The 114,144-nt window shown below is 62.4% G+C and carries 103 protein-coding genes, 1 other RNA gene and 1 pseudogene (1 of these 105 only partly in view); 32 read left to right on the top strand and 73 right to left on the bottom strand.

Annotation, left to right across the window (positions count from 1 at the left end; genetic code table 11):
- The 9 genes from E4P32_RS08705 to E4P32_RS08665 all read left to right on the top strand — a co-directional run.
- Positions 1–879, top strand: partial view of a PLP-dependent aminotransferase family protein gene (locus tag E4P32_RS08705; RefSeq protein WP_116434553.1) — the 3' portion only. It extends 546 nt beyond the left edge of the window; only the last 879 of its 1,425 coding nucleotides appear in the window; its start codon lies beyond the left edge, outside the window; the stop codon is at positions 877–879.
- A 124-nt stretch (positions 880–1,003) separates the two neighbouring features.
- On the top strand, positions 1,004–1,477 hold the full coding sequence (locus E4P32_RS08700; protein ID WP_116434554.1) for a carboxymuconolactone decarboxylase family protein: 474 nt from the start codon (positions 1,004–1,006) through the stop codon (positions 1,475–1,477).
- Positions 1,478–1,536: 59 nt separating this feature from the next.
- Positions 1,537–1,857, top strand: a complete 321-nt coding sequence (locus E4P32_RS08695; protein WP_116434555.1) for an SMR family transporter — start codon at positions 1,537–1,539, stop codon at positions 1,855–1,857.
- A gap of 180 nt (positions 1,858–2,037) precedes the next feature.
- Positions 2,038–3,966, top strand: a complete 1,929-nt coding sequence (locus tag E4P32_RS08690) for a PAS domain-containing sensor histidine kinase (RefSeq protein ID WP_116434556.1) — start codon at positions 2,038–2,040, stop codon at positions 3,964–3,966.
- A gap of 378 nt (positions 3,967–4,344) precedes the next feature.
- A complete protein-coding gene (locus E4P32_RS08685) occupies positions 4,345–5,136 on the top strand; it encodes an ABC transporter ATP-binding protein (protein ID WP_116434557.1) in 792 nt (263 codons plus the stop codon).
- 14 nt (positions 5,137–5,150) lie between these two features.
- Positions 5,151–5,912: an ABC transporter permease gene (locus E4P32_RS08680; protein WP_116434558.1), complete on the top strand. Its 762-nt coding sequence runs from the start codon at positions 5,151–5,153 to the stop codon at positions 5,910–5,912.
- Positions 5,894–6,880, top strand: coding sequence for an ABC transporter substrate-binding protein (locus tag E4P32_RS08675; protein WP_116434559.1), 987 nt, complete (start codon positions 5,894–5,896; stop codon positions 6,878–6,880). The genes E4P32_RS08680 and E4P32_RS08675 overlap by 19 nt, the downstream gene beginning before the upstream one ends.
- 150 nt (positions 6,881–7,030) lie before the next feature.
- Positions 7,031–8,290, top strand: coding sequence for an amidase (locus E4P32_RS08670; RefSeq protein WP_116434560.1), 1,260 nt, complete (start codon positions 7,031–7,033; stop codon positions 8,288–8,290).
- A gap of 90 nt (positions 8,291–8,380) precedes the next feature.
- The gene (locus E4P32_RS08665; RefSeq protein WP_116434561.1) at positions 8,381–9,055 is read left to right on the top strand and encodes a GntR family transcriptional regulator; all 675 of its coding nucleotides are present in this window, start codon (positions 8,381–8,383) and stop codon (positions 9,053–9,055) included.
- 57 nt (positions 9,056–9,112) lie between these two features.
- Here E4P32_RS08665 and E4P32_RS08660 read toward each other — a convergent pair whose 3' ends face one another.
- A complete protein-coding gene (locus E4P32_RS08660) occupies positions 9,113–9,697 on the bottom strand; it encodes a hypothetical protein (RefSeq protein ID WP_116434562.1) in 585 nt (194 codons plus the stop codon).
- 340 nt (positions 9,698–10,037) lie between these two features.
- On the opposite strand from E4P32_RS08660, the gene E4P32_RS08655 reads away from it, so the two are divergent.
- Both E4P32_RS08655 and E4P32_RS08650 read left to right on the top strand, forming a co-directional pair.
- Complete coding sequence (locus E4P32_RS08655; RefSeq protein WP_116434563.1) at positions 10,038–10,454, top strand: hypothetical protein; 417 nt, start codon at positions 10,038–10,040, stop codon at positions 10,452–10,454.
- A 434-nt stretch (positions 10,455–10,888) separates the two neighbouring features.
- Complete coding sequence (locus E4P32_RS08650) at positions 10,889–12,280, top strand: iron-containing redox enzyme family protein (protein ID WP_116434564.1); 1,392 nt, start codon at positions 10,889–10,891, stop codon at positions 12,278–12,280.
- A gap of 6 nt (positions 12,281–12,286) precedes the next feature.
- Here the strand turns inward: E4P32_RS08650 and pdeM are convergent, their stop codons facing one another.
- Genes pdeM through E4P32_RS08630 form a run of 4 tightly spaced genes read right to left on the bottom strand, consistent with a single transcriptional unit; the run spans position 12,287 to position 18,206 of the window.
- Positions 12,287–12,964 carry a ligase-associated DNA damage response endonuclease PdeM gene (gene pdeM / locus E4P32_RS08645; RefSeq protein WP_116434565.1) on the bottom strand — a complete coding sequence of 226 codons (678 nt, stop codon included), beginning with the start codon at positions 12,962–12,964 and terminating at the stop codon, positions 12,287–12,289.
- Complete coding sequence (locus E4P32_RS08640) at positions 12,961–15,525, bottom strand: ligase-associated DNA damage response DEXH box helicase (RefSeq protein WP_233526649.1); 2,565 nt, start codon at positions 15,523–15,525, stop codon at positions 12,961–12,963. Before E4P32_RS08640 ends, pdeM begins: the two co-directional genes overlap by 4 nt.
- Positions 15,506–17,176, bottom strand: coding sequence for an ATP-dependent DNA ligase (locus E4P32_RS08635; RefSeq protein ID WP_116434566.1), 1,671 nt, complete (start codon positions 17,174–17,176; stop codon positions 15,506–15,508). Before E4P32_RS08635 ends, E4P32_RS08640 begins: the two co-directional genes overlap by 20 nt.
- Positions 17,169–18,206, bottom strand: coding sequence for a ligase-associated DNA damage response exonuclease (locus E4P32_RS08630; RefSeq protein WP_116434567.1), 1,038 nt, complete (start codon positions 18,204–18,206; stop codon positions 17,169–17,171). Before E4P32_RS08630 ends, E4P32_RS08635 begins: the two co-directional genes overlap by 8 nt.
- A 202-nt stretch (positions 18,207–18,408) precedes the next feature.
- Between E4P32_RS08630 and E4P32_RS08625 the strand changes: the two genes are divergently transcribed.
- The gene (locus tag E4P32_RS08625) at positions 18,409–19,461 is read left to right on the top strand and encodes a hypothetical protein (protein ID WP_116434568.1); all 1,053 of its coding nucleotides are present in this window, start codon (positions 18,409–18,411) and stop codon (positions 19,459–19,461) included.
- A gap of 166 nt (positions 19,462–19,627) precedes the next feature.
- On the opposite strand, the gene E4P32_RS08620 is transcribed toward E4P32_RS08625, so the two are convergent.
- The 7 genes from E4P32_RS08620 to E4P32_RS08590 form a co-directional block, all read right to left on the bottom strand.
- Positions 19,628–20,707: an adenosine deaminase gene (locus E4P32_RS08620; RefSeq protein ID WP_116434673.1), complete on the bottom strand. Its 1,080-nt coding sequence runs from the start codon at positions 20,705–20,707 to the stop codon at positions 19,628–19,630.
- 139 nt (positions 20,708–20,846) lie between these two features.
- Positions 20,847–21,812, bottom strand: a complete 966-nt coding sequence (locus E4P32_RS08615; RefSeq protein WP_116434569.1) for a nucleoside hydrolase — start codon at positions 21,810–21,812, stop codon at positions 20,847–20,849.
- Between the two features lie 44 nt (positions 21,813–21,856).
- On the bottom strand, positions 21,857–22,873 hold the full coding sequence (locus E4P32_RS08610; protein WP_116434570.1) for an ABC transporter ATP-binding protein: 1,017 nt from the start codon (positions 22,871–22,873) through the stop codon (positions 21,857–21,859).
- 6 nt (positions 22,874–22,879) lie between these two features.
- On the bottom strand, positions 22,880–23,659 hold the full coding sequence (locus E4P32_RS08605; protein ID WP_116434571.1) for an ABC transporter permease: 780 nt from the start codon (positions 23,657–23,659) through the stop codon (positions 22,880–22,882).
- A complete protein-coding gene (locus E4P32_RS08600) occupies positions 23,656–24,465 on the bottom strand; it encodes an ABC transporter permease (protein ID WP_199525633.1) in 810 nt (269 codons plus the stop codon). Before E4P32_RS08600 ends, E4P32_RS08605 begins: the two co-directional genes overlap by 4 nt.
- 217 nt (positions 24,466–24,682) lie before the next feature.
- Positions 24,683–25,714 (bottom strand): ABC transporter substrate-binding protein, encoded by a 1,032-nt coding sequence (locus tag E4P32_RS08595; protein WP_199525639.1) that lies wholly within the window; start codon positions 25,712–25,714, stop codon positions 24,683–24,685.
- A gap of 97 nt (positions 25,715–25,811) precedes the next feature.
- Positions 25,812–26,915 (bottom strand): porin, encoded by a 1,104-nt coding sequence (locus tag E4P32_RS08590; RefSeq protein ID WP_116434674.1) that lies wholly within the window; start codon positions 26,913–26,915, stop codon positions 25,812–25,814.
- 252 nt (positions 26,916–27,167) lie between these two features.
- Between E4P32_RS08590 and E4P32_RS08585 the strand changes: the two genes are divergently transcribed.
- The gene (locus tag E4P32_RS08585) at positions 27,168–28,085 is read left to right on the top strand and encodes a LysR family transcriptional regulator (protein WP_116434574.1); all 918 of its coding nucleotides are present in this window, start codon (positions 27,168–27,170) and stop codon (positions 28,083–28,085) included.
- Between the two features lie 38 nt (positions 28,086–28,123).
- A complete protein-coding gene (locus E4P32_RS08580; RefSeq protein ID WP_116434575.1) occupies positions 28,124–29,014 on the top strand; it encodes a serine hydrolase domain-containing protein in 891 nt (296 codons plus the stop codon).
- A gap of 60 nt (positions 29,015–29,074) precedes the next feature.
- On the opposite strand, the gene E4P32_RS08575 is transcribed toward E4P32_RS08580, so the two are convergent.
- The 3 genes from E4P32_RS08575 to E4P32_RS08565 all read right to left on the bottom strand — a co-directional run bounded on the left by E4P32_RS08575 (position 29,075) and on the right by E4P32_RS08565 (position 32,048).
- Positions 29,075–29,890: an SDR family NAD(P)-dependent oxidoreductase gene (locus E4P32_RS08575; protein WP_116434576.1), complete on the bottom strand. Its 816-nt coding sequence runs from the start codon at positions 29,888–29,890 to the stop codon at positions 29,075–29,077.
- 86 nt (positions 29,891–29,976) lie between these two features.
- Entirely contained in the window at positions 29,977–31,602 is a 1,626-nt protein-coding gene (locus E4P32_RS08570) for an L-lactate permease (protein WP_116434577.1), read from the bottom strand.
- A gap of 107 nt (positions 31,603–31,709) precedes the next feature.
- The gene (locus E4P32_RS08565; protein WP_116434578.1) at positions 31,710–32,048 is read right to left on the bottom strand and encodes an NIPSNAP family protein; all 339 of its coding nucleotides are present in this window, start codon (positions 32,046–32,048) and stop codon (positions 31,710–31,712) included.
- 94 nt (positions 32,049–32,142) lie between these two features.
- On the opposite strand from E4P32_RS08565, the gene E4P32_RS08560 reads away from it, so the two are divergent.
- The 4 genes from E4P32_RS08560 (at position 32,143) to E4P32_RS08545 (ending at position 36,024) form a co-directional block, all read left to right on the top strand.
- The gene (locus tag E4P32_RS08560) at positions 32,143–32,406 is read left to right on the top strand and encodes a hypothetical protein (protein WP_135008725.1); all 264 of its coding nucleotides are present in this window, start codon (positions 32,143–32,145) and stop codon (positions 32,404–32,406) included.
- Between the two features lie 115 nt (positions 32,407–32,521).
- Complete coding sequence (locus E4P32_RS08555; protein WP_116434580.1) at positions 32,522–33,415, top strand: helix-turn-helix domain-containing protein; 894 nt, start codon at positions 32,522–32,524, stop codon at positions 33,413–33,415.
- A 178-nt stretch (positions 33,416–33,593) separates the two neighbouring features.
- On the top strand, positions 33,594–35,303 hold the full coding sequence (locus E4P32_RS08550; protein ID WP_116434581.1) for a thiamine pyrophosphate-binding protein: 1,710 nt from the start codon (positions 33,594–33,596) through the stop codon (positions 35,301–35,303).
- A gap of 223 nt (positions 35,304–35,526) precedes the next feature.
- Positions 35,527–36,024, top strand: a complete 498-nt coding sequence (locus E4P32_RS08545; protein WP_116434582.1) for a spore coat U domain-containing protein — start codon at positions 35,527–35,529, stop codon at positions 36,022–36,024.
- 178 nt (positions 36,025–36,202) lie between these two features.
- Here E4P32_RS08545 and E4P32_RS08540 read toward each other — a convergent pair whose 3' ends face one another.
- Complete coding sequence (locus tag E4P32_RS08540; RefSeq protein ID WP_116434583.1) at positions 36,203–37,648, bottom strand: PLP-dependent aminotransferase family protein; 1,446 nt, start codon at positions 37,646–37,648, stop codon at positions 36,203–36,205.
- 343 nt (positions 37,649–37,991) lie between these two features.
- Here E4P32_RS08540 and E4P32_RS08535 point away from each other — a divergent pair, with 343 nt between their 5' ends.
- Positions 37,992–39,056 carry a helix-turn-helix domain-containing protein gene (locus tag E4P32_RS08535; RefSeq protein WP_116434584.1) on the top strand — a complete coding sequence of 355 codons (1,065 nt, stop codon included), beginning with the start codon at positions 37,992–37,994 and terminating at the stop codon, positions 39,054–39,056.
- Between the two features lie 10 nt (positions 39,057–39,066).
- On the opposite strand, the gene E4P32_RS08530 is transcribed toward E4P32_RS08535, so the two are convergent.
- Positions 39,067–39,804, bottom strand: coding sequence for a CDP-diacylglycerol diphosphatase (locus E4P32_RS08530; RefSeq protein WP_116434585.1), 738 nt, complete (start codon positions 39,802–39,804; stop codon positions 39,067–39,069).
- Between the two features lie 175 nt (positions 39,805–39,979).
- Between E4P32_RS08530 and E4P32_RS08525 the strand changes: the two genes are divergently transcribed.
- The 4 genes from E4P32_RS08525 (at position 39,980) to E4P32_RS08510 (ending at position 42,229) form a co-directional block, all read left to right on the top strand.
- Positions 39,980–40,234, top strand: coding sequence for a type II toxin-antitoxin system RelE/ParE family toxin (locus E4P32_RS08525; protein ID WP_116434586.1), 255 nt, complete (start codon positions 39,980–39,982; stop codon positions 40,232–40,234).
- A complete protein-coding gene (locus tag E4P32_RS08520; protein ID WP_116434587.1) occupies positions 40,218–40,544 on the top strand; it encodes a helix-turn-helix transcriptional regulator in 327 nt (108 codons plus the stop codon). The genes E4P32_RS08525 and E4P32_RS08520 overlap by 17 nt, the downstream gene beginning before the upstream one ends.
- 21 nt (positions 40,545–40,565) lie before the next feature.
- Complete coding sequence (locus E4P32_RS08515; protein WP_116434588.1) at positions 40,566–41,408, top strand: aldo/keto reductase; 843 nt, start codon at positions 40,566–40,568, stop codon at positions 41,406–41,408.
- Positions 41,409–41,497: 89 nt separating this feature from the next.
- Positions 41,498–42,229 (top strand): 2OG-Fe(II) oxygenase, encoded by a 732-nt coding sequence (locus tag E4P32_RS08510; RefSeq protein WP_116434589.1) that lies wholly within the window; start codon positions 41,498–41,500, stop codon positions 42,227–42,229.
- Positions 42,230–42,309: 80 nt separating this feature from the next.
- Here the strand turns inward: E4P32_RS08510 and E4P32_RS08505 are convergent, their stop codons facing one another.
- The 7 genes from E4P32_RS08505 to E4P32_RS08475 form a co-directional block, all read right to left on the bottom strand.
- Positions 42,310–44,430 (bottom strand): xanthine dehydrogenase family protein molybdopterin-binding subunit, encoded by a 2,121-nt coding sequence (locus E4P32_RS08505; protein WP_116434590.1) that lies wholly within the window; start codon positions 44,428–44,430, stop codon positions 42,310–42,312.
- A 10-nt stretch (positions 44,431–44,440) separates the two neighbouring features.
- Positions 44,441–44,905: a (2Fe-2S)-binding protein gene (locus tag E4P32_RS08500; RefSeq protein WP_053200521.1), complete on the bottom strand. Its 465-nt coding sequence runs from the start codon at positions 44,903–44,905 to the stop codon at positions 44,441–44,443.
- A gap of 273 nt (positions 44,906–45,178) precedes the next feature.
- Positions 45,179–46,192, bottom strand: coding sequence for a PDZ domain-containing protein (locus tag E4P32_RS08495; RefSeq protein ID WP_116434591.1), 1,014 nt, complete (start codon positions 46,190–46,192; stop codon positions 45,179–45,181).
- Positions 46,193–46,235: 43 nt separating this feature from the next.
- Positions 46,236–47,720, bottom strand: a complete 1,485-nt coding sequence (locus E4P32_RS24345; protein WP_116434592.1) for a PDZ domain-containing protein — start codon at positions 47,718–47,720, stop codon at positions 46,236–46,238.
- Between the two features lie 357 nt (positions 47,721–48,077).
- Positions 48,078–49,379, bottom strand: a complete 1,302-nt coding sequence (locus tag E4P32_RS08485) for an LLM class flavin-dependent oxidoreductase (protein ID WP_116434593.1) — start codon at positions 49,377–49,379, stop codon at positions 48,078–48,080.
- A 33-nt stretch (positions 49,380–49,412) separates the two neighbouring features.
- Positions 49,413–50,204 (bottom strand): MetQ/NlpA family ABC transporter substrate-binding protein, encoded by a 792-nt coding sequence (locus E4P32_RS08480; RefSeq protein WP_116434594.1) that lies wholly within the window; start codon positions 50,202–50,204, stop codon positions 49,413–49,415.
- Between the two features lie 251 nt (positions 50,205–50,455).
- On the bottom strand, positions 50,456–51,277 hold the full coding sequence (locus tag E4P32_RS08475) for an IclR family transcriptional regulator C-terminal domain-containing protein (protein ID WP_116434595.1): 822 nt from the start codon (positions 51,275–51,277) through the stop codon (positions 50,456–50,458).
- A gap of 202 nt (positions 51,278–51,479) precedes the next feature.
- Here E4P32_RS08475 and pcaH point away from each other — a divergent pair, with 202 nt between their 5' ends.
- Genes pcaH through E4P32_RS08455 form a run of 4 tightly spaced genes read left to right on the top strand, consistent with a single transcriptional unit; the run spans position 51,480 to position 55,393 of the window.
- A complete protein-coding gene (gene pcaH, locus E4P32_RS08470; RefSeq protein WP_116434596.1) occupies positions 51,480–52,172 on the top strand; it encodes a protocatechuate 3,4-dioxygenase subunit beta in 693 nt (230 codons plus the stop codon).
- Positions 52,173–52,188: 16 nt separating this feature from the next.
- Positions 52,189–52,707 carry a protocatechuate 3,4-dioxygenase gene (locus E4P32_RS08465; RefSeq protein WP_116434675.1) on the top strand — a complete coding sequence of 173 codons (519 nt, stop codon included), beginning with the start codon at positions 52,189–52,191 and terminating at the stop codon, positions 52,705–52,707.
- Between the two features lie 18 nt (positions 52,708–52,725).
- Entirely contained in the window at positions 52,726–54,117 is a 1,392-nt protein-coding gene (locus tag E4P32_RS08460) for a lyase family protein (protein WP_116434597.1), read from the top strand.
- Between the two features lie 7 nt (positions 54,118–54,124).
- Complete coding sequence (locus E4P32_RS08455) at positions 54,125–55,393, top strand: alpha/beta fold hydrolase (protein WP_116434598.1); 1,269 nt, start codon at positions 54,125–54,127, stop codon at positions 55,391–55,393.
- 128 nt (positions 55,394–55,521) lie between these two features.
- On the opposite strand, the gene E4P32_RS08450 is transcribed toward E4P32_RS08455, so the two are convergent.
- Both E4P32_RS08450 and E4P32_RS08445 read right to left on the bottom strand, forming a co-directional pair.
- Complete coding sequence (locus tag E4P32_RS08450; protein WP_116434599.1) at positions 55,522–55,962, bottom strand: type II 3-dehydroquinate dehydratase; 441 nt, start codon at positions 55,960–55,962, stop codon at positions 55,522–55,524.
- Between the two features lie 26 nt (positions 55,963–55,988).
- Positions 55,989–57,326 (bottom strand): MFS transporter, encoded by a 1,338-nt coding sequence (locus E4P32_RS08445; RefSeq protein WP_199525640.1) that lies wholly within the window; start codon positions 57,324–57,326, stop codon positions 55,989–55,991.
- Positions 57,327–57,648: 322 nt separating this feature from the next.
- Between E4P32_RS08445 and E4P32_RS08440 the strand changes: the two genes are divergently transcribed.
- The gene (locus tag E4P32_RS08440) at positions 57,649–58,434 is read left to right on the top strand and encodes an IclR family transcriptional regulator (RefSeq protein ID WP_116434601.1); all 786 of its coding nucleotides are present in this window, start codon (positions 57,649–57,651) and stop codon (positions 58,432–58,434) included.
- 10 nt (positions 58,435–58,444) lie between these two features.
- On the opposite strand, the gene pcaF is transcribed toward E4P32_RS08440, so the two are convergent.
- The 3 genes from pcaF to E4P32_RS08425 are packed head-to-tail and all read right to left on the bottom strand — an operon-like array spanning position 58,445 to position 61,003.
- The gene (pcaF, locus tag E4P32_RS08435) at positions 58,445–59,647 is read right to left on the bottom strand and encodes a 3-oxoadipyl-CoA thiolase (protein WP_116434602.1); all 1,203 of its coding nucleotides are present in this window, start codon (positions 59,645–59,647) and stop codon (positions 58,445–58,447) included.
- A 25-nt stretch (positions 59,648–59,672) separates the two neighbouring features.
- Positions 59,673–60,314 carry a CoA transferase subunit B gene (locus tag E4P32_RS08430; RefSeq protein ID WP_116434603.1) on the bottom strand — a complete coding sequence of 214 codons (642 nt, stop codon included), beginning with the start codon at positions 60,312–60,314 and terminating at the stop codon, positions 59,673–59,675.
- The gene (locus E4P32_RS08425; protein ID WP_116434604.1) at positions 60,311–61,003 is read right to left on the bottom strand and encodes a 3-oxoacid CoA-transferase subunit A; all 693 of its coding nucleotides are present in this window, start codon (positions 61,001–61,003) and stop codon (positions 60,311–60,313) included. The genes E4P32_RS08430 and E4P32_RS08425 overlap by 4 nt, the downstream gene beginning before the upstream one ends.
- A 182-nt stretch (positions 61,004–61,185) precedes the next feature.
- On the opposite strand from E4P32_RS08425, the gene E4P32_RS08420 reads away from it, so the two are divergent.
- A complete protein-coding gene (locus E4P32_RS08420) occupies positions 61,186–62,040 on the top strand; it encodes an IclR family transcriptional regulator C-terminal domain-containing protein (RefSeq protein WP_116434605.1) in 855 nt (284 codons plus the stop codon).
- Positions 62,041–62,098: 58 nt separating this feature from the next.
- Here the strand turns inward: E4P32_RS08420 and E4P32_RS08415 are convergent, their stop codons facing one another.
- The 29 genes from E4P32_RS08415 to E4P32_RS08275 all read right to left on the bottom strand — a co-directional run bounded on the left by E4P32_RS08415 (position 62,099) and on the right by E4P32_RS08275 (position 95,177).
- Positions 62,099–62,773 carry a DUF4286 family protein gene (locus E4P32_RS08415; RefSeq protein ID WP_116434606.1) on the bottom strand — a complete coding sequence of 225 codons (675 nt, stop codon included), beginning with the start codon at positions 62,771–62,773 and terminating at the stop codon, positions 62,099–62,101.
- A 31-nt stretch (positions 62,774–62,804) separates the two neighbouring features.
- Entirely contained in the window at positions 62,805–64,169 is a 1,365-nt protein-coding gene (locus tag E4P32_RS08410; RefSeq protein WP_116434607.1) for an MFS transporter, read from the bottom strand.
- Between the two features lie 245 nt (positions 64,170–64,414).
- Positions 64,415–65,224, bottom strand: coding sequence for an IclR family transcriptional regulator (locus tag E4P32_RS08405; RefSeq protein WP_116434608.1), 810 nt, complete (start codon positions 65,222–65,224; stop codon positions 64,415–64,417).
- A gap of 299 nt (positions 65,225–65,523) precedes the next feature.
- On the bottom strand, positions 65,524–66,288 hold the full coding sequence (locus tag E4P32_RS08400) for an enoyl-CoA hydratase (RefSeq protein ID WP_116434609.1): 765 nt from the start codon (positions 66,286–66,288) through the stop codon (positions 65,524–65,526).
- A 78-nt stretch (positions 66,289–66,366) separates the two neighbouring features.
- Positions 66,367–66,441, bottom strand: a non-coding RNA gene (locus E4P32_RS08395) — sX9 sRNA.
- Positions 66,442–66,503: 62 nt separating this feature from the next.
- Positions 66,504–67,700 (bottom strand): acetyl-CoA C-acyltransferase, encoded by a 1,197-nt coding sequence (locus E4P32_RS08390; protein ID WP_116434610.1) that lies wholly within the window; start codon positions 67,698–67,700, stop codon positions 66,504–66,506.
- Positions 67,701–67,728: 28 nt separating this feature from the next.
- Positions 67,729–68,094, bottom strand: a complete 366-nt coding sequence (locus E4P32_RS08385) for an endonuclease domain-containing protein (RefSeq protein WP_116436902.1) — start codon at positions 68,092–68,094, stop codon at positions 67,729–67,731.
- Positions 68,095–68,145: 51 nt separating this feature from the next.
- Entirely contained in the window at positions 68,146–70,533 is a 2,388-nt protein-coding gene (locus E4P32_RS08380) for a 3-hydroxyacyl-CoA dehydrogenase NAD-binding domain-containing protein (RefSeq protein ID WP_116436903.1), read from the bottom strand.
- Between the two features lie 190 nt (positions 70,534–70,723).
- Positions 70,724–72,514, bottom strand: coding sequence for an acyl-CoA dehydrogenase C-terminal domain-containing protein (locus tag E4P32_RS08375; RefSeq protein ID WP_116436904.1), 1,791 nt, complete (start codon positions 72,512–72,514; stop codon positions 70,724–70,726).
- A gap of 41 nt (positions 72,515–72,555) precedes the next feature.
- Positions 72,556–73,260 carry a TetR/AcrR family transcriptional regulator gene (locus E4P32_RS08370; protein WP_116436905.1) on the bottom strand — a complete coding sequence of 235 codons (705 nt, stop codon included), beginning with the start codon at positions 73,258–73,260 and terminating at the stop codon, positions 72,556–72,558.
- Between the two features lie 251 nt (positions 73,261–73,511).
- Entirely contained in the window at positions 73,512–73,886 is a 375-nt protein-coding gene (locus E4P32_RS08365) for an RNA-binding S4 domain-containing protein (RefSeq protein WP_116436906.1), read from the bottom strand.
- A gap of 151 nt (positions 73,887–74,037) precedes the next feature.
- Positions 74,038–75,213: an acetyl-CoA C-acetyltransferase gene (locus tag E4P32_RS08360; protein WP_116436907.1), complete on the bottom strand. Its 1,176-nt coding sequence runs from the start codon at positions 75,211–75,213 to the stop codon at positions 74,038–74,040.
- A 244-nt stretch (positions 75,214–75,457) separates the two neighbouring features.
- Complete coding sequence (locus E4P32_RS08355) at positions 75,458–76,906, bottom strand: catalase (RefSeq protein ID WP_116436908.1); 1,449 nt, start codon at positions 76,904–76,906, stop codon at positions 75,458–75,460.
- 234 nt (positions 76,907–77,140) lie between these two features.
- Complete coding sequence (gene clsB, locus E4P32_RS08350) at positions 77,141–78,304, bottom strand: cardiolipin synthase ClsB (protein WP_116436909.1); 1,164 nt, start codon at positions 78,302–78,304, stop codon at positions 77,141–77,143.
- 72 nt (positions 78,305–78,376) lie between these two features.
- Positions 78,377–79,171 carry an endonuclease/exonuclease/phosphatase family protein gene (locus E4P32_RS08345; RefSeq protein WP_116436910.1) on the bottom strand — a complete coding sequence of 265 codons (795 nt, stop codon included), beginning with the start codon at positions 79,169–79,171 and terminating at the stop codon, positions 78,377–78,379.
- A gap of 102 nt (positions 79,172–79,273) precedes the next feature.
- Positions 79,274–79,762, bottom strand: coding sequence for a dihydroneopterin triphosphate diphosphatase (nudB, locus tag E4P32_RS08340; RefSeq protein WP_116436911.1), 489 nt, complete (start codon positions 79,760–79,762; stop codon positions 79,274–79,276).
- 60 nt (positions 79,763–79,822) lie between these two features.
- Positions 79,823–80,731: a LysR substrate-binding domain-containing protein gene (locus E4P32_RS08335; RefSeq protein WP_116436912.1), complete on the bottom strand. Its 909-nt coding sequence runs from the start codon at positions 80,729–80,731 to the stop codon at positions 79,823–79,825.
- A gap of 64 nt (positions 80,732–80,795) precedes the next feature.
- Positions 80,796–82,055 carry an amidohydrolase family protein gene (locus tag E4P32_RS08330; protein ID WP_116436913.1) on the bottom strand — a complete coding sequence of 420 codons (1,260 nt, stop codon included), beginning with the start codon at positions 82,053–82,055 and terminating at the stop codon, positions 80,796–80,798.
- A 34-nt stretch (positions 82,056–82,089) separates the two neighbouring features.
- Positions 82,090–83,391 carry an MFS transporter gene (locus E4P32_RS08325; RefSeq protein WP_116436914.1) on the bottom strand — a complete coding sequence of 434 codons (1,302 nt, stop codon included), beginning with the start codon at positions 83,389–83,391 and terminating at the stop codon, positions 82,090–82,092.
- 257 nt (positions 83,392–83,648) lie between these two features.
- Positions 83,649–85,454 (bottom strand): aspartate--tRNA ligase, encoded by a 1,806-nt coding sequence (gene aspS / locus E4P32_RS08320; RefSeq protein WP_116436915.1) that lies wholly within the window; start codon positions 85,452–85,454, stop codon positions 83,649–83,651.
- Positions 85,455–85,592: 138 nt separating this feature from the next.
- Positions 85,593–86,240 (bottom strand): DUF502 domain-containing protein, encoded by a 648-nt coding sequence (locus E4P32_RS08315; RefSeq protein WP_116436916.1) that lies wholly within the window; start codon positions 86,238–86,240, stop codon positions 85,593–85,595.
- 23 nt (positions 86,241–86,263) lie between these two features.
- Positions 86,264–86,650, bottom strand: a complete 387-nt coding sequence (locus tag E4P32_RS08310; RefSeq protein WP_116436917.1) for an FmdB family zinc ribbon protein — start codon at positions 86,648–86,650, stop codon at positions 86,264–86,266.
- 172 nt (positions 86,651–86,822) lie between these two features.
- Positions 86,823–88,199: an alpha,alpha-trehalose-phosphate synthase (UDP-forming) gene (gene otsA / locus E4P32_RS08305; protein WP_116436918.1), complete on the bottom strand. Its 1,377-nt coding sequence runs from the start codon at positions 88,197–88,199 to the stop codon at positions 86,823–86,825.
- 73 nt (positions 88,200–88,272) lie between these two features.
- Positions 88,273–90,126: a glycoside hydrolase family 15 protein gene (locus tag E4P32_RS08300; protein WP_116436919.1), complete on the bottom strand. Its 1,854-nt coding sequence runs from the start codon at positions 90,124–90,126 to the stop codon at positions 88,273–88,275.
- 84 nt (positions 90,127–90,210) lie between these two features.
- On the bottom strand, positions 90,211–90,954 hold the full coding sequence (gene otsB / locus E4P32_RS08295; protein ID WP_116436920.1) for a trehalose-phosphatase: 744 nt from the start codon (positions 90,952–90,954) through the stop codon (positions 90,211–90,213).
- A 243-nt stretch (positions 90,955–91,197) separates the two neighbouring features.
- Positions 91,198–92,649 (bottom strand): sodium:solute symporter family protein, encoded by a 1,452-nt coding sequence (locus tag E4P32_RS08290; protein ID WP_116436921.1) that lies wholly within the window; start codon positions 92,647–92,649, stop codon positions 91,198–91,200.
- Positions 92,650–92,847: 198 nt separating this feature from the next.
- A complete protein-coding gene (locus E4P32_RS08285; protein WP_233526798.1) occupies positions 92,848–93,591 on the bottom strand; it encodes a DNA-3-methyladenine glycosylase in 744 nt (247 codons plus the stop codon).
- 32 nt (positions 93,592–93,623) lie between these two features.
- Positions 93,624–94,919 (bottom strand): diaminopimelate decarboxylase, encoded by a 1,296-nt coding sequence (lysA, locus tag E4P32_RS08280; RefSeq protein ID WP_116436923.1) that lies wholly within the window; start codon positions 94,917–94,919, stop codon positions 93,624–93,626.
- A 21-nt stretch (positions 94,920–94,940) separates the two neighbouring features.
- On the bottom strand, positions 94,941–95,177 hold the full coding sequence (locus tag E4P32_RS08275; protein ID WP_116436924.1) for a lipoprotein: 237 nt from the start codon (positions 95,175–95,177) through the stop codon (positions 94,941–94,943).
- Positions 95,178–95,217: 40 nt separating this feature from the next.
- On the opposite strand from E4P32_RS08275, the gene cyaY reads away from it, so the two are divergent.
- Positions 95,218–95,553, top strand: coding sequence for an iron donor protein CyaY (gene cyaY, locus E4P32_RS08270; RefSeq protein WP_116436925.1), 336 nt, complete (start codon positions 95,218–95,220; stop codon positions 95,551–95,553).
- 15 nt (positions 95,554–95,568) lie between these two features.
- Here cyaY and glpK read toward each other — a convergent pair whose 3' ends face one another.
- From glpK to glpD, 8 genes are all read right to left on the bottom strand, one after another.
- Complete coding sequence (gene glpK, locus E4P32_RS08265) at positions 95,569–97,050, bottom strand: glycerol kinase GlpK (protein WP_116436926.1); 1,482 nt, start codon at positions 97,048–97,050, stop codon at positions 95,569–95,571.
- Between the two features lie 125 nt (positions 97,051–97,175).
- Positions 97,176–98,903 carry an ABC transporter substrate-binding protein gene (locus tag E4P32_RS08260; protein WP_016833173.1) on the bottom strand — a complete coding sequence of 576 codons (1,728 nt, stop codon included), beginning with the start codon at positions 98,901–98,903 and terminating at the stop codon, positions 97,176–97,178.
- A 129-nt stretch (positions 98,904–99,032) separates the two neighbouring features.
- Complete coding sequence (locus E4P32_RS08255) at positions 99,033–99,314, bottom strand: DUF2160 domain-containing protein (protein WP_116436927.1); 282 nt, start codon at positions 99,312–99,314, stop codon at positions 99,033–99,035.
- Between the two features lie 2 nt (positions 99,315–99,316).
- Complete coding sequence (locus tag E4P32_RS08250; protein ID WP_116436928.1) at positions 99,317–100,135, bottom strand: carbohydrate ABC transporter permease; 819 nt, start codon at positions 100,133–100,135, stop codon at positions 99,317–99,319.
- Positions 100,128–101,018 carry a sugar ABC transporter permease gene (locus tag E4P32_RS08245; RefSeq protein ID WP_116436929.1) on the bottom strand — a complete coding sequence of 297 codons (891 nt, stop codon included), beginning with the start codon at positions 101,016–101,018 and terminating at the stop codon, positions 100,128–100,130. The genes E4P32_RS08250 and E4P32_RS08245 overlap by 8 nt, the downstream gene beginning before the upstream one ends.
- A gap of 3 nt (positions 101,019–101,021) precedes the next feature.
- Positions 101,022–102,110, bottom strand: a complete 1,089-nt coding sequence (locus E4P32_RS08240) for an ABC transporter ATP-binding protein (RefSeq protein ID WP_116436930.1) — start codon at positions 102,108–102,110, stop codon at positions 101,022–101,024.
- Position 102,111: 1 nt separating this feature from the next.
- The gene (locus E4P32_RS08235) at positions 102,112–103,197 is read right to left on the bottom strand and encodes an ABC transporter ATP-binding protein (protein ID WP_116436931.1); all 1,086 of its coding nucleotides are present in this window, start codon (positions 103,195–103,197) and stop codon (positions 102,112–102,114) included.
- A gap of 53 nt (positions 103,198–103,250) precedes the next feature.
- Positions 103,251–104,765, bottom strand: coding sequence for a glycerol-3-phosphate dehydrogenase (glpD, locus tag E4P32_RS08230; RefSeq protein ID WP_116436932.1), 1,515 nt, complete (start codon positions 104,763–104,765; stop codon positions 103,251–103,253).
- Positions 104,766–104,907: 142 nt separating this feature from the next.
- Here glpD and E4P32_RS08225 point away from each other — a divergent pair, with 142 nt between their 5' ends.
- Positions 104,908–105,666, top strand: a complete 759-nt coding sequence (locus E4P32_RS08225) for a DeoR/GlpR family DNA-binding transcription regulator (RefSeq protein ID WP_116436939.1) — start codon at positions 104,908–104,910, stop codon at positions 105,664–105,666.
- A 137-nt stretch (positions 105,667–105,803) separates the two neighbouring features.
- On the top strand, positions 105,804–106,286 hold the full coding sequence (gene gspG / locus E4P32_RS08220; RefSeq protein ID WP_116436933.1) for a type II secretion system major pseudopilin GspG: 483 nt from the start codon (positions 105,804–105,806) through the stop codon (positions 106,284–106,286).
- Positions 106,287–106,366: 80 nt separating this feature from the next.
- Here the strand turns inward: gspG and E4P32_RS08215 are convergent, their stop codons facing one another.
- The 7 genes and pseudogenes from E4P32_RS08215 to E4P32_RS08185 all read right to left on the bottom strand — a co-directional run.
- Positions 106,367–106,564, bottom strand: a complete 198-nt coding sequence (locus E4P32_RS08215) for a hypothetical protein (protein WP_116436934.1) — start codon at positions 106,562–106,564, stop codon at positions 106,367–106,369.
- Positions 106,565–106,608: 44 nt separating this feature from the next.
- Positions 106,609–107,967, bottom strand: coding sequence for an ATP-dependent protease ATPase subunit HslU (gene hslU, locus E4P32_RS08210; RefSeq protein ID WP_116436935.1), 1,359 nt, complete (start codon positions 107,965–107,967; stop codon positions 106,609–106,611).
- A gap of 18 nt (positions 107,968–107,985) precedes the next feature.
- The gene (gene hslV, locus E4P32_RS08205; RefSeq protein ID WP_016833182.1) at positions 107,986–108,522 is read right to left on the bottom strand and encodes an ATP-dependent protease subunit HslV; all 537 of its coding nucleotides are present in this window, start codon (positions 108,520–108,522) and stop codon (positions 107,986–107,988) included.
- A 252-nt stretch (positions 108,523–108,774) separates the two neighbouring features.
- Positions 108,775–112,458: a trifunctional transcriptional regulator/proline dehydrogenase/L-glutamate gamma-semialdehyde dehydrogenase gene (putA, locus tag E4P32_RS08200; RefSeq protein ID WP_116436936.1), complete on the bottom strand. Its 3,684-nt coding sequence runs from the start codon at positions 112,456–112,458 to the stop codon at positions 108,775–108,777.
- 214 nt (positions 112,459–112,672) lie between these two features.
- Positions 112,673–113,068 (bottom strand): RcnB family protein, encoded by a 396-nt coding sequence (locus E4P32_RS08195; protein WP_116436937.1) that lies wholly within the window; start codon positions 113,066–113,068, stop codon positions 112,673–112,675.
- Between the two features lie 176 nt (positions 113,069–113,244).
- Entirely contained in the window at positions 113,245–113,970 is a 726-nt protein-coding gene (locus E4P32_RS08190) for an ABC transporter ATP-binding protein (protein ID WP_116436938.1), read from the bottom strand.
- Between the two features lie 19 nt (positions 113,971–113,989).
- A pseudogene (locus E4P32_RS08185) lies at positions 113,990–114,144 on the bottom strand (ABC transporter ATP-binding protein); the annotation flags it as partial.

Here is a 114,144-nt window from a genome sequence, read left to right as displayed (position 1 = left end):
GTCACCGCCGGCTATCGCCACACCATGGAACTGATCGGCCATGCCTTGTTGAAAACCGGCGACCGCATCTGGGTCGAGGATCCCGGCTACCCGCCCACGCGCGAGCTGCTGACACACATGGGCATGAGCGCCGTGCCGGTGCCGGTCGATGAAGACGGCATGCAGGTCGCGCACGGCATCGCTGCAGCGCCGCGTGCGCGTGCAGCGGTGGTCACGCCGGCGCACCAGAGTCCGCTATGCGTTTCACTGTCGCTGCCGCGGCGGCTGGCCTTGCTGGAATGGGCAGCGCGTAACGACAGCTGGATCGTCGAGGACGATTACGACGGCGAATACCGCTACGTCAGCCGCCCGCTGCCGGCGCTCAAGAGCCTCGACCGCGACGGCCGGGTGCTGTATGCCGGCACCTTCAGCAAGGTGCTGTTCCCGAGCATGCGACTGGCCTATCTGGTGGTGCCGGAGTCGCAGGTCGAACGCTTCGCCGCGGTCAGCCAGGTATTCGCGGCGGGGAGTCCGGCGCTGACGCAGGAAATCGTCACCGCATTCATCGCCGAGGGGCATTTCGCCCGCCACATCCAGCGCATGCGCAAGCTCTACGCCGAACGCCGCGACGCCGTCCGCACCGGCCTCGAGCGCGTACTCGGCAAACACATCCGCATCGAATCGCCGCCCGGCGGCATGCACCTGATCATGCGCCTGCGCGGCCGCCTGTCGGACCGCAAGCTGGTGGCGCGCATGCGCGAGGACGGCCTCTACGCCGAAGCGCTGACCGACTGGACCACCGACGGCGCGCGCGTGCCGGCGCTGCTGGTCAACTTCACCAACGTCGCTTCCGAAGCCGCCGCCGAGGCGCTGGGGCGGCGCATCCTGGCACTGATGTAAGCGAGGGGAGGCATGTCGGCACACGAAATCATGGCCCATAAGCCAAGTCCATTTATGGATCTTCCTGACTAGACCAAGCGAGCGCACCATGGAGTCTCTTCAATGACAAACACAAGGACTCATCATGAACAAGCGCATCGACTACGCCAACGCCTCCCCTGACACCTACAAGGCCTTCGGCGGCGTTTACTCCTCCCTGCTCAAGGGCAGCCTACCCAAGACGCTGATCGACCTGGTCTACCTGCGCGTGTCGCAGATCAACGGTTGCGCCTTCTGCATCGACATGCATACCCGCGACTTGCTCAAGTCCGGTCTGGCCGTCGACAAGCTGGTGCTGGTGCCGGTCTGGCACGAAGGCGGCGCCCTGTTCAACGCCCGTGAACGCGCCGCGCTGGCCTGGGCCGAAAGCGTGACCCGCGTGGCTGAAACCGGCGTGCCCGACGCCGACTACGCCGCCGCGAGCGCCGAATTCAACGACAAGGAACTGGCCGACCTCACCTACGCGATCGGCCTGATGAATGCCTTCAATCGTTTCGGCGTTGCGTTCCGTCCGGCCCCTGCTGCTGCTACTGCGGCGGCGGCGGCAGTTTCCGCTTAAGTCATTTTTCTCCATCGCGCCCGGCCGCACGGCCCGGCGCATCACCACGGATATATCCCATGGCATGGCTATTCTTGAGCATTGCAGGCGTACTTGAAATCGGTTTCGCCTTCGGCATGAAGGCCTCGCTCGGCTTCACCCGCCTGATTCCTTCGCTGCTGACGGTGGCGACCGGCCTGTCCAGCGTCATCCTGCTGTCGCTGTCCCTGCGCACGCTGCCGGTCGGCACCGGTTATGCGGTGTGGACCGGCATCGGCGCGGCCGGCACGGCGATCCTCGGCATGGCGCTGCTGGGTGACTCGACGGCGCCGCTGCGCCTGTTGTGCATCGCGCTGATTCTGGCGGGCGTGATCGGGCTCAAGCTGGTGAGCGCCGGCTGACCTGGCGCCCGGGTACGGTCCTTGTTGCCGGGAGTCCTACACGGCGTGGAGGTTGAAAGACTGCGCCGCTCCCGGCATACTGCACCATACCCTCTGTCAGCCGACGTCGGCGAGCATGCCTGCAGCGCCGTTGCGCCCGGTCATGCGGCGGAGGTTCAGGATGCCAGACAAGGAACATCGATGCTCAGCAGTCAACCCGCTCACCTGGCGCTTACCGATGCGCAGCGCTTCCAGTTGATCATTTCCGCGATCCACGACTACGCCATCTACATGATCGACCCGCGAGGGGAGGTTGCGAGCTGGAACAAGGGTGCGCAGCAGTTAACCGGCTATTCCAGCGAAGACATCCTCGGTTCGCATTTCTCCGTGTTTTATACCGTGGAAGAACGCGCCGCCGGCCTGCCGCAAAACGCGCTCGACATCGCGCTGCGCGACGGCAAGTTCGAAGACGAGGGCTGGCGCCTGCGCAAAGATGGCACCACGTATTGGGCCAGTTCCATCATCGATCCGATCATCGCCGACAACGGCGAACTGCTCGGCTACGCCAAGATCACGCGCGACATCACCGAACACAAACTGGCGGCGCAGACGCTGCAGGCCAGCGAGCAGCAATTCCGCCTGCTGGTGCAAGGCGTCACCGACTACGCCATCTACATGCTGTCGCCGGAAGGCAAGGTCACCAACTGGAACGCCGGCGCCCAGCGCATCAAGGGCTACGCGGCGGAAGAGGTGATCGGCACACATTTCTCCAACTTCTACACCGAAACCGACTGTAATGACGGCCTGCCCGAGCGCGCCCTGGCGACGGCGGCCGAGCACGGCCGCTATGAACAGGAAGGCCTGCGCGTGCGCAAGGACGGCTCGACCTTCTGGGCCCACGTGATCGTGGACGCCATCCGCAGCGAGCTGGGCGACCTGATCGGTTTCGCCAAGGTCACGCGCGACGTCACCGAACGGCGCGACACCGCACTGGCCCTGTCGCGCGCCAACGCGGCGCTGTTCCAGTCGCAAAAGATGGAAGCGCTGGGCCAGCTCACCGGCGGCGTGGCGCATGACTTCAACAATCTATTGGCGGTGGCGTCGAGCGGCCTGCAATTGCTGACGGTGCAGTTTCCCGAACTGGAGAGCTCGCGCTCGATGGAAAGCATCCGCCGGGCGCTGTCGCGCGGCGCGATCCTGACCCAGCAGTTGCTGTCGTTCGCGCGGCAACAACCGTTGCAGCCGGAGACACATGAAGTCAATACGCTCATCGCCGATTTCGAATCGGTGCTGCGGCGTGCGGGCAATTCATCGATCCAGTTCGACATCCGCAAGAGCCCGGCGCCGGTCATGGTGAAGCTGGACGCCACCCGCTTCGAGACCTCCTTGCTGAACCTGGTGGTCAACGCCACGCAGGCCATGCCGGGCGGCGGCAAGGTCACCATCGCCACCGAAAAACTCACGCTGCGGGACAAGACCGTGGGCGCGCTGCCGGCAGGCGCCTACGCCAAGATAAGCGTGGCCGACAACGGCAGCGGCATGACGCCGGAGGTGCAGGCGCGCGTGTTCGAGCCGTTCTTCACCACCAAGGAATCCGGCCAGGGCACCGGCCTGGGATTGAGCCAGGTGTACGGCTTCATCACGCAATCGGGCGGCGAGGTCACGCTCTCGAGCGAAGTCGGCTTCGGCACCTGCTTCACGATTTACCTCCCTGTCGACACCGATGCCGACGCCGAAAAAAATGCGCAGAGCGCCGACAGCAAGCAGCGTTCAGAAACCGTGCTGATCGTCGACGACCAGCTCGACCTGCTCGACATCACCGCCGAATTGTTTCGCACCATGGGTTATGAAGCCTATACCGCCACCAACGGCGCCGAGGCATTGGAAGTATTGGAGCGCACGCCGCAGATCGACATCCTGTTTACCGATGTGATCATGCCCAACAGCATCAGCGGCATTGAACTGGCGCAAATCACACGGCGGCGCCATCCTGCGACCAAGATCATCCTGGCGTCAGGCCATCCGTTTCCGGCGCTGACGTCCAACCAGCAACTAAGCAAGGAATTCGCCTTCCTTAACAAGCCTTATCAATTGTCCGATCTGGCCAAAATCCTGCGCAGCAAGGATTGATGCAGCGACCATGAGCGGTGCGCAGTCCACCTGCGCGCCAACTTTGGGAGCGGTGCAACATGCGCACGCATTCCGTGCATTCCGAGCGTTGATCGACGCTCATTGACGCTTATTGACGCATCGCCAACCGCGCCGCACCTCCTGATCTCTCGTCTTTCCCTGACTTTTTCCCGCCTTTTCTCATACTCCGCAACCAGCCACTGGCTGCCGTTTTGCGCGTCTCCCCCGGGGTTCACAGCCGCTTCCGCCACGTCCGCGCCCAACGCCATTGGCACGCCTTCTGCTTAGGGACATGGATTATGCATTATGCATAATTATCATTGAGCAACATTCTCGATTCATCCGTGGACCGCGACGTCCTCACCTTTCATGGAGCACATGTTGGAGAACCTGCTTGAAGTCAACAACCTCAGCCATGCCTTCATCAAGGCCAACGGCGAAGAAATCAGGATCTTCCAGAACCTGAATTTCCATGTCGGCCAAGCCGAGATCGTCGCCATCGTCGGTCGCAGCGGCGCCGGCAAAAGCACCTTGTTCAATCTGATTTCCGGCTTGCTCACGCCCAGCGCCGGCAAGATTTCGCTGGGTGCGCGCGCCGACGGACGACCCGGCAGCATCGCCTACATGCTGCAGAAAGACCTGCTGCTGCCGTGGCGCACCATCCTCGAAAACGCCGTGCTCGGAATTGAATTGCAGCGCACCGTCACCGATGACGACCGCACGCGCGCGCTGGCGATGCTGGCGCGCTACGGCCTCGAGTCGGTCGCCAATGCCTATCCGCATTCGCTGTCGGGCGGCATGAAACAACGCGTGGCGCTGACCCGCACGCTGCTGTCAGACCCCACCGTGGTGCTGCTGGACGAACCGTTCTCGGCGCTCGACTACGAGACCCGCCTGATGCTGGAGAACGACGTCATCAGCCTGACGCGCACCGATCGCACCAGCGTCATCCTGGTCACCCACGACATCGACGAAGCCATCGCCATGAGCAACCGCATCGTGGTGCTGGGCGGACGACCCGCCAAGATCACGCGCGAAGAACACATCGTGCTCTCGGTGGAGGGCGACCGCGACGCCGTCACGGCGCGCGGGGCGCCGGAATTCCCGGTGTACCACAAGGAAATCTGGGGCGCCCTGCGCGCCAGCGACGTCGCGCATGCCGGCGTTTGATCGAAAGGAATCCCATGAAAAAAAATAACGGCGCCACCATGATCGTCGCCACCATTCTGGTGACCCTGATCATCCTGTGGCAAATGGCCGCGCAAGCCAACTTCATCAACGGCCAACTGCTCGGCTCGCCGCTCGGCATCTACCGTTCCGCCGTGATCGGATTCACCAAGGGGCAGCTGCTGTACGACACCTGGGTGACGCTGGTCGAAACGCTGCTCGGCCTGGTGCTCGGCAGCGGCCTCGGCATCGTGCTGGGTCTGGTGCTGTGGTTCTACCCGCGCACCTCCGACATCGTCGAGCAGTTCTCCATCCTGCTCAACAGCATTCCCAAGATCGCGCTCGGCCCGCTGATCATCATCTGGCTGGGTTCGGGCATGACTTCGAAGATCTGGCTGGCCGGCATCTCGACCTTTGCGGTGGCGATGATCTCGGCTTGCGCCGCAGCCCAGGAAGTCGACAAGGACTTGCTCAATCTCTTCAAATCGTTCAAGGCCCCGCGGGCCATGATTTTCAAAAAACTGATCGTGCCGGCGTCGGTGCCGTGGATCTTCTCCATCTTCCGCATCAACATCGGCTTCGCGCTGATCGGCGCGGTGGTGGGCGAGTTCATCGCGTCGGAAAACGGCCTGGGCCACGCGGTGTTCGTGGCCGGCTCGCTGTTCGATCTCAACAGTGTCTGGCTCGGAGTCATCATCCTGACTCTGATGGCGGCAGTTCTCACCTGGGTTGTCCAATTAATCGAAGAAAGGGTCGTTTCATGGAAAGTCGCACAATGAAGTACTTCCGCACGCTGCTCGGTTCCACGCTGATCGCCGCCTCCTGCGCCGCGGCGCCCTCCGCGTTCGCGGCGGAAAAGGCCGTGATCTACCAGGCCTTCCAGTCGATTCAGTATCTGCCGCTGTACGTGGCGATGAATGAAGGCCTGTTCACCAAACACGGACTGGAAGTGCAAAAGGTCACGGCCGGCGGCGGCGCCCAGGGCGTTGCTGCGGTGATTGGCGGCCATGCGGATTTCTCGCTGCAGGATCCGATGACGGCGGTGCTGGCCAACCTCAAGGGCGCCTCGCTGGTCAACGTGGCGATGGTGGTGTCGGGCGTGCCGGTGTGGATGGTGGCGCCGCCGAATTCGCCGATCAAGTCGGTAGCCGACCTCAAGGACCAGACCATCTCGGCCGCGCTGCCGCCGTCGACCAGCACTTACCTGCTGCAAAACCTGCTGAAGGAAAAGGGCTTGTCCAACGTCAAGCTCAACACCGTCTCGATCGGCACCGAAATCTCGCCGGTCACCGCCGGCCGCGCGGCTGCAGCGACGCTGTACCAGCCGCAAGTGGAGCAGGCATTGGCCAACGGCTACAAGATCGTGCACGACTTCGCCAAGCAGTATGACGGCGTCTATGCGTTCTCGACGATCGACACGCTGAAGTCGACGATCCAGAAACGTCCGCAAATGGTGCAGAGTTTCGTCAGCGCCATTGCCGACGCCGAGAAGCTGATGCAGACCTCGCCGCAGGTAGCCTACCGCGTCGCCGTGGCGGAATTCCCGACGCTGGAAAAGAGCGTGGTGGAAGCCGCGGTGAAACGCATGCTGGATCAGAAGATCTATCCGGCGACGCCGTCGATCTCCAAGCCCGCCTTCCAGGCCGGCCTCGACTTGCAGATCTCGATCGGCAACATCAAGGCCGGTGAGGTGACCTACGACAGCGCGGTCGACAACAGCTTTGCCGAGAAGGCGAGCGCGAAGTAACGCGCGACGGCGATATGTTCGCCCACCCCGGGCCGGCCGCCACGTGCGTCCGGCCCGACGGGATGTAAATTATGCAGGCAACCGCACCCGGCCATCCTGCCGCCATCTCGCAGTACAGTGGCGATGGCCTTTTAATTTGAAGAGCAGATCATGACTACAGACCACAGCAACAGCCGGTTGCAACGCGCGATCGACGCGGCCGGCGAGATCGACGGCGCCCTCAGGGCGTTCAACCATCGTCCGTCCGGCTACCCTGCCGCCGGCGATAGCAGTGGTGCGCTGGCCGGCGTACCCGTCGCCGTCAAGGACCTGATCGACACGGCCGACATGCCGACCACGTACGGATCGAAAATCTTCCTTGGCAACCAGCCGAAAAAAGACGCATGGATCGTCACTCGTTTGCGTGAAGCCGGCGCCGTGATTTTCGGTAAGACCGTCACCACCGAATTCGCCTGGCGCGACCCCGGCGCCACCGTCAATCCCTGGAACGCGGCACACAGTCCGGGCGGCTCGTCGAGCGGCTCGGCTGCTGCAGTGGGCGCCGGCATCGTCGACATTGCACTCGGCACGCAAACCGTCGGTTCCGTGATCCGGCCCGCGTCCTATTGCGGCGCAGTGGGCTACAAGCCGACGTATGGACTGATTCCAACCGAGGGCGTGCATGCGCTGGCGCCGACACTGGACCATCTCGGCTTCATTACCTCGGATTTCCGCTGGGCGGCGATCTGCCACGAAGTCGTGATCAAGGGCCGCGCGTTCGATGCCGGCTTGTCGGCCTCGTTCGTGCAAGGCGTCAAGCCGCGCAAGATCGGCGTCTACCGGTCCTCGCAATGGGCGCAGGTCGAGCCCGAAGTGCAGCAGAACTTCGACGCCGTGGTGCGTCGCCTCGAAGCGCATGGCGTGGAATGCGTGGAGGCCGGCCTCGGCCCCGATATCCGCGAGCTGCTGGCGTTGACCAACGGCGTGCTGGCTTATGAAGCACACAAGGCCATTCATGACGACATCAAGGACGCCGGCGACCTGGCCGGCCCTTACACGCGCGAACTGGTCTCGCGCGGCGCCTCGGTCAGCGACGCCGACTACGCCACGCTGATCGCGCGCGTGGAGCAGTTGCGCGCCGGCCGCGACGGTCTGCTGGATGGACTGGACGCCATCATGACGATCACCTCGCCGACCACCGCACTCAAGGGACTGGAAAAAACCGGCGACGCTTCGTTTTGCGCGCCGGCAACCCTGCTCGGCCTGCCGGCGGTGACAACGCCGTCGGGCGTGTCGATGGACTTCCTGCCGTTCGGCGTGCAATTGATCGGACGCGCCGACGGCGATCTGGCACTGCTGCAGACCGGCCAATGGCTGAGCACCATCCTGCCCCGGCTGAAAGGACCCGCAGTGGCGGTGCCGGTGGCCTGAGTTCGCGCACGGGCAAGGCGGACGGAGCACGGCTGCAAAGCCGTCCACCGCCTGCCGCCCGCCGGTGAAACTCTTCTATATAATTCGCGGATGCCGAAAGCCTTTAAAACAATCGAACAATACGTGCTCAGCCTGCTGAGGACCGACATATTGTCCGGAAAATATCAGCCCGGAGACAAACTGCGGCAAGACGAGGTGGCGCGGCGTTTCGAGGTCAGCACGACGCCGGTGCGGGAAGCCTTCCGCGGCTTGCGTTCGGAAGGCCTGGTGTCGATCGACGCCAACAAGGGCGTGGTGGTGAAGGGCCTCACCGTCAAGGACGTCGCCGAAATCTACGAGTTGCGCATCGCGCTCGAACCGCTGTTGGCAAAGAAGGCTGTCGACTCCATCGCGGCCGAAGCGCTGCATGCCGCGCAAGAGATCCACGCCGAGATGTGCACCTCGACCGATCCGCACCGCTGGTCGGCGCTGAATCGCGAGTTCCATCTGAAACTGATGGTGAGCGAAGAGGACACGCGACTCTACGAGATCGTCAAGAACCTGCTGGTGGTGGCGGAGCCGTATGTGTCGCTGTCGATTTTCATCCACCCGCAGATCCAGCAGGCCGACAACGATGAACACTCCATGATCCTCGAGGGCTACGCCAAGAAAAACGGCAAGCGCGTCGAGAAGATTGTCCGGCAGCATCTGGAACAGACGCTCGCGGCAATCCAGGATTCGGTCAACGAGCAGGAACTGCGCCGCCTCAACACCTCCGCCGCATGAGGACAAGCGCCTGCCGGCGACGCATGCGCAAGTCGGTCAGCAAGTAATTCAATACATTCAATAAGTCAGCGTCACCACCCTGGTTTGCAGAACGGTTTGTCCAGCCGTTGCCGTTGCAGCAGCTTCAGCCGTTCCGGGTCCTGCGTCATCCGGCGGGTTGTTGCGTATCAGCTGCTCCGAGCGCACCGGCGCGACGCCTTCACTGCAACTGCTGTCGGCATCGTTGCCGCGCACGGGAAAACGGATGATGCAACGCGTCAGCACCATCGCCGACACCGCGATGCTGCCGGTTGCCGTCGCCGCCGACAAGGCGCCTGCAATCAGCAAGGCGCATGCCGCCAACGCGGCGATGGTGAGAATCTTGATGGCTCTGCGCAGGGTGTTGCGACGACGATGCAGGCGTGCGGCGCCGGTGCCGATATCGCCCTGTTCGGCGCGCCACCATGCTTCGTCGGGCGTGACGGCTTCGTCGCAAGCGCGCTTGCACAGGAACAGGAATTCCTCACAGCCGCGCCACTGATTGTCGCCCCGGCTTTCCACCAGATACAGGCGCAGCACGAAGATGGCTGCCGCCGCGATCAGCACGAATACGGCGAGGCAGGCTCCCAACCAGGGGAAATAAACGGTGACTTCGTGAATCAAGGGAAATTCTCCAGAACGCAGACGACGGGGCGCAATAGAGCTGACATGTGAGCTAACGTGCTGACTGACGTGAGCATGTCGGAGGCGCCGAAGATCACATCCTAGTCAGTCGGGCGCATTGCCTCTATAGGTGAATTCCTTGTTGTTGACAAGCAAACAATAGCAACCAGGCGTTCCGTGTGGGCAATCCGCTGACAGCGGCGGGCATGTCGGCCCACAAGCGGATGCGCCTTGCGCCGATAGGAACGGCAACGACTTGCAGGCAAGATGGTTTCTCGCCAACGGATCTACGGTCAAGTCCGCCGGCGTCTTCCAACGACCGGATCACGAGGAGAATTACATGTCCAATCAACAAAACGACGGTAAGCAACAACAAGCCAACCAGGCTCAGCAAAATCAGTCGCAAAAAAATCAGCAGCAGGATCAACAAAACCAGCAGCGCGGCCAACAAGCCGGCCAAGGTCAGAACGCAGGCCAACAACAGGCCGGCAGCAACAAGGGCTCGTCTGCGCAGCAAGACCAGAACAACGCCAACTCCGGTCGCCAACAAGGCGGCGCCGATGCCAACAACTCCAGCATCACCCAAGGCGGCGGACGTTCGCATGAACAGGCCAACCAGCCGCAGAACGCACAGAACAAGCAGCAGGACCAGCAGGGTTCGCGTCAGGGCCAGCAAGCCGGCGCCAATGACCAGAACAAGCAGCAGGGCAATAACCAAGGCAATCAGGGCAACCAAGGCGGCTCCAAGCAAAGCTGATGCCGAGGTCTGACGCATTGAGGAATAGTCTTGTGGGATTCGGCCGCCTTCGGGCGGCTTTTTTATTGGGTGGCGCTAAGACGTGTGAACGATTTACACGTGGAACCAGAATACTCGCAGCAGCCACACTGCACCGATACCGATGAGGGCAACCAGGCCGGCGGCAATTGCCACGGGCGCTTTCGAGTGATGTCGGCTTTGCATGATGTTTTCCCAGAGAGTTTATGCCTTCACCATAGCCCTTGCTTCCCGCCCTGTCAGTCGGTGCACCGCTGTTATTGGAGTAAGCGCATGCAACAACGTCGCGGCCTGTATCGGCACGGATGACGCCGGTATCAGGTCTCGTCCGACTTCAAACTGCGTGATCGGCCTATTACCTCAAACCGCACGCTGCGCGAAGATGAAACCTGTCCCCCTTTTTGCACCGAGGCATCATGGCTTCCACCGCAGCAACTTCTTTTGCACGCGCCCGATCGGCGCAAAACGAACCCGTTCATACAACGAGCGCCGCCGTGCTATACCGCGCGCTGTCGGCGCCGCAGCCGTCGCGCGCAGCACGCGAAGACGGCGCGCGCTATTTGCAGGCGCAACTGGCACAGGCGCAGGATTTGCCCTGTGACCTGCCGGCTTCGCCTGACGACTTGCAGGCTTGGGTCACCGGACGCGTTGCCAGTGTAGGCGAGCAGTACGCCGACTATCTGGCGGCGCGCAAGGATGGCGCACCACGCCGCTATTTCGCGACGCGCTCGCATGCGCTCAACTTCATCCGCGCCGTGGCGCCGACCAAGCTGGTCGACGGCTCGTGGCTGTACGGCACACTGCCGTATTGGGAAGATCCGGATTTCCGTCCGTTGATCCTGACCTATCTGGAAGAGCTCGGCGACGGCGATCCGGCCATGAATCACGTCACGCTGTACAAGAAACTGCTGGCGACCCACGATTGCGACGACTGGCACAATCTGTCCGATGCGCATTTCGTGCAAGGTGCGATCCAGCTGGCGCTGGGTTACCAGACCGGGCGCTTCCTGCCGGAAGTGATCGGCTACAACCTGGGCTACGAGCAACTGCCGCTGCATTTGCTGATCAGCGCCTACGAACTCAATGAGCTCGGCATCGATCCGTATTACTTCACGCTGCACGTGACCATCGACAACGCCGCCACCGGCCATGCCCACAAGGCGGCCCAGGCGGTGGCGGACATTGCTGCGCAACAGGATAATCCGGCCGAGTTCTATCGCCGCGTACGCGACGGCTATCGTCTCAACGATCTCGGCATGAGCACCACTTCAGTGATCGCCGACTTCGATCCCGAGCGTGCGTTGATTGCGGCCTTGCAAAAGAAGGCGGCAGTCGGCCGCAACATGCATTCGGACTATTGCCGCTTTGCCGGCAAGACGGTCAACGAATGGCTGGACAATCCCGAAGATGCAGGACGGTTTCTACTTGAACTGGAAAACGCCGGATGGATCAAGCGCGGCAGCGATCCCGAGGAAAGCCGCTTCTGGCGATTGATCAGCGGCGCCGGTGCAGAGATGTTCGGCGTCTTCAGCCCGCGCGAACTGCAGCTGCTGCGCGACTGGATCACGCGCGCCGACGGCAACAGCCGCGGCATGACTTTCCGCGCTGCGGCCCGTGTGCGTGCAACACGCGAAGCCGCCGCCAACGGCCGGACCGGAATGCGCCTGGTAGGCGCCGACACAAGTGCCACAGGTTCTGTAGCGATCAGCAACCCCGCAACGCTGATTGAAGCCCTGTCGCCCGGTGCGCATCACTCTGCGCCCGGGCTGCACGCGACGCGCAAGTTCAGCTCGGTGCTGCGGGGCTGATCTTCCTCAAGCCGTGCGCGGATAAGCAAACACGCGGTCATCGGTGCAGACGAACAGTTGTTCGTCTTGCCTTGCGCTGACTTCATACCCGCCGGTGAACGCGCCGAATGCAGGCAGCGTCGCCTGTGCCGCGCCAAAGACGAAACACGGCAGCCGCAGCGAATCACGCCCCACCGACAGCCGCACCACAGGATGGACGTGCCCCGCCAGTACATACGCGCCGATCAGTTCTTGCGGGTGATGGCACAGCGCCAGCGGCCCGACGCGCCACGGCTCATCGACAACGTCCACTGCCAGCTGTGGCGGCGGATCGCCGGCATGGCGATCGTGATTGCCGCGCACCAATGTCAGCTGCAAATCCGGATGACTTTCTCGCCAGCGCTGCAAGGCCAGCAAGGTCGCCGGCGCACGCGCAGTTTTGGCGTGCAGGAAATCGCCGAGGAACAGGATGTGCCCGATCCCATGCGTTGCGATCAGGGCATCGAGCGCGTCCAGGTTGGCGCGCGTGGTGCCGTGCGGCACCGGAATCCCGCCCGCGCGAAAGGCGGCCGCCTTGCCGAAATGGATGTCCGCCACGATCAGCATCTTGCGCGCGCGCCACAGCAGGGCGCGTTGTGGCAGCAAGCTCAATTGTTCGCCGAGCACGCTAATGTCCAGCGCACTATTGACTTTTTCTGCCGTCATCGCGCGGCCGCCTTTTCCAGTTCCTGCAGCATGCGCGCCACGCGGTCGCTGAGCTTTTCGGTCGACAGCTTTTCACGGAAGCGTTCCACCATCAGCGGAAATCCGAACGGCGTCGCACGCGTGATGCTGCAGACCTGCAGGCAGCGCCCGCGCAATTCTTCCAGCGTCTCGCGCAGGCGCTGCAATTCCAGTTCCTGCTCCAGTACTTCGGTCTGCGCTTGCGTCAACAGCAGGTTGCCGGCGTCGTGCTTGCGGAACACTTCAAAGAACAGGCTGGCCGATGCCTGCAGCTGACGCGTGCTCTTCGGCTGGCCGGGAAAACCCTGGAACACCAGGCCGGAGATGCGCGCGATTTCACGGAAGCGCCGTTGCGTCAGTTCGGTGGCGTTGAGGCTGGCGATGACGTCTTCCAGCAGATGCTCCGACGAGAATAAAGCGCCGCCCATGTCGGAGGCAGGAAAGATTTCAGCGAGGTCGACCGGCGTCGCGCTCAGCAATTCAAAACCATAATCGTTGACCGCAATCGAAAACGTCGCCGCGCGCCGTTGCGCCAGCCGATAAGAAATCAATGCGGCCAGACCCACATGCACCAGCCGTCCGGCGAAGGGGTAAAAAAACAAATGATGGCCTTCGCGGCTGTGCAGATGTTCGACTACCAGCTTGCGGGCGGTGGGCAAGGCCGACCATTGCTGCTGCAAGGCCAGCAAGGGTTTCACCGCCTGCATTTCGGCACCGGAGTAATCGTCGTGCGCGGCCTCCTCCAGGCAATCAAGCACCGCATGCGCCAGCGTCGACGACAGCGGCATGCGTCCGCCCTGCCAACGCGGCACCGCACCTGAACCACTGGTGGCGCGGCGCACGTAGGCGGTCATTTCATGCACGCGCACGAATTCCAGCATGCGGCCGCCGAACAGGAAACGGTCGCCCGCGCGCAAACGCGCGATGAAGCCTTCCTCGATGGTACCGATGCGCGCGCCGCGCAGGTATTGCACCTGCATGCTGGCGTCGGAAACGATGGTGCCGATGCTCATGCGATGGCGGCGCGCAATCGCCGCATCCGGCACGCGATACACGCCATCGGCATCGGGCACCACGCGTTGATATTCCGGATAGGCGATCAGGCTCTGCCCGCCGCGCGCGACGAAATCCAGTGCCCATTGCCACTGGTCCGGGCGCAGGGCGCGGTAGGAATAAGCCGTGCGCACTTCGTCGAACAGCTCCTGCGAACGGAAGCCGCCGCCCAGCGCGATCGTCACCAGGTGCTGGACCAGCACGTCGAGCGGCGTCTCCGGCACCGGCCTCTGTTCCACCTGCCCGGCGGCAACGGCATGGCGCGCGCCGGCGGCTTCCAGCAATTCCAGCGTATTGGTCGGCACCAGCGTCACGCGCGACACCCGGCCGGGCGAGTGGCCGCTGCGGCCGGCGCGTTGCAACAGGCGCGCAACGCCGCGCGCGCTGCCGATCTGCAGCACCCGCTCGACCGGCGCGAAGTCGACGCCGAGGTCGAGGCTGGACGTGCAGACCACCGCCTTGAGTTGCCCGTTCTTGATCGCCAGTTCCACCCATTCGCGCACTTCGCGGTCCAGCGAACCATGATGCAGCGCAATCAGGCCGGCCCAGTCCGGTCGCGCCGCCAGCAGATTCTGATACCACAGCTCGGCTTGCGAGCGCGTGTTGGTAAACACCAATGTGCTGGCGTGGCGGTCGATCTCGGCGACAACCGCCGGTAACATCTGCAGGCCGAGATGGCCCGCCCAGGCGAAGCGCGAGGGATGCTCCGGAATCAGCGTATCGACCACGATCTTCTTGCGTGTCTTGCCCTGCACCAGCACGCCGCGCCCGTCTCCCAGCAAGGCATCCTTCGATTGCTGCAGGTTGCCCAGCGTGGCCGACAAGCCCCACACCATCAGGTCGGGACGCCAGCGGCGCAGACGCGCCAGCGCCAGTTGCGTCTGCACGCCGCGCTTGCTGCCCATGAGCTCGTGCCATTCGTCGACGATGATGGCGTCGAGCTTGCTGAAGCGCGTCGCCGCGTCGTCCTGGCTCAGCAGCAACGACAGGCTCTCGGGCGTGGTGATCAGGGTGCTCGGCAAGCTGCGCAGCTGGCGTGCGCGTTCGCTGCCGGTGGTGTCACCGGTGCGGCTGCCGATGGTCCATGTCGGCAGCAAGGCGGTGAGCGGCGCTTCCAGCGCGCGTGCGGTGTCGGCCGCGAGCGCGCGCATCGGCGTGATCCAGAGGATGCGCAGGCCGGTCTGGTTGATTGCCTTGGGGCGCTTTGTGCTGGTTAATGGAGCGGCGATGGCAGGCAAAGGACCGGCCTTGGCCAGCGCCGGCACGGTATGTTGCAATGCTGCAAACCAGACCGCGTAGGTCTTGCCGGATCCGGTGCTCGCATGCAGCAGGCCCGACTCGCCGCGCACGGCGGCTTGCCAGGTGTCGCGCTGGAAGGCGAAGATCTTCCAGCCCTGCGCAGCGAACCAGCGCTCCACCGGCGTGCTGCGTGATCTCGCGGCGACGTGTGGGACATCGCCGCCACTGTCCTCAGTCCGTGCGCGCAGCATCCTGTCCTTCCGCTTCACTGAGCAAGGCTTGCAAGGTCGACAGGCTGTCGGCCTCGGCGATCGGTTTGTCGTCGCGGATGCGCAGGATGCGCGGGAAGCGCACCGCGATGCCGGCCTTGTGGCGCGGCGAGGCGGCGATGCCTTCGAAGCCGATTTCAAACACCATGCTCGGTTTGACGCTGCGCACCGGGCCGAACTTCTCGACGGTGCTGCTGCGGATGATGCGGTCGACGCGCGCGATCTCGGCATCGGTCAAGCCGGAATAGGCCTTGGCGAACGGCACCAGCCTGCGTTCTCCGGCCGCGTCTTCGGCGGCCCACACGGCGAAGGTGTAATCGGTGTACAGCGACGCGCGCCGGCCGTGGCCGGCCTGCGCATAGATCAGCACGGCGTCGACCGAATAGGGATCGATCTTCCACTTCCACCAGGTGCCGACGTTCTTGGTTCGGCCGATGCCGTAGTGCGCCGACTTCGCCTTGAGCATCATGCCTTCGACGCCGCGGGCGCGCGAGCTTTCACGCAGCGTCGCCAGCGCGCTCCAGTCGGCGGCTTCGGCCAGGTCGATCACGGGAGCCAGGGTCAGCGCCGGAATGGTTTCTGCGAGCTTTTCCAGCAGCGCGCGCCGTTCCTGCTGCGGCCTGCCGCGCAGATCTTCGCCATCCAGTTCAAGCAGGTCGTAGGCGATCAGCGCCGCCGGAAACTCGGCCAGCATTTTGGCCGACAGCGTCTTGCGGCCGATGCGCTTTTGCAGGTCCGCGAACGGGGCAATCACGCCATTGGCCCCCTCGCCGCGCCGGATCACGATCTCGCCATCGATGACGACGCCGTCCGGCAGCGGCAACTGCGCCAGTTCCGGAAAACGTTCGGTGATCAGCTCTTCGCCGCGCGACCATAACCAGCTGCGTCCTTCGCGATGCACCAGTTGCGCACGGATGCCGTCGTACTTCCATTCGACTTGCCAGTCGCTGAGGTCGCCCAGCATGGCGGGATCGGCCAGCAGCGGATGCGCAAGAAAGAAGGGATACGGCTGGCCGCCGCGACGCTGGCGATCGGCTTCGGACGGCGGTGCAATCAGTTCTGCGAAGCCTTCCGCGGTCGGGCGCGTGCTGCGGTCGGTCCAGCCGACCAAACGCTGCGCGATCGTGTTGGCGTCGACCTCGGCAACCACGGCCAATGCGCGCGTGACCAACAGCTTCGAGACGCCGACACGGAAGCCGCCGCCGATCAGCTTGCTGAGCAGGAAACGGCCTTGCCAGTCCAGCACGTCCCAGTACGAGAACAGCGCCGCGCGCACGGTCTCGGCATCGGCGCCACGCAAGGGCGAGACCCGTTGCTCCATCCACAGGCTCAGGCCGAGATCGTCGTCGCGGGTGGCGGGCGGCAGGATGTGGGCGATGGTTTCGGCCAGGTCGCCGACGGCTTGATAGCACTCGTCGAACAACCATTCGTCGAGCTGCGCGTACTGGATCGCGCAGTGGCGCAGCAGCTTGGTCGGCACCGCCTGGCGCGGCTTGCCGCCGGCCAGGAAATACACCGCCCAGGCGGCGTCCGCTGCACCGGCGCGACGAAAGTAGGCTTGCAGCGCTTCCAGCTTGCGATTGGTCGCGGTGGTGGCGTCCAGCCCGGCGTAGAGGTGGGCGAAATCACGCATGATCTGGCGAGCCTTCCACTGGGGTATTTTTGTCGGCTTCCACCTCTTCCTCGCCGCCGTATTCGGTATCGAAGGCGCCGGCGTCGAGGCCGTTCTGTTGCAGCCAGCGCACCATTATCGGAATCTGTCCGTGCGTGACGATGATGCGCGGTGCGCCCGTGGCGGTAATGGCGCTGAGCAGCCCGGGCCAGTCGGCGTGATCGGACAGGATGAAACCGCGATCGACGCCGCGTCGCCGGCGCGATCCGCGCAAGCGCATCCAGCCGCTGGCGAAGGCATCGCTGTAGTCGCCGAAGCGTCGCATCCATGGCGACCCGGCGGCTGACGGCGGCGCCAGCACCAGCGCCTGCCGCAACACGGATTTGTCTTCCACGTCACTGACCGCCAGCGTCGGCGGCAAGGCCACACCGGCTTCCCGGTAGAGCGCATTGAGCGGCGTCACCGCGCCGTGGCAGACGATGCTGCCGATGGTCGGATCGAGCCCGTGCAGGATGCGCTGGGCCTTGCCGAAGGCGTAGCAGAACAGCACGCTGGTGCGCCCTTCGTCTGCATTGCGGCGCCACCAGGCGTTGATGTCGTCGAAGATTTCCGCTTGCGGCTGCCAGCGATAGATCGGCATGCCGAAGGTTGATTCGGTAATGAAGGTGTCGCAGCGCACGCTCTCGAACGGCGCACAGGTGCCGTCCTGCTCCAGCTTGTAGTCGCCCGAGGCGACCCAGACTTCGCCGCGGTATTCCATGCGCAGCTGCGCCGAGCCGAGCACGTGGCCGGCAGGATGCAGCGAGAGGGCGACGCCGTTATGGGTGATCGATTCGCCGTAGCGCAAGGCGTCCAGGCGAATCTCGCCGAGGCGCGCACGCAGGATGCCGGCGCCGTCGGCCGTCGCCAGATAGTGGCCGTGACCGGTGCGCGCGTGGTCCGCGTGGGCATGCGTGATCACCGCGCGCTCCACCGGACGCCACGGGTCAATATAGAAATCACCGGGAACGCAGTACAAGCCTTCCTTGCGCACTACGACCATGTCGCTCATGCCACTCCACAAAGGATGATGGAAAGCTTCTACTGTAATCAGGACGCAACACAATCGCTGTCAGCGGATGCCCGCTTGTGGCGTCGGCCACCCTCTGGTCTGCCGCAAATCCTACGAAAGGTGACGAGATCGTCCTATGGTTGGCGACCGCTGCTCTGGTTACATTTGCTCTCGTGACAAGAACACTCTCGAGGAGAAAAACATGATTAATAGTAGCCTGCATGCACATGCAGTTGGTGGGGACGACAGCGTCGCGTCCGGCGTTTCGTGGGGAGCGATCCTTGCGGGTGCGTTCGCCGCGGCGGCGTTGTCCTTCATCCTGGTGATCCTTGGCTTCGGCCTGGGATTTTCTTCGGTCTCGCCGTGGTCCGGCAGCGGCCTCAGCGCGCAGACCATAGGCTGGTCGACGGTAGCGTGGATCACCTTCACGCAAATCGCCGCATCGGCCATCGGTGGTTACATGGCCGGACGCTTGCGCGTGAAATGGGCCAGCGTACACACTGATGAAGTGTATTTCCGCGACACCGCGCACGGCTTCCTGGCCTGGGCAGTGGCATCGCTGGCGACGGCAGCGTTGCTCAGCACCGCCATCGGCAGCGTGATATCGAGCGGCGCCAAAGTGGCCGGTTCGGCCGGTGCGGCAGTAGTGGCTACCGGCGCTACAGCTGCTGCCGGTGGTGTTGCAGCAGCGGATGGCAATACTGCCGATGCTGCGTCGGGCTACTTCATCGACACGCTGTTCCGCGCTCCTGCTGCAGGCTCGCAAACCGGTGCACCGGCATCAGCCGATGCAGCTCCGGTTGCGCCGCTTGCCAACGGTGCTCCTGACAGCCCGCCACTGGCGCCTGCACAACGTAACGAAGTGACGCGCATTTTCGCCAATGCGCTGCGCACCGGCGCGCTGCCGGCCGCCGACAAGACCTATGTTGCGCAAGTGATCGCCAAGCGTAGCGGGATCAGCCAAGCCGATGCGGAAAAACGCGTCGACGACACCTATGCCGCTTACAAGAAGGCCATCGACGACGCCACCACCAAGACCAAGGAAGCTGCCGATACGGCTCGCAAGGCAGCAGCTTATGGTTCGCTGTGGATGTTCGTGGCGCTGCTGTGCGGTGCGTTCATCGCCAGCCTGGCGGCAACTTTCGGCGGTCGTCTGCGTGACCGCAAGGACCGTGTGGTGTACACGGCGGTGGAACCTACCGTCGGCAATCGCGACACGCTTCGCGACACCCACGAATCCGTTACTTTGACCTAAGGAGATCAGCATGGGAGCCATACTGCTTTGGTTGTTGGGAATCCCGATTCCCATCATCATCCTCATCGTGCTGCTGATGCATTGATTCAGCCGCCCACCGAGGCTTAAAAAAGAAAAGCCGCGCCTGTCACAGGGCGCGGCTTTTTATTGGGTAATGGCATCTCCGTTACATGACCAGGCGGCCGCGCAGGGATTCGAACGCGGCGCTCCATTCCAGCCGCCATTGCCGGCGCAGGTCGTCGTCTATCCAGGCGGCATCGAGACCGTTGAGCATGAAGCCGTGCATGTCGTCGATGCCGAAGCCGAACTCCATCATCATCAGCCAGGCGCGTGTCGGCGTCACCAGGTGCAGCGTCGGATCGTCGGTATTCGGATGCACCCGCAGGCCGGCGCGCACCATCGCGCGGATCGGATGATCCAGCGCCCAGCGCGCCGGCTCCAGCGTACGCAGGTAGTAGGAATTGGTGGGCACCACGGTAAAGATCATGTCGCGCTCTTTACACTTCTGCAGGAAGGCCGGACTGTCGACCACCGTGTAGCCGTGATCGACGCGGTCTACCTTGAGCAGGTCGATCGCGCTTTCCACGTTCATCCACGGCATGCCGAATTCGCCGGCGTGGGCGGTGGTGCGGAAGCCTGCCGCACGGGCGTCGCGATAGGCTTTCCAGAACAATTCCGGCGGCCGGTCGTTCTCGCGGTAATCCATGCCGATGCCGATCACTTCCGGCTGGCGATGCGCACACATCCATTCGACCATGGCCACCGCTTCATCGGGGCTGGCTTCGCGGTCAATGCTGGGGATCAGCCGGCCGATCACGCCGAAGTCGCGCAAGGCGTCGCGGATCGCCAGCACGATGGCGGCCTGCGCCGAGGCGTAGCTGATGCCGGAGACGCGCACGGTGCCGGTCGGATTCCAGAAGAACTCGGTGTAGCGCACGCCGTGGCGATGCACGTCTTCGAGATATTCGTAGGTGATGCGATGCAGGTCCGACGGTCCCTGGATCAGATGGGCATCCAACGCGCGCAGCACGCGCAGCACGCCGACCGGCTTTTCGCCGCGCGTATAGAAGGCCTCGATTTCGTCATGCGAGACGCGGTTGCCGGCCTTGACGGACAGATCGACGAAGGTCTGGCGGCGCACCGCGCCGAACAAATGGCAATGCAATTCCATCTTGGGCAACGCGCGCACGAATTGTTCAAGATTCAGCGGACCGGCCGTGTCGATGTCAGTATCAAGCATGATCATGCCCGGCAACGACAGGACCTGCAGCAGTGGCGGCGGCGGAAGCATCCATGGTTCTCATAAAGCGTACATCCATATTCATAAGCAAAAAAGCGAATGCCGCCATCCCCGTAGCGGCAATGCAGCGAAGGTCGATTGGTGACTACAGCGTGCCCAACAGTTCCTGCATCATGCAGGCCATGGCGCGCTCGCCATCGACCGTCATGGCGACTTCGACGTTGGCGGTGGCGCGACGCGGCACGCGGAACTCGCACACGGTCATGCCGCGCGTCAGCTTGCCCTGCAGTTCGATATCCACGCGTGCAGGCTTGAAGCTGAACAGCTCGGGACGGCGCAGGTAAATCGCCACCGCCGGGTCGTACATCGGCATCGGCACCGAACCGTCCGGACTGCGGATGCGCAGGTAGGCTTCGAAATAGCCGGCCAGCCATTTGGCGCGCAGGGTGCCGAGCGCGCGCACCTGCTGCACTTCGGTTGTCGTCACCAGCAACTGGCGGCACAGGTTGAGGCCGAACATGCGCAGCGGCACGCCGGCGTTGAAGACGATGTCGGCGGCTTCCGGATCGGCGTAGATGTTGAACTCCGCCGCCGCGGTGTGATTGCCCTGGTCGGCCGAACCGCCCATGAGGATGATTTCCCTGATCTGCGCGGCGATGTCGGGCGCGCGTTGCAAGGCGGTGGCGATGTTGGTCAGCGGCGCGATGCACATCAGCGTGAGCTGGCCCGGATGCCGGCGCACCGCTTCGATCAGCGCGTCGACGGCGTGCGGCAGCGGGCTGCGCTTTTGTTGCTGCTCCTGTTCGCGTTCAACCTGGCCGATATCCACCGTCGGCAACGGCTCGCCGGTGGTGGCCATGCCGTCGGCGCCGAGGATGCACTGTGCGGTTTCCACGGCGCCGTTGAGCGGCGCCTCGCAGCCGGCGTACACCGGCACTTCCAGGTGATAGTGCTTGCGGATGCGCAGGGCGTTGTCGTAGGTCACCGACAGCGGTGCATTGCCGGCCACCACCGAGACGCCCAGCCATTCGACGTCGAGGTTGGCCGACAGCAGCAGCATGGCCAGCCAGTCGTCAAATCCGGGGTCGGTATCGAGCCATATTTTTTGCATGATGTGTTTGCTTGCTGGTTATTTTTATGAAGTGACAAGTGGCATCAGGCTTGCAACAGCAAGGCCTCGCCGGCCGGCATGGCGAAGTCGACGCTGTCGCCCTCGCGCCAGCGCGCGGCGCTCGCAGCGGCCATGCCCTTGACCGGCCCGACCGGCGTCTGCAGCAGGTACTCCACCGCATCGCCGAGGAAACCGCGCGACAGCACCGTGCCGCGGTAGGGACCGGAGCCCACCGTCACGCGTTCCGGACGCCAGCCGGCGCACACGGTGCGTTCCGGCGGCGCCACGGCGAACGGCAGCTTGCCGCCTTCACCATGCAGGAAACCGTCGCGATAATCGAACAGGTTTTCGAAGCCCATGAAGTTGGCGACGAAGCGCGTGCGCGGCGCGCTGAAGAGATTCTCGGGGACGTCCAGCTGCTCGATCTTGCCGCCGTTCATGACGACGATACGGTCCGACAGCGCCAGCGCTTCTTCCTGGTCATGCGTCACGTACAGCATGGTGATGCCCAGTTCGCGCTGGATGCGGCGCAGCTCGGCGCGCATCTGCACGCGCAGCTTGGCGTCGAGGTTGGAGAGCGGCTCGTCCAGCAGCAGCAGTTTCGGTTCGATCACGATGGCGCGCGCCAGCGCCACGCGCTGTTGCTGGCCGCCCGACATCTGCGCCGGCAGCCGCGTCTCGAAGCCGCTCAGGCCGACCGCCGCGATAACGCGCTCGACCTTGCTGCGTAGCGTGACCGTATCGACCTTGCGCAGGCGCAGGCCGAAGGCGACGTTGTCGAATACGTTCAGATGCGGAAACAGCGCATACGATTGGAACACCATGCCGATGTTGCGCTTGTTGGGCGGCAGGCGGCCGATGTCGCGGCCGTCCAGCATGATGCTGCCGGCGCGCAGGTCGATCAGGCCGGCGATGGCGCGCATGGTGGTGGTCTTGCCGCAGCCGCTGGGGCCGAGCAGCGAAATCAATTCGCCTTGCTCAACCGCCAGGTCCAGTTGCTCGACGGCGGTCTTGTTCTTGCCGTAGCCGAGCGCCAGTTGATGTAGTTCGAGGTAGCTCATCGTGTCTCACATGTATTTTGAAATGCCCAGCACTTTTTCCGTCACCAGCACGAAGGCCATGGTGAACAGGACCAGCAGAGTCGACAACGCCGCGATGGAGGGATCGAAGCTGTTTTCCATATGGCCCAGCATTTCGATCGGCAAGGTGCTGATGCCGGGTCCGGTCAGGAACAGCGACACCGGCACCTGGTTGAACGAGGTTACGAACGCCAGGAAGAAGGCGGCGATCACGGCGCTGCGAATGTTCGGCAGCACGATCAGGAAGAAGGTCTGCAGGCGCGATGCACCGAGCGTGATGGCGGCTTCTTCGATGTCGACGCGCAGGTTGACCAGGCTGGCGTAGACCACGCGCACGGCGTACGGCGTCAGCAAGCCGATGTGCCCGATCAGCAGGCCGAGAAACACCGGCGCATCCACCAGCAGCACGAAATGGCGCAGCAGGCCCAAGCCCACCAGCATGGCCGGGATGATCAGCGGCGAGGTCAGGATCTGCTTGATCGCGCCCATGCCCGGCGGCGGCATGCGCGACATGGCGTAGGCCACCGGTACGCCCAGCAGCAGCGCGATCACGGTGGCGAGCAGGCCGATTTCCAGGCTGGTGCGGAAGGCGCGCTGGAACTCGTCCGCGACCAGCACTTCGCCGATCCAGCGCAAGGAATATGATTCCGGCGGAAACGCCAGCGTGTCGCCGGCGCTGAAGCCGGCCAGGAACACGATGACGAACGGTCCCAGCAGGAACAGGAACACCAGCCACAGCATGGCGCGCGAAAACAATCCTTCTTTCATACCGTGCTCCGGCTCGACGAGATGCGTTTCAATCCGGCGTTGACGGCCAGCGTCATGAGCACCAGGATCACTGCGATGACATTGGCGGTGCCGAAATCGCTTTCCACACTGACCTTCTGGTACAGCAGCGTTTCCAGCATCAGCACCTTGGGGCCGCCCAGCAACGCCGGCGTCACGTAGGCGGTGACGCAGCCGGTAAATACCAGCGTGCCGCCGACGATCAATCCCTCCTGCGTCAGCGGCAGGGTCACGCGGGTGAATACCTGCCAGGCGTTGGCGCCGAGCGTGGACGCCGCCAGCGTGATGTCGCGCGAGAGGTTTTCCATCGAGCTCACCAGCGACATCAGCATCAGCGGCAACAGCAATTGCAGCAAGCCGACGAACACCGCCATCTCGCTGAACAGCAGGCGTTGCGGCTCATCCGTCAGGCCCAGCGACAACAGGATGGAATTGATGGCGCCGTTGCGGCCGAACAGGACGATCCAGGCGTAGGTGCGCGCAATCGGCGACACCATCAGCGGCAGGATCATCATGCCCAGCACCATGCCGCGATAGCGCGGAGCGACACGTACGATGGCCTGGGCGGCGGGATAGGACAGCAACGCCGACACCAGCGTCACCAGCGCGGCGATGCGCAGCGTGCGCAGGAACACCTGGCGGTTGAGCGGCTCGGCGAAGAAGTCGACAAAGCGCCCCAGCCCCCAATGCGCCGCCGGCGCGTCGACGCGGAAGGCGTCCAGCAGCAAGGCCAGCACCGGCAGCAGGAAACACACCACCGTGAAGATCAACGCCGGCATGACGAGCATGACGCCGTTCCATTTTTTCTGATGCACCGACATCGGCCTGGACTCCCTCTTCCTTCTGCTGCTTCTGTTGTTTCTATCGCTTCAAATGCACAAGCCCGGCGCTGCTTGAGCGCCGGGCGTTTCCTGCATCGGCAGGATCCTTGTTACTTCTTTCTAGCTTGCTTCCTGCTCATTTTTCAACTTACTTGCCAACTTACTTGCCAACTTACTTGCCACCTTATTTGCTGATGCCCTTGTTCCACTGCTCCATCCACGACGAGCGATGCTTGAGCAGGGTTTCCGGCTTGACGAATTTCAGCGAAGCGATGTGGTCGGCGCCGTAGGTGTTGAACTCGGCCTTGTCTTTCGGCAGCACAACTTGCGTGTTGACCGGCGAATCCACCAGGTCCATCGCCAGCGCGGTCTGCACTTCCTTCGACAGCCAGAAGTCGATCAGCTGATAGGCCAGGTCGGCGTTCTTCGACTTGTTGACGATGCCCATCACGTTCATGCCGGCGGCCTGGCCTTCGGTCGGGATAGTCCACTTGAGCGGCAGCCCGGTCTTGGCCAGTTGCGCCCAGGTGAAGCGCGCCACCGGCGCCGCCCAGATTTCGTCCTGGGCAAACAGCGACGACAACTGCGCGCTGTTCTTGGAGAAGGTCACGACATTGTTCTTGATCTCGAGGATCTTTTGCATGCCGGTGGCGAAATCGTCGCCCTTGCCGTTCCAGGCGATGTCCGCCATCTGCAGCGTCAGGGGCCCCTGGGTCGTGCTGACATCAGGCAGGGAGAGATGGCCTTTCATGTCAGCACGCCAGAGGTCTTTCCAGGAGGTGAGCGATTTGATCTTGTCGGTGCGATACACCAGGCCGACCGAATAGATGGTGTAGCCGACGGCGAAGTTGCCGCCGATCGGGTTCTTGGCGAAATTGTAGACCTGGCCGTAGTTCTTCAGCTTGCCGTAGTCGAGCGGCTGGATCAGGCCCTTGCGCGCGGCTTCCAGCATGCCGAAGTCCGACAGCAGCACCAGGTCGACCACCGGATTGTCGCGGCGCGCATCGAGCTTGGCGATGCGGTCGGCGTTGTTGCCGGTTTCCACCACGATTTCACAGCCGCATTTTTCCTTGAACGGCGTATAGACGTATTTGGTAAACAGCGGCTGCGCGATCGGATAGGCCGACAGGACCAGGGTGCGCTTCTCGGCATGGGCAGGCGTGGCGGTCAGGCTGAGCAGGCCTGCGCTGAAGGTCAGACTCAGTGTCAGACGCAGGGTCAGATTCAGGCCCGCCAATAGTGCTTTTTTCAAAATGAGATTCCTTTAAACATGGATGCGATGCCCATTTTAGGCCGAAGCGCTTTCTACGATTTTAAAAGACGTGGCGCATGCCGATCATGAGTACACCCTGATGCTTGTCGCTCGACGACGGGAAGCCGAAGATCGTGGCGTTCTTGGCGTCGCCCGCAGCGATCTGGTAGCTGTAGGTGATCGCCACGTCGGTGCGCTTGGACAGGAAGTAGTCGGCCTGGAAGTTGAACTGATGCCACTTCGGATTGGTGTTGATGGTGTCGTACTTGCCGACGGTGTAGAAGTAGGATGCGCCCAGATTGAGGGCCTGTGTGAAGTGATTCACCAAGTTCAGGTCCAGGTTTTGCAAAGTCAGCTTGGTATTGTCCAGATAGTCGTACTTGACGTTGCTGTACATCACGCCGAAATCGGTGTCACCGACCGAGTAGAAACCACCAGTGCCGGCGATGCGCTGCTTGCGCACGCCTTGCGAGCTGTTGACGGCGCTCTTGTTGAAGATCAGCAGCGAACTGGCGTAGTCATTGCTCATTGCGCCGTCCGGGCTCTTGGCGCTGTTGGGGGTGTCCATCTGGGTGTAGGCGACGGCCCACTTGAAGCGCTCGCTCTTGTAGCCAGAGCCGATGCTCATGACGCGGTTGATGCTGGCGTCGCCGGCAGCTTCGCCGAAACCGTACAGCGCAGTGACGTTGAAGTTGCTGAAGGTCGGGCTGATGTACTTGACCGAATTCTGCGCGCGCAGGTTGTTGTAACCATTGTCGTTGTCGCCGATGTGGACGCCGTTGCTGGCGATCACGACCGGGCCGAGATAGTCCTTGACCGCTTCGTACTGGCGACCCAGCGTCAGCGTGCCGAGGTCGGTGTTGCTCAGGCCGACATACGACAAGCGGCCGAACAGGCGACCGTTTTGCGCTGCGGCGCCGGTCATCATGTTGAAGCCGTTCTCCAGATTGAAGATGGCCTTGGAGCCGCCGCCCAGGTCTTCCTGGCCGCGGAAGCCGATACGCGGATTCTGATTGGTGCCGCTCAGGGCTTCCAGGTTATGCGGACCGCCCTGGTTGGTAAGGTAGCCGACGCCGCCGGAAATCAGACCGTAAATTTCCAATTTGCTTTGTGCATGCGCCTGAGCGCCAGCCAGCATTGCTGGCACTGCGACTGCGCCGATCATCCATTGCTTCATCACCATCCCCCGGGAAAATATTAGTAAAGTCGGACATCGATGCCGGTAAGCGCCGGATATCAACTCCGTTTGAATTCTGTTTGCCGAAGTGGAGAATAGGTCAAGTCAAACAATAATATAATTTGTTTATATTTATAATTTCATAAATTAAACTTATAACCATGCAGAATCGATACGGGATTAATCTGTAAACGATATGCCGACCATCCACCGACCACGCCGCAATCGCGCCCCATCGCCATGATCAAGCTCACCAACAAGGTCACGCTGCGCCACCTGCAGGCCTTCGCCACGTTGGCCGGGACCAACAGTTTCAGCAAGGCGGCGGAACAGTTATCCGTGACTCAGCCGGCCTTGAGCGCCTCCATCAAACAGCTGGAAAACCAGCTAGGCACCAAGCTCTTCGACCGCACCACGCACCAGATCGCGCTGACGGCGCAGGGCGCGGTGGTGCTGGAATACGCCAAGCACCTGCTCAACACTGCCACCAACACCTTCGACGATATCCGCCACGCCATCGGCACCGGCCGCCATCGTGTGCGCATCGGCGCGATCCCGTCGGCGGTGACGCTGACCGCCGCCGTCATTGCGCGCTATAACGAAGCACACGACGAGCACGTCGAGATCTTGTTGTCGGATATGCCCAACGATGCGCTGCTGTCATCGTTGCATACGGGCAAACTGGATTTTTGCGTCGGCATCAAGCCGCCCGATTCGATGTCGCTCGATACGGTGACGCTGTTCGAGGATGAGCTGGTGCTGATCGTGTCGAAAAAGCATCCGCTGTCCGACTCGAAGGAGGTCCACTGGCGCCAGATGGCCGGCGAGGAAATCGTGATGTTCGCGCAGGGCAGCGTGTGGGAATTCGCTTCCGCCGCGCTGCTGCAGCACGGCCTGGCGGCATCGCGCCGCTATCAGATGGTGCACAGCGAATCGCTGTACGGCGTGGTCCGCTCAGGCATCGCCATCGGCATCATGCCGAGCCTGTATACCAGCTACCTGCGCGACGACACCTTGCATGTCGCCCCGCTGCGCTTCCCCACGCTCAAACGCAAGATCGTGCTGATGCGGCGCAATGAAGTCAGTCGCAGCGAATGGACCGATCACTGCTTCCGCGAATTGCGCAATGACCTGAAACAGGCCAACCACTGGTTCTGACGACGCGCCATGCGGACCACTTCGCATAAAATGCGCGCATGAGCATACCGCGCCCCTCTCCTCCTTCTCCTGAACACATCGCCGTCGCCATCGTGCGCGACGGCAAACTGGCGCGTGGCGACCTGCATGCGCCGCCGGTGCCGTGGTGGAGTTTCACCAAGACCGTGCTGGCAGCCGCTGCGCTGGTGCTGGTGCACGATGGCAAGTTGACGCTCGACATGCCGCTGTCGGGCAAGCCGTACACGCTGCGGCAACTTCTGCGTCACAGCGCGGGCGTGCCCAACTATTCCGATATGGAAATTTATGCGCAGGCGGTGGCGCGCGGCGATGCGCCATGGCCGCCCGATGAGATGCTGGCGCGCGTCGATGCCGACACGCTGTCGTTCGCGCCCGATGCGGGATGGCGTTATTCGAACACCGGTTATTTCCTGGTGCGCCGCCTCATCGAAGACACCACCGGCTTGTCATTGCAACACGCGCTTGAGCAACTGGTGCTGACGCCGCTCGGCATTCAGAATGTAATGATCGCCGCGACGCCGGACGATCTTGCCACATCGGCCTGGGGCAATGCCGACGGCTACCATCCGGACTGGGTCTATCACGGCTTGCTGTTGGGGTCCCCCGCTGCGGCGGCCTTGCTGCTGGATCGTTTGCTAACCAGAGATTTGCTGCCGCTACCGCTGCTGGGAGAAATGCTGCGCAAGACGCCGCTCGGCGAAAGCCTGCCGGGAAGACCGGCACGCAATTTCGGCTATGGTGCGGGACTGATGATTGCGGATGGCGCCGTCGGTCATACCGGCGCAGGACCGGGCAGCGTGGCGGCAGTGTATCGCTATGCCGACGCAGGCTGCACCGTGGCTGCCTTTGCGCCTGTCGCCGATCAGGCGGTGGTTGAATGGGCCGCCTGCAACGCCGCAGCTTCTTCATGAAAAAACGCCACGATGATCGTGGCGCTTTTCATTCCGATGCAAGCGAAGCGACGTCGTACTTTATTCCGACGGCCGCGTCGACGTCAGTCCGGTCGGCGGACCGTCGATCGCAGTCCAGCCGCCATCCACCAGCAGCGAACTGCCGGAAATGTAACTGGCCGCATCCGACGCCAGGAAGGCTGCGGCGGAACCGACTTCCGAGGGCTGGCCCCAGCGGTTCAGCACGGTGTGGCCGGCATAGGTCTTGAAGATGTCGGCGCGTTCCTTGAGCGGCGCAGTCAGCTTGGTCTCGATGATGCTCGGCGTGATGGCGTTGACGCGCACACCGTACGGTCCCATCTCGGCGGCAAACGCTTTCACCAGTTGCGCGATGCCGGCTTTCGAGGCGGCATACACGCCCAGTCCCGGTTCGATGGTCACCGCGCGCATCGACGAACAGGCAATGATGCTGCCGAAGCCCTGCTTCATCATCGGCCGGCCGAAGCTGCGGAAGAAGTTGAACGCGCCCTTCATGTTCAGGTTCATGACGCGGTCGTACTCTTCCTCGGTGTAGTCGAGGATCAGCTTGCGGATGTTGAGCGCCGGCGTGCTGACGGCGATGTCGATCTTGCCGAGCAGTTGCAGCGCGTGCTGCGCCAGCGCGTCGATGTCCTTGCCGTCGGCGGCGTCGATCTTCATCGCGGTCGCCGGCGCGAGACCGAGTGCCGAGATTTCCTGCGCCGTGGCTTGCGCGCCGGCCAGGTCGGCATCGGCGCAGATCACCTGCGCGCCGAGGCTGGCGATGGCTTCGGCAGAGGCCTTGCCGATGCCCGAGGCGGCGCCGATCACCACGGCGGTCTTGCCGCTCAGGTCGAACAGTTTCTTGTAGTCCTGCATTGCTTGCTCCTTCGAGGAAGGCGGCGCACATTCGCGCCGGCTTCGTTTTAAAAATCGTCATTGCCGCCAGTAAACATCCCCGGCGCTTACAGCATCCACGACAGCACCGGCGTCGATTGCAGGTATACCAGCGTCGCCATCATCAGCAGGAAGAACAGGCTCCAGCCGACCACCTTACGGAAGATCAGGCCTTCCTGGCCGATGATGCCGACCGCTGCGGCGCCAACCGCCAGGCTCTGTGGCGAGATCATCTTGCCCAGCACGCCGCCCGAAGCATTGGCTGCCGCCAGCAGCACCGGCGACAATCCGGTCTCATGCGCCGCGGCCACCTGCAGGGCGCCGAACAGCGCGTTGGCCGAATTGTCCGAGCCGGTCACGGCCACGCCGATCCAGCCGATCACCGGCGACAGGAAGGCGAACGCCGATCCGGTGCCCGCCAGCCAGCGGCCCAGGGTCGCGGTCTGGCCCGAGTAATTCATGATGAAGGCCAGCGCCATCACGCACAGCACCGTCGGCACCGCCCAGCGCATCTGCACCAGCGTCTTGCCGTAGGTTTCCAGCGCGGCGCGCGCCGATACCTTCAGCATCATCGCACTGATCGCGCCGGCCAGCAGCAACAGCGAACCGGCTGCCGACAAGCTGTTGAGCGTGAACATGGTGCCGATGGACTTGCCTTCCTGCGTGCTGATCGCCAGGCCCGGCCAGGCGAACTTGAAGGTGCCGGCGCCGAGCCACTTCTGCACCAGGCCGAACTGCACCACGGTGAAGATTGCAATGATCAGCAAATACGGCGCATAAGCCAGCATCAGTTGCTTGCGCGAGTGGCCGACGGCGACATCGCTGTGGATGCGTTCGGCTTGTTTGGTGACGTCGTTCTGGAAGGCGTCGGCGGGCAACTTGGCCGGCTTCCAGAATTTCAGCAGCACCACCACGGCGGCCGCCGACGCCAGCGCCCCCACCACGTCAGCCAGCACCACCGAGAAATGGCTGGCGCTGATCCATTGCGCCGCGCCGAAGGCAAACCCCGCCACCACCGCAGCCGGCCAGGTCTGGCGCAGGCCGCGCTTGCCGTCCATGATCCACACCAGCGCCAGCGGCACGAAGGCGGCGACCACCGGGGTCTGGCGTCCGACGTGATGACCCAGTTCTTCGAACGACAGGCCGGTCACTTGCGCCAGCGTCGTGATCGGCACCGCCAGCGCGCCGAAGGCCACCGGCGCAGTATCGGCGACCAGCGCGATCACCGCCGCCTTCAGCGGATGCAGACCGATCGCCACCAGCATCGCGCCGGCGATCGCCACCGGAGTGCCGGCGCCGGCTAGCGCTTCGATCAATGCGCCGAAGCTGAACGCAATCAGGATCGCCTGGATGCGCGGGTCATCGCTGATCAGCGCAAAGCTGTCGCGCAGCACGGCGAAGTGACCCGAGCGTACCGTCAGGTTGTACAGCCAGATCGCATTGACGATGATCCACAACACGGTCAGCACGCTGAACACCGCGCCGTAGACGCCGACGTTGGCGACCGTCGCCCATGGCATGCCATACACGAAGCCGGCCACCACGGCGCAGATCAGCAGCGAAATCGCCGCCGACACATGCGGCGAAATCTTCAGCCAGCCGAGCATCACGAACATCGAGAGCAACGGCAGCATCGCGCACAAGGCGGACGCGAACAGCGACCCGTTTACGGGATCGTAAATTTGTTGAAACATGGTTCTCCTCCAATATGGATGGTTATTTTTTTATGAGCGTCAGAGCGCTGGCGGATTGCTGGCTATGCTGGTCCTCGCCTGATTGAAAAATGGATCGGTGCCTGAATTTATTTCTGCGTAAGCGGCCATTGCAGCGGCGCGAATTTGGCCGGCGTCATCAGTTGGTTTTCCTGCGACACCAGGTAAGCGGCGTCGGCGCTCTTCTGCAGATATGCGGTCCAGGCCGGGTCTGCTTGCAGGCTGTCGCGGCGCGCGTTGCGGTCGGCGGCGTCCTGGTATACCCAGATGTGCGTGTAGCAATTGAGGCGACCGGATTCAGCGACCAGATACGCCAGCGGTTCGCCGAGGTGCTTGCGCTGGATGTCGAAGCCGTGTTCTTCGTACAGCGCCAGATGCTTTTTCAGGGCTCCGGGACGCGCGGTGTAGGTGCGGACGTCAAGCAACATAAAATTCCTTTCGAGTGATGCGGACAAGATGTAAAGATTTCAGGGACGAACGCACCCCCGCGACCGTTTTTCAGGTCGCGTCGGAAAGCTTCGTATGGAGATGGAACCGCCGGTGGAGTCAATGAAGCGCATCCGAAAAAACAGTTCCGATGCGCGGATTGAATCGGCATTGATCAGCGTGGTTCAGATGCTAACCAAGCCCTCCGGACGCACGGTAGGACTTAATTTCTTTTCTATTGGATTTTTCCACCGAAAGCCGGAATGCGCCGCAACATGCGGGCTTGCGCGCGATGCGGATGCCGCTTCACGGCTTTTCTTTTCGCGCGCGCTTGTATATCCTGTTCCGGTGCATCAATGACAGCGAAAACAATTTCCCGAGAGGAAATCACAGCGACGCGATGCGCAGGCAGCCGACCGAAATCAATCACAACAACGCGGCGGAGACATCGCAGGACGAACACTGAAGCGACCCCATGAAAGACATCCGTTTTCCCGACGACACGCCCAATTTTGAGGTCTCCGACTTCAGCGGCGGCCATGCGGAATTCGTATTCGACCTGGTCAAGCTGGAAGGCCGCAACGAAATCCCGCGCCCCTTCCTGCATCGCCACAGCTACTATCACATCCTGTGGATGAGCAACGCGCAGGGCAACCACGTGCTCGACTTCGACAACTACGGCATCGTGCCGCACTCGGTGTTTTTCATCTCGCCCGGACAGATCCACGGCTGGACCTCGGAGATCGACGCCAGCGGCTATGCGATCAATTTCAGTCCCGAATTTTTCCTGCAGGTTTTTCCGCGCATCGAAGAGCTGGCGGAGTTTCCATTCTTCCACATCGCCAATGCCGACCCGGTGCTGTACCTGACGCCGCAGCAGCATGACGAGCTGTTTCCGCTGCTCAAGGAAATCGAAAAGGAGAATGCCGGCGACCAGCGCTGGCGATACGACATCGTGCGCTCCTTCCTGCAGATTCTGCTGACCAGATTGCGCCGCCTGCACCAGCCGCATGACGCCGAGTCGGTGCTGCCGCGCAGCTACAGCCTGACCAAGCGCTTCAAGCTGCTGATCGAACAGCATTACCTTGAATTCGGCTCGGTGCAGGATTACGCGGCGCGCCTGTTCGTCACTGATCGCAAGCTCAACGAGGCGGTCAAGACCACTACCGGCCGCACCGCCACGCAACTGATCCACGATCGCATCCTGATGGAAGCCAAGCGACTGCTGGCGCAATCCGAACTCAGCATTGCCGAGATTTCGTATCGCCTCAACTTCGACGACTTCGCCTACTTCTGCCGCTTCTTCAAGAAGAACGTGCAGATGACGCCGGGCGAGTTCAAGAAAAAATTCTCGGCGCCGCTTTCCTGATTTCGCCGCCCTTCGCACCCGGCACTTTCTCCGAGAAGTACAGCAAATCTGCGGATTAGTCCTATCACCGGCAAATCGCCAGCTTGTATTCTCGTCTCAGTGATTGGCGGTCCCTTGCGACCGTCTGCTTCCCCTGTCAACCAACAACAGCCGGTGCGCCGGCATACAAGAGACGAGCATGTCAAAACTGAAAACCGGCGGCCAGTTACTGGTCGATGCGCTGCTGGCGCAAGGTGTCGATACCACGTTCTGCGTTCCGGGCGAGAGCTATCTGGACGTCCTCAATGCGCTGTACGACCACCAGCAGGAAATCCGCGTGATCTCGTGCCGCCACGAAGGCCCGGCCTCGTTCATGGCCGAAGCCTACGGCAAGCTGACCGGCAAGCCCGGCATCTGCTTCGTCACGCGCGGACCCGGCGCCACCAACGCCAGCATCGGCGTGCATACGGCGTTCCAGGATTCGACACCGATGATTCTGTTCGTCGGCCAGGTCGGACTCGACATGTGCGAGCGCGAAGCCTTCCAGGAAATCGACTACCGCCGCATGTTCGGCCCCTTCACCAAATGGGTGACCCAGCTCGACGACGTGTCGCGCGTCGGCGAATATGTGGCGCGCGCGTTTGCCGTGGCGATGTCGGGACGGCCCGGTCCGGTGGTGATCGCGCTGCCGGAAGACATGCTGACCGAGTCGACCTTCCCGCGCGACATCGGTAAGGTCGAACCGGTGCAAGCCTATCCCGATCCCGATGCGCTGCAGGAAATGCAAAAGCTGCTGCAACAGGCCAAGCGGCCGATGCTGATCCTCGGCGGCTCCAACTGGGATCAGGACGGCGTGCGCAACATCGAGCGCTTCGCGGCTCAGCACAACCTGCCGGTGGCGGCATCGTTCCGCCGCCAGGACCTGTTCGACAACCGCCATCCGAATTACGTCGGCGAAGTCGGCATCGGCGTCAATCCGGCGTTAGCCAAAATGGTCAGCGAAGCGGACCTGCTCATCGCGGTAGGTTCGCGCCTCGGTGAAATGGTGACCAGCGGCTACACGCTGCTCGATGTGCCGCGCCCCAAACAAAAGCTGGTGCATGTAATGCCGGCGGCGGAAGAACTAGGCCGCGTCTACCAGACCGACGTCAAGATCCTGGCGACGCTGAACGCCTTTGCGCGTATGGCGGCGCAATTGCCGGCGGTCGATGCGCAAGCCTGGCGCAGCTGGCAAAAGCAGGCGCGCGACGCTTATCTGGCCTATATCGAACCGCCGTCGCGGGTCACCGACTTCGACCCGGCGCTGGCGTTCCGCCAGATGCAGGACATCCTGAACCAGGACGCCATCCTGACCAACGGCGCCGGCAACTACACCGCCTGGGCACATCGCTACTACCAGTTCTCGCAACCCAAATGCCAGCTGGCGCCGACCAGCGGCGCGATGGGTTACGGCGTGCCGGCGGCGATCGCGGCCAAGCTGTGCTTCCCCGCCCGCCAGGTGATTTGCCTGGCCGGCGACGGTTGCTTCCTGATGAGCTCGCAGGAACTGGCAACGGCCGTGGCGCACCGCCTCGGCATCGTCTTCCTGGTGTTCAACAACGGCATGTACGCCACCATCCGCATGCACCAGGAAAAGAACTATCCCGGCCGCGTGATGGCGACCGATCTCAACAATCCGGATTTCGTGGCGTATGCAAAGTCGTTCGGCCTCGACGCCTGCGCCATCGACAAGACGGCGGAGTTTGGGCCGGCGCTGGAGAAAGCCCTAGGCATCGCCAGCTCGACCTCGATGCCTTACCTGATCGAGATCCGCCTGGACAAGGAAATGCTGACGCCGCGCGCTACTTTGTCGGGATTGCGTAAAACTGCGCTGGCAGAACGTGCGGACAGCAAGGAAAACCAGTCCTGACAAGGGTTGTCGGCGATATTTTCCATGCAGAAATAATATGGAGAAGTGTGGTGCGCAGTTGGTGTTTGTGTCGACTCAGGAATTTCCCGAAGCAATTTCGACAACGTTCAGGGAACTCCCGATACCGACAAAGATGGTGAAAACATAAAGTTCACCTGTGCCCGGCGAATTCGAAATCCTCGTAATGGACGAGGATGAAGCAGCCGGATCAGGAGAAAATGCCATGTTGAACATCAAGAAAAACCGCATCATCGCCGCTACTCTCGCAGCCTCCATCATGATTTCCGGCGCGCCGGTTTATGCGGCCACCGCAACCGGCTCGCTGGTCGTGACCGCCACCGTGCTAGCGTCCTGCACCGTGGTCGGCTCGACCGTCGCCTTCGGCAACTACACCAGCACGCAAGTGGACCAGACCGGCAACATCGCCGTCCTGTGCACCAACGGCACCTCGTACACCATCGGCCTGGACGCAGGCGCCGGCACCGGCGCCACCACCAGCGCACGCAAGATGACCGGCTCGCTGGGCGGCACACTGAACTACGCGCTGTATCGTGATTCCGGCCGCACCAACAACTGGGGTTCGACCATCGGCACCGATACCCAAGCCGGCACCGGTAGCGGCCTGCTGCAAAACCTGACCGTGTACGGCCGCATCGCTTCGGCGCAAACTCCGCTGGCCGGCGTCTATACCGACACCGTCACGGTTACCCTGACTTACTAAGCAACCAGGCAATACCGAAATACCGCTGCACCTCAACTCGCTTCATTTCTTCGACGGCCCGGCACGCGCTCACTGCGCGATCGCGACATGCCAGGGCGTCGACTGCCAGGTAAGTATCTGCTGCACCCCAAACAGATTTCCTGAATCGCCTGCGCGTCCGGCCTGAACCGGCCCTGCCTCAGCCGTCGAGCGCCTTCTTCAGGCGCTGCGCCAGCCGCGTCGCCATGGCGGCGTCGACCACGTTGGCAAAGCCGAGCAGCAGGCCGCGCTGCGGCTCTGCGTCGAGATACCAGCTCGACAAGGACTTGATGCCGAAACCGGCGGCATGGGCGCGCCCGACCAGCAGCACGTCGTCTTCATGCGCCGCCAGTCTCGCAACGATATGCAATCCGCCCGGCTGCAGTTCGATCTGCAGGCGGCTGCCAAAGGCCTGCTCCAGCGCCCGCACGAAGACGGCGCGGCGCTCGGCGTACAGCAGGCGCATGCGCTTGAGATGGCGCGAGAAATGTCCCTGTGCGATGAAGTCGGCGACGCCGGCCTGGAACAGATAGGGACATCCGGCGTTGAGGCTGGCGCACACGGTCTGGAAACGCTGCACCGCGCCGACCGGCACCACCACATAGGACAGCCGCAAACCCGGGAACATGACCTTGCTGAAAGTGCCGCAGTAAATCACGCGATCGGCCCGGTCCAGGCTCTTGAGCGCCGGCAGCGGCCGGCCCTGATAGCGGAATTCGCTGTCGTAGTCGTCTTCGATGATCCAGCTGCCGGCCTTGCCGGCCCAGTCCAGCAAGGCCATGCGCCGCTCCAGCGACAAGGTCACGCCGAGCGGACTCTGGTGCGACGGCGTCACCAGCGCAAAGCGCGCATCGGGCGCGCGCCGCACACCCTCCTCCACCATCAGGCCATGTCCGTCGACCGGTACCGGCTGCAGCCGCGCGCCGGCATTGCGCAGGAACAGTTGCGCCTGCAGATAACCGGGATCCTCGAACCAGAACACGTCGTCCGGCGTCGCCAGGCTGCGCAGCACCAGCTCCAGCGTGGCGCGATAACCGGCGGTGACGAACACCTGCTCGGGCAGGCAGGTCACGCCGCGCGACAAGCCGAGGTAGGTGGCGATGCGCTCGCGCAGCGGACCGTAGCCGGCCGGATCGGGATAAGCCATGGTGAGCGGCTCGCCGGTGCGCAGGCGATGGCCGGCGATGCGGTTCCAGACCTTGCGCGGGAAGGCGTCGAGCGCAGGCAGGCCGAGCTTGAGCGGCTCAGGCTCGCGGCCGTGATATTCGCCGGGCGTCGGCGCCAACGCGCCGGCGGCAGCCACCGCGAAGCGGCCCGGCGCGGCCGTCACCACAGCCGGCGCCGGCAAGGCCGGCGACACCACGGTGCCCGCCGCGCCGCGCACCTGCAGATAGCCCTCGTCGGTCAGGATGCGATAGGCGGTCTCGACCGTGCCGCGCGCGAGATTCAGTTCCGTGGCCAGTGCCCGCACTGCCGGCACCCGCTGGCCGGCGCGCAGATGGCCCTGAGCGATGGCGGTCTTGAAGCGCCGGCAGATCTGCAGGTAAATCGGCAGTTGCAGCGTGCGGTCGACGCTGAGTTCCAGGGGCGCGGGCGTGGTTTTCATGGACCAGTCGTTTGTACGTTTTTGAAGAGATGCGGGACGACAAGATAGTGGCACACTGCGGGCTGGTAGGCCATGGGCATGACGGTCCGGGGAGGTATTTCCGGGGAGAAATCAAATACCGGGATGCGGGCTTCACTCAACAAAATACGATGTGGCAATCATTTTTCTTTGCAGCAAGAACAGGATTGTTTAGAGTAGCTGCATTGCACAAAATCGCCGTCCCGCTGCATCTCCGAACTACTCTTTTTTATCGCCCGGCAATGATTCCTCCATCCCCAGCAGCCGCTCGCAGCGGCCGACTCTCCTCGACGGCGCCCGCAAGCGCCGGCGACGGACGACGTCCATGACGCGCGAGCATCAGGGCCTGGCGAGTCGTGTCATTGCGGCGCGCGGCAGGATGCCTTTGCCTGCAAATGGAGCAGGTACAGGTGCGCCGGCGTTCACCCACCATCATTTCAGCGTCGCGCAGCAGCCGGTCACGCTGCAGGCGCAAGCCTGGAGCGAACGCGTCAGCGGCCTGCTCGACACACCCATGTCGCGCACCCAGCGCCAGCAAAGTTTCACCGGCGAGATGGATTCGTATGTCTTCAAGGACATGATCTATCTCGACTGCCGCACCGACCCGCTGGCGCAGGCGCGCACGCTGGCCAAAATCTCGTGCGACAACGTGCGCGACTTCGTCTTCCACGTCGCCGTGGAAGGCATCATGGAAACCCTCACCGACACCCGCCGCGAACGCAAGTCGACCCAATTCGTGCCCGGCATCCTGGCGCTGGACATGGGCCAGCCTATGCGCATGCTGCGTCCGACCTATGCGCACGTGCTGGCCTTCTTCCTGCCGCGCGCCACGGTCGAAGCGGAAATCGCCGACGCCGATGCGCTGCACGGCCAGGTGCTGGCCTACACGTCGCCGCTGACGCGCCTGCTGCTGGCGCATCTGGTGGCGCTCAGCCAGGATCTGCGCAGCATGCCGGCGGCGGCGGCGGAAGAAGCCATCCGCGTCTGCGTGGACCTGCTGCTGGCCGCGTTCGGCAAGCAGCAGCGCCTCACCGGCAGCGCCCGCTCCGCCGCCCAGTCGATGCTGCGCGGCCAGATCCAACGCCACGTCCAGAGTCGCCTGTATCACAAGGATCTGACGCCGGAAAGCGTGCTGCGCGCCTTCGATCTGTCGCGCCCGACCCTGTATCGCATGTTTGAAAGCGAAGGCGGCCTCGGCACCTACATCCGCAATTGCCGCCTGCGCGAAGCCGCCGAGGAACTGGTCAGCATGCGCCGCACGGCGGTCATGGAAATCGCTTACGGCCTGGGCTTCAGCAGCGCCTCCGACTTCACGCGTGCGTTCCGCCGCGCCTATGGCATGACGCCGCAGGATTTCCGTGCGCTCGGGCTGGACTTGCGCCAGTCCTGAGGCGGATGACTCAGCGCGCGATGGCGCAATCGTGATCAAGCAGGACTTCAGCGCTGCCGAATTCCCCGCGGTCGAAATTGACCGGCATGTTGATCAGGTAAAAACCCTCGGCGCCGTCATCGAAGCGCGCCCCCGTCAGCAACAGCGACTGCGCGCCCATCGCGTTGGCGGCATGCTCGCTGCGCGCGCCGGCCAGCTTGAACGGATCCTGCGTCTGCAAGGCATCTGCGTCCAGCCGCATGACCCAATAGCGATGTCCCTCGAGCATGAACGGCATCCATTTTCCCAAGGGATCGCGCCGGTGTGCGCGCAACAAACCCGGCACGTCGCGGCGCATGCAATCGATATGGATGTGCAACTGTAGTTGGCTGCGCGCGGCGGCGGAATTGATTTCCAGGCCGAGCTGGGCCGGTTCCAGCGGCCGTCCCAGCGCCGCGCCGACGCGACCGCGCTGCTCCCACGCATGGCGCCAGTAATTGGGCCATTGCGGCTGCAGCAGTTCACGGCTTTCGATGCCGGTCAGGCGCACGGTCGGGATCAGCAGATATTGGGCCGCACCGACCAGGTCCTTGAGGATCACGAAGCCGTGTTCGCGGTCGACCATGGCGCACGGTGCGGGATCGCCGGAAGCAAGGCTGTTGGGCAAGCATTTTCCGTTCGCGATCTGCCACAGCGCGTCGGGATTGGCGGCGTGGACCGGAGCAGCCGCTGCGATCAACAGAGCAAGTAGCAGGAAAAAAATGCGCATGGATCGGTGACGGTAGGTTGGGAGGATTCAGCTTAAGCGGCGAATATGTCGGCGTCGTTACGGCCGGACCGCAATGCCATCCCGCGATCATAATCGTTCCTCTCATACGACGTAGGCAAGGATACGAAATATAGCCTTTATTGCAAAAAGCTATATTTAAGCTATAATTTTTCGCATGAATTCCGTCAAATGGACACCCAAGGCAGCGAAGCAACTCCGCAAGCTGGACGTGCAATTGCAAAAGCCGATCCGCGATGCGGTCACTTCTCTGGAAACGATGCCGGATTGCCAGAATGTGAAGTCAATTGCAAATCACGAATACGGCTATCGACTCCGAATAGGCAACTATCGAGTATTGTTTGATTGGTTCGGCGAAATCAGAATCGTCGAAATTCAAGAAGTAAGGAAACGCAATGAACGCACCTACTAACATTCAGATGATCAATGGACCGGACGGCAAACCGGCCTTTGTTGTCTTGCCCTACGATGAATACATGCGCCTGTATGAGTCCGAAAATGAACTCATCCCGAACGAAGTCGTGAGCGCCACCGTTGACGGCGCCACGCCTGTCCGCGCCTGGCGAGAGTACTTGAAATTGACGCAGGCGGAGGTTGCCGCACGCCTCGGCATTTCGCAACCGTCTTATGCGAAACAGGAGAACAGCGACAAACTCCGGCCAGCCTCCGTGACGAAGATCGCAGCAGCTTTGGGCATCACCACCACCCAGTTGGATTTTTGATTCAAGGGAGCCTTTGACACCATGAAACCCATCCCGACGATTACCCTCAAGAACGGCGACCGCGTTCCCGCGCTCGGCCAGGGCACCTGGAACATGGGCGAGTCGGCCGCACGCGCCGCCGATGAAGTGCGCGCGCTGCAGCACGGCATCGCGCTCGGCATGACGCTGATCGACACCGCCGAAATGTACGGCGACGGCGGCGCTGAAAAGGTGGTGGGCAAGGCCATCGCCGGCCGCCGCGACGCCGTCTATCTGGTCAGCAAGGTGCTGCCTTTCAACGCCTCGCGCGCCGGCACGGTCAAAGCGTGTGAAGCCAGCCTCAAGCGCCTGCAGGTCGAACGCATCGACCTCTACCTGCTGCACTGGCGCGGCGCGCATCCGTTTGCGGCCACCATCGAGGCCATGGAAACGCTGATCGACCACGGCAAGATCGGCGCCTGGGGTGTCAGCAATCTCGATCTCGACGACATGCAGGAACTGCTCGAGCAGGACAACGGCCATCATGTGCAGGTCAATCAGGTCTTGTACAACCTGTCGCGGCGCGGCGTCGAGTTCGACCTGCTGCCATTCGGCGCCGAGCAGAACATCGCCCTCATGGCCTATTCGCCGATCGAGCAGGGCCGCATTCTCAAGGACGCCGCACTGGCCGCCGTGGCCAAACGCCATGGCGTCACGCCGGCGCAGGTAGCGCTGGCCTGGACCCTGCGTCGCCCCGGCGTGATCTCGATTCCCAAGGCGTCGACGGTACAGCACGTGCAGGACAACCGCACCTGCCTGGACCTGATCCTCGATGCGACCGATCTTGCCGAACTCGACCGCGCCTTCGCGCCGCCGAAGAAGCGCCGTCCCTTGGAAATGCTGTAGCCGAATTCGAAAGCAAGCGCCGGAGTGCCGGCGCCGCCTCGCCCTCCTACACTGGATCCCTATCGATTTGCAGGCGAGAGGATGCAGTAATGAACACAGCAGCAGACCACAGCGATGCCATCGTCGCGCGCGCCGCCGCGCTGGACTGGCAGGACATCGCCACCGAACTCAACGAATACGGCTGCACCGTGCTGCCCGGCCTGCTGCAGACGCAGGAGTGCGAAGCGTTGATTGCCGGCTATGCGTGCGACGAACGCTATCGCAGCCGCGTGGTGATGGCGCGTCACGGCTTCGGACGCGGCGAATACAAGTACTACCGCTACCCCTTGCCGGAGTTCATCGGCGCGTTGCGCACTGCCTTCTATGCCCACCTGGCCCCGCAAGCCAACCGCTGGAACGAGGCGATGGGCATCGACATACGCTATCCCGCCGCGCATGAGGACTTCATCATGCGCTGTCACGCCGCCGGACAGTTGCGGCCGACGCCGCTGATCCTCAAGTACGAGCGCGGCGACTACAACTGCCTGCACCAGGACTTGTACGGCGAACACGTGTTCCCGATTCAGATGGCGATCCTGCTGTCGGCCCCGGGGCACGATTTCAGCGGCGGCGAATTCGTCATCACGGAACAGCGTCCGCGCATGCAATCGCGCGCGGAAGTGGCGCCGCTGCTTCAGGGCGACGCCCTGCTGTTTGCCGTCAACGAGCGGCCGGTGGCCGGCACGCGCGGCTACTACCGCGTCAAGATGCGCCATGGCGTGAGCCGTCTGCGTTCAGGCCATCGCTATACGGTGGGCGTGATTTTCCACGACGCGCTGTAGACGTAAAAAAGCGCCTCCGTTTTTCAGCGGAGGCGCGATCCTGATTTTGCTGCAGCTACCGCATCTGCTTCACATGCTGCTCAAGCCGATTTGATATTGTCCGGCGACAGCGGAATCTTGCGCACGCGTTTTCCCGTCGCCGCAAACAGCGCATTGGCCACCGCCGGCCCGACCAGCGCCGTGGCCGGTTCGCCGATGCCGCCGGGCTTCTCGGTGCTCTTGACCAGCGTGACGTCGATGCGCGGCATCTGCGACATGCGGATCACCGGATAGTCGTGGAAGTTGGTCTGCTGCACGCGCCCCTTGTCGAGCGTGATTTCCGAACCCAGCACCGACGACAGGCCGAAGGCGATGCTCGATTCGATCTGCGCTTCCACGGTGTCGGGATTGACCATGCGGCCGAGGTCGGCGGCCACCCACATCTTGTGCACGGTGATCTCGTTGTCCTTCACCGAAATCTCCGCCACCTGCGCCATGTAGGTGTCATAGCCTTCCATCAACGCGATGCCGCGGCTGCGTCCTTTCGCCAGCGGCTTGCCCCAGCCGGCCTTGGTCGCGGCGATCTTCAGCACGTTGGCGAAGCGCGGCTGCTTGTCCAGCAGCGCCAGCCGGTATTGATAGGGATCCTTGCCGGCGGCTGCGGCCAGTTCGTCGATGAAGCTTTCGTTGGCGAAAGCATTGAGCGCATGGCTGACCGAGCGCCAGTAGCCGACGCGCAGGCCGCTGTCGTGTTCGATCAGTTCCTGCGTCATGTTGGGGATGTCGTAGCCGACCACCGCCGCTTCCGCCATGAAGGGATCGAGCGTGCCCTTGGGCAGGCCGAAGGCGCGCTGCGTCACCGATTGCGAGGTCAGCTGGAAGGTCAGCGCCACCGGCTTGCCGGCAGCGTCGAGCCCGGCCGCCATGCGATGGAAGGCCATCGGCCGGTAGAAATCATGGGTGGTGTCATCCTCGCGGCTCCACAGCAGCTTGACCGGCTTGCCGACCGCCTTGGAAATCTGCGCCGCCTGCACCGCGAAGTCGTATTCCAGACGCCGGCCGAAGCCGCCGCCGAGGAAGGTGGTCTGCACCGTGACGTCTTCCGGCTTGAGGCCGACCGCCGCCGCGACGTTGCCCTGCGTACCCTGCTGGAATTGCGCCGGGCCGATCACCAGGCATTTGCCGTCTTTGTAGTCGGCAGTGAAATTCTGCGGCTCCATCGTTGCATGCGCCAGCAGCGGCGACCAGTATTCGGCCTGCATGGTCTTGGCCGCGCTCTTCATGGCGGCGTCGGCGTCGCCGGTTTTCTTGATCGGCGTCGGCGCATCCTTGGCGTTGCGGATGCCGTCCATCATCGAGGCGTTGTCGATGGCCGCGCCCGCGCCTTCATCCCAGGTGACGGTCACGGCTTCGCGCGCCTTCTTGGCATGCCAGTAGCTGTCGGCCACCACCGCCACGCCGTCGCGGATCTGCACCACATCGATCACGCCCGGCATGGCCTTGGCCTTGCTCGCATCAAAACTGACCACCTTGCCGCCGATCACCGGACACTGTTCCAGCGAGGCGTAGACCATGCCCGGCAGCTTGACGTCGATGCCGAACACCGCGGTGCCGTTGACCTTGCGCGGCGTGTCGAGACGCTTGGTCGGCTTGCCGATGATCTTGAAATCTTTCGGATCCTTCAGCACCACGTCCTTCGGCACCGGCAGCTTGGATGCGGCGTCGGCCAGTTCGCCGTAGGTCGCCTTGCGCCCGCCCGGACCGGTGACCTTGCCGTCGCCGGCCTTGAGCGTGGCGGCGTCGACGTTCCATTGCTGCGCCGCCGCCGTGACCAGCATGGTGCGCACCTGGGCGCCGGCTACGCGCAGCTTTTCCCAGCCGTCGCGCACCGAGGTCGAGCCGCCGGTGAGCTGGCCGCCGAGCAAGGCGTTGGTGTAGACCTCGCCGACCGGGGCTATCTCGACCTTGATCTTGCGGATGTCGACGCCGAGTTCTTCGGCAATCAGCATCGGCATCGAGGTGTAGACGCCCTGGCCCATTTCGGAGCGCGCAGAAATCAGCGTGATGGTGTTGTCATCGGCAATATGGACCCAGGCGTTCGGCGTATGCAGCATGCCGGCCGCCTGCGCTACGCTGACCGCGCCCGGCAGGCTGACGCCGAGCGTGAGGCCGCCGCCGACCAGCGCCGTTACCTTGAGAAAATCGCGTCGTGTGGTTGTCATGGCGATCTCCTCAGGCCTTGCGCATTTCAGCCGCGGCGCTCTTGATGGCGGCGCGGATGCGGTTATAGGTGCCGCAGCGGCAGATGTTGCCGCTCATGGCGTTCTCGATGTCGGCGTCGCTGGGATTCTTGTTGGTGCGCAGCAGCGCTGCGGCGCTCATGAGCTGACCCGACTGGCAATAGCCGCACTGCGGCACGTCGTGCGCGATCCAGGCTTTTTGCAGCGGGTGGGAATTGTCTTTGGAAAGGGATTCGATCGTGGCGACCTTCTTGCCGGCGGCGGCCGAGACCGGGGTCTGGCATGAGCGGATGGGCGCGCCGTCGAGCTGCACGGTACAGGCGCCGCAGAGCGCCATGCCGCAACCGAACTTGGTGCCGGTCAGACCGATTTCATCGCGGATCACCCACAACAGCGGGGTATCCGGTTCCGCTTTGACTGTGACTTGCTTGCCGTTGAGGTTGAAGCTGGTTGTCATCTTTTAACTCCTCCGACGTCCTGTTGGGTAGAACATCGGGGAAGACGTCACTCCATCCGGATGTCCGTGCCTGGCGCAACCGGGAATGCCGGGGAGAATGAAGCGGAGACAGTGTCGGAGTAGACCCGCCGGACAGCGCGGCGGGCAATTCCGTCTCGATTGCGTTTGCAGATCATAGGCTTATCCGTGGAAACTTGCAGGAGGAATTTTCCGCTATTCCCGCCTGTATACGGCGCTGGCAGCGGGATTGCGGCCGGCGCCATGATCGACAGCTCAGCGCGGCGCCACCTCCAGCGTCAGCTCATGCATCTTGCGCGCACGCCAGACGCGCAGCGGCACATTGAAGCCGGTACGCATGGCATCAAGGATGGTCTGCGCTTCTGCACGTGAACGCACTTCCTGGCCGCCGATTTCGACGATCACATCCTGCGCGCGCAAACCGGCCTTCGCGGCAGTGCCGCCCCTGGCGACCTCGCCGACCAGCGCACCTTGCGCCGGATTGAGTGCGAGTTTTTTCGCGGTTGCGTCGTCAAGGTCGTTCAATTGCAGGCCGATCGTTTTGCCTGCACCGGCAGCCGAGGCTGATGCGCCTGCTGGTGCGCTGACAGCGACGGCCTTTGCAACAGTGCGGCGCGGCGGCGGTTTGGAGGCCGGCGTCCATGGTACCGAGACGCGGCTGGAACTGAGGTTGCCGAACATCTGGCCCCACAGTTTTTCACGGGCGGCGTCGGCCTTGGCGCGCGAGTCTTCGCCCTGGCACAGCGCACTTGCCGGTTTAGGCGCGTAACGGCCTTTCAGATAGGCGTCGAATTCCTTTTGCTCATGCTGTCCCTGATCGGCATACCAGTCCACGTAGGCGAACACGGTCGAAAAGTAAATGGCGCCGACGCCACCCGGCTCCGCATACCAGCAAAAACCGTACATCGGCACTTCACCTGAAGCGGGCACCTTGGCAGTAACGCCGGCGACGCAACCCTGTTCGGCGCGTACCTGGTTGATGGCGTCGATGTGCCAGCCGAAGGTCTTCCGGGTGAAGGCTTCCGTGGCGGGATCGTTTTGCGACTTGCCGAAGGTCTGCGCCATGCTCGCCAGATAAGCGCAGTCATGGCCGCGATAGGCGGAGGTGCCGATGCCCATGCTTTCGGGCGTGGCATTGTTTTCGACGGTGCTTTGCATGGCCGATTGCATCATCGGCGAGATCACGGAATGCACGGCCGTGCAGCCCGACAGCACGATCGCGACGCAGGCGGCGGCGGGCCAGGCGAGCGCCCTCGGGAAGGTATTCATGAGATGTCCCTGAAATAGATGATCGGCAGCGGCTCAGTGCATCTCAGCGCGGTATCCAATAGACCGCCAGCGTGTCCTTGCCGGTCGTCGCCAGCGTCTGCTTGGTCGCGGCCGTCGCTTCATTGCGTGCATTGATGATGGCCTCCCGCGACTTGCGGCACACCGCATAACCGGGTGCGTTGCCGAACTCCGCGCCGATGCCGCGCTCGATCAGGTAGGCACGGAACTGCGCGCCGATGGCCGGATTGATGTCCTCCGCAGCGTCGGCTGCCGACACCACGAATTCATAACTGACGGCGCCGGTTTTAGCGGCGGCATTGGCATTGATCCAGGCGAAGCAATAGCCCGGTGCGGCGCTCGGCAACAACAGTTGCGAGACTTGCGGATCGAGCGTGACCTGCGCATATTCCAGCTTGCGGTTGCGCCAGATGCCCAGCTTGATGGTGGAGGCTGCGGGCACGCGTCCCAGCAGTTGAGCGAGTTGCTCCTTGTTTTCGATTTGCCGGCCATTGAGCGAGACGACGACGTCCAGCGTTCTGAGACCGGCCCGGTCCGCTGCGGCTCCCGGCAGCGCACCGCCGATCAGTACGCCTTGCGGTCGCGGCAGGCCGAGCGCGGCTGCAATGGCAGGCGGCATGTTTTCCAGCACGCCGACAGCGCTCATGCCGTATTGCATGCCCATCCATCCGTGCGTGGCCAGCAACGGCGTGCTCATGGATGGCGCGGTATCGGGATCGGTGGTGACGATCGGCGCGGCGGGTGCAGCAGGTGCAACTGATGCAGCAGCAGGCGACGCAGCGTGCTCGTCCTTGCTCACCACCACGGTGACGTTGCGCGTCTTGCCGGCGCGTGCAACACGCAGCGGCGCCTTGTAGCCGGGGCGCATGCGGCTGACGATCTGGTCGAACTCGGCCGGCGTCGACACCGGCTGGCCGTTGACTTCGACAATCACGTCGAGCGGCTTGATGCCGGCCTTGTCGGCGGCGCTGCCCTTCTTTGTCTCGATGACGAGAGCGCCTTTCTGATCAGCCATGCCCTGCGATTTTGCGATAGCCGGCGAGACGTTATCGACGCTGATGTTCAGCGTGCCCTGATTGGTGTTGGCCGCCGCAGTGGAAGCGGCTGCGGTGGCGGTGGCGGGGCCGGTCGGCGTGGATGCCGGATTCTTCGCAACCGTCGGCGGCTTGGCGGCAGGGCAGGATTTCTCGCCCTGAATCTGCCTGACGACGGAGAGGTTCATTTCAGCGACGGCGATGTCGACGCGATCCGCCTTGGCCTGGCCCTTGCGCAGGTCTTCCTGATAGATCGGGATCATGCCTTCCAGCACCGGACAGTCGGCGGTGCGCAGGGACGTCAGCGTGATGTTGCGCATTTCGGGGGAAGTCATCTCGGCAACCATGTCGTAGGACGATGCCCGCGCCGACAGAATCATGTTGACCGGATCCAGCGCTCCACAGCCTGCCAGCAAGGACGCCGCCACCACACAAGCCGCGCAAGTCTTCCCCTTCAACACATTGATCATGTCCATCCCTGTCGTTATTTGATTTTGAATAAAAATAACAGCAGGATGCGGCGCATCCGGGATCAGGAAAACGGGAGAATTTTGCGCATGGAAATATTGGCTTGCAGCACATTTTCAATTCTGCGTTTCCATCAAGAAACGAAAGAATTTCCCCCATGCATCAAAGCGCCGCGCACTGTGCTTAGTCTTGCGCTTTGCACGCACCCTCTGCTGTTATTTTTTGCTTGCCGGCGATCTTAACATCGGAAAAATCCAGTGCCTATCGCTGCTTCAACGCGATGCAATTCGTGGCGGACTTGCCACGCCTCGAAAAAAAATGCCGCCCGAAGGCGGCATCATCGATTATCGGCATCGCGCCCGCCATCAGGCAATTCCCAGATGCCCGCGCAGCGTCGATTGCGCATACTCGGTGCGGAACACGCCCTTGCTTTGCAGCCGCGGCACCACGGCTTCGGTGAACTCATTCAGCCCGCCGGGGAAATGCGTGGGCAGGACGTTAAAGCCGTCACAGGCATTCGTCTGCAACCAGTTCGCCATTTCGTCGGCGATGAAATCCGGCGTGCCGACCATCGAATGGTGCGTGCGCGTTGCCGCCACCCGCGCGGCCAGTTGTCCGAGGTTCAGCTTGTCGTCGTTGGCGATCTTCATGATGTTCTGGAAGCGCCCTTTCTGTCCCTTGATCTTGTCGATGTTGAAGATGTCCGGCAACGGCGCGTCCGGGTCGAACGCGGAGAGATCGGTCTCCAGCCATTGCGACAAATACCTGATCGCGGCGACGGGCAACACCTGACTTTCGAGGAAGGCCTTCTTCTCTTTGGCTTCGGCAAAGGTGTCGCCGATCACCGGGATGAAGCCGGGAAGTATCTTGATGTGATCGGGATTGCGTCCGAACTTCGCGGCAGTCTGCTTGATGTCGGCGTAGAAAGCCTGGCCCGCTTCGCGATTGACTACCGAGGCAAAGATCACGTCGGCGGTGCGCGCCGCGAATTCACGGCCCACGCCCGATGCGCCGGCCTGCACCAGCACCGGTTCGCCGTAGGCGGACGACGGCACGTTGAGCGCGCCTTCCACCGAGAAATGCTTGCCGCGATGATGTATCGCCCGCACCTTGGCGTCGTCGGCGAACTGTCCCGAGGAGCGGTCGAGCACCAATGCGTCCGGCTCCCAGCTGCGCCACAGCTTTTTGACGACGTCGACGAATTCATCCGCGCGCTCGTAGCGCAGCTCGTGCGACAAGGCTTTTTCGAGATTGAAATTGCGCGCCTCGGACTCGCGCATGGAAGTGACGATATTCCAGGCGGCGCGACCACGGCTGAGCAGGTTCAGCGTCGCGAACTTGCGCGCGACGTGATACGGATCGGTGTAGGTGGTGGAGACGGTGGCGGTCAGGCCGATATGCCTGGTGTGGGCCATGATGGCCGACAGCAGCACGATCGGCTCGAGCTGGAAGGTGGTGGTGTACGCCGTGTTGTTCTCCGGCAGCAGCGTCAGCGCGTCCGCCAGGAACACCATGTCGAACTTGGCCGCCTCGGCCGCTTTCGCCAGATTGATGCTGTAGTCGAGCGTGAAGAGATTGTCGCTGTCGGCGTCGGGATGCCGCCAGCCGGCGAAGTCATGCCCGGCCTTGTCGAGGAACAGGCTCAGTATCAAATTCTTTTGTGTCATGTCATTGCAGCCGTAGGGCCGTGATTACCAAAGTTACCAGAGCACCTTGAAGGCGGGATATTTTTTCTGGATGTAGTCCTTGACGGCCGGGCTGCGGAAGATGGCGACGAACTTCAGCACCTTGGGATCATCCTTGTTGTTCTCGCGCGCCACCACGACCTGGTGGAACAGCGGATCGCGCAGGTCTTCCGTGACGAAGGCGGTCGCCGGATCGATGCCGGCCGGCAGGTAGACGTAAGGCGAGATCGCCGACAGGTAGACGTCATCCAGCGCGCGCGCCAGTTGCGGTCCTTCGAGCTCGACGATCTTTACTTTCTTCGGATTGGAGACGATGTCGAAACGTGTAGCTTCGATGCCGACGCCGTCCTTCAGTTTAATGACACCGGCTTTTTCCAGCAGCAGCAAACCGCGCGCGCCGTTGAGCGGATCGCTGGCGATCGCAACCGAGGCGCCGACCGGCAGGTCGTCGATCTTCTTGAGCTTGCGCGAGAACAGGCCGGACTGGATGCTCCAGATCGACGCCACCGGCACCAGCTTCAGTTTGCGTTGCTTGAGCTGAGTGTTGAGGAAGGCGGTGTTCTGATAAAAGTTGACGTCCAGGTTGCCGTCGTTGAGCGCGATGTTGGGCGAAATCCAGTCGCTGATTTCAACGATCTGCACGTCCAGCCCTTGCGCCGCCGCTTGCTGCTTGACGAACTGGACGACGTCGATGGTCACGCCGGGGTTGAGGCCGATGCGGATCGTGTCATTGGCGTGCGCCGACACGACGGCGGAGAACATGGCGAGGGCCAGCGCCAGGCGCTGCAGTTTCTTGGAAAAGATCATGGCGGTTTTCTATGAGCTGAGTGCGCGCCCGCCGGGCGTCTTGCCCGAATCCGGATGCGTAGGTTTGAAATTGAATCCGGGCCTAGTGTAGGTCCCGGCGCCGACTGCACCAACGTAGAAAACCGCGCTAGGTTATGCGGTTTTCATTGCAGTTGGAGAGCGGCAACAGCGAAGGTGAACGAGCTCGCTTTTTGCGGACGTCGATGGTCATCGCGAAGGAGACGATGACTGTGGAGAAGGAGTAAATCAGGCTACAGCAAGGCACCTGCTTCGACTTGTATTTTCAGCAGCGCAGGCAGGCAGCGTTCGACCATGTCTTCCAGTTTCATGCGCGCAGCATGGACGCTGATGTTCATCGCCGCGACCACCTCGCCGCGGAAATTGCGCAGCGGCACGGCCATTGTGCGCAGGCCCAGTTCCAGTTCCTGATCGACCAGCGCATAGCCCTGCTCGCGCACCCGGACGATCTCCTGTTCGAGTTGCGCCTTGTCGGTCATGGTGTGCGAAGTAATCTGCTCAAGCTCCAGCTTTTCCAGTATCTGCACCATGCGCTGATGCGGCAGATTGGCCAACAGGATGCGGCCGTTGGCGGTGCAATACGCCGGCACGCGCGTACCCGGTTGCAGCGTGGTCGACACCAGCTGGCCGGCGCTGACCGCCGCAACGCACACCAGTTGATCGTGATCGAGCACGCCGCAGGAGGCCGCCTCGCCCAGCGAATACGCCAACCGATACAGCAACGGTTGGACGATGCGCGGCAGGCGCGCCGAATGGAGGTAGGACTGGCCGAGGCGCAGCACGGTCGGCGTCAGCGAAAAAGTCTTGTGATCGTGCCGCATGTAACCCAGGTGGGTCAGCGTAATCAGGTAGCGGCGCGCAGCCGCGCGCGTCAGGCCGGTCAGTTGCGCGACCTCGGCGATGGTGAGGCGCGTGCGTTCCTGGTCGAAGGCCTCGATCACTTGCAGGCCCTTCTCCAACCCGGCGACGATGTCGCGCTTGAGCGGTTGCCCAAGTCCGCCGTCTTGTCCGGCGTCTTCTGTATGGCGCGACAGATCAGGTGCAATGGGAGCCATGGTTTCCTCGATGGACGGCAATGATAGAAAAATCCCTATTTGTGCGATTTTCGCACAAATAGGGCGATTGGCGAATGTTGTGCACTGCTCAGCGCTTGTGAGCGCCAGCACGCATTCCCTATGATTTGGCACCGCCCGCAGAACGCGCAAAAGACTTGCACATGCCGTTCCGGGCCAGCCGACAGCCAATTGAGGAGAGCCCATGCAATTCGACGCCATCGAACCCGGTGTCTATCCGGAACTGATCCATCCCGCCTACAAATCCACCCTCAAGCGCGGCCCGACGCTGGCGCCGCTGCGGGTGCGCGACGAGCAGGCCGTGACCACCAACCTGTTCGCCTCGCCGAAACTGATCCTGCCGCATGACATGGACCTGACCGCCCAGGGCAAGGGCGAACCGCTGGGCGAGAAGATCGTGGTCACCGGCCGCGTGCTCGATGAAGACGGCAAGCCGGTGCGCAATTCGCTGCTGGAAGTCTGGCAATGCAACGCCGCCGGCCGCTACTGGCACAAGAAGGATCAGCACGACGCGCCGCTCGATCCCAACTTCACCGGCTTCGGCAAGATGCTGACCGATGATGAGGGCCGCTATCGCTTCGTCACCATCAAGCCGGGCCCTTATCCCTGGGGCAACCATCACAAGGCCTGGCGTCCGGCGCACATCCACTTCTCGATGTTCGGCAACGTGTATGCGCAGCGCCTGGTGACGCAGATGTATTTCCCCAGCGATCCGCTGTTTGAGTACGACCCGATTTTCCAAAGCATTCCGGATGCGGCTGCGCGCCAGCGTCTGATCTCGCGCTTCAGCCTGGAGCAGACCGTCGACGACAAGATGCTCGGCTATGAATTTGACATCGTGCTGCGCGGCCGCGACGCCACGCCGATGGGCCTTTGAACAATTGGACAACACCATGACAAGCAAGATCACCACATCGCAGACCATCGGTCCTTTTCCGCATGAAGCCTGGCGCTGGGCCGTCGACCTGACGGCCGGCGTCGACAGCAGCGCGCCGACCATCCGCATCACGGGCGCCGTCTTCGACGGCGACGGCGCCGCTATCAATGACGCCTGGATCGAAGCCTGGATGCCGGACAGTGCATCGCAGGAAGCCGCGCACGCGATCCCCGGCTATCGCCGCGTACCGAGCGGCGAACAAGGCGGCTTTGCGCTGCAGGTTTCTCTGCCGCCGGCGGCTGCCTCCGGAAAGCCGGCGGCGTACATCACCGTGTTTGCGCGCGGCCTGACCAAGCATCAGTTCACTGCCGTGTTCCTCGAAGACGACGCCGGGCTGGCACAGTCGGCGCTGCTGGCCCAAGTGCCCGCGCAACGCCGCGATACCCTGATTGCGAAGAAGCAGGCGGACGGCTCCTATCTGTGGAACATCCATATGCAGGGTACGCAGGAAACCGTATTCTTCGACTACACATAAGAAGCTGAGGAATTCCCCATGAGCGTTTCCCTGTTCGACAGTTTTCTGACCACGCCGGAGATGATCGCGGTCTTCGACGATGCCGCCATCGTCCAGGCGATGCTTGACTTCGAAGCGGCGCTGGCGAACGCCGAAGCCGCCGAGGACGTCATCCCGGCAGCAGCCGCGCGCGCGATTGGCGATGCCTGCGACGTACAGCGCTACGACATCGCGGCCATCGTCACCGCCGGTCGGCGCGCCGGCGCGCTGGCGATTCCGCTGGTCAAGGAATTGACCCGGACCGTGGCGCTCGACAACCAGGAAGCGGCCGCGCATGTGCACTGGGGCAGCACCAGCCAGGACGTGCTCGACACAGCGATGGTGCTGGCCACGCGCAAGGCCTTGCAACTGATCGACGCGGAGCTCGACCAACTGACCGCGCACTTGCTGAAGCTGGCCGGGCAGCATCTGTCCACACCGGTGCTGGCGCGCACGCTGATGCAGCCGGCGCAGGTCACCAGCTTCGGCTTCAAGCTGGTCGGCTGGGCCGCGCCGCTGGTGCGCGCACGCGAACAGCTGCGCGCACAATCCGCACGCGCCCTGCAACTGCAACTGGGCGGCGCGGTCGGCACGCTGGCCGTGCTGGGCGACAAAGGCCCCGCAGTGGCGCAACGCATGGCCGACGCCTTGCAACTGAAAATGGCGGACGCCGCCTGGCATACCCAGCGTGATGAATGGGTGCGGCTGGGCATGGAAGTCGCTGTGCTCACCGGCAGCCTCGGCAAGCTGGCGACCGACCTCAGCCTGATGGCGCAAGGTGAAATCGCCGAGCTGGCCGAACCGGCCGGCAACGGTCGCGGCGGCTCCTCGGCCATGCCGCACAAACGCAATCCGGTGTCGGCCATGATCGCGCTGGCCGCGGCCAACCGCGCGCCTCACCACGCTGCCGCCTTGCTGTCCGCCATGGCGCAGCAGCATGAACGCGGTCTCGGCAACTGGCAGGCGGAACTGGCCGAATGGCCGGCGCTGTTCCTCGGCGCGCACGGTGCTCTCAACGCACTGAATGACGCCTTCGCCGGACTGGTTGTCGATACCACCCGCATGCGCCGCAATATCGATGCGCTGCAAGGCCTGGTGTTTGCCGAGGCGGCATCGATCTTTCTGGCGGGCGCGATCGGCCGTCCCGCTGCGCATGCCTTGCTGGAAAAACTCACGCAGCAGACCGTGGCGACGCAAGGCCAGCTGGCCGATGTGCTGACGGCAGCGATCAACGACGACGCTCAACTCGGTAAGCAGATCGACGTTCGCCAGGTACAGGATCTGTTCGATCCGGTTCACGCACTCGGTGCCGCGCGCACGCTGGCGGAGCATCAATTGAAGAGCTTGCTGCAGCGCCGCCCGTCATCCCCTTTTCTTGACAAAAACAACTGAGACCACCATGAGCTTCGATCCTCTCGACCACGATTTCGAGCGCGGCATGCGCAATCGCCGCAGCGTCCTCGGCGATGCCTGGGTAGACCGTTCGGTGGCAGGCGCCACCAACTTCAACGCCGAGTTCCAGAACCTGATCACGCGCTTCGCCTGGAATGAAATCTGGGGCCGTCCCGGTCTCGACCACAAGACCCGCCGCATCATCGTGCTGGCCATCACGATTGCACTGGGCCGCTGGGAAGAGTTCGAACTGCATGTGCGCGCCGGCTTGCTGGGCGACCCCGCCACGCGTCTGACACCCGATGAAATGAAGGAAGTGCTGATCCAGTCCGCCATCTACGCCGGCGTCCCGGCCGGCAATACCGCGTTCAGCCACGCCCAGCAAATCCTGCGCGAAGTGGGCGAGCAGATCGGCTACAAGGTCGAACCGCATCGACCGGCCGACACATCCCATCCGGGCATCGGCAAGCAGGGCCGCACCGTCTCGTCGCCCGCGCTGCACTACACGGTACGCGAGCCGCGCAACGGTCGCGCGCCGCGTCACACGGTGGTGCTGTCGCACGCCATCGGCGCCGACCTGATGATGTGGGATGGTCTGGCCAATCAACTGGCGAGCGATTGCCGTGTGATCACCTACGATCATCGCGGCCACGGCAGTTCGGACAAGGGTGAAGGCGAGGACCTCTATTCGATGGCCGAGCTAGCCGACGACGCCGCGCGCCTGCTGCGCGAACTCGATACCGGACCGGTAGTCTGGGTGGGCCTGTCCATGGGCGGCATGGCGGGTCAGGAACTGGCGCTGCGCCATCCCGGACTGGTGCGCGCGCTGGTGCTCGCCAACACCACGTCGGCCTATCCGGGGGCAGCACGCGAAGCCTGGCGGCAACGCATCGTCACGGTGCGCGAACAAGGCATCGAGGCGATCGCCGATGCCGTCATGGGGCGCTATTTCCATGACGAGTTCCGCGCCGGCCAGGCTGCCACCGTTGCGCGCTTCCGCGAGCGTCTGACCAGCACCGATGCGCAAGGCTATGTCGGCTGCTGCAACGCCGTCGGCACGGTCGACACGACAGCGCGGCTGGGACAGATCGCCGTCCCGACGCTGGTAATCGCCGGTTCGCTCGACCAGGGAACCCCGGTGGCCATGGCGCAAGCGCTGACCGCCGCCATTGCCGGGGCGCAGCTGCAGGTGATCGAAGGTGCCTCGCACATCAGCGCCGTTGAGCAGCCTGAGGCTTTTGCAGCGCTGGTCGTCGACTTCCTCGCGCAACTGTAAGACACTTTCTCAGCACAAAAAAAACAGGCTGCCCGGATTGAGTCCGGACAGCCTGCCTGTTTTCCCCTTCCCCTTCCCCTTCCCCTTCCCCTTCCCCTTCCCCTTCCCCTTCCCTCCCCCGAGTAACTTCAGTTTTCCATCAACGCCGCGATTGCACGCACTGCGATCGGATAACCTGCGGCGCCGAGGCCGCAGATCACCGCTTTCGCCGCGAGCGACACCAGCGAATGCCGATGCGCTTCGTCGCGTTGATGGATATTGCTGATGTGCAGTTCGACCACCGGTTGTGACATCAGCTTCACGGCATCCAGCACCGGAATCGATGCGAACGAAAAACCCGCCGGATTGATGATCACGCCGGCGTCGCGCTCGAAGGCTTCCTGCAGCCAGTCGACCATGACGCCTTCGTGATTGGTCTGGCGGAAGTCGCACTCCAGCCCCAGCTCTTTGGCCTCGGCCAGCGTGCGCAGGCGGATTTCCTCCAGCGTGGTGGTGCCGTAGATTTCCGGCTCGCGCTTGCCGAGCATGTTCAGGTTGGCGCCGTTGAGGACGTAGATAAGCTTGGACATAGATGAAGTCAGTATTGAATCGGTTTTCAGGTGGCCCGGCGCGTCTGCACGCCGGCAACGGTGCCGTCGTGCGCAGCCGCGTCATGCGATGTATCGACGCGGTTCATGTCGATGCCGCGCGTCTCCGGTCCCCACATGATCATGAGCAATGACAGCAGGTTCAGCACCACGCACACGCCTACCACCGCCCAAGGCGAACCGTTGAACTTGCTCAGCAGCCAGACCGCCACGATCGGCATCGGACCGCCGGTCAGCAGGTTGGCGCCGGTGTAGGCCAGCGCGGATCCCGAATAGCGCACATTGGTCGGGAACGCCTCGGCAAACGCCACCGGCTGGATGCCGCTCTGGAACTGCGTGAAGCCGAGGAACAGGCCCATGATCGCCAGCATCGGGAAGAAGCTCTTGGTCTCCAGGATCGGGAAGTACACGAACAGGATCAGCAGCGTGGCAATCGAACCGACTGCCAACGCCTTCTTGCGGCCGATTCTGTCGCTCAGCATGCCGCCGGCCAATGCACCGACAATCGCGCAGACGTTGGCGCCCATCAGCAGCAGGAAGGCGGTTTGCTTGGGCACTTCCAGCGTCTTGGTGACATAGCTCAGCGAGAACACCACGATCAGGTAGAACAGCGCCGCCGGACCGCAGAAGAAGAACATCCAGCGCAGCACTGTCTTGTAGTGGAAACGCACGACGTCTTTCAACGGACTGCTGACGCGCGCTGCGCTGCTCTTCTTGAGTTCAACGAAGGCGGGCGTCTCGTCGACCTTCAGGCGGATATAAAGACCGACCACCACCAGCACGAAACTCAGGACGAAAGGAATGCGCCAGCCGTAGCTTTCAAAGGCGTCATTGGTCAGCAACGATGAAATCAGTAGCAGCACCCCGTTGGCCATGATCTGACTGAGTGGCGAGCACAAACCCAGCAGACCCGAATACTTGCCGCGGCGATCCGGGGAAGCGTGTTCCAGCGCCATGAGTTGCGCGCCGGTCGATTCGCCGCCGAGTGCGAAGCCCTGGATGATGCGCAGCAGCACCAGCAGGATCGGCGCCCAGACGCCGATCATGGCGTAGGTCGGCAACAGGCCCATCAGCACCGACGCCAGACCCATGATCGTGACGGTGCCGAGCATCAGGTTGCGGCGTCCGATCTTGTCGCCCAGATGGCCGCAGATGATGGCGCCGAGCGGACGCGCCGCCAGGCCGACGCCGAAGGTGCCGAGCGAGGCCAGCAAGGCGTTGGTCGGATCCATCGAGGGAAAGAACAGCTTGGGGAGCACGGTCGCGGAGACCGCGCCGTACAGTGTGAAGTCGAACCATTCCAGCGCCGTGCCGACGGTTGCGGCGGTGACGGCGCGCGTCCCCATGCGTTCGTGCGCGGCCTGCTGAGAGTCGTGGTTCGCGTCCTGATAACTGCTCGTGCTCATTCTTGTCTCCTGTTGGAAATTAATTTATCTGTTTGTTCGATAATCGAACATATTTTTATTAATAGAACTGCCGAAAAATAAATTTCAATTCACTGCGAGAAATTCTCGTCCGGCCTGAAAGGCTTATGCAGACTGGACTCAGTCGACACATTTACAGATTTACTTCGGTGTTCTGAGCGGATAATATCAGCGCTTCTGGAACATAATTCCACACTGGAATTTGATTCCGTATCATGAAAAATTACAATGGAGACGAGCCACGATGAATGGCGTATTGGAGCGCACGCTGGGGATACTGGAGTACCTGGCAGCGCAGGCGGAAGCGACGCCGCTGACCCTGCTGGCCGATGAACTGGAGATCCCGCGCAGCGCCTGTCATCGCCTGCTGGCCGACCTGGTGCGCTGCGGCTATGTGCGCCAGATTCGCGAGCATGGCGACTACGTGCTGACGACCAAACTGGTTGGTCTCGGACTCAGTTATCTGGCGACGTCGGGCATCGTCGACGTGGCTCAGGCCACACTGGACCGGCTGGCGGAAATATCGGGAGAATTGGTGCGACTGGCCATCGTCGACGGTGACCGGCTGACGTGGGTGGCGAAGTCGCAAGGCGCCAGGAAGGGCTTGCGCTACGATCCGGACATGGGCATGGACACGGTGCTCTCGTGCTCCGCCACCGGTCATGCCTGGATGCTGACAATGTCCGATGAGCGTGCACTGGAACTGGTGTCGAGGCAAGGCTTCGGCAAGCCCAAGGACTACGGTCCCAACGCGCCGACGACGATCCAGGCTTTGCTGGAATTCATCCACGCAAGCCGTCGTCGCGGCTATGCGCTCATCAATGAAGTCTTTGCGCCGGGCATGACGGCGATGGCGGCGCCGATACAGCGTAGCGGCCATCCGGCCATCGGCGTGATCAGTATCGCCGGCCCGCTGCAGCGGCTCGACATGCGCCGCATGGAGAGTCTCGGCCCCGACCTGATCGCCGCCGCGCGTGAGCTGGCGGGCAACAGTCCCTCCTCGCCGATTTTCAATCAATCGCGCGAGTAGATGCAGGCGATTACACCCGCTCGATGACCATCGCGATGCCCTGCCCCACGCCGATGCACATGGTGCACAAGGCGTAGCGGCCGCCAATGCGTTCCAATTGATAAGTCGCGGTGGTCACCAGCCGTGCGCCGCTCATGCCGAGTGGATGGCCCAGGGCGATGGCGCCGCCGTTGGGATTCACGCGGGCGTCATCGTCGGCCACGCCGAGTTCGCGCAGCACCGCCAGCCCCTGCGAAGCGAAGGCTTCGTTCAGTTCGATCACGTCCATCTGCGCGATATCCAGACCGAGCCGCGCCAGCAGCTTCTTGCTGGCTGGCGCCGGGCCGATGCCCATGATGCGCGGCGCCACGCCCGCGGTGGCCATGCCGAGGATGCGCGCGCGCGGCTTCAGGCCGAACTTCTCCACTGCGTCGGCGCCGGCCAGCAGCAAGGCGCAGGCGCCGTCGTTGACGCCGGAGGCGTTGCCGGCGGTGACGCTGCCGTCGGACCGCACGATGGGCTTGAGTTTGGCCAGCGCTTCCATGCTGGTCGCGCGCGGATGCTCGTCCTGCGTCACGGTAATCGCATCGCCCTTCTTTTGCGGAATGATCACCGGCACGATCTCCTGCGCCAGGATGCCGTTCTGTTGCGCGGCGGCCGCCTTGGCCTGGCTGTGCACGGCGAACTTGTCCTGATCGGCGCGGCTGATCCGGAAATCGTCGGCGACGTTTTCACCGGTCTCGGGCATGGCGTCGACGCCGTACTGCGCCTTCATCAGCGGGTTGATGAAACGCCAGCCGATGGTGGTGTCGTAGATCGCCGTGTTGCGTGAGAAGGCGCTATCGGCCTTGCCCATCACGAACGGTGCGCGCGTCATCGATTCCACGCCGCCGGCGATCATCAGTTGCGCTTCACCGGACTTGATGGCGCGGGCGGCGATGCCGATCGCATCCATGCCCGATCCGCACAGGCGATTGATGGTCGCGCCCGGCACGTCTTGCGGCAGGCCGGCCAACAGCAGCGACATGCGCGCGACGTTGCGGTTGTCCTCGCCGGCCTGGTTCGCGCAGCCGTAGATCACGTCGTCGACGGTGGTCCAATCCACCTGGGGATTGCGCTCCATCAGTGCGCGCATCGGAACGGCGCCGAGGTCATCGGCGCGCACGTCCTTGAGCGCGCCGCCGAAGCGGCCGATGGGAGTGCGAACGGCGTCGCAGATAAATACGTCTGTCATGTTTTCCTCACTGCAGTCATGTAGCTCAGGCGGCCGGGCGCAGCGTTGCGCCGGTCAGTTTTTGCAATTCTTCGAAGGACAGTCCCTCGACGATTTCCAGCACCTGCAGACCCTGCGGCGTCACGTCGATCACGGCCAGGTCGGTGTAGATGCGATTGACGCAGCCGATGCCGGTGAGCGGATAGGCGCATTGATCAACGATCTTGCTTTCGCCGTTCTTGGTCTGGTGCTCCATCATCACGAACACCTGCTTGGCGCCGCTGGCCAGATCCATGGCGCCGCCCACGGCGGGTATCGCATCCGGCGCACCGGTGTGCCAGTTGGCCAAGTCGCCGCCGGCCGAGACCTGGAAGGCGCCCAGCACGCAGATGTCGAGATGGCCGCCGCGCATCATGGCGAAGGAATCGGCGTGGTGGAAATAGGCGCCGCCGGTCAGCAGCGTGACCGGCTGCTTGCCAGCGTTGATCAGGTCTTCGTCTTCTTCGCCCGCTGCCGGCGCCGGGCCCATGCCGAGCAGGCCGTTTTCGCTTTGCAGGAAGATTTCCTTGTCGGCCGGCAGGTAGTTGGCGACCTTGGTCGGCAAGCCGATGCCGAGGTTGACGTAAGCGCCTTCGGGAATGTCGCGGGCCACGCGTGCGGCCATTTGTTCACGGGTATAGCGGCTCATTGTGCGGCCTCCTGGATTTTGGTTTCCATACCGGCTTGCACAACACGCTGCACAAAGATCCCCGGCGTGACGATGACTTCCGGATCGAGTTCTCCCAGCGCCACGACTTCGCTGACTTGCGCGATCGTGCATTTGGCGGCCATGGCCATGATGGGGCCGAAGTTGCGCGCGGTCTTGCGGTAGACCAGGTTGCCCCAGCGATCGCCGCGCAGCGCCTTGATCAGTGCGAAGTCGGCGTGGATGGGCGACTCCAGCACGTAGTGGCGGCCGTCGATGAGGCGGGTTTCCTTGCCTTCGGCCAGCATGGTGCCGTAACCGGTGGGGCTGAAAAAGCCGCCGATACCGGCGCCGGCGGCGCGGATGCGTTCTGCGAGATTGCCTTGCGGCGTCAGTTCCAGTTCGATCTTGCCGGCGCGGTAGAGCGCGTCGAACACCTGGGAATCGGTCTGGCGCGGGAAGGAGCAGATGATCTTCTTCACCCGTCCGGCCTTGAGCAACGCCGCCAGTCCGGTTTCGCCGTTGCCGGCGTTGTTGTTGACGATGGTGAGTTCGCGCGCGCCCTGGGCGATGAGCGCGTCGATCAGGGCGGACGGCATGCCGGCGTTGCCGAAGCCGCCGATCATGATGGTGGCGCCGTCGTGGATGCCCTCCACCGCTTGTTCCAAGGACTCAAAAGTTTTATCGATCACGATGCATCTTTCTGAAGTGTGCCAATCCAAATTGTTCGATAATCGAACAAATAGTCATATTTCGCACATTCAGTTTAGTGAAACGCCGGTTTCATCGTCAATAAGCCGGAACCGGTTGTGTTCGTTCACCGCACGAATGTTTAGAATACGAACCAGCCTTTATCTTCTTCACCACCGAGACCATGCCAAAAGCCGCCACCAAGAAGCCGACACCAGCAAAGCCTGACGACGCCGCCCCTGCCGCCGAGCGCAGCCTGAGCATCGCCGAAGAAATCGACGCCCTCACCGATCCCAGTTTCATGACGTCGCTGGCGCGCGGCCTGGCCGTCATCCGCGCCTTTGCCGATTCGCGTCGCAGCCTGACGATTGCCCAGATCAGCCAGAAGACCGGCATCCCGCGCGCCGCCGTGCGCCGCTGCCTGCATACGCTGCGCCAGCTCGGCTATGCGGATGCCGACGTGAATAACTTTTCGTTGGGTCCGAAGATCCTGACGCTGGGCTATTCCTACCTCTCGTCGACGCCGTTGACGGTCTCGTCCCAGCCCTACCTCAACAACATCAGCCGCACGCTGGGCGAGTCCTGCTCGCTGGCCGTGCTGGATGACACCGAGGTGTTGTATGTGGCCCGCTCTGCCGCGTCGCGCGTCATGTCGGTCGCGCTCAACACCGGTAGCCGGCTGCCGGCGTATTGCACGTCGCTGGGTCGCGCGATGCTGGCGCATCTGCCGGAGGATCAGCTCAAAACCTACTTCAGCAAGGTGAAGTTGCGCGCCATGACCGACAAGACCGTGGTGTCGCAGAAACGCCTGCGCGAAATCCTGGCTGGTGTGCGCGAAGACGGCTATGCGCTGATCGATGAAGAACTGGAAGTCGGTTTGCGTTCGATCGCCGTGCCCGTGCGCGGCGCCGGCGGCAACGTCGTGGCCGCGCTCAATGTCGGCGTGCAGGCGACCCGCGTGAGTCGCAGGCAGATGGAGGAGCAGTTCCTGCCGGTCCTCAAAAGAGGCGCAGAGGAATTGTCGATTTTGTTGCCTTGATGCAGAAGGGGCCGCATGAATGCGGCCCCCGGTCCTTCACAACAGAGCTCAGCCGAACTTAGCCGGCCGGTCGATCCGCGTACGCAAACACCAGATCGTAGATCTCGAACTGCCCGGCAGGAATCGCCAGGTCCGCAGCCGCAGCATCGATAGCACGTTGCAGCGCGTTGTCATCCAGGGCTTCCAACAAGAAGACGCCCTTGAATATTCCCTCGCCGCCGCGCCGCATCGACTTCTCTTTGGTCGCGATCTGCGTGCCGTCTGCCGCCACTTCCATCGCATACATGTTCACCACGCGATCGATGTCCGATATGCGCTTCCACGTAGCGGACGACGCGTCGCCAAGCAAGACCTCCGGCAAGCCGTCCTCAAAACGCGCCACCGCCATGCATGCGCCGAATGCGCAGGCGTGGCCGCTCTGCCTGACGATCGTGCCGCCGCCGCGCCTGAACTTCTGCAGGTTCGGCATCACCCGCTGGGTCCACGGCGTCGGCTGGTTCAGGCGCGCCTGATAGCCGTCGCTGCTCATGACCTGCGCGTTGTCCTGCTCGTACAGGATCATGTACTCCGAAGGCGCACTGCCGCGCCGGCGCAACACCCGACCGGATCGGAAGCCCGGCACCGCGACGCGTTCGAACACATGCTCACGCGTCAGCCAGTGCAGGTAGTCCGTCTCGAAGTCCGCATCCACGGTGCTCCAGATGGCCAACAGGCCGGTTCCCTTGATTGTCATGCTGATTCCTTGTTGCTTGCTGATGAGTGCCTTACACCGACGCCCGCTTGGCGCCATCGGGATACGCCTGCGCGCCGCCGAGATCGGTGTCGATGCGGTTCATGTCGTTGCCGGCTGTTTCAGGACCGATGGCGATCATGATGAAGGACACGATGTTGAGCACGGCCACCAACGCCACCAGGCCCCATGGCGAACCGTTGCCCAGCTTCACCAGCCAGGTCGCCACTACCGGCGCGGGACCGCCGGCGAACAGGCTGGCGCCGGTGAAGGCCAGCGCCGAACCGGTGTAACGCACATTGGTCGGGAATGCTTCCGCGAAGGCGACCGGCTGGATGCCGGTCTGCACCTGCGTAAAGCACATGAACAAACCCATGGCGACGGCCATCACGGCAAAGTTGCGCGTCTCCATCGCCGGGAAATACGCCAGCATGATGAGGAAGGTTGCGGCGGAAGCGATCATCAGTGCGCGCTTGCGGCCGATCTTGTCGCTGACGCGGCCGCCAACGATGGAGCCGACGATGGCGCAGGCATTGGCGATCATGAGCAGCTTGAAACCGGTCTGCTTGGGCACGCCCAGGTTGTTGGTCAGGTAGCTCAGCGTGAACACCACGGCCAGGTAGAACAGCGCAGTCGGGCCGCAGAAGAACAGCATCATGCGCAGGATGGTTTTCCAGTGCAGGCGGAAGGCGTCGCGCAGCGGCCGGCCCTGAGTGGAGACACCCGATTTCTTCAGTTCGACGAAGGCCGGCGTTTCGTTCACCTTGAGGCGGATATAGAGGCCGACGATCACCAGGACGAAGCTGGCGACAAACGGAATGCGCCAGCCGTAGCTTTCGAAAGCCTCCGCACTCATCAATCCCGCCAGTCCGAGCAACACCCCGTTCGCCAATATCTGACTAAGCGGCGCACACATGCCGATCAGGCCCGAGTAGCGTCCGCGCAGTGCGGCCGGTGCGTGCTCCAGCGCCATCAATTGGCCGCCGGTGGATTCGCCGCCGAGGGCGAAACCTTGCAGGATGCGCAGGATCACCAACAGGATCGGCGCCCAGACGCCGATTTGCGCGTAGGTCGGCAGCAAGCCCATCAGCACCGAGGTGATGCCCATCGCGGACACCGTTCCCAGCATCAGATTGCGACGGCCGATCTTGTCGCCGAAATAGCCGCAGATGATCGCACCCAGCGGACGCGCCGCGAGGCCGACGCTGAAGGTGGCCAGCGACGCCAGCAGCGCCGAGGTCGGTTCCAGCGCGGGGAAGAACAGCTTGGGAAGTATGGTGGCCGCGACGGCGCCGTACAGCGTGAAGTCGAACCATTCCAGGGCGGTGCCCATGGTGGCGGCCGTGACCGCCCGATTGGCCATGGCATTGCCGTCGTGTTGATGTGATGAACTGCTCATCTCAGTCTCCTTGTTGATTATTATGAGCGACTAACAAAACGCCGCTGGCGGCGTTGCTTCTCCTGGCCGTACTTTCGTACTGTCTTCGTCGGCGCGCCTTGCCATCGACGTTTTGTTAGTCGCTCTTGGTGGTTTTAGATAGCTGCTTTTTTTGCGCGCAAACACTCCCCCGCCGGCGCGCAGCAACGAGCCGGTTGGCGTTGAATCAGTTGTTCAGTTTCGCCTGCCGGCGATGGTGTTAATTCTTATGAGGCAGGCTCGGTCTGCCGTGAATTCAGCGCGCGCCGGAACATCGGCGACACGCTGCTGGCTTCCGACAACTCCTGTGCGGTCGACTGCAGCACGGGAGCAAGTTCTTCCATCTTTTCTTCCGACAAGCGGGACATCGGTCCGGCGATGATAAGCACGGCGCGCACTTCCTGCGCAGGTCCGTAGACCGGCGTCGCCATCGAGCTCATTGCGGGCAGGAACATGTCCTGCGTGGTGGCGAACTTGCGGCTGCGCGCCAGTTCGACCATCGGCATCAATGCCTTGAAGGTGGTCGGCGCGCGCGGGCCGAATTCAGCCGGCGTGCCGAAACCCTGCCGCGACACCAGCGCCATGGCTTCTTCCTCGGTCTTGGTCGACATCCAGACGATGCCGGCGGCGCTGACCGACAAGGTCACCGGCCGCCCCATCTCCGGGTCATACACGATGCCCTGGCGCGCTCCCTGCGCCTTGGCGACATAGATCAGCTGATCGTCTTCCACCAGCGCCAGCCGGACCAGCTCGCCGCATTGTCCCGCCAGGCGTTCCAGGATCGGCTGGGCGATGTCGGCGATGCCGGCGGCGCTCAGGAAGCGCAGGCCGAGCGCAGGCATCTTCATCGTCAGCAGGAATTCGCCGCGACGTTCGTCCTTGCGCACATAGCCCTGCTCGATCAGATCCGCAAGCAGGCGATGAGTCGCGCTCAGGGGCAGTCCCAATTCGTTGACCAGTTCGGAAAGGGTCCTGCCCTCAGGGGCGATGGCCAGCTCCTCGAGGACCCGGAAGCTGCGTTGCAATACTGCTGTCATGGACGTCTCCATACCAAGTTGGCGACTTCAAGAAATTCGAAGCCGATTTGATCGAAATCATTTTATGGAAACTTCTTCCATTTTGCAAATACTTTCCAATTTTTGGGAAAAATGGAGGTTATTTGTCCAAAACGAAACAGGGAAGACGGACGGGGGGGGGGCAAGAACGTCTGGCCGGCGACGGTGAATATCGCCCGGGAAAGGCAGAGAAGCTTCAAGAATGGCGCGTGGGGAGAAATACTGCGACAGCGCCCGGGGCATGGAGCCGGATCATTACCCGCTCCATGCCTTGACCGGACTCAGGCGAACTTGCTGAAGTCCGGCCGACGCTTTTCAAAAAATGCCGTGAAGGCTTCCTTGGCTTCCGGCGCGGTCAGCATTTTTGCAAAGTGTTCGATCTCGGCCGCCATCTGCGCTTCGGTGGCGGCGACGCGATTCTTCTTCATCAGTTGCTTGGTGACGCGTACCGAGCTGGCAGGCAATGCGGCCAGTTTGGCGGCCTGCTTTTGGGCGAACGGCAGCAACTCTTCCGCGCTCAACACGCGGTTGACGATGCCCATGGCGTGCGCTTCGGCGGCGTCGAAGGCTTCGCCCAGCAGCAGCTTTTCGGCCGCGCGCTGGTAGCCGGCGATATGCGGCAACAGCAATGACGAGGCGGCTTCCGGGCACAAACCCAGTTGCGTGAACGGCATCGAGAATTTGGCGTTGTCGGCGGCGTAGACCAGGTCGCAATGCAGTAGCAAGGTGGTGCCGATGCCAACCGCGGCGCCCGACACGGCGGCGACGATGGGCTTGCCGACGTGGCTGATCTCCCACAGGAACTGGAACACCGGCGCGTCCTTGCTGTTGGGCGGATTCTTGAGGAAGTCCTCGAGGTCGTTGCCGGCGGTGAATATCTGCGGCTTGCCGGTGAACAGGATGGCGCGCACCGTGTTGTCGGCTTCAGCGTCCTTGAGGGCGTCAGCCAACTGCTGGTACATCGCGGCGGTGATGGCGTTCTTCTTTTCTTCGCGGTTGAAGGCGATGGTCAGGACGCTGTTGCTTTTGCTGAGTTCGATTTCCATATGTCTCCGATAAAAAAAGCCGCATCGCCTGGGCGACGTGCGGCTTGTTTTTTTGATGGCAGAGCCGCGCTCAAAACCTGTTCATGATCCGTAGCGAGAGGCCGTCAGCCGGTGGCGGCCGGAGCGCACGAACCGGAATGTACTTTAGTACATGAGGATTCGGAGCACCGCCCGACGCCGGATCACGGCCTCGCAGTAGGATCATGAGCAGGTTTTTACATGCGTTCGAAAATGCCGGCTGCTCCCATGCCCGTACCGACGCACATCGTCACCATGCCGTACTTCAGATTCTTGCGGCGCATCGCGTGGATGGTGGTCGCCGCACGAATCGCGCCGGTTGCGCCGAGCGGGTGGCCGAGTGCAATCGCGCCGCCCATCGGGTTGACCTTGGATGGATCCAGACCCAGGTCCTGAATCACGGCCAGCGCTTGCGCCGCGAAAGCTTCGTTCAGTTCGATCCAGTCCAACTGATCCTGGGTGATGCCGGCCGCGCGCAGGGCGACGGGGATGGCTTCTTTCGGACCGATGCCCATGATTTCCGGTGGTACGCCGCGCACGGCGAACGAGGCGAAGCGCGCCAGCGGCGTCAGGTTGAATTGCTTGAGGATCTTTTCGCTGACCAGGATCAGGGCGCCGGCGCCATCCGACGTCTGCGAGCTGTTGCCGGCGGTGACGCTACCCTTGGCGGCGAACACCGGTTTCAGTTTTGCCAGTGCCTCGATGGTGCTGTCGGCGCGTGCGCCTTCGTCCTTGTTGACGGTGCGGGTCTTGATGTCGATCTGGCCGGTGGCCAGGTTGGGGAAGCGCTCGATGATGTCGACCGAAGTGGTCTCGTCATTGAATTCGCCGGCCAGTTGCGCCGCGATCGCCTTCTGATGCGAGGCCAGTGCGAACGCGTCCTGCGCTTCGCGCGAGACCTTCCATTGCTGGGCGACTTTTTCAGCGGTCAGGCCCATGCCGTAGACCATGCCGATGTTTTCGTCCTTGAACGCGCCCATGTTGACCGATGGATGGAAACCCATCATCGGCACCATCGACATCGACTCGGCGCCGCCGGCGATCATGACGTCGGCCTGGCCGACGCGGATGCGGTCCGCCGCCATCGCAATCGCGGTCACGCCGGATGCGCAATAGCGGTTGATGGTGACGCCGCCGATGGTGTTCGGCAGGCCGGCCAGCAAGATGGCGTTGCGCGCCATGTTGAGGCCTTGCGCACCTTCAGGGAAGGAACAGCCGATGATGGCGTCTTCGATCAGTTTCGGGTCGAGGCCCGGGACTTGCGCAATCGCGGATTGGATCGCGCGCACCAGCAGGTCGTCCGGGCGCACGTTCTTGAACATGCCGCGCGGCGCTTTGCCGATCGGAGTGCGCGTCGCAGCGACGATGTAGGCGTCTTGAAGTTGTTTGGTCATTTCAAATTCTCCTTGTACTCCCTCCCCTTCAAGGGGAGGGCTGGGGTGGGGATGGGTTCAAGGCATTCCAGATCGCCTGAACAACCGCATCCGTCTCATTCAATACTTCGTTATTCCAAAAACGCAGAACGGTGAAGCCCGCCAGGTTCAATCTCTCGGTCCGCTTTTCATCATGTTGATTTTCTACATGCTGCGAACCGTCTACTTCAATCACCAGGCGCCGCTCTAGGCAAACAAAATCCAGCACGACATTTTCAAAAGGGTGTTGGCGACGGAACTTGACTTCAAGTTGCTCTCCACGCAGTCGATGCCAGAGTCTGCGTTCCGCGTCGGTCATCGTCTTTCTCAACTCTTTTGCTGCGAGTTTCGTGAACGCCTTGGTTTGACCTTGCATTGTCAGCCCATCCCCACCCCAGCCCTCCCCTTGAAGGGGAGGGAGTATTCACTAGTTGCGTACTGGTTTACCTGTTTGCATCATTCCCATGATTCGCTCTTGCGTCTTCGGATGGTTCAGCAGTTCCATGAACGCCTTGCGTTCCAGGTCCAGCAACCATTGCTCGTTGACCACGCTGCCTTCTTCGACTTCGCCGCCGCTGACGATCTCGGCGATCATCTGGCCCAGCTTGAAGTCATGGGCGGAGATGAAGCCGCCGTCGCGCATGTTGACCAGTTGCGCCATGATGGTGCCGACGCCGTAGCGGCCGACCACCGGCACTTGCGGCGCCAGCGCCGGACGGTAGCCGGCGTCGAACATCGCGCGCGCTTCGACCTTGGCCACGTGCAGCAATTCGTAAGGGTTGAAGACGATCACGTCATCCGCCTTGAGGTAGCCGAGCTTGCGTGCTTCCAGCGCCGATTTGGAGACGTTGGCGGTGGCCGCGGCCAGCATGTAGTCCTTGAGGAATTGCAGGATGTCGTTGCCCTTGGCTTCCTTGGCGGCGCGCACCGCCGCTTCTTTCAGACCGCCGCCGGCCGGGATCAGGCCGACGCCGACTTCCACCAGGCCGATATAGGATTCGATCGAAGCAACACGCTTGGCCGCGTGCAGCAGCAATTCGCAACCGCCGCCCAGCGCCAGGCCGGCAACCGCAGCGACGACCGGCACGTTGGCGTACTTGAGGCGCTGATGCGCCTGTTGCAAGTGATGCACGACCGGCTCGATGGCCTTGACGCCGCCCGACATGAACAGCGGCAGCATCGATTGCAGGTCGGCGCCGGCCGAGAACGCACCGCCTTCGGCTGCGTCCGCGTGCCAGATCACCAGGCCCTTGAAATTCTTTTCAGCTTCGTCGAGGGCCTTGTTGATGCCGTCGATAACGCCTTGACCGATGACGTGCATCTTGGTCTTGAAGGACAGGATCAGGACATCGTCGTTCTGATGCCAGATGCGGACCGAGTCGTCTTCGAAGAAGGTGGTGCCGGCAGTCTTGCCGTCGGCAGCGCCTTCGCCCACCAGCGGTGCGCGGAAGGCCTGGCGTTGATAGACCGGCAGTTCGGAACGCGCCACGTTGGTTTTCTTCGATGGCGAGTACGAACCTTGCGCGCTGTGCACGCCTTCACGACCATCGAACACCCAGGCCGGCAGCGGTGCTGTCGACAGCGCCTTGCCGGCGTCGATGTCTTCCTTGATCCAGGTGGCGACTTGCTGCCAGCCGGAAGCCTGCCATGTCTCGAACGGGCCGACGCTCCAGCCGAAGCCCCAGCGCATCGCGAAGTCGAGGTCGCGCGCGTTGTCGGCGACGGTTTCCAGATGCACGGCGATGTAGTGGAAGGCATCGCGGAAGATCGCCCACAGGAACTGCCCTTGCGGATTGGTCGAATCGTGCAGCGCCTTCATGCGCTTGACCGGATCTTTTTCTTTCAGGATGCGCGCGATGATGTCGTCGGCCTTGCCGCCGCCCGGGACGTAATCGCCCTTGGCCGGATCGATGCGCAGGATGTCCTTGCCGACCTTCTTGTAGAAACCGGCGCCGCTCTTCTGGCCCAGCGCGCCCTGCTCGACCAGCTTGGCCAGCAACGGCGGCGTCGCATACGACGAGAAGAACGGATCGTCCTTGAGGTTGTCCTGCATGGTCTTGATGACGTGACCCATGGTGTCCAGACCGACTACGTCCGCGGTGCGGAAGGTACCTGACTTGGCGCGGCCCAGCTTGGCGCCGGTCAGGTCATCGACGACGTCGACCGACAGGCCGTATTTTTCAGCTTCGATGGCGGTGGCCAGGATGCCGAACACGCCGACGCGGTTCGCCACGAAGTTGGGTGTATCGAACGCACGCACTACGCCCTTGCCCAGCGTAGTGGTCAGGAAGGCTTCGAGCTGGTTGAGGATTTCCGGATTGGTGGTCGCGGTCGGGATCAGTTCGACCAGGTGCATGTAGCGCGGCGGGTTGAAGAAGTGCACGCCGCAGAAGCGCGCTTTCAGTTCGGCGTCGAAGCCGTCCGACAACGCGGTGATCGACAGGCCGGACGTGTTGGAGGCGAAGATCGCGTTCGGCGCGATGTGCGGCGCGACTTTCTTGTACAGGTCGTGCTTCCAGTCCATGCGCTCGGCGATGGCTTCGATGATCAGGTCGCAGCCCTTGAGCAGTTCGATGTCGTCTTCGTAGTTGGCGACCTGGATCAGGGCGGCGTCGTCTTTGTTGGCGAGCGGCGCCGGGCTGAGTTTCTTCAGGTTTTCAATGGCGCGCTGGACGATGCCATTCTTTGGGCCTTCCTTGGCCGGCAGGTCGAACAGCACGACCGGCACTTTGGCGTTGATGCAGTGCGCTGCGATCTGGGCGCCCATCACACCCGCGCCGAGAACGGCTACTTTTTTGACGATGAAGTTGGACACGCGTGTCTCCTTTTAATGATGCAGAAATGAGGTCTGGCTGATCAGGAAGCAGGTCACAAAAACCGGATGGTCTGCGACACTCTACGCCTTCCCGCAATTTTTTACAGCATGCTGTGCTGTGATGACACTGGCGTGACGGCGAGGTTCGAAAAACTTGCCGGCCGTCACACTTGCAGCCTGGTGAAGATGCTTAGAACAGATCGGCGTCCAGCGCCATCAGGTTGGCCGAGCCCGAACGCGCCTGACGGATCAGGGTGGCGGTTTCAGGCAGCAGGCGCGCGAAGTAGAAGCGCGCCGTGGCCAGTTTGGACTTGTAGAAGTTGTCGCCGGAATCCTGCTTTTCCAGCGCGATCTTGGCCATTTGCGCGAAGAAATAGGCGTAGACCATATGGCCCACCACGCGCAGGTAAGGCACGGCGGCGGCGCCGACTTCATCCGGATTCTGGAAAGCCTTCATGCCGATTTCCATAGTCAGTTTGCTGACCTTGTCGCCGATGTCGGCCAGCGGCGAGATGAACTCGGACATGGCTTCGTCGGTGCCGTTGTCTTCGATGAAAGCCTGCACTTGCGCGCCGAACTTTTTCAATTTTGCGCCGTTGTCCATCAGGATCTTGCGGCCCAGCAAATCCAGCGACTGGATGGTGTTGGTGCCTTCATAGATCATGTTGATGCGGGCGTCGCGCACGTATTGCTCCATGCCCCATTCGGAGATGTAGCCGTGGCCGCCGTAGACCTGCAGGCACTCGGAAGTGGCGATCCAGGCGTTGTCGGTGATGAAGGCCTTGACGATCGGCGTCAGCAGTGCGACCTGGTCGGCGGCTTCCTTGCGGACTTCTTCATCGGGGTGATTCAACTCTTTGTCCAGTTGCAGCGCGACGTAGGAGCAGAATGCGCGGCCGCCTTCGGCATAAGCCTTGGCGGTCAGCAGCATGCGGCGCACGTCAGGATGCACGATGATCGGATCGGCGGCCTTGTCCGGCGCCTTGACGCCCGACAGGCTGCGCATCTGGATGCGATCCTTGGCGTAGACCAGCGCGTTCTGATACGCGACTTCGGTCAGGCCCAGGCCTTGCATGCCGACGCCCAGACGGGCGGCGTTCATGAACACGAACATCGCGTTCAAACCCTTGTGCGGTCCGCCGATCAGCCAGCCGACTGCGCCGTCCAGATTCATCTGACAGGTGGCGTTGCCGTGGATGCCCATCTTTTCTTCGATGGCGCCGCAGGCGATCGGGTTGCGCGAACCCAGCGAACCGTCGGCGTTGGGCATGAACTTCGGCACGATGAACAGCGAGATGCCCTTGGAACCTTGCGGCGCATCCGGCAGGCGCGCCAGCACCAGGTGGACGATGTTGTCGGACATGTCGTGCTCGCCGGCAGAAATAAAAATTTTGCTGCCGGTGATCTTGTAGGAACCGTCGGCTTGCGGCTCGGCCTTCGAGCGCAGCATGCCGAGGTCGGTGCCGCAGTGGGCTTCGGTCAGGCACATGGTGCCGGTCCATTCGCCGGAGATCAGCTTCGGCAGGTACAGCGCTTTTTGTTCGTCGGAGCCGTGCGCGTGGATGCACTCATACGCGCCGTGCGACAGGCCGGGATACATGGTCCAGGCCTGGTTCGACGAATTCAGCATTTCGTAGAACGAGTTGTTCATCACCAGCGGCAAACCCTGGCCGCCGAAATCAGGATCACAGGACAATGCTGCCCAGCCAGCTTCCACGTACTGCTTGTAGGCTTCCTTGTAGCCCTTGGGCGGGGTGACGGTCTTGGTTTCCTTGTTGTAGGTACAGCCTTCGCGGTCGCCCGAATGATTCAGCGGGAACAGCACCTGCGAGGTGAACTTGCCACCCTCTTCCAGCACCTGGTCGATCAGTTCGCGGTTGGTGTCGGCGTGCGCCGGCAAGGTCTTGAGGACGTCTTCTACCTTCAGCAGTTCGTGCAGAACGAATTGCATGTCGCGAAGGGGGGCGTTGTATTGGGGCATGGTTGTCTCCGGCGGAACTGATTGGAATAATTCTGACTAAATTAAGCTGCTTTTTTTGCAGGCGTTTTTGCGGTTTTGCTGCTGGCGGCCTTGGCGGACGCTGAAATCTGCGGCACTTGCGGGTTGCGGTAGCTGTCGATGAGGCGATTGAAACCGGCCTGCGCGCGCTCCACACTGCCCGGGATCTTGAGGAAACGCGCATCGTGATGCAGCGCCAGAATCAGGCCGTAGATTTCATAGACCATCTGCTCGACATTGATGTCGCTGCGCAGGTGGCCCATTTCCATCGATTGGTTGATGCAGCGGTGCAGCGCGTCGCGCCATGCCTGCACCATCGCCACCAGGTGGTCGCGGATGGCGCCGGGACGGTCGTCGTATTCGACCGCGCCGCTGATGTAGATGCAGCCCAGCGCGATTTCCACGCTGACCAGCTTGACCCAGCGCGCGAACATGCCTTGCAGGCGCTGCAGGCCGCGCGGTTCCTTGATGCTGGGATAGAAAACTTCCTGCTCGAAGCGATGGTGGTACAAGCGCACCACTTCGATCTGCAGGTCTTCGCGCGAGCCGAAATGGGCGAACACGCCGGATTTGCTCATCTTCATTTTTTCGGCGAGCAAACCGATGGTGAGGCCTTCCAGGCCGTCGCGGCTGGACAACTCCAAGGCCATGTCAAGAATCGCGGCGCGCGTGAGCTCGCCCTTGCGCATGAACTTCGGCCGTGTCACGGATGATGATGTCTCAATCATTGCTGTATCTCGAAAAACGCCAACGTGTGGGTCTGCTGCACCGGTGTTTATTGTTGTCTTCGGTTGTCTTCGGCCTACCAGGGCAGCGCAGAATTTTTTATGCGAACGGTCGTACTATTATTCATTGCATGACAAATGTCAAACGAAAAGTGAGGCCGTAGTCAAATTGCTGCGAGGGATGCACTGAAGCGCCGTCGGCGTTGGTGCTTGCGGGAGAGAAAGATCGCGATTTGTCGCGTAAAAGAGGGGATTCAGGACGAGGATTGATCGAGCAAACGCCGGTCGCGCTTGGTCGGGCGGCCCTTGAGCGTAGCGGTCGGTTCCTTGAAGAAATGGTGCTGCTCGGCAAGCAGGCGGCGCTTTTCGACGCTGGCGGCGGTTTCGCCATACAGGCCCTGCGCCACGGCGGCCGAACCGCGCTTGTCCGAGATGCCGCAGACTTGCACTTCCCATTCGGTGGCGCCGTTGTCGATCTGCAGCATGTCGCCGGTCTTGAGGTTATGCGAAGGCTTGGTGCGCTCGCCGCGCAGCTTCACCTTGCCGCGTTCGACGGCGTCGGTGGCCAGCGAACGCGTCTTGAAGAAGCGCGCCGCCCAGAGCCATTTGTCGATGCGGGTGGTGTCCATGTCGGTTCAGACTCAGCTCAGATTCAATGTAGATTCAATTCGGGTCAAAATGAAAATGCCGGCCTTGGGAGCTTCCGCAAGGCCGGCATGTTCTCCTGCCTATGTTGCACAGCGCGCCGGGTGACAAACCCGGCGGGTCAGTACTGATTGATTAACGCTCAACCGCCAGCGCCACACCCATGCCGCCGCCGATACACAAGCTGGCCAGACCGCGCTTGGCGTCGCGGCGGACCATTTCGTGCAGCAGCGTGACCAGCACGCGGCAACCTGACGCGCCGATCGGGTGACCGATCGCAATCGCGCCGCCGTTGACGTTGATCTTGCTGGTGTCCCAACCCATTTGCTTGTTGACGGCAATCGCCTGTGCCGCGAAGGCTTCGTTGATTTCCATCAGGTCGAGGTCTTGCGGGCTCCAGCCGGCCTTCTTCAAGGTCAGTTGCGACGCCGGCACCGGGCCCATGCCCATGATGCTTGGATCGAGACCGGCCGAGGAATACGACTTGATCTTGGCCAGCACCGGCAGGCCGAGTTCCGCTGCCAGCTTGGCCGACATCAGGACCACTGCAGCCGCGCCGTCATTGATGCCCGATGCGTTGCCGGCGGTGACGGTGCCTTCCTTGTCGAACGCAGGACGCAGCGCGCCCAGCGCTTCGGCGGTGACGCCCGGCTTGACGAATTCGTCGGTGTCGAAAACGATGGTTTCCTTCTTGTTCTTGATTTCGATCGGGACGATTTCATCCTTGAACTTGCCGGCCTTTTGCGCAGCTTCGGCCTTGTTCTGCGAAGCGGCGGCGAACTCGTCCTGCTCCTTGCGCGAAATGTCGTATTTCTTGGCGACGTTTTCAGCGGTGATGCCCATGTGGTACTGGTTGTAGACGTCCCACAGGCCGTCCACGATCATGGTGTCGGTCAGCTTGGCGTCGCCCATGCGGAAACCGTCGCGCGAGTTGTTCAGCACGTGCGGCGAAGCGCTCATGTTTTCCTGGCCGCCGGCGATGACGATCTGCGCGTCGCCGCACTTGATCGCCTGCGCAGCCAGCTGTACGGCCTTGAGGCCGCTGCCACAGACCTTGCCGACCACGAAGGCCGGGACCATGTCAGGCAGGCCCGAGCGGATCACCGCCTGGCGCGCCGGATTCTGGCCGACGCCGGCTGTCAGCACCTGGCCGAGGATGACTTCGCTGATGCTTTCCGGCTTGATGCCGGTCTTTGCCAGCAAGGCCTTGATGACTTGCGCGCCGAGATCCGAGGCGGCGATTTTCGACAAGGAACCGCCGAATTTACCGACCGCTGTTCTCTGTGCTGCAACAATAACGACGTCATCCATGTTTCACTCCTTTTGTTGAATTACCGAAGTCTTTCCGGGGGTGGACTGACTTGCTTGTTGAAATCCGGGACGTCCATCTTAGTCCATTTCAAGAGCAATGGCGATACGGTGGATTTTCGGTATGAACGTCGCAAATATTCAAATTTATTTGTCTATGAAAAAACGCCGCCGTCCTTGCGGAACAGCGGCGTTTTTCGATGCCGGGACTACGTTCCGGCGAGTATGGCGAACAGTAAGGCCCGGCTTACTTGCTGCCGGCCTTGAGCGCCGCAATCGCTTTCGCCACGCCCGCGCCGTAGGCCGGATCAGCCTTGGTGCAATTGTCGATATGGCGTTGCACGACTGGTTCCGAAGCGCCGTTGATGGCGCGTGCGGTGTTCTCGAACAGGACCTGCTGCTGGGCCGGCGTCATCAGCTGGAACAAGGCGCGCGGCTGCGAGTAGTAATCCTCGTCGACGCGGTGGTTCCAGTGATCGGCGGCGCCTTCGATGGCCAGCGGCGGCTCGCGGAAGTCGGGCTGCTCCTGCCATTGGCCGTAGCTGTTCGGCTCGTAGCCCAGGGTCGCGCCATGGTTGCCATCGACGCGCATGGCGCCGTCGCGGTGCGACGTATGGACCGGGCAGCGCGCCGCATTGACCGGGATCTGGTAGTGATTCACGCCAAGACGGTAACGGTGCGCGTCGCCGTACGAGAACAAACGGCCTTGCAGCATCTTGTCCGGCGAGAAGCCCACACCCGGCACCACGTTGGCCGGCGAGAAGGCGGCCTGTTCGACTTCGGCGAAGTAGTTTTCCGGATTGCGGTTCAGTTCCAGCACGCCGACTTCGATTTCCGGATAGTCCTTGTGCGGCCACACCTTGGTCAGGTCGAACGGGTTGAGGTGGTAAGAACCGGCTTCCTTCTCGGGCATGATCTGCACGAACAGCTTCCAGCGCGGGAAGTCCTTGTTCTCGATGGAGTCGAACAGGTCGCGCTGCGAACTTTCGCGGTCATGACCGACCAGCTCGGTGGCTTCGGCGTCGGTCAGGTTCTGGATGCCTTGCTGGGTCTTGAAGGCAAACTTGACCCAGAAGCGCTCATTGGCGGCGTTGATGAAGCTGAACGTATGGCTGCCGAAACCGTGCATGTGGCGATACGAGCGCGGCAGGCCGCGGTCGCTCATAACGATGGTGACCTGATGGAGTGCTTCCGGCAGCAAGGTCCAGTAGTCCCAGTTGTTGTTGGCGCTGCGCAGGTTGGTCTTGGGATCGCGCTTGACGGCGCGATTCAGGTCCGGGAATTTGTGCGGGTCGCGCATGAAGAACACCGGCGTGTTGTTGCCGACCAGATCCCAGTTGCCTTGCTCGGTATAGAACTTGATGGCGAAGCCGCGGATGTCGCGCTCGGCATCGGCCGCACCGCGCTCGCCGGCGACGGTCGAGAAGCGCAGGAACAGGTCGGTTTTCTTGCCGACTTCGGAGAAGATCTTGGCCTTGGTGTATTTGGTGATGTCGTGCGTCACGGTGAAGGTGCCGTAGGCGGCCGAACCCTTGGCGTGCATGCGGCGCTCGGGAATGACTTCACGGTCGAAGTGGGCCAGCTTTTCGAGGAACCAGACGTCTTGCAGCAGGGCCGGACCGCGTGGGCCTGCAGTTTGGATGTTGTTGTTGTCGGCGACCGGGGCGCCGGCGGAGGTGGTTAACTTGTTGCTCATGTCACATCCCTTTAAAAATCTAGGTTAGAAGACCCGCATCTGTACCTGCATGATGACGGTGCTGCATGAACTTTAATGAAATTTATTGATATTGAGAAATTGATTGTCTTTATTGATGGAATAGGAATTCCGTTCATGCCGGCAACCTCGCGCATTTAACCGCATGCGCCGGCAAAAACGAAAGTGCATTATGACCCAGCCTTGTGTAAAGGCAATGACATACCGCAGGAAGAGTCAGGCGTCCTGCCCCAGCGTGATGACGCGAATGAGGCCGCGATACATCAGGAAGGCGGTGCCGTACCAGAGCCGCTTGTACCAAGGCGAATGGAGGAAGTCCTGCAGCTGCACCAGGCGTCCCTCGCTGAGGCCGATTTCGATCTCGGTGCGCAGCGTGGCGGCGAAGGCTATGTCGCTGACGACAACATTGGCTTCCTGGTTCACGAACAGGCTGAGGCCGTCGTAATTGCTGGAGCCGACCGTGGCCCATTCATCGTCGATCACCGCGACCTTGGCGTGCAGCTGGGTCTTGGTGTATTCGACGATGCGCACGCCGGCCTTGAGCAGTTTCGGATAGAAGGAATGCGCTACCGCATCCTGCAGGTAAAACTGCCCGACGCCCAGCAACAGCGTTACGCGCACGCCGCGTGAGGCGGCTTCTTCCAGTGCGCGGCGCAGCTTGCGGCCGGGCGCAAAATAGGGGTTGGCGAGGAATGCCGTTTCGCGTGCACGACCGAGCGCTTGCAGATAGGCGCGCTGGATGGTGCGGCGGTTGCGCAGGTTGTCGCGCACCACCAGCCCGGCCAGCGCCTGACCCGGCTCGGTGCCGTGCTGGGTATAACGCCCCATCTTGAAACGATCCCAGCGCGCGCGCAGCTTCATCTTGCCGATGCGTATCCACTGGTCCAGCATTTCCCGATGGATCGCCTCCACCAGCGGGCCGCTGATGCGCACCGCAAAATCCCAGCGCGGCGCCGGCAAGGGCACACGGCGCGCATCGTCGGAAAAGAAATCGTCGTTGATATTGAGGCCGCCCGCGAACGCCCATTTGCGATCCACCACGCACAGCTTGCGGTGGCTGCGCGCGACGCCGCGTTTGAACCAGGGATTGAACGAGCGATGCTGGACGCCGGCGGCGGTCAGCGTGGCCTTGAGCTGCTTGCTCTCGACCCGGCCGGTGCCGATCCAGTCGGTGATGACGCTGACCACGACGCCGCGTTTGGCGGCACGGATCAAGGCGTCGTGCACCAGGATGCCGGTGTCGTCAAGGCTGAAGATATAGGTTTCGAGATAGAGTTCGACGTGGGCCTCGTCGATGGCGGCAATCAGCGCCGGAAAGAACTCCGCGCCGCAACGCAGCAGCTCGACATGGTTGTCGCCGCTATAACTGATTACGCGCATGCCGCGTCCGCGCGAGTGCGGAAATCGAAAAGGAAAGCAGTCAAGTGGAGGCTGACGGAAGTTGAACTGCCGTCATTTTAAGCGCAAGGTGCTGACAATGGGAGCGTGATCCGACAGGTTCGCCCACAGGCCGCCGCGCATCACTTCCGCCGATTCGACTTCAAAACCGCGCAGGTAGATGCGGTCCAGCCGCAGCATCGGCATCGAGGCCGGGAAGGTACGCGCCGGCTGGATCACCGGCCGCATGCCGCCGAGCTTGCGCAGGTAGCCCATGAGGCCGTGCGCGGAGCCGTGCTGTTCGAACACTTCGCTGACGCCAAGGCGGATGCGCAGGAATTCGCTGAGCTTGTTGCCCCAGTCGTTGAAGTCGCCGGCGATGATGATGGGCGCGTCCGGTGGCGACGAGGCGCGCACCGCTTCGATCAGTGCCGCGGTCTGGCGACGGCGACCGTTCGCAAACAAGCCGAGATGGATGACGTAGCAATGCACCGGGACGCTTTCGATCTCGACCACGCAATGCAGGATGCCGCGCGATTCGTAGGCGTGGTCGGAGACATCCTGATTGCGTGCCGACGCAATCGCGAAGCGCGACAGCAGCGCATTGCCATGATGACCATGGTCGTACACCGCGTTCACGCCGTAAGCGGCGTGATGCGATTCTCCCGCCAGGTATTCATGTTGGGACTGCGTTGGCCACAGGGCGGCGTGACGCAGCGCGATACGGTCGTGGCGTCCCTGCACTTCCTGCAGGAACACCAGGTCGGCGTCGAGTTGCGCCAGCGCCTGCTTGAGCGCATGGATGCGCGGGCGTCCGCTGAAGGAGGTGACCCCCTTGTGGATGTTGTAAGTGGCTATGCGTAACTTCATACGATCGGCAAAACCTCTTGGTTATTTCAATTGAACTGCGTCAAATGTAACTGTATGCAAATGGACCTGCAGCCATCGACCGCACGGGTGCGCGTCGAGGACTTACATGTAATGCGGCAGCTGCAGGATCGCTTCGGCGTTCGACGGTGAAAAACACTGGTCGGCCGCAGCACGGTAAGGCAGCCACTGGAAGCGCGTATGCTCGCGCGGCGCCAGCGTGACCGGAATCCCTTGCGGCACCAGCAAACCGAACACATGCTCGATGTTGCGGGTCACGCCGGGCGCATAGCGATGGCGCCAGACCGGATAGATTTCGTAATCGTTCGACAACTTCCAGTCGCTCAGATGATCGCACGGAACACGATTGGCGGCTGTCGGCGAAACACTGATTTCGTCGCTAATCACAATCCCCGTTTCTTCACCGACTTCGCGTTGCGCGGTCAGCATCAGGGGCTCGTCCAGCGTGTCCCTGGAGCCGGTGACCGACTGCCAGTAACCGGCCTTGTCGGTGCGCTCGATCAGCAGCACATCCAGCGCTGCGGTGTAGATGACGACCAGGACGGACTCGGGGATTTTAAAGGGACGGTTCATTTCTCTTGAGCAGGTGACAAGTTGCCAACGCCCATTGTATCCGCATCGCCCGCCGCGCGATCAGTCTGCCGCTGCTGCCGCGCTCTCCTCGACCAGCCAGTTGCGGAAGCTGCGCGCCGCCGCGTGCTCGATGCGGTCGCGCGGCCACACCGCGTAGTAGCCGCCGCCGAGGCTGGCGCTGGCCTCACAGGCGCGCACCAGCAAGCCCTCGTGCATGCAGGCATCGATCATGTGACGCCAGGCCAGCACGATGCCGTGGCCTTCCATCGCCAGTTGCAGCAGGATGGGATATTGATTGGAGAGGATCTGATGCTCGATGCGGGCGTCGCCGAGATCGTTCTGCGCCATCCAGTTTTGCCAGGACATCCACTGGCGCTGGCCGTCTTCCTGCATCAGCAGGGTTTCCTGCAGCAAGTCGCGCGGTTCCAGCGTGCGTCCCGCGAGATAGGCCGGGGAACACACCGGGAACACTTCTTCGTCATACAGCCGGCGCGCCGCCAACCCGGACGGCGGTCCGTCGCGCAGGAAGTAGATGCCCATGTCGAAATCGGTTTCCGACAAAGCCGCAAGGCTGTCGTTGACCAGCAGGCGCAGATGGCATTCCGGCTGCAGCGCACGGAAACGCGCCAGCCGCGGCGTCAGCCACAGCACCGCGACGCCGGAAGAACAGGCCACCGTCAGTTCGCTGTGACCCTTGCGTTTCATGATGTCTTCGGTGACTTCGGCGCAGCCGACCAGCAGGCGCTGCACCTCTTCGGCATAGCGCTGCCCGCTGACGGTCAGGCGCAGCGCGCGCGGTTCGCGGATGAACAGTTTCTTGCCGAGGAAACGCTCCAGCTGCGCAATCTGGCGGCTGATGGCGCTTTGCGTCAGATGCAGTTCCGCCGCCGCGCGCGTGAAGCTGCTATGCCGCATGGCAGCTTCAAACGCGATCAGCGAAGGTAGAGGAGGAAGTGGAGAAATACGCATGATGGCAGCCCGTGTTGAACAACTCAGAGCTCCATCATAGAGCGAAAAACATGCCCGCCTGGATTCAACGCGTGTTGAGCGTACGGAGTGTGCTGCGATGCACATAACCGCCCTGCATCACCAGCGACAGGTGCTCGCCCTGCCCCGCCAGCAACTGGATGTCGTCCAGCGGATTGCCGTCGACCACGATCAGGTCGGCGCGTGCACCTGCACGCACGGTGCCCAGTTCGCCGTCGCGTTGCAATATGGCGGCGGCAATCGAGGTGGCCGAGCGGATTGCTTCCAGGTTGCCGAGAATCTCGGCGCGGATGACGAATTCCTGCGACTGGTCCTGATGCATCTCACCCAGCAGGTCGGAGCCGAAGCCCATCTGCACGCCGTGCTCGGCGTAAATCTTCAGCGAGTCGCGGCCGGCCTGGCGCACCGATTCGATCTTGGCGACCGAATCCATCGGCAAACCGAGACGCGCACCGTCGCGCGCCAGCGAGTCGTAGGTCACCAGCGTCGGCACCACGAACGCGCCATGCTCGTGCATCACGCGCGCAGCATCGGCATCCACCAGGTTGCCGTGCTCGATCGTGCGCACGCCGCAACGCACTGCGCGCGAAATCGCCCGGCCGGTGTAGGCATGCGCCATCACGTAGGTCTGTGCGGCCTCGGCTTCAGCCACGATGGCGCGGATTTCGTCTTCACTGTATTGCGTATTGCCGATCGGATCGGTGGGCGAAGCGACGCCGCCGGAGGCCATGATCTTGATCTGCGTCGCGCCCTTCTGGATCTCTTCACGCGCAGCCAGCCGCACGGCGTCGACGCCGTCGGCCACGCGCGCAATCGCGCCGGCACGGAAGGCGCAGGAGCATGGCTCCAGCACATCCGAACGCGGGCGGAAGTCGCCATGCCCGCCGGTCTGCGACAGAGCTTTTCCCGAAGGGAAGATCCGCGGTCCCGGCACCAGCCCGATGGCGATGGCTTGCGCCAGTCCCCAGTCGGCGCCGCCGGCATCGCGCACGGTCGTGAAGCCGCGGTTGAGCATCGCTTCGACGATCGGCAAGGCGCGGATCGAGGTCAGCGAACCCGGTTGCAAGGCATTCGCGCCCAAGTTCGCCAGCGAGGCCAGCACATGCACGTGGCAATCGATCAGGCCGGGCATCACCGTCTTGCCGGTCACATTGATGCGCTGCATATCGGAGGCATTCGGCGCATCGATAGGCGTCGCAGAGACGTCGATGATGCGGTCGTTTTCAATCAGGACATCGTGGCGAAGCAGCAGGCTGCCATGCGCCGGGTCGAGGACGTTGCCGCCCTGCAGGAGAATCTTGGTCATGGAAAAATAAAATCTGAAAATTGAAATCTGGAAATTAAGCGCGTTGCAAATACGCAGGTTCGCGCACGAAGCGTGTACCCACCAGGCTGATGGCGGCGGCGATCATCACGTAAAACGCCGGCGCCATGGTGCTGCCGGTGGCGGCGATCAGGCCGGTGATGATGAAAGAAGCGAAGCCGCCGAAAATCGTCACCGCCAGGTTGTAGGCCACCGACAAGCCGGTCGACAGCACCTTGGCCGGGAACAGTTCGGAGAATGCCGCCAGGATCGGACCGGTATAGGTAGCGATCAGGATGCCGAACACCAGTTGGAAAATCAGCAGCGAGCCGAGGCCGGGCGCATGGTTGATGTAAGCGAACATCGGATACGCCAGCAGCAGGATCAGCAGCGCGGCGCCCGACAGCAGGCCGCGACGGCCGTAGCGATCGGCGATACGGCCCACCACCGGTGCGAACACCATGATGCACAGACCGCCCACCATGCCGGCGATGAAGCCGGTCGACTGCGGCAGCTTCAACACCTTGATCGAATAGGTCGGCATGTAGAACAGCAGCACGTAAGTACAGACCGTCCACAGGATCACCATCGAGAAGCTCGCGGTGGTTTCACGCGGATAGTTGCGGATGATTTCCTTGAGCGGTGAATCGGTCTTGTCCTTGGCTTCGAGGAAGGCCGGTGTTTCATCGAGGTGATGGCGGATGTAATAGCCGACCGGGCCGATGATGATGCCCAGCAGGAACGGCAGGCGCCAACCCCAGCTCGCCAGCGCTTCCGGGCTCAGGCTGCTGGTGACATAGGTGCCGACCGCAGCGCCCAGCAACACGGCCACGCCGATGCTGGCCTGGATCCAGCTGGAGTAGAAAGCGCGTTCCTTGACCGGTGCATATTCGGTCAGGAATGCGGTGGCGCTGCCCATTTCGCCGCCGGCCGAGAAGCCCTGCAGCAGGCGCGCCACCACGATGATCAGCGGTGCGAACAGGCCGATCTGTTCATAGGTCGGCGCGATGCCGATCAGCGTGGTGCCGGCCGCCATCAACAGGATGGTCAGCGACAGCGCCGCCTTGCGGCCGACGCGATCGGCGTAGATGCCGAGCAAAATGCCGCCGACCGGACGCATGAAGAAGCCGACGCCGAAAGTCGCGACCGCCAGCAGCAGCGAAGTCAGCTCGTTACCGGTCGGGAAGAACAGCTTGGCGATGATGACGGCAAAGAAACTGTAGACGGTGAAATCGAACCATTCAAGGCCGTTGCCGATGACGGTGGCGATGATGGCGCGGCGGCGCTGGTCGTTGCTGACGACAACCGGCGGCGCGGCGTAGGCGGTATTGGCTTGCATGGTCTCTCCCCTTGATGGATATGCGTCCGATGATAGGACCAGCAAGAAGCAAGCCGGAAATGATATCTGCGCATGTCGCCATGCTTGCAGCGCATGCATGCGGAAAAGATTTATACCGGATCGTTGCTGCAGTAGTGAATAGCGCGAAACCATGCGCCCATGAAAAAAGGCGCAATGCATTGCTGCACGCGCCTTCTTTCGACTTGCCCGTCCGCGCGGATCAGGCGCGGACGATGTGACTATGTTGCTTGCTACCCTTACGCCTTGATTGCCGGCTCTGCATTGCGCAGACGGATGTGCAGTTCGCGCAGTTGCTTCTCGTCGACCGCCGACGGTGCTTGCGTCAACAGATCTTGCGCGCGCTGGGTCTTCGGGAAAGCGATCACGTCGCGGATCGACTCGGCGCCGGCCATCATCGTGACCAGGCGATCCAGGCCGAAGGCGATGCCGCCGTGCGGAGGCGCGCCGTATTGCAACGCGTCCAGCAGGAAGCCGAACTTCAGGCGTGCTTCTTCGTCGTTGATCTTCAGGGCGCGGAACACCTTGCTTTGCACTTCGGCGCGGTGGATACGGACCGAACCGCCGCCCATTTCCCAACCGTTCAGCACCAGGTCATAGGCCTTGGCGATGGCGGCTGCCGGATTGGTCGAGATGAAATCTTCGTGACCATCCTTGGGCGAGGTGAACGGGTGATGCAGGGCGACCCAGCGCTGGTTGTCTTCGTCGTATTCGAACATCGGGAAGTCAACCACCCACAGCGGACGCCAGGCGTCGTCGAGCAGGCCGTTCTTCTTGCCGAAATCGCTGTGACCGATCTTCACGCGCAGCGCGCCGATCGCATCGTTGACGACCTTGATCTTGTCGGCGCCGAAGAAAATCAGGTCGCCGTCTTGCGCGCCGGTCTTCTCGACGATGGCGGCCAGGGCGGCGTCATGCAGGTTCTTGACGATCGGCGATTGCAGGCCGTCGCGGCCCTTGGCCTTTTCATTGACCTTGATGTATGCCAGACCCTTGGCGCCGTAGATGGCGACGAACTGGGTGTAGGCGTCGATTTCCGAACGCGGCATTTCGGCGCCGCCCGGAATGCGCAGGCCGACCACGCGGCCGCCTTCGCTATTGGCTGCACCGGAGAAGACCTTGAACTCGACATCCTTCATGACATCGGTCAGTTCGGTGAATTCCAGCTTGACGCGCATGTCCGGCTTGTCCGAACCGTACATGCCCATCGCCGTGGCGAAGTCCATGACCGGGAACGGATCCGGCAGGTCGATATCGAGCACGTTCTTGAAGACCAGGCGGATCATGCCTTCGAACAGATCGCGGATTTCCTGTTCGTTCATGAACGAGGTTTCGCAGTCGATCTGGGTGAATTCAGGCTGACGGTCGGCGCGCAGATCTTCGTCGCGGAAGCACTTGGTGATCTGGTAGTAACGGTCGAAGTTGGCGACCATCAGCAGTTGCTTGAACAGCTGCGGCGATTGCGGCAACGCGAAGAATTCGCCGGCGTTCACGCGCGACGGCACCAGGTAGTCGCGTGCGCCTTCCGGGGTCGACTTGGTCAGCATCGGCGTTTCGATATCGATGAAGCCTTGCGCGTCGAGGAACTTGCGCACTTCCATCGCGACCTTGTAGCGCAGGCGCAGGTTGTTTTGCATTTGCGGACGGCGCAGGTCCAGCACGCGGTGCGTCAGGCGGGTGGTTTCCGACAGGTTGTCGTCGTCCAGCTGGAACGGCGGCGTGACCGATGGGTTCAGCACTTCCAGTTCGTGCGCCAGCACTTCGATCTTGCCCGACTTCAGGTTGCTGTTGCCGGTGCCGTCAGGACGGTTGCGCACGATGCCGGTGATGCGCAGGCAGAATTCGTTGCGCACGGCTTCGGCGTTCTTGAACACGTCGACGCGATCAGGATCGCAGACGACTTGCACCAGGCCTTCACGGTCGCGCAGGTCGATGAAGATCACGCCGCCGTGGTCGCGACGACGATGCACCCAGCCGCACAGGCTGACGGTTTGGCCGAGCAATGCCTCAGTGGTGAGGCCGCAGTATTGAGTTCGCATGGACATATTCAGGTTCCGTTATTCCGTTTTCAGTTTCGTTTGATTCAGTATTTTTGCTTCTTGGCTTCTTGTGTTCTGTGCTGCTGGCGGGCGAAGGCGGGGCAGAACAGCGCTGTCAATTCTTGCGGAGCGCTGAACGCCCCTTCAATTATGATTCGCCGCGTCGGCGGCGATGTCGGTGATGATCTTCTTGTCGGCTTGCATTTCCGGCGCCACCACGCCCATCGAGACGATGTACTTGAGCGCTTCGTCGACGCTCATGTCCAGCTCGATGGTGTCGGCGCGCGGCACCATCAGGAAAAATCCCGAGGTCGGATTCGGCGTGGTCGGCACGTACAGGCTGACGTAGTCGACGCCTTGCAGGTGGTTCTTCACTTCACCGCCGGGGATGCCGGTCAGGAAAGCGATGGTCCACGAACCCTGGCGCGGATACTGCACCAGCACCGCCTTGCGGAAGGCGTTGCCGGACGACGAGAACAGCGTGTCGGACACTTGCTTGACGCTGGAGTAGATCGACTTGACCACCGGGATGCGGGTCAGCAGGCCTTCCCACAGCGACACCACCTGGCGGCCGATGAAGTTGCGCGTGGCCAGGCCGGTGAGGAAGATGATCAGCAGCGTCAGGATGGTGCCTAGGCCTGGAATGCGGAAACCGACCAGCGCTTCCGGCCGCCAGCTTACGGGCAGCAGCAGCAGCGACTGATCCATGGTGCCGATGATCAGGTTGAGCACCCACAGCGTAATTGCCAGGGGGACCAGAATCAGCAGGCCGGTGATGAAGTATTTGCGCATGGGGTGGCTTTTCGCGGTGGCGCTCAGGAAGCGCTTGGGGTGCTGGGTGCCTTGGGAGCACTCGGGGCTGCAGCAGCTGGCGCCGCCGCCGGGGCGGCAGGAGCCGGGGCTGGAGCAGGAGCGGCGGCAGGCGCGGCAGAACCTGCACCGGCTTCGCCCGACGCCGGCGCTTCGCTGGCAGGCAGAGCGGTGCCGGTAGCGCCGGTGCTGTTGGCGACGCCGCTGCCATTGCCGCGGAAATCGGTCACATACCAGCCCGAGCCCTTGAGCTGGAATCCGGCGGCGGTCAGTTGTTTGCGAAAGCCATCCTTGCCGCAGGACGGACAGACGGTCAAAGCGTCGTCAGACATCTTCTGCAGCACATCTTTGGCAAAACCACACACTTCGCAGCGATACGCGTAAATCGGCATGAATTACTCCGGCAAAAATCGTCCAAAACCCTGAATTATAAAGGTTTTTCAGCCGTTTTTACGAGTCCGCTGCGTGCGGGCGGCGCAACACAGGCCTCACAGGCCCGCGCGGACTGCCGGGGAGCAACAAAACCGCTCGATTATTTGCCGTATTCGCTACAAAAGAGAATTTTCAACGGGATTGTTCCAATGTATCAAGGAAACTGTTGCACCACCAGTGCACGTCGTACTTGCGTATCGTTGCCAGCAAGGCGGCGTGACGTTGCTTGCGTTCTTCCAGCGGCATCTGCAAGGCGTGCTGGATGGCTTCGGCGGTGCCATGCGTGTCGTACGGGTTGACCAGCAAGGCTTCCTTCATCTGCTCGGCGGCGCCGGCGAAACGCGACAGCACCAGCACACCGGGATCCTCCTCGTCCTGGGCCGCGACGAATTCCTTGGCGACCAGGTTCATGCCGTCGCGTAGCGGTGTCACCAGCGCCACCGCGCAGGCGCGATACAAACCCGGCAGGCGTTTGCGCGCGACGGTGCGGTGCATGTAGCGGATCGGCATCCATTCGAAGTCGCCATAGTCGCCGTTGATGGCGCCGCACAGGCTTTCCAGCTCGCGCTGGATGTCGGCGTAGGCATCAACGTCTTCACGGCTCGGCGAGGCCACCTGCAGCAGCGTGGCGCTGTGGCGGTTTTCCGGATAGTGCTGCAACAGCTCGCGGAAGGCGCGGATGCGATGTGGCAAGCCCTTGGAGTAATCGAGCCGGTCGACGCCGATCAGCAGGCGTCGCCGCGAATATTCCTTGCGCGTGTTCTCGAAGGTCTCGCGCGCCTCGCGTGCCCGGCCGAGACGCTGGAAATCGTCGACGTCGATGCCGATCGGGAAGGCCTTGGCCTGCACCGTGCTGTTGAAGGCGCGGAACTGGCTCGCACCGACGGTCTCGGCAGTGGCCTCCGCTTTGACGTAGTTCGAAAAATGCTGCAGATCCGCTTCCGTCTGAAAGCCCACCAGGTCATAGGCAAACAACGCCCGCATCAGCCATTCATGCGAAGGAATCGCCGCCAGGATTTGCGGCGGCGGCAGCGGGATGTGCAGGAAAAAACCGATGCGGTTACCGCAGCCCATGGCGCGCAATTCGGCGGCCAGCGGAATCAGGTGATAGTCGTGGATCCAGATCAGGTCATCAGGCTTGAGCAGCGGCATCAGCTTGCGCGCGAACAGCTGGTTGACGCGGCGATAGCCACCCAGATGGCCTGATTCGAAATGCGCCAGGTCGAGGCGGTAGTGGAATACCGGCCACAGCACGCCGTTGGCGTAGCCGCGATAGTAGGCGTCGTGATCTTCGGCGCACAGGTCGAGTTCGGCCAGCGTCACCGGCCCGGCCTGGTTGATGTGCAGTGCGCCTTCGCCGGGAGTGCCGTCTTCGACCACCTTGCCGCTCCAGCCGAACCACAGGCCGCCGGTGCGTTTGAGGGTTTCGCCAAGCGCCACCGCCAGTCCCCCGGCCGCCGGCTTGCGCGGATCTGCGAGACGATTAGAAACTACGACGAGGCGAGACATGGCGAAACTCCTTTGTTGTTGTGTAGGTGAAAATTGCGGTTCTGATGTTGTTGAGCGTGGCTGAAGCAAGCGTTTAAATGACGCTCTCCCATGATGCGGACAGTCGCATCGCGCAGTTGATGATCCCGACCATCGAATAGGTCTGCGGGAAGTTGCCCCACATCTGGCCGGTGACCGGATGCGTGTCTTCCGACAGCAGGCCGACGTGGTTGCGCGCCGCCAGCATGGCTTCGAAAATCTCGCGCGCCTGTTCCTTGCGGCCGATGCGCGCGAGCGCGTCGATGCGCCAGAAGGTGCAGATGTTGAAGGCGGTTTCGGGCCGGCCGAAATCGTCGGGCGCTTCGTAGCGGCGCATGTAGGGGCCGTCGCACAGGTATTTTTCCAGCGCGTCGACGGTGGCAATGAAGCGCTTGTCGGTCGGCGCGATCAGGCCGACTTCGACCATCAGCAAGACGCTGGCGTCGAGGTCGCGGCCGCCGAAACTTTCGGCATAGGTCTGGCGCTCCTCGTTCCAGGCTTCGGTCAGGATGCGCTTGCCGATCATCTCGGCGCGCTCATGCCAGTAGCGTGCGCGCTCGTCGAGTTCAAGCCGCGAGGCGATCTTGCCGAGGCGGTCGCAGGCGGCCCAGCTCATCAGCGCCGACGAGGTATGGATGCGCGAACGCGTGCGCAACTCCCACATGCCGGCATCAGGGCGGTCGTACATTTCAAAGGCGCGTTCGCCCACTGCTTCCAGGTGCTTGAACTGCTCAGCGCCGGCGCGATGATGCAGCCGCGCATCGTGGAAAGCCTGCGCCGCGCCGAGGATGATGTTGCCGTAGACGTCGTGCTGGAAATGCTCGTAAGCCTGGTTGCCGACGCGCACCGGGGCGTGATGGCGATAGCCCGGCAAATGGTCGAGGATCTGTTCCGGCAGCGCCTCTTCAAGGCCGATGCCGTACAGCGGCTGCACGTGGCCACCGGCCGACCGCACCACCACGTTGGTGAGCCAGCGCAAATAGTCTTCCATGGTGCCGAGTTCGGAAATGCTGTTGAGCGCGCGCACTACGAAGAAGGCGTCGCGTAGCCAGCAGTAGCGATAGTCCCAGTTGCGCGCGCTGCCCGGCGCTTCCGGCACGCTGGTGGTCATGGCGGCGATGATGGCGCCGGTGTCTTCATACACCGACATCTTGAGCGTGATGGCGGCGCGGATCACGGCGGCCTGCCACTCCAGCGGCGTGGCCAGGCTGCGGCTCCAGTTGCGCCAGTAGGTGACGGTTTCCTGCTCGAAGCTGCGTGCGGTGTCGCCGATGCCGCCGGTCAGCGTTTCATCGGGACCGAGCAGGAAGTTGAACGGCCGGCTGATCACGAACGCCGTCTCGTCGAGCAGGTAGCTGATCGGCGCATCGGTGTTCAGGCGCAGCGTCATCTCGGAACCGACGTAGCGCACGTGATTGCTGCCGCGCGTGATCTTGGGCACTTCGCGACCCCAGTCGAAACGCGGTCGCAGCTGTACGCGCAAACGCGGCGCCCCGTTGAGCGGCAGCACGCGGCGCACCAGCATCTGCGGGCGGAAGAACCGTCCGCGACTGGCAAAGCGCGGCGCAAAGTCGGTGATCTCGACGCCCTGCCCCAGCGTGTCGTACAGACGCGTTTTCAGCACGGCGGTATTCGGCTCGTACCACTGCTCGCTGTGCGAAAAATTCTCCAGCTCGAAACTCCACAGGCTGCCGCTCTCGCCCGGATCAAGCAAGGCGTTGAACACCGGGTCGCCGTCGAAGCGCGGCAGGCAGCACCACACCACGCGGCCGAGCTTGTCGATCAGCGCGCTGTAGGAACAGTTGCCGACAACGCCGAGGTCGAGGGAAGAAGTGGAAGGCCGGTCGCCGTCATTGCTGACGCCGGTGGAGGTGTCGTTGCTGGGGGTATCGATGGATGACGTGCTCATGCTGCCTTTCCTCTCTTTACTTTTTTTGTTGTCGCCGGAGCGGTGAAATCACTTGCTGGTTTTCATTTCAGAATGGCGCCGGTGTCAGACCCGCGGTGCAACCCGCAGCGCCTGCTCCAGCCATTGATGCAAGGCGGCCGGATTGTCCAGGCGCATCTGCGCCCGGCTCTCGCCTTCGCCGATCTTGATGCCAAGTCCGCCGCCCAGGGTCTGCACCCAGTTGAAACCGGCTTCATCGGTGACGTCGTCGCCGACGAATACCGGACGGCGTCCGGTGAACGGCGCTTCCCGCATGAACGCCGCAATGGCGTCGCCTTTATCGGCCAGCGCCGCCTTGGCTTCGACCACCATCTTGCCGCGCAGGACGCTGAAGCCCGGTACGTGGGCGACCGCGTAATTCATCGCTTCGATACAGGCCTGTTCCAGATGCGGCGCCTTGCGGTAATGCAGCGCCAGCGCACCGCGCTTGGGTTCCAGCAGCAAGCCGGGATGACGCGCGACGAACGGCGCGAGCCGCTCCATCAGTTCATCGGTGGAGGGCGCGGCAAGTTGCACCAGCCGCCCGGAGGCATCGCGGCGCTCAAGGCCGTGCACGCCGGCGGCAGGCAGGCGCAGCGGCGCCAGGTAGTGGTCGAGCTGCGCCACCGGCCGGCCGCTGACGACCGCCAGCGCACCGTTCGCGCGTGTTTGGAGCTGCTGCAGCATCTCGATCAGGTCCGGCGCCGGGACCACGCTGTCAGGCTCGGGAGCCAGATTCACCAGGGTGCCGTCGAAGTCGAGAAACAATGCATCAGCGGAAAAATCGTATTCATGAGTTTGCAGAGACATGCTCAATGAGGTCGATTTAATAGTGATTAGTTCCAATTGGTTTTTCGACAACAACTTTCCGCGAGCACAAGAAAACGGCCGAATTCAGCAAGGAAGAAATGCGAGGCGAACGGTCGTGATGACCATTGCAAAACAGAAGGGAAGCGTACGAGGAAGGTAGAGGGAAGGTGGTGCGCCCCCTGAGCGATCCGCAGAAAATGCGAATCGCGCAGGGAAGAAAGTCAGGACGAGATCAGTCGGTGCTCACTCAGCGCTGAGTGCGCCCGCAGCCGGCGCCTGCGGAATCGGCGCCACCAGTTGCGGCAGCAGCGAACCGAACACCATGCCGCCCACGCTCATCAGCAGACCGGCCAGTTGCGGCGGCCACAGGCCTTCCGGCGCGACGTATTCGAGCGTGATCCAGGTCGTCAGGCCGAGGATCATGGCGGCCAGGGCGCCCTGGCGCGTGGCGCGCTTCCAGTACACGCCGAAGGCCAGCGGCACGAAGGCGGCAACCAGCGTCACCTTGTAGGCATTTTCGACCATCTGGTAAATGCTCGACTGGCTGTTCAACGCCAGCACCGTCACAGCGATCGTGAACAGCAACACCACCGCGCGCATCGAGAACAGGAATTCCTTGTCGCTCTTCCAGGGGCGGATTTCCTTGATGATGTTTTCGGTGAAGGTCACCGACGGCGCCAGCAGCGTGGCGCTGGCGCAGCTCTTGATCGCTGACAGCAGCGCGCCGAAGAACATCACCTGGGCGAACACCGGCATTTTTTCCATGATCAGGGTCGGCAGCACCAGCTGCGAATCGGTCTCGAGCAGGCGCGCCACCATGGCCGGATCGATCAGCGTGGCCGAATACGCCAGGAAGATCGGGATGAACACGAAGCCGAAATAAATCACGCCGCCGAGGATGGAGGCGTTGCGCGCGATCTTCTCGGTCTTGGACGACATCACGCGCTGGAACACGTCCTGCTGCGGGATCGATCCCAGCATCATGGTGATCCACGCGGCAAAGAACCACATCACCTCCCTGAGCGAGGGTGAGGGCCAGAAATTGAATTTGCCGGCATCGGCCGCATGCTGGATAACGACACCGGGGCCGCCGACCATGCCGGAGACTTCCCAGCCGATGTACAGCATGCCGACCACCACGATGATCATTTGCAGGAAGTCGGTGATCGCCACCGCCCACATGCCGCCCATGAGCGTATAGACCAGCACGCTGGCGGCGCCGATGATCATGCCCGCCTGCATCGTGATGTAGCCGCCCGAGACGACGTTGAAGACCAGGCCGAGCGCCTTGATCTGCGCCGCCACCCAGCCGAGGTAGGAAATCACGATGCAGATCGTCACCAGCATTTCAGCGGCGCGGCCAAAACGTTTTTTGTAGTAGTCGCCGATGGTCAGCAGGTTCATGCGGTACAGCGGCCGGGCGAAGAACACGCCCACCAGGATCAGGCACAGCGAGGAACCAAAGGGGTCAGCCACGATGCCGCCCAGGCCTTCCTTGAGGAAGGTCGAGGACACGCCCAGCACCGCTTCAGAGCCGAACCAGGTGGCGAACACCGTCGCCGTCACCACCGACATCGGCAAGGCCCGGCCGGCAATCGCGAAATCCTTGCCGCTCTTGACGTACCTGCTTGCGTAAAGACCGATACCGACTGAAATCACCCAATAAAGTATGACGAACCAGATCAGGGCATTCATGCATGTTCCTTACGCAAAAGGGGCTGAAAAAGGGCTGAAAAACGACAGGGACGACAGGCGAAAACGCGCATTATAGCGGCATTACGGCGGGTTTTTGCCGTCCTGACAGCAGCGTGTCAGCAAATTTCGCGCCACGAGCGGCCGGCACGAAAAGAAGGATTATTGAGTTCCGGCAAGCCGGCAGACCGCCCTCGGAGATCAGCCCGGGACGGGAATGACGCCACGGGGGAATTCCTGCACGGCCGCCGGCTTACCGTCGCGATCGACCCAGCGATAATCCGCAGGTGCACTCTGCCCCTTGCGCAAGGGATTGCGCGTGCAATGGCGGGCGTAAGCAGGGTCGACGAAACGGTAAGGGAGATGCTCGTCGCGGCCGGCCGGGATGCCCAGCCGCGTGGTCTCGATCAGGGTCGGCGGCGCTTCGCCGACGTCATCGACAAAGAACTCGGCAGGATCGAAGGCGCCGGCATCCCAGTCGGGCACGCGCAAGGCCAGCGATTTGCACAGCAAGGTCTGACCTGCGCAGAGCCGGCTAAGGGAGCGAGCGCCGCCCTGCGCATCGGGATTTTCCGCCTGCATCACCGCCAGCGCGGCGGGACCGGCGATCGGGTCGATCCAGGGATAGGCTGATTTGATCAGGACGGCATTGCCCGGACCGGCGGCGCTGAAGTTGAGCGAATCGCCGCCGCGCGCGTAGTACATGTAGATGGTGCCGCCCTCCATGAACAGGGCGCGGCGTTTGTGGGTGTAGCCCAGCGAGGCATGGCTGCCTCGCTCGTCCAGACAATAGGCTTCAGTTTCGATGATGCGCGCCGAGAGCCACTGGTTTTTCCAGCGCCGCCGCAGGACCTTGCCGATCAGGGCGCGCGCCAGTGCGGGGCTGTCCTGGTTGAAGAACGCCGCCTCCAGCATGGTGAACCGGGCCGCGTCAGCTGTAGTCATGCGACCCATGCGCGTGCCCGGCGGCGGCGCTATCAGCCGGCGATAGATTCCAGCGCGAACAGGTCGGCCGGATTTTCACGCTTGCGGATCAGGTGCACCTGGTGGCCGTCCACCAGTACTTCGGCGGCGCGGCCGCGCGTGTTGTAGTTGGAGGCCATGGTCATGCCGTAGGCGCCGGCCGACATCAGCGCCAGCAGGTCGCCCGGCGCAATCGCCAGTTCGCGGCTGCGCGCCAGCCAGTCGCCGGATTCGCATACCGGACCGACGACGTCATAGGTCTTGGCGGCGTCCTGACGCTGTTGCACCACTTGCACGCCATGCCAGGCTTCGTACAGGGCCGGACGCATCAGGTCGTTCATGGCGGCGTCGACCACGGCGAAATTCTTGCTCTCGCCGTGCTTCAGGTATTGCACTTCGGTCACCAGCACGCCGGCGTTGCCGACGATGGAGCGGCCCGGTTCAAACATGACCTTGATCGCACGGCCGGCGTATTTTTCCTTGCGCCAGCCATCGACGCGGGCGAACAGACGGCCCAGGTAGTCCCCCACCGGAACAGGTTGTTCGTCGTCATAAGTGATGCCGATGCCGCCGCCGATGTCGAGGTGGTGGATGGCGATGCCTTCCGATTCGAGCTGGTCGATCAGTTCGATCACCTTGTCGAGCGCTTCCAGCAACGGCGCGTCGTCGAGCAATTGCGAGCCGATGTGGCAGTCGATGCCGACCACTTCAATATTGGGCAGCGCGGCAGCGTCGCGGTAGCAGGCCAGCGCGTCTTCATAGGCGACGCCGAACTTGTTTTCCTTGAGGCCGGTGGAGATATACGGATGGGTCTTGGCGTCGACGTTGGGATTGACGCGCAGCGAGATGCGCGCGCGCTTGCCGGCTTCGCCCGCGACTTCGTTGAGGCGATGCACTTCGGGAATCGACTCGACGTTGAAGCACAGGATGTCGTGTTGCAGCGCCAGGCGCATTTCATCGCGGCCCTTGCCCACGCCCGAGAAGATCACCTTGCGCGGATCTCCGCCGGCGGCAATCACGCGCAGCAGTTCGCCGCCCGAGACGATGTCGAAGCCCGAACCGAGCTTGCCCAGCACGTTGAGCACGGCAAGGTTGGAGTTCGATTTGACCGAATAGCAGACCAGCGCGCCGCCATTGTCGGCATCTTCAGTGCGGCCGGCTTTCTTGCAGGCATCGGCATAAGCGGAGTAATTGGCGGTCAGCGCTGCCTTGGAATAGACGTAAAGCGGCGAACCAAACTGCTTGGCCAATGCGTTCAAGGGCAGGTTTTCGGCATGCAGGACGCCGTCGCGGTAAGAAAAATGGGACATGAGATAAGGTACGACGAGAAATTATTTGGAGCTGCTGGAGGGTGCGGCAGCCGGTGCAGGCAAAGAGATCGCCGGCACGCCGGCATCATCGGACACAGCCGGTTTGCTCATGTTGTCTGCGGGCGCGGTGCGCACGCGCTCGGCCGGCGGCTTGCCGATGTAGAGCGGGCCCTTCTGGCCGCAACCTGCCAACAGCAGGGCAAACATGGCGGCGCCGAGCAGCGGACGGGCGGGAGAAAAATGAAATGGAGACTTCACGATAGAATCACGGGTTTACATCAATGTCTCGGAGTGTAGCATGACAGAATCAGAATTCCTGGCCCTCGCGGATTCCGCGCTGAACGCGATCGAAGCCGCACTGGAGCAGGCTACCGACGACACCGACCTCGACGTCGAATGCAGCCGCAGCGGCAATGTCCTCGAAATCGAATGCATCGATAACGGCTCCAAAATCATCGTCAACAGCCAGGCGCCGATGCAGGAGTTGTGGCTAGCCTCCAAATCGGGCGGCTATCACTTCAAATACGACGGCAAACAATGGCTGAGCGCACGCGACGGCAACGAGCTGTACGCCACGCTGTCGGCATCGGTCACCGAACAGGCCGGCGTGGCCGTGACACTGAGCGCGCCCTGATCAGACGCAACAGCGTCAACCCGCACTCACCTGTTTGATGGCGCGCTCCCAGGTCTGGATTTTGGTCAGCGCTTCATCGCGGCTCATGGTCGGCAGGAAGGTGCGCTCCATGCGCCAATGCTCCGACAATTCCGCCATGTCGCGATAGACGCCGGTCGCCAGGCCGGCCAGGCTGGCGGCGCCCAGCGCGGTGGTCTCCGTGACTTGCGGACGGATCACCGGGATGCCGAGCAAGTCGGCCTGGAATTGCAGCAATAGATTATTGGCCGAGGCGCCGCCGTCGACGCGCAATTCAGTGATCGGCGACACTGCGTCGCGCACCATCGCCGTCAGCAAGGCGGTGCTCTGGAAGGCAATCGATTCCAGCGCGGCGCGCGCAATGTGCGCCACCGTGCTGCCGCGGCTGAGGCCGACAATCGCGCCCTTGGCCGAAGGGTTCCAATACGGCGCGCCGAGCCCGGTAAACGACGGCACGAATACCACGCCGCCGGAGTCCGGAGCCGAAGCCGCCAACTCCTCCACATCAGTTGAATTCTTGATCGCCTTGAGACCGTCGCGCAGCCACTGCACCACCGCGCCGCCGATGAAGACGCTGCCTTCCAGCGCGTATTGCTTGCGCTCGCCGACCTGGCAGGCGGCGGTGCTGATCAGACCGTTGCGCGACTGCGCGCACTGGTCGCCGGTATGCAGCAACATGAAACAACCGGTGCCGTAAGTATTCTTGGCCATGCCGGGCTGGAAGCAGGCCTGGCCGAACAGGGCCGACTGCTGGTCGCCGGCGATGCCGCCGATCATCACCGCCGTGCCCAGATGCTCGGCGTCGGTGCGGCCGTACAGATGTGACGACGGATGCACCTCCGGCAACATCGAACGCGGCACGTCCAGCCATTCCAGCAATTCATCGTCCCAAGCGCCGGTATGAATATTCCACAGCATGGTGCGCGAAGCGTTGGACACATCCGTCACATGCAGGCGGCCGGCGGTCAGGTTCCAGATCAGCCAGGCGTCGACGGTGCCGAAAGCCAGCTCGCCGCGCCGCGCGCGCTCGCGCAGGCCCGGCACGGTATCGAGTATCCAGTGCAGCTTGGTGCCGGAGAAGTACGGATCGAGCACCAATCCGGTCTTGGCCTGGATGGCATCGGTCAGGCCGCGTTCGCGCAATCCGGCGCAGATGGCCTCGGTGCGGCGGTCTTGCCAGACGATGGCGTTGTGCACCGGCTTGCCGGTGGCGCGGTCCCACACCACAGTGGTTTCGCGCTGATTGGTGATGCCCAGCCCGGCCAGGTCGGCCGCCTTGATGCCGGCCTGCGCCAGCACCTGGCGGCAAGTCTGCAACTGGCTGCTCCAGAGATCCATGGGATCGTGTTCAACCCAGCCGGGCTGTGGAAAGATCTGGCGAAACTCTTGCTGCGCGGTGGCGACGATGGCGCCGGTTTCGTCAAAGATGATGCTGCGTGAACTGGAGGTGCCCTGGTCGAGAGCGAGCAGATATGCCATGACATTTGCCTTACAAATCACTGGAGAAATTACAGCGTAACAACGATTGCGCCGTGCTGGAAGAAAAAACGTCATCCCGGCAATTGCCGGAATGACGTTCAGGATTGCAAGACCTTCAAATCATCCTAACGGACTTTTCCATCTTTCCATGCTTGCAGCAGTTTGTCGTAAGGGATGGTCTCACCCTTCGGCTTTTCATTGGCCAGCTTGGTCCATGGCGCGCCCTTGTCGGACATCCACGAGGCTGGATCCTTCTTGTCGTTGAGCTTGGGCGCACAGTTCTTCATGCCGGCGCGCTGCAAGCGGGCCATGATGCCGTCCATCTCTTCGGCCAGGTTATCCATTGCGCCTTGCGGTGTCTTCTCGCCGGAAATGGCGGTGGAGATATTCTTCCACCACAGTTGCGCCATCTTCGGATAGTCGGGCACGTTGTTGCCGGTCGGCGTCCATGCCACGCGCGCCGGGCTGCGGTAGAACTCGATCAGGCCGCCGTACTTCGCCGCATTCTTGGTGAAGTATTCCGAACGGATATCGGAATCGCGGATGAAGGTCAGGCCGACGATCGATTTCTTCAGCGACACGGTCTTGGACGTCACGAACTGGCCGTACAGCCAGGCGGCGGCCATCTGGTCAGGCGGCGTGCTCTTGAGGAAGGTCCAGGAACCGACGTCCTGATAACCGTTCTGCATGCCCTCTTTCCAGTACGGGCCGTGAGGTCCCGGCGCCATGCGCCACTTCGGCGAGCCGTCGGTGTTGACCACCGGCAAACCCTGCTTGGTCATGCCCGCGGTGAAGGCGCTGTACCAGAACACCTGCTGCGCGATATGGCCTTGCGCCGGCACCGGGCCGGCTTCGGAAAAGGTCATGCCGAGCGCTTCCGGCGGTGCGTATTTCTTCATCCAATCGAGATACTTGGTCAGCGCATAGACCGCCGCCGGCGAATTGGTGGCGCCGCCGCGCGACATCGATGCGCCGACCGGCGTGCACTTGTCGGCCGCTACGCGGATGCCCCATTCGTCGACCGGCAAGCCGTTCGGCAAACCCTTGTCGGCGGCGCCGGCCATCGACAGCCAGGCATCGGTGAAGCGCCAGCCCAGCGACGGATCCTTCTTGCCGTAGTCCATGTGGCCGAATATCTTCTTGCCGTCCAGTTCCTTGACGTCGTTGGTGAAGAAGGCGGCGATGTCTTCGTAGGCCGACCAGTTTTGCGGCACGCCCAGCTCATAGCCGTACTTGGCCTTGAACTTGTCCTGCAAATCCTTGCGCGCAAACCAGTCGGCGCGGAACCAGTACAGGTTGGCGAACTGCTGGTCGGGCAGCTGGTACAGCTTGCCGTCCGGCGCGGTCGTGAAACTGGTGCCGATGAAGTCCTTCAGGTCGAGACCGGGATTGGTGTATTCCTTGCCGGGGCCGGCCATGTAGTCGGACAGCACCACGGTCTGGCCGTTGCGGTAATGGGTGCCGATCAGGTCGGAGTCATTGACCCAGCCGTCATAGATCGACTTGCCCGATTGCAGCGAGGTCTGCATCTTTTCGACCACGTCGCCTTCCTGGATCACGTCGTGCTTGACCTTGATGCCGGTGATTTCCTCGAAGGCCTTGGCCAGGGTTTTCGATTCATAGGCGTGGGTGTCGAGGGTTTCCGATACGACGTGGATTTCCTTGACGCCCTTGGCTTTCAGTTTGGCGGCGGCGTCGATGAACCATTGCATTTCGCTCAGCTGCTGCGTGCGCGACAGCGTGCTCGGCTTGAATTCGCTGTCGATCCACTTCTCGGCCGACTTGGTGTCGGCCCATACGTTGCCGGCCACGGCAATTGCGGCTGCCAGCACGGTAAGTTTGAATTTTTGCATCACGTCTCCTCGTCACCTTCCCAAAGATGGTCGCGCCGGAGAGGGAAGGACATTCCCCGAACGCGTCATTTCATTCCAGGTTTTTTTATTCTGAGCAAACCGGAAATTGAATCCTGACCATGCGCAAAATCAGCCCTTGCGCATGACGATAAACAAGGCCGCAAAACCGAGCACGGCGGCGTACCACTGATCCAGGTCGGTCACCGCGACCCAGGCCAGATTGATGTAGGCGGCGCTCAGCAGGCCGATGAACAAACGGTCGCCGCGGGTCGTTCGCAACGGCAGGAAACCCTTGCGCTCCACCGTCGGCGAACGGATTTCCCAGATCGTCATGCCCACCAGCATGAGCGCGATGCAGATGAAAAAGACGGCGATCGGCGGCGTCCACGACATCCATGAAAAAGCAGCCATCGTCACACCCTCCCCATCGCGAAACCCTTGGCGATATGGTTGCGAACGAACCAGATCACCAGCGCTCCCGGAATAATCGTCAGCACCCCGGCGGCGGCCAGGATGCCCCAGTCCATGCCGGCCGCCGAGGCGGTGCGCGTCATGATGGCGCTGATCGGCTTGGCGTTGACCGAGGTCAGCGTGCGCGCCAGCAGCAACTCGACCCAGCTGAACATGAAGCAGAAGAACGCCGTCACGCCGACGCCCGACTTGATTAGCGGCAGGAAGATGCGAAGAAAAAACCGCGGGAACGAAAAGCCGTCGATGTAGGCGGTCTCGTCGATCTCGCGCGGAACGCCCGACATGAAGCCTTCCAGGATCCACACCGCCAGCGGCACGTTGAACAGCATGTGCGCCAGCGCCACGGCGATGTGCGTATCCATCAGCCCGACCGTCGAGTACAGCTGGAAGAACGGCAGCAGGAACACCGCCGGCGGCGTCATGCGGTTGGTCAGCAGCCAGAAGAACATGTGCTTGTCGCCGAGGAAGCGGTAGCGCGAAAACGCATAGGCCGCCGGCAACGCCACCAGCAGCGACAGCACCGTGTTGATGGCGACGTAGATGATGGAGTTGATGTAGCCGGAGTACCACGACGCATCGGTGAAGATCACCTTGTAGTTGTCCAGCGTCGGCTGGTTCGGCCACAGCGTGAAGACCGCCAGCGTTTCTTCGTTGGTCTTCAACGACGTATTGAACAGCCAGTACAGCGGGATCAGCGTGAAGGCGATATACAGCGCCAGCGTCAGCACGCGCGGCCAGTTGCTTTGCTTGCTTTTATTCATGATTGGCTCCTGTCGCCTGGTTGCCATTCCCTGCGCTTTGCATCCAGTTGTACAAGATGAAGGACAGCAGCAGGATGATCAGGAAATAGATCAGCGAGAATGCAGCCGCAGGCCCCAGATCGAACTGGCCGACCGCTTTCTGCGTCAAGTACTGGCTCAGGAAGGTGGTCGAATTGCCGGGCCCGCCGCCGGTGAGCACGAAGGGTTCGGTGTAGATCATGAAGCTGTCCATGAAGCGCAGCAGCACCGCGATCACCAGCACGCCGCGCATCTTCGGCAGCTGGATGAAACGGAACACCGCCCAGCGGCTGGCGCCGTCGATCTGCGCCGCCTGATAGTAGGCGTCAGGGATCGAGCGCAAGCCGGCGAAGGCCAGCAGGGCCACCAGCGGCGTCCAGTGCCAGACGTCCATCACCAGCACGGTGATCCAGGCGTCGAGCGAGTTGGAGGCGTAGTTGTAATCCATGCCGAGACGGCTCAGCACATAGCCGCCCAGCCCGATGTCGGCGCGGCCGAAAATTTGCCAGATGGTGCCGACCACGTTCCAGGGAATCAGCAGCGGCATGGCCAGGATCACCAGCGCGGCCGAGGATTTCCAGCCCTGCGCCGGCATCGACAGCGCCAGGCCGATGCCCAGCGGAATCTGCACCAGCAACACGCAGAACGAGAAGATCAGCTGACGCAGCAGCGCCGAATGCAATTCGCTGTCGCGCATCACGGCGCGGAACCATTCGAGCCCGACGAACACGCTCTGCTCGGGACTGATGATGTCCTGCACCGAATAATTGACCACCGTCATCAGCGGGATGATCGCGGAGAACGCGACCGTCAGGAACACCGGCAGGATGAAAAACCAGGCCTTGTTGTTGTATGGCTTGTTCATGACCTATCGCCCTATCCTTTCGTCATTGCTGAAGAAAATCGTCTCCGCTTTCGCCAGGCGCAGCCATTTCTGGCCTTCGCTCAGCCTGGTCGAGGCGTCTAGCCTGGCCTTGACGATCTGGCCGCCGAATTCCGCCGTGAGCAGCTGGCTGGTGCCGAGATGCTGGACCTGCACGACGTTGGCGCTGACCGCGCCGGGCGCGCCGGCCGTGGTCAGCTCGACGAACTCCGGCCGGATGCCCAGCTTGAGTTCGCCGTTGGCATGCTTGAGCGCCTGCAATTGCGCGGCGTCGACATTCACGCGCTGCTGTCCGATCACGACGGCGTCACCGTCGATCTGCAGCGGATAAAAGTTCATGCCGGGGCTGCCGATGAAATAGCCGACGAAGGTGTGGTCGGGACGCACAAACAGGGCTTCCGGCTTGCCCTGCTGCACCACCTTGCCGTTGGTCATGACCACCACTTCATCGGCGAAGGTCAGCGCCTCCACCTGATCGTGGGTGACGTAGATCAGGGTGAGCTTGAGCTGGTGGTGAATCTGTTTGAGCTTTTGCCGCAACTGCCATTTCATGTGCGGATCGATCACCGTCAAGGGCTCGTCGAACAGGATCGCGGCGACGTCCTTGCGCACCAGTCCGCGTCCCAGCGAAATCTTTTGCCTGGCGTCGGCGGAAAGGCCGCTGGCGCGCTGCTTGAGGTCGCGCGTCAGTTCGAGGATCTCGGCGATTTCATGCACGCGGGCGCGCACTTCGCTCTCCGCCACCTTGCGATTGCGCAGCGGGAACGCCAGGTTGTCGAACACGCTCATGGTGTCGTACAGCACCGGGAACTGGAACACCTGCGCGATGTTGCGCTCGCGCGTGGGCATCTGCGTCATGTCCTTGCCGTCGAACAGCACCTGCCCTTCGGACGGCACCAGCAGACCGGAAATGATATTGAGTAGCGTCGACTTGCCGCAGCCGGACGGACCCAGCAAGGCGTAGGCGCCGCCGTCTTCCCACACCATGTTCATCGGTTGCAGCGCGTAGTCTTCCAGCGACGCCGGGTTGGGTCCGTAGGCATGGCCGAGATTGCGAAATTCAATACGTGCCATGTCAGTCTCCCTGCGGGGCGCTCAACAGGCGGCCCTCGGTGTCGAACAGAAAAATCTGTGCGGCGTTGATGTTGACCTGCACCGCACTGCCGATCTCGAGCGCGTGCACGCCGGGCAGTTGCGCCACCAGTGCATCACCGCCATGGCGCAGGTGCAGATAGGTTTCGGAACCGCTCAGTTCGGCCAAGCCGACCGTGCACGCCAGACTGACACCGGCGTTCGTAAGCGGCTGCAAACGCACGTCGTTGCAACGCACGCCGACCTGGCAACGCTGACCCGCAGTCAGCGTCAGATTGCGACCGGCGACTGACAGCACGCTGCCGTCGTCGAGCTTCACGCTGGCATTGTCGATTGCGGTCGCCGCCAGCATGTTCATCGGCGGATCGTTGAAGATGGAGGCGACCTGCGTCGATGCCGGCGCGTTGAACAATTGCAGCGTCGGACCGAACTGCAACAGACGGCCGGCGTGCATCACGGCGGTGTGGCCGCCGAGCAGCAAGGCTTCCTGCGGCTCCGTAGTGGCGTAGACCACGGTGGTGTCGCCGTTGGTGAACAGGGAAATCAGTTCCGAACGCAGCTCTTCGCGCAGCTTGTAATCGAGATTGACCAGCGGCTCGTCCAGCAGCACCAACGGCGCACGCTTGATCAAGGCGCGCGCCAATGCCGTGCGCTGCTGCTGGCCGCCGGACAGTTCGCCCGGAAGGCGTTGCAGCAGGTGTGCGATGTGCAGCTTCTCGGCGATCTCGGTGACGCGCTGGTGGATTTCCTGCTGGGGCAATTTTTTCAGGCGCAGCGGCGAGGCGATGTTTTCGTACACGCTCAGCCCCGGATAGTTGATGAATTGCTGGTACACCATCGCGAGGTTGCGCTCGCGCACGCCAACGCCGGTGACGTCCTTGCCGTCGACCAGCACGCTGCCGCTGCCGGGCTTGTCCAGCCCGGCGATGATGCGCATGAGCGAAGTCTTGCCGGCCTGCGTCGGACCCAGCAGGACGTTGATGCCGCCAGCCGCCAGCTTCAGATCAAGCGGATACAGATGCGTTTCCGCACCGACCGTCTTGGTCACTTGTTTTAGTTCCAGGGTCACACTGTCTCCTTGCTGCTGTTCTGTTTTTTACATGCGGCGCAGGTCGTTTGGGGCTAAGTCTGCTCCTTCAACCATTGCTGCAATCGTTCCACGTGCTGCGGCCGGCAATACAGACCCAGCTTGCTCCGGCGCCACAGGATGTCTTCTGCGCTGCACGCCCATTCGACGTCGCGCAGATAGCGCGCTTCCGATTCGTAGAGCCCCGGCGCCAGTTCGTCGCCGAGATCGGTGAGAGCAGCGGCGCCCTTGAGAAAACGTTCGGCACGGCTGCCGTAGCTGCGCGCATAGCGCTGCGCCAGTGCCGGCGGCAACCACGGATGGCGTTCGCTGAAGCCCGCCAGAAAGCGCGCGAAGTCATAGCGCCGGACCAGCTTGCCGGGCTGCTCCAGATCGCCGCCGGGCAGGGGCGCGTCGGCAGTCCAGGACGGCGCCTTGAGTCCCAGCCGCGGCGACAGGATGGCCAGTGCTTCTTCGGCCAGCTTGCGATAGGTGGTGATTTTTCCGCCCCAGACGTTGAGCATGGGCGCACCGCTGTCGTTGCATTCGAGCAGATAGTCGCGCGTCACGGCGGAGGCATTGGAGGAATTGTCGTCCAGCAGCGGACGCACGCCCGAGTAGGTCCACACCACGTCTTGTGCGGAAATCTGGCGCGTGAAATAGCGGTTGGCCATGTCGCACAGATAGTCGATTTCCGCGGCGCTGATCTCGACCTTGCCGGCGTCGCCGGTGTATTCCAGATCGGTGGTGCCGATCAGCGTGAAATCGTCCTGATAGGGGATCGCGAAAATGATGCGCTTGTCGGGATTCTGGAAAATGTAGGCGTAAGGATGATCGAACAGGCGCTTGACGACGATATGGCTGCCCTTGATCAGGCGGAGGCCGTAGCTCTTGCTGGCACCGGGAACAGCGTCGGCAAACTGCGCAGTCCACGGACCGGCGGCGTTGACGATGGCGCGCGCCTGCACCTGGATGCGACCGTCCTGTTCATTCTCCAGCGTGGCGCGCCAGAGCTCGCCTTCACGGCGTGCTTCGGTGCATTTGGTGCGAGTGAAAATGCGGGCGCCGCGTTCGCTGGCGTCGAGCGCGTTGAGCGCCACCAGGCGGGCATCGTCGACCCAGCCGTCGGAGTAGACGAAGCCGCGGCGGTAGTTACCCTTGAGCGGCTTGCCGGCGACATGTACGTTGAGCTTGAGCCCCTGCGAGGCCGGCAGGATTTCGCGTTTGGCGAGATAGTCGTACATCAGCAGGCCGGCGCGGATCAGCCAGGCCGGGCGCTGGCCGGCGTCGTGCGGCATGACGAAACGCAGCGGCCAGATGATGTGCGGCGCCGCGCGCAGCAGCACTTCGCGCTCTTGCAAGGCCTTGCGCACCAGCTTGAATTCGTAATACTCGAGATAGCGCAGCCCGCCGTGGATCAGCTTGGTGCTGGCAGAAGACGTGTGCTGCGCCAGATCGTGCTGCTCGCACAGGATCACGCGCAAACCGCGGCCGGCCGCGTCACGGGCAATACCGGCGCCGTTGATGCCGCCGCCGACCACCAGAAGATCACATTCAAGAAGTGTGTTCAACTTGTCTCCGGATTTTATATTTGCCGCATGGTATTTTTTGGCTACGATACGCGACAACGTGAAAACAAATCAACAATTATTTTGTTGTTTTCAATTCGATTATGTTTTTTAATGTTCATATGATCATTAACCAATTCTCATGATGCTAAATCCGCGGCAACAAACCTTGCTCGACTGCGTGCGCAAGCACATCACGATTTCGGTGGAAGAACTGGCGCAGAAGCTCGACGTGACCACGCAGACGGTGCGCCGCGACGTCAAGGCGATGGTCGACGCCAAGTTGCTGGCGCGTTATCACGGCGGCGTCGGCCTGCTCTCCTCGACCGAGAACATCGCCTATCCGCAGCGCCAGGTGATGAACGCCGAGGCCAAGCAGCGCATCGGCAAGGCGGTCGCTGCGCGCGTGCCGGACGGCTGCTCGTTGATCCTGAACCTCGGCACCACAACCGAAGAAGTGGCGCGCGCGCTGCATCGCCACAGCCATTTGCACGTGGTCACCAATAACCTCAACGTCGCCAGCATGCTGGCCAGCAATACCGCGTCCGAAGTGATCGTCACCGGCGGCGTGGTGCGTGCGCGCGATCGCGGCATTGTCGGCGAGGCAACCATCGACTTCATCCGCCAGTTCAAGGTCGACATCGGCATCATCGGCATTTCCAGCATCGAACTCGACGGCGTGTTACGCGACTTCGATGCACGCGAGGTCAAGGTGGCGCAAACCATCATCGAGCAATCGCGACAAGTCTGGCTGGTCGCCGACTCGAGCAAGTTCGGCCGCCAAGCGCTGGTGAAGATGGCGCATCTGTCGCAGATCGATGTGTTGTTCACCGACGCGGCGCCGCCGCCGGAGCTGGCGAAGTTGCTGCAGGAAACCGAGGTCGAGGTAGTGTTGGCGACCTGAGGCGGAAATAGTATCCGGAAGCAAGATCCGCGAATGGAACTTTCAGGCAATCCGACTCCTTAGAACCCGTTCTAAATACCAAAGCCGACGCTTCGGCTTTATACTCTCGCATCTCGCTTTACTGGAAAGAAAGTCCGATGCGCCGCATAGTTACGCGACACGTTTCCCCTACGCAACTTCTCCCGCAATTTTTTTCACTGCAACGCGGTCTGAGCAAATTACAGATGTTGACTGCGATCGCGGTTATCGCAGTCGTGGCCGTCGTCGCCGCGCCGCGCCTGCTCAACGTCGTCAACCACGCCCACAGCCCGCAGATCGTCACGGCCGAGCAGGACATCGCCGAGATTGAGAAGGGCCTGCAGCTGTACAAGCAGGACAACGGCCGCTTCCCCACTACCGAGCAAGGCCTGCTGGCGCTGATCGTCAAGCCTGGCCGCGCGCCGGTGCCGAAGGAATGGAAGACCGGCGGCTACCTCGATCGCCTGCCGCGCGACCCATGGGGCAACGCCTATGCCTATCGCGTGTCCGCCGACGGCGACAGCTTCGACGTGTTTTCCTTCGGCGCTCACGGCCCGGATGAAGGCGACGACAACGCCGGCGTAATTCGCGGCAAGCACTGATTGCTCTGTGCATTTGTGCATTCGCTGAAGACGTAAAAAAGCCACGGCATGCCGTGGCTTTTTTATTGCACTGAACCGGCTCAATCCTGCCCCGGTTCATCCAGCTTCTTTTTCACCTCAAGCCGCGCCGACTGCCGCACAGCAGAAGCGGTCTTGCGATGCGGACCGGCAGCGCGGCGCTTGGCGGCGACCGCCACCGGATTGCGCGGCTTGGCAAGTTGCGACGGCTCGATACGGAAGCTCAGCTTCTGCCGCGTTCCCAGCGTCTTGTTTGCCATGCCGCGCTCCTTCAGTCCACTTCCTTCAGTTCACTCTGCGTCGCTTACAGCACGTAGCGCGACAGGTCTTCGTTGACCGCCAGTTCACCCAGGCGATCATTGACGTAGGCGGCATTGATGGCGATGGTCTGCGCACCGGTTTCGCCGGCTGTGAACGAGATCTCTTCCAGCAGTTTTTCCATCACCGTGTAGAGGCGACGCGCGCCGATGTTTTCGGTCTTTTCATTCACCGAGAACGCGATCTCCGCCAGTTGCTGGATGCCGCTGTCGTCGAACTCCACCGTGACGCCTTCGGTCTCGAGCAAGGCCTGGTATTGCTTGGTCAGGCAGGCGTCGGTGCCGGTCAGGATGGTCTTGAAATCATCGATCGACAAGGAATCCAGTTCGACGCGGATCGGGAAGCGGCCTTGCAATTCCGGGATCAGGTCGGACGGCTTGGCCAGGTGGAACGCGCCCGATGCGATGAACAGGATGTGGTCGGTCTTGATCATGCCGTACTTGGTGTTGACGGTGGTGCCTTCGACCAGCGGCAACAGGTCGCGCTGCACGCCGGCGCGCGAGACGTCGGCCGTACCTTGCGAACGCGTGGCGATCTTGTCGATTTCGTCGAGGAAGACGATGCCGTTCTGCTCGACGTTGGTGATGGCCTTCTGCTTCAGTTCTTCTTCGTTAACGAGCTTACCGGCTTCTTCTTCGATCAGGAACTTCATGGCTTCCCTGATCTTGATCTTGCGCGTCTTCTTGCGGTTATTGCCCATGCCGGAAAACATGCTCTTGATCTGCTCGGTCATTTCTTCCATGCCCGGTGGCGCCATGATTTCCATCGCCGGCGATGAGTCGGACAATTCGATCTCGATCTCACGGTCGTCGAGCGCGCCTTCGCGCAGGCGTTTGCGGAAAGTCTGGCGCGTGGTGCTGCCCTTTTCTTCCACGCCATCACCAGCGGCGACGGCGTTCTTGTTGCCTTCGGGTGTGAAACCGAAATCGCGCGCCGGCGGCAGTAGGATGTCGAGCACACGGTCTTCGGCGGCGTCTTCGGCGCGCGCACGCACCTTGCGCACTTCGCCTTCGCGGGTCTGCTTGATGCCGATGTCGATCAGGTCGCGGATGATGGTGTCGACGTCGCGGCCGACGTAGCCGACTTCGGTGAATTTGGTGGCTTCAATCTTGATGAACGGCGCATCGGCCAGCTTGGCCAGGCGACGGGCGATTTCGGTTTTACCGACGCCGGTGGGGCCGATCATCAGGATGTTCTTTGGGGTGATCTCGTGGCGCAGCGGCTCGGCGACCTGCTGACGGCGCCAGCGGTTGCGCAGCGCAATGGCGACGGCGCGCTTGGCGCGGCCTTGGCCGACCACGTGTTTGTCGAGTTCGGAGACGATCTCTTTGGGAGTCATGTTCATGGTGATGTTCTTTGCTCTTTAATCGAGTGTTTCGATGATGTGGTTCAGGTTGGTGTAGATGCAGAGCTCGCCTGCAATCACCAGCGATTTCTTGACGATGTCGGCAGGCGACAGCTCGGTGTTTTCCTGCAGCGCCTTGGCGGCAGATTGGGCGAAGGTGCCGCCCGAACCGATCGCGCCGATGCCGTCGGTCGGCTCCAGCACGTCGCCATTGCCGGTGATCACCAATGTCGTGTCACGGTCGGCAGTCAGCAGCATCGCTTCGAGGCGACGCAGCATGCGGTCGGTGCGCCATTCCTTGGCCAGCTCGACCGAGGCGCGCATCAGGTTGCCCTGGTGTTTTTCCAGCTTGGATTCGAACAGGTCAAGCAGCGTAAAAGCATCAGCCGTGCCGCCGGCGAAACCGACCAGGACCTTGCCGTTGTAGAGCTTGCGCACCTTGCGCGCAGTGCCCTTCATGACCACGTTGCCGAGCGTCACCTGGCCGTCGCCGCCCAGCGCCACGGTGTTGCCGCGTCGGACGGAGAGGATGGTCGTGCCGTGAAATTGTTCCATGCGAATGCCTCAATGAATGTGTTGCGCAGAGTGTTGCTTTGCTTGTTCTGGTGAAATGGGGACAGCCGCGCAGATTGCAAGGAGTTCGCGGACGCGCAAGCCTGCCGGTGCAGAGGCATTATTTTACGCCGCTACGGCAGGAGACAGAATGCAGGGAGGAGAAGGCGAAGACAGATGACAATCTGTCTACTTTGGGAGGATGAAAAAAACAAAACACGTCATCCCGGCGCACACCGGGATGACGCCACTACTTTAAACCGACAAGGTCATCAGGCTCGCGTTACCGCCCGCTGCCGTCGTGTTGACGCACAACGCGCGCTCGGCCACCAGACGCCACAAGGCGATCGGCATGTCTTCCGCGGTCGGCATCAGCGGTACCAGCGCGCCGTCACGGGCGGCCAGGACGCCGCGCCATTGCGTGATCACTGGACCGTCGACCAGCGCCAGATGCAGATCCAGCGCCGCAACGTCGCCGCTGAGTTCAATCGCCTGGCGCACGTCGGCCGGCAGACCGGCCGGGATCAGCTTGCCCTGCGCAGCCGGCACCACGGCGGTGTTGCCGGTGGCCAGCACCGCAGCGATCTGATTCAGCAGCGCCGCGACGTCGGCCGCTGCGCACAGGATCTTGCCGCGCGGCGCAAACGACAGCGTGTTGCGCTCGCCGGTCGGGCCCGGCAGGGTCAGCGTCTTGTACAACAGACTTTCCTGCACATAGGTCGCGCCCAGCTGCGCCAGCTTGGCGTGGCCGTGCGTCGCAGCCCAATCGAGCAGAGACTTCAACGGTGCAGATGCCGCCTGCGCGGCGTCGTTGAACAGCTTGACCTCGGCATGACGCTGCAGGCGTTTCAGGTAGAGCGGGCCGCCGGCTTTGGGGCCGGTGCCGGACTTGCCTTCACCACCGAACGGCTGCACGCCGACCACGGCGCCGACGATGTTGCGGTTGACGTAGATGTTGCCGACGTGGGCGCGCTCGGCGACGAAGGCGATGGTCTCGTCGATGCGCGAATGCACGCCCAGGGTCAGGCCGTAGCCACTGGCGTTGATGGTGTCGATCAGCTGCGGCAGCTGGTCGCGGCGATAGCGCAGCACGTGCAGCACGGGGCCGAACACTTCGCGCTTGAGCTGGGCGATGGAGTCGATTTCAATCACGGTCGGCGCGACATAGGTGCCGTGCTCGTGACGTTCGTCCAGTGGCAGCTGATAGACCTTGCCGCCCTTCTTCATTTGCTCGATGTGCGCCAGCAATTGCGTGCGCGCCTCGTCGTCGATGACCGGGCCGATGTCGGTGGCAAGACAGTCGGGACGGCCGATCTGCAGCTCCTGCATCGCGCCCTTCAACATGGTCATGGTCTTGTCGGCGATATCTTCCTGCAGGCACAGCACGCGCAGCGCCGAGCAGCGCTGGCCCGCGCTGTCGAAGGCCGAACTCAGGACATCCTGCACCACCTGTTCGGGCAAGGCGCTGGAGTCGACAATCAGCGCGTTCTGGCCGCCGGTTTCGGCGATGAAGGGAATGTCGCCGTGCTCGTCCTTGATGCGTTGCGCCAGCGTACGATTGATGAGTTGTGCGACTTCGGTCGAGCCGGTGAAGATCACGCCCTTGACGCGTGCGTCGCCGGTCAGCGCGGCGCCGACGGTGTCGCCGCGGCCCGGCAGGAATTGCAGCGCCGCGCGCGGCACGCCCGCTTCATGCAGCAGCTGCACCGCGCGATGCGCGATCAGCGGCGTCTGTTCCGCCGGCTTGGCCAGCACCACGTTGCCGGCGGCCAGCGAGGCGCTGACTTCGCCGATGAAGATCGCCAGCGGGAAATTCCACGGGCTGATGCACACCACCGGTCCCCACGCCAGCGCATTGCCGTCGTGGCGCGATTGCGTCGCGTAGTAGCGCAGGAAGTCGACCGCTTCGCGCACTTCGGCAATCGCATTCGGCAGCGACTTGCCGGCTTCGCGCACGGCCAGCGCCATCAGCTCGGCCTGGTGCGTTTCAAACAGATCCGCGGCACGTTCCAGCGCGTGCGCACGATCATCGGAAGAAACCGCCTGCCATTGCACGGCATACTCAGTGGCCGCGTGCAAGGCGCTCTCGACGTCGTCGCGCGAGGCTTCGATAACCTGGCCGACGAGATCGCGGCGGTCGGCCGGGTTGGTGATCGATTGCGTCTCGCCGATCGATACGGCGCCGTCATGCAACAGCGGTGCGGCTTGCCATTGCTGCGCGCTCAGTTGCGCAAAGGCGTGCTCGAGTCCGCGCAGGGTGTCTTCATTGCTGAGATCGACGCCGGCAGAATTCTTGCGCTCTTCGCCGTACAGGTTGCGCGGCAAGGCGATCTGCGGATGCGGTTCGCCGCCGGACTTTTGCACGGCGACGATGGGATCGGTGATCAGCGTGTCGATGGCGACCGCTTCGTCGACGATCTGGTTGACGAAGGACGAATTGGCGCCGTTCTCCAGCAGGCGGCGCACCAGATAAGCCAGCAGCGTCTGGTGCGAACCAACCGGTGCATAGATGCGGCAAGCCTTGCCGAGCTGGTCGGCGCCGACCACCTGGTCGTACAGGGTTTCGCCCATGCCGTGCAGGCACTGGAATTCGTAATCGTCGATCTTGTGCTGCTGCGCCCAGGTGTAGATGGCCGACAGCGTGTGGGCGTTGTGCGTGGCGAATTGCGGATAGATGACGTCGGTTGCGGCCAGCAGTTTTTGCGCACAAGCCAGGTAGGACAGATCGGTGTGCACCTTGCGCGTGTAGACCGGGTAACCGGACAGGCCGTCGACCTGGGCGCGCTTGATTTCACTGTCCCAATAGGCGCCCTTGACCAGGCGCACCATCAGCTTGCGGCCGCTGCGGCGCGCCAGGTCGGCGAGGTAGTCGATCACGAACGGGCAGCGCTTTTGATACGCCTGCACGACGAAGCCGATACCTTCGAAACCGTCGAGGTCGCGGTCGAACGCCAGCGCTTCCATCAGGTCCAGCGACAGCTCCAGGCGGTCGGCTTCTTCGGCGTCGATGTTGAGGCCGATGTTGTAGGACTTGGCCAGTACCAGCAATTGCTTCAGGCGCGGCAGCAGTTCGTTCATCACGCGGGCGTGTTGCGCGCGCGAATAACGCGGATGCAGCGCCGACAGCTTGACCGAAATGCCGGGACCGTCCTTGATGCCACGACCGTTGGAGGCGCGGCCGATGGCGTGGATCGCGTCTTCGTAGGATTTGTAATAGAAGTCGGCGTCGTGCCCGGTCAGCGCCGCTTCGCCGAGCATGTCGTAGGAATAGCGATAGCCGCGCTTTTCATTGTCGCGGCTGTTGGCCAGCGCTTCGGCGATGGTCTGGCCGGTGACGAACTGGTTGCCCAGCATGCGCATGGCGAGATCGACGCCTTTGCGGATCAGCGGTTCGCCGCCCTTGTTGATCAGGCGCGTGAGCGCCGAGGCCAGGCCGCTTTCGCTATTCGTGCCGACCAGCTTGCCGGTGATCAGCAAGCCCCAGGTGGCGGCGTTGACGAACAGCGACGGCGACTCGCCCAGATGCTTGCGCCAATCGCCCTTGCTGATCTTGTCGGCGATCAGGCGGTCCGCGGTCTGGTGATCGGGAATGCGCAGCAGCGCTTCGGCCAGGCACATCAGCGCCACGCCCTCTTCCGATGAGAGCGAGAATTCGTGCATCAGCGCATCGACGCCGGATGAACGCGTGCGCTTGGTGCGCACCGCCTGCACCAGCTTGCGCGCCAATTTTTGCGTTGCCTCGGTCCATGTCGCATTGCTTTGCACCTGCGCCAGCAGCCACTGCACGGCGCCGCGTTCGTCGCGGCGATAGACGGCCGTGATGGCCGCGCGCAATGGCGTCGGCGTGTGCATGACTTCCTGTTGGAAGACGCTGAAGGCAGGGATAAAGCTGGAAGAAACGCTGGAAGAAACGCTGGAAGGATGGGAGGCGCTGTTCATATTGGTTTGTCTCGGAAGGATAGGCAAAATACGGTTTTTGCCTGCTGCGATTCTATTCGGGATTAACCAATATTAATTCTGCATTTAAGGCAGTTATGTCGAATTTAATTTTTCATAATCGATTTAATCAAAATTAAATTCTTACACAATGACTCGTGCAGAGACGAAAACGCCCGCCGGGTTCAGACGGCGGGCGCATCAATCGAATCCGACTTTAATTGTTCAGGAGCAATTGCAGGATGATGCCGGTGCCGATTGCCGCCAGCACGTAATCGCCGCCGGTCTGCACCCATTGATAGCCGCGCGGTGGCGCGCTCAGACGATGCTCGCGCCAGTTGTTGACGACGTATTGGCGGTTGCGGTATTCCGGCGGCAGGCGATCGCCGCGATGGAAGGCGTGGTTGGGACCGGCGCCGCGCTCATCGCGCCGATCAGGACCGCGATGGTCGTCGCGTCGGTTGTCATGGCGATCGGGTGGACCGCGGCGATCATCCTGGGCTTGCGGCGGACGACGGTCATCGCGACCGTATTGTTGCGCCTGGGCGAGGGGTAAGGCGCTGATGCCGAGCGTCAGTGCGAGAACCGTGGAGACGATGGATTTCTTATTCATGGAGGGCTCCCTTAATGATATTGACTGTCTGAAACCCCGCCGCATGCATTGTTCATTACTGCGCCGATGCGGCGGGACCATACAGTGGATACCTTAACAAGTCCCTTCGTTCCTTAAAGGATGTATCTGAATGCTACCTGACGGCTTTGTCAGGATCGGCATTCATTCAGCGTCCTTTAGCCCTCACCCAGGTAGGCCGCCTTAACCCGCGGATCATTGAGCATTTCCTTGGCATTGCCAGTCATGGTGATCAACCCCGACTCCATCACGTAACCCCGGTGCGCCGCTTCCAGCGCCAGCTTGGCGTTCTGCTCCACCAGCAGGATCGTGATGCCCTGCGCCGACACATTGCGGATCACCTCGAAGATCTTCTCCACCATGATCGGAGACAGACCCATCGACGGCTCATCCAGCAACAAGAGTTTCGGATGGCTCATCAGCGCGCGCGCCATGGCCAGCATCTGCTGCTCGCCGCCGGAGAGCGTGCCGGCCATCTGGCTGGCGCGTTCCTTCAGGCGGGGAAACACGCTGAACCAGTGCTCGATGTCCTGCGCGATCTGCTGCTTGTCGTCGCTGGTGTAGGCGCCCATCAGGAGGTTCTCGTGGATGCTCATGCGCGTAAAGACGCCGCGTCCTTCCGGCACCATCGCCAGCTTTTGTTGCACGAGGTTGAAGGAGCTTTGGCCCTTCAAGGGCTGGCCCAGGTAGCTGATGTGGCCTTGTACTTTCGAGTCGGGCAAGGTGCCGGTGATGGCTTTCAAAGTGGTGGTCTTGCCGGCGCCGTTGGCGCCGATCAGCGTCACCAGTTCGCCTTCGTTGACTTCCAGGCTCGCGCCCTTGACGGCCTTGATGCCGCCATAGGCGACGCTCAGGTCTTCAACTTTTAAGATATTCGTTGTCATTGTCGTGTGTCCTGCGGGCTTAATGGGAAGCGCCTAAGTAGGCCTCGATCACGGCGGGATTTTTTTGCACATCCGCCGGCACACCTTCGGCAATCGGCTTGCCGTAGTCCAGCACGGTGAGACGGTTGCACAGGCCCATCATCAGTTTGACGTCATGTTCGATCAGCAGGATGG

Origin of the sequence: Herbaspirillum sp. 3R11 (assembly GCF_004563925.1) — a bacterium.
Classification (GTDB): Bacteria; Pseudomonadota; Gammaproteobacteria; order Burkholderiales; family Burkholderiaceae_D; genus Herbaspirillum.
This window is presented reverse-complemented; position numbering and strand designations above follow the sequence as displayed.

What these genes read in the sequence shown, in the direction of transcription:
- otsA (WP_116436918.1), bottom strand. Translation starts at nt 88,199, where the DNA reads ATGTCTCGCCTCGTCGTAGTTTCTAATCGTCTCGCAGATCCGCGCAAG.
- E4P32_RS08605 (WP_116434571.1), bottom strand. Translation starts at nt 23,659, where the DNA reads ATGAAAGAAGGATTGTTTTCGCGCGCCATGCTGTGGCTGGTGTTCCTG.
- E4P32_RS08330 (WP_116436913.1), bottom strand. Translation starts at nt 82,055, where the DNA reads ATGACCAAGATTCTCCTGCAGGGCGGCAACGTCCTCGACCCGGCGCAT.
- E4P32_RS08260 (WP_016833173.1), bottom strand. Translation starts at nt 98,903, where the DNA reads ATGCAAAAATTCAAACTTACCGTGCTGGCAGCCGCAATTGCCGTGGCC.
- E4P32_RS08450 (WP_116434599.1), bottom strand. Translation starts at nt 55,962, where the DNA reads ATGTCCAAGCTTATCTACGTCCTCAACGGCGCCAACCTGAACATGCTC.
- E4P32_RS08535 (WP_116434584.1), top strand. Translation starts at nt 37,992, where the DNA reads ATGACGCGCGAGCATCAGGGCCTGGCGAGTCGTGTCATTGCGGCGCGC.
- E4P32_RS08560 (WP_135008725.1), top strand. Translation starts at nt 32,143, where the DNA reads ATGGAGATGGAACCGCCGGTGGAGTCAATGAAGCGCATCCGAAAAAAC.
- E4P32_RS08690 (WP_116434556.1), top strand. Translation starts at nt 2,038, where the DNA reads ATGCTCAGCAGTCAACCCGCTCACCTGGCGCTTACCGATGCGCAGCGC.
- E4P32_RS08375 (WP_116436904.1), bottom strand. Translation starts at nt 72,514, where the DNA reads ATGCCCCAATACAACGCCCCCCTTCGCGACATGCAATTCGTTCTGCAC.
- pcaH (WP_116434596.1), top strand. Translation starts at nt 51,480, where the DNA reads ATGCAATTCGACGCCATCGAACCCGGTGTCTATCCGGAACTGATCCAT.
- E4P32_RS08485 (WP_116434593.1), bottom strand. Translation starts at nt 49,379, where the DNA reads ATGACACAAAAGAATTTGATACTGAGCCTGTTCCTCGACAAGGCCGGG.
- E4P32_RS08700 (WP_116434554.1), top strand. Translation starts at nt 1,004, where the DNA reads ATGAACAAGCGCATCGACTACGCCAACGCCTCCCCTGACACCTACAAG.
- E4P32_RS08440 (WP_116434601.1), top strand. Translation starts at nt 57,649, where the DNA reads ATGAATGGCGTATTGGAGCGCACGCTGGGGATACTGGAGTACCTGGCA.
- E4P32_RS08525 (WP_116434586.1), top strand. Translation starts at nt 39,980, where the DNA reads ATGAATTCCGTCAAATGGACACCCAAGGCAGCGAAGCAACTCCGCAAG.
- putA (WP_116436936.1), bottom strand. Translation starts at nt 112,458, where the DNA reads ATGAACAGCGCCTCCCATCCTTCCAGCGTTTCTTCCAGCGTTTCTTCC.
- E4P32_RS08675 (WP_116434559.1), top strand. Translation starts at nt 5,894, where the DNA reads ATGGAAAGTCGCACAATGAAGTACTTCCGCACGCTGCTCGGTTCCACG.
- E4P32_RS08460 (WP_116434597.1), top strand. Translation starts at nt 52,726, where the DNA reads ATGAGCGTTTCCCTGTTCGACAGTTTTCTGACCACGCCGGAGATGATC.
- E4P32_RS08405 (WP_116434608.1), bottom strand. Translation starts at nt 65,224, where the DNA reads ATGACAGCAGTATTGCAACGCAGCTTCCGGGTCCTCGAGGAGCTGGCC.
- E4P32_RS08550 (WP_116434581.1), top strand. Translation starts at nt 33,594, where the DNA reads ATGTCAAAACTGAAAACCGGCGGCCAGTTACTGGTCGATGCGCTGCTG.
- E4P32_RS08600 (WP_199525633.1), bottom strand. Translation starts at nt 24,465, where the DNA reads ATGCTCGTCATGCCGGCGTTGATCTTCACGGTGGTGTGTTTCCTGCTG.
- E4P32_RS08195 (WP_116436937.1), bottom strand. Translation starts at nt 113,068, where the DNA reads ATGAATAAGAAATCCATCGTCTCCACGGTTCTCGCACTGACGCTCGGC.
- E4P32_RS08355 (WP_116436908.1), bottom strand. Translation starts at nt 76,906, where the DNA reads ATGAGCAACAAGTTAACCACCTCCGCCGGCGCCCCGGTCGCCGACAAC.
- E4P32_RS08590 (WP_116434674.1), bottom strand. Translation starts at nt 26,915, where the DNA reads ATGATCGGCGCAGTCGCAGTGCCAGCAATGCTGGCTGGCGCTCAGGCG.
- E4P32_RS08410 (WP_116434607.1), bottom strand. Translation starts at nt 64,169, where the DNA reads ATGAGCAGTTCATCACATCAACACGACGGCAATGCCATGGCCAATCGG.
- E4P32_RS08245 (WP_116436929.1), bottom strand. Translation starts at nt 101,018, where the DNA reads ATGAACAAGCCATACAACAACAAGGCCTGGTTTTTCATCCTGCCGGTG.
- E4P32_RS08420 (WP_116434605.1), top strand. Translation starts at nt 61,186, where the DNA reads ATGCCAAAAGCCGCCACCAAGAAGCCGACACCAGCAAAGCCTGACGAC.
- E4P32_RS08445 (WP_199525640.1), bottom strand. Translation starts at nt 57,326, where the DNA reads ATGGGGACGCGCGCCGTCACCGCCGCAACCGTCGGCACGGCGCTGGAA.
- E4P32_RS08400 (WP_116434609.1), bottom strand. Translation starts at nt 66,288, where the DNA reads ATGGAAATCGAACTCAGCAAAAGCAACAGCGTCCTGACCATCGCCTTC.
- E4P32_RS08650 (WP_116434564.1), top strand. Translation starts at nt 10,889, where the DNA reads ATGGCTTCCACCGCAGCAACTTCTTTTGCACGCGCCCGATCGGCGCAA.
- E4P32_RS08480 (WP_116434594.1), bottom strand. Translation starts at nt 50,204, where the DNA reads ATGATCTTTTCCAAGAAACTGCAGCGCCTGGCGCTGGCCCTCGCCATG.
- E4P32_RS08455 (WP_116434598.1), top strand. Translation starts at nt 54,125, where the DNA reads ATGAGCTTCGATCCTCTCGACCACGATTTCGAGCGCGGCATGCGCAAT.
- E4P32_RS08680 (WP_116434558.1), top strand. Translation starts at nt 5,151, where the DNA reads ATGAAAAAAAATAACGGCGCCACCATGATCGTCGCCACCATTCTGGTG.
- cyaY (WP_116436925.1), top strand. Translation starts at nt 95,218, where the DNA reads ATGACAGAATCAGAATTCCTGGCCCTCGCGGATTCCGCGCTGAACGCG.
- E4P32_RS08640 (WP_233526649.1), bottom strand. Translation starts at nt 15,525, where the DNA reads ATGCTGCGCGCACGGACTGAGGACAGTGGCGGCGATGTCCCACACGTC.
- E4P32_RS08310 (WP_116436917.1), bottom strand. Translation starts at nt 86,650, where the DNA reads ATGCCGATTTACGCGTATCGCTGCGAAGTGTGTGGTTTTGCCAAAGAT.
- E4P32_RS08610 (WP_116434570.1), bottom strand. Translation starts at nt 22,873, where the DNA reads ATGAGCTACCTCGAACTACATCAACTGGCGCTCGGCTACGGCAAGAAC.
- E4P32_RS08510 (WP_116434589.1), top strand. Translation starts at nt 41,498, where the DNA reads ATGAACACAGCAGCAGACCACAGCGATGCCATCGTCGCGCGCGCCGCC.
- E4P32_RS08365 (WP_116436906.1), bottom strand. Translation starts at nt 73,886, where the DNA reads ATGGACACCACCCGCATCGACAAATGGCTCTGGGCGGCGCGCTTCTTC.
- hslV (WP_016833182.1), bottom strand. Translation starts at nt 108,522, where the DNA reads ATGGAACAATTTCACGGCACGACCATCCTCTCCGTCCGACGCGGCAAC.
- pdeM (WP_116434565.1), bottom strand. Translation starts at nt 12,964, where the DNA reads ATGACGGCAGAAAAAGTCAATAGTGCGCTGGACATTAGCGTGCTCGGC.
- clsB (WP_116436909.1), bottom strand. Translation starts at nt 78,304, where the DNA reads ATGCGCGTAATCAGTTATAGCGGCGACAACCATGTCGAGCTGCTGCGT.
- E4P32_RS08615 (WP_116434569.1), bottom strand. Translation starts at nt 21,812, where the DNA reads ATGCAAAAAATATGGCTCGATACCGACCCCGGATTTGACGACTGGCTG.
- E4P32_RS08465 (WP_116434675.1), top strand. Translation starts at nt 52,189, where the DNA reads ATGACAAGCAAGATCACCACATCGCAGACCATCGGTCCTTTTCCGCAT.
- E4P32_RS08505 (WP_116434590.1), bottom strand. Translation starts at nt 44,430, where the DNA reads ATGACAACCACACGACGCGATTTTCTCAAGGTAACGGCGCTGGTCGGC.
- E4P32_RS08565 (WP_116434578.1), bottom strand. Translation starts at nt 32,048, where the DNA reads ATGTTGCTTGACGTCCGCACCTACACCGCGCGTCCCGGAGCCCTGAAA.
- E4P32_RS08520 (WP_116434587.1), top strand. Translation starts at nt 40,218, where the DNA reads ATGAACGCACCTACTAACATTCAGATGATCAATGGACCGGACGGCAAA.
- glpK (WP_116436926.1), bottom strand. Translation starts at nt 97,050, where the DNA reads ATGGCATATCTGCTCGCTCTCGACCAGGGCACCTCCAGTTCACGCAGC.
- E4P32_RS08240 (WP_116436930.1), bottom strand. Translation starts at nt 102,110, where the DNA reads ATGGCACGTATTGAATTTCGCAATCTCGGCCATGCCTACGGACCCAAC.
- E4P32_RS08225 (WP_116436939.1), top strand. Translation starts at nt 104,908, where the DNA reads ATGCTAAATCCGCGGCAACAAACCTTGCTCGACTGCGTGCGCAAGCAC.
- aspS (WP_116436915.1), bottom strand. Translation starts at nt 85,454, where the DNA reads ATGTCCATGCGAACTCAATACTGCGGCCTCACCACTGAGGCATTGCTC.
- E4P32_RS08685 (WP_116434557.1), top strand. Translation starts at nt 4,345, where the DNA reads ATGTTGGAGAACCTGCTTGAAGTCAACAACCTCAGCCATGCCTTCATC.
- E4P32_RS24345 (WP_116434592.1), bottom strand. Translation starts at nt 47,720, where the DNA reads ATGGACATGATCAATGTGTTGAAGGGGAAGACTTGCGCGGCTTGTGTG.
- otsB (WP_116436920.1), bottom strand. Translation starts at nt 90,954, where the DNA reads ATGTCTCTGCAAACTCATGAATACGATTTTTCCGCTGATGCATTGTTT.
- E4P32_RS08630 (WP_116434567.1), bottom strand. Translation starts at nt 18,206, where the DNA reads ATGAGCGACATGGTCGTAGTGCGCAAGGAAGGCTTGTACTGCGTTCCC.
- E4P32_RS08580 (WP_116434575.1), top strand. Translation starts at nt 28,124, where the DNA reads ATGAGCATACCGCGCCCCTCTCCTCCTTCTCCTGAACACATCGCCGTC.
- E4P32_RS08620 (WP_116434673.1), bottom strand. Translation starts at nt 20,707, where the DNA reads ATGATCATGCTTGATACTGACATCGACACGGCCGGTCCGCTGAATCTT.
- E4P32_RS08530 (WP_116434585.1), bottom strand. Translation starts at nt 39,804, where the DNA reads ATGCGCATTTTTTTCCTGCTACTTGCTCTGTTGATCGCAGCGGCTGCT.
- gspG (WP_116436933.1), top strand. Translation starts at nt 105,804, where the DNA reads ATGCGCCGCATAGTTACGCGACACGTTTCCCCTACGCAACTTCTCCCG.
- E4P32_RS08390 (WP_116434610.1), bottom strand. Translation starts at nt 67,700, where the DNA reads ATGACCAAACAACTTCAAGACGCCTACATCGTCGCTGCGACGCGCACT.
- E4P32_RS08315 (WP_116436916.1), bottom strand. Translation starts at nt 86,240, where the DNA reads ATGCGCAAATACTTCATCACCGGCCTGCTGATTCTGGTCCCCCTGGCA.
- E4P32_RS08475 (WP_116434595.1), bottom strand. Translation starts at nt 51,277, where the DNA reads ATGGCTCCCATTGCACCTGATCTGTCGCGCCATACAGAAGACGCCGGA.
- E4P32_RS08570 (WP_116434577.1), bottom strand. Translation starts at nt 31,602, where the DNA reads ATGTTTCAACAAATTTACGATCCCGTAAACGGGTCGCTGTTCGCGTCC.
- E4P32_RS08215 (WP_116436934.1), bottom strand. Translation starts at nt 106,564, where the DNA reads ATGGCAAACAAGACGCTGGGAACGCGGCAGAAGCTGAGCTTCCGTATC.
- E4P32_RS08385 (WP_116436902.1), bottom strand. Translation starts at nt 68,094, where the DNA reads ATGCAAGGTCAAACCAAGGCGTTCACGAAACTCGCAGCAAAAGAGTTG.
- E4P32_RS08190 (WP_116436938.1), bottom strand. Translation starts at nt 113,970, where the DNA reads ATGACAACGAATATCTTAAAAGTTGAAGACCTGAGCGTCGCCTATGGC.
- E4P32_RS08335 (WP_116436912.1), bottom strand. Translation starts at nt 80,731, where the DNA reads ATGCGTATTTCTCCACTTCCTCCTCTACCTTCGCTGATCGCGTTTGAA.
- E4P32_RS08575 (WP_116434576.1), bottom strand. Translation starts at nt 29,890, where the DNA reads ATGCAGGACTACAAGAAACTGTTCGACCTGAGCGGCAAGACCGCCGTG.
- E4P32_RS08250 (WP_116436928.1), bottom strand. Translation starts at nt 100,135, where the DNA reads ATGAATAAAAGCAAGCAAAGCAACTGGCCGCGCGTGCTGACGCTGGCG.
- E4P32_RS08670 (WP_116434560.1), top strand. Translation starts at nt 7,031, where the DNA reads ATGACTACAGACCACAGCAACAGCCGGTTGCAACGCGCGATCGACGCG.
- E4P32_RS08635 (WP_116434566.1), bottom strand. Translation starts at nt 17,176, where the DNA reads ATGCGTGATTTCGCCCACCTCTACGCCGGGCTGGACGCCACCACCGCG.
- E4P32_RS08665 (WP_116434561.1), top strand. Translation starts at nt 8,381, where the DNA reads ATGCCGAAAGCCTTTAAAACAATCGAACAATACGTGCTCAGCCTGCTG.
- E4P32_RS08655 (WP_116434563.1), top strand. Translation starts at nt 10,038, where the DNA reads ATGTCCAATCAACAAAACGACGGTAAGCAACAACAAGCCAACCAGGCT.
- E4P32_RS08515 (WP_116434588.1), top strand. Translation starts at nt 40,566, where the DNA reads ATGAAACCCATCCCGACGATTACCCTCAAGAACGGCGACCGCGTTCCC.
- E4P32_RS08360 (WP_116436907.1), bottom strand. Translation starts at nt 75,213, where the DNA reads ATGGATGACGTCGTTATTGTTGCAGCACAGAGAACAGCGGTCGGTAAA.
- hslU (WP_116436935.1), bottom strand. Translation starts at nt 107,967, where the DNA reads ATGAACATGACTCCCAAAGAGATCGTCTCCGAACTCGACAAACACGTG.
- E4P32_RS08290 (WP_116436921.1), bottom strand. Translation starts at nt 92,649, where the DNA reads ATGAATGCCCTGATCTGGTTCGTCATACTTTATTGGGTGATTTCAGTC.
- E4P32_RS08585 (WP_116434574.1), top strand. Translation starts at nt 27,168, where the DNA reads ATGATCAAGCTCACCAACAAGGTCACGCTGCGCCACCTGCAGGCCTTC.
- E4P32_RS08285 (WP_233526798.1), bottom strand. Translation starts at nt 93,591, where the DNA reads ATGACTACAGCTGACGCGGCCCGGTTCACCATGCTGGAGGCGGCGTTC.
- E4P32_RS08540 (WP_116434583.1), bottom strand. Translation starts at nt 37,648, where the DNA reads ATGAAAACCACGCCCGCGCCCCTGGAACTCAGCGTCGACCGCACGCTG.
- E4P32_RS08300 (WP_116436919.1), bottom strand. Translation starts at nt 90,126, where the DNA reads ATGAGCACGTCATCCATCGATACCCCCAGCAACGACACCTCCACCGGC.
- E4P32_RS08555 (WP_116434580.1), top strand. Translation starts at nt 32,522, where the DNA reads ATGAAAGACATCCGTTTTCCCGACGACACGCCCAATTTTGAGGTCTCC.
- E4P32_RS08625 (WP_116434568.1), top strand. Translation starts at nt 18,409, where the DNA reads ATGATTAATAGTAGCCTGCATGCACATGCAGTTGGTGGGGACGACAGC.
- E4P32_RS08415 (WP_116434606.1), bottom strand. Translation starts at nt 62,773, where the DNA reads ATGACAATCAAGGGAACCGGCCTGTTGGCCATCTGGAGCACCGTGGAT.
- E4P32_RS08255 (WP_116436927.1), bottom strand. Translation starts at nt 99,314, where the DNA reads ATGGCTGCTTTTTCATGGATGTCGTGGACGCCGCCGATCGCCGTCTTT.
- pcaF (WP_116434602.1), bottom strand. Translation starts at nt 59,647, where the DNA reads ATGACAGACGTATTTATCTGCGACGCCGTTCGCACTCCCATCGGCCGC.
- E4P32_RS08545 (WP_116434582.1), top strand. Translation starts at nt 35,527, where the DNA reads ATGTTGAACATCAAGAAAAACCGCATCATCGCCGCTACTCTCGCAGCC.
- E4P32_RS08695 (WP_116434555.1), top strand. Translation starts at nt 1,537, where the DNA reads ATGGCATGGCTATTCTTGAGCATTGCAGGCGTACTTGAAATCGGTTTC.
- nudB (WP_116436911.1), bottom strand. Translation starts at nt 79,762, where the DNA reads ATGAACCGTCCCTTTAAAATCCCCGAGTCCGTCCTGGTCGTCATCTAC.
- E4P32_RS08325 (WP_116436914.1), bottom strand. Translation starts at nt 83,391, where the DNA reads ATGCAAGCCAATACCGCCTACGCCGCGCCGCCGGTTGTCGTCAGCAAC.
- E4P32_RS08500 (WP_053200521.1), bottom strand. Translation starts at nt 44,905, where the DNA reads ATGACAACCAGCTTCAACCTCAACGGCAAGCAAGTCACAGTCAAAGCG.
- E4P32_RS08495 (WP_116434591.1), bottom strand. Translation starts at nt 46,192, where the DNA reads ATGAATACCTTCCCGAGGGCGCTCGCCTGGCCCGCCGCCGCCTGCGTC.
- lysA (WP_116436923.1), bottom strand. Translation starts at nt 94,919, where the DNA reads ATGTCCCATTTTTCTTACCGCGACGGCGTCCTGCATGCCGAAAACCTG.
- E4P32_RS08345 (WP_116436910.1), bottom strand. Translation starts at nt 79,171, where the DNA reads ATGAAGTTACGCATAGCCACTTACAACATCCACAAGGGGGTCACCTCC.
- E4P32_RS08430 (WP_116434603.1), bottom strand. Translation starts at nt 60,314, where the DNA reads ATGAGCCGCTATACCCGTGAACAAATGGCCGCACGCGTGGCCCGCGAC.
- E4P32_RS08370 (WP_116436905.1), bottom strand. Translation starts at nt 73,260, where the DNA reads ATGATTGAGACATCATCATCCGTGACACGGCCGAAGTTCATGCGCAAG.